Source organism: Arthrobacter sp. Soil763, assembly GCF_001428365.1.
Taxonomy (GTDB): Bacteria; Actinomycetota; Actinomycetes; order Actinomycetales; family Micrococcaceae; genus Arthrobacter.
The window spans coordinates 564,950-677,056 of sequence record NZ_LMSH01000001.1; the positions used below are offsets into that span (position 1 = coordinate 564,950).

Sequence of the window (112,107 nt, forward strand, 5' to 3'; positions counted from 1 at the left end):
TCGGTGACATCCTCGAACTGGATTTCGGTGCCGAAGCGGGCAGCCTGCTTCTCGAAGTTCTCCATCAGGTCCGGACCCATGATGCCTTCGGGGAACCCCGGGTAGTTCTCGACGTCGGTGGTGTTCATCAGTTCGCCACCGGCGGTAACGGATCCGGCGAGGAGCAACGGCTTGAGGTTGGCGCGGGCCGTGTACACCGCAGCGGTGTAGCCTGCCGGACCTGAGCCGACGATGATGACATCACGTACTTCTGACGCGGTGTTTTCTGCGTTGCTCACTGAACGGTGAACCTCTTCCTTTGTCGATGCGCCTGCCAGGGTGGCCGGCCACATGGCACAACTATTGCGGGCCCCTGAATATTCCAGCCGCCTGAGCGGACCGATGCAGGCCCCTCCCTCAGATTACCTGCCCCCGGTAGACCCCCAGGCAATGTTGCCGGGGCGGAAACCCCTACTGAACCTTGATCTCCGCGAGCCGCAGGCCGTAACCGTAGCGCGTCTTGGGAGCCGCCAGCTTGGGCAGGCTCTTGATGGACACAATCACGTACTGGGCAGTCACAGGCTCCTGCAGCGGCATGGTGAGGTCCGGCGAGGTGAAGCTGTTGCTGCCCACCTGCTTCGCGCCGTCCAGGCTTGGCCGGTCGTTGGTGAAGACGCTGATGCTGCCGCCGGATGCGCCAAGCTGGCTCAGGGTCACGGATGAGACCTGGGTCGGGGACTTGAGCTTGACGACCAGCGGGACGCCGTCGGGGGCGAAGCCGCCCCAACCCTCGGTGGCGAACTCCATGTCGGACCAGTAGCTCGCAGCGTTTCCGTCGAAGGTCTTGACCAGGTCGCCGTCGTAGGTGGCAGCGAAATCGAAGTTGCCCTGACGGGTGACCGATTCGATGGCCGGCGGGGCAGCCGCGGGTGCCGAGCTCTTGCTTTCCGACGGGGTCGCCGACTGTGCAGGAGTGCTGGCCGACGGCGTGGGCTTGGTAGCCTGCGGACTTCCGCTCTTGAACAGACCGCCGAGGTTGGTCACCGCGAGTACCAGGCCGACCACAAGGACGGCGGCCAGCAGCGCGCCGACCAGCCACCTCATGGAACCCTTGCCGCGACGCTCGGGTCCATCGTCGGAACCGCTGCCGTCGTCGCCGTCGTAGTCGTAGTCGTAGTCGTCATCGGCCGCGCTCTTCTTCGCGAACGCCGGGAAACTCCGCGCTTCCCGGTCCGCGCTCGCACCGGCAAAGGCCCCCGCGCCGGCTCCCGCGGCGGTCCGCTGGTCGGCCTCGGCGTAATCGGTATCCTCCCAGCGGGAGACCTTGGGCGTCCCGGTGGTGGGAGCCTTTGCCGGGGCCTGGACCGGCTGCGCGGCGGTGGGCTGGGCAACCGGACGCTGCGGCGCGGCTTCCTGCGGTGCGGTCTTCGGTTCGCGGGCAGCGGCGGCGGCTGCGACGCCTGCGGCGCCGGCTCCTGCTGCGGCCGCGGCACCCCGGCCGTTTGTTGCTGGAGCCTCCGACGGCGGCGCCGGCATCCGCTGCGCGGGCGCCGCGGGGGTGTGCCCGGCCTGCCGCTGCTGCTCTCCGTAGGAGATGTATCCGGCGTCGACTTCCTCGTCGTCGTAGAGGCCGTCGTACGTCTCGGGCTCGGTGGAACGCGGCTGGCCGAAAATTTCGCTGCCCAGGGTGTCGGTAAAGAACGGCTCGACGTAGGGCGGGTTGGAGCTGACCACCAGGTCCAGCAGGTCCGCGGCCGACGTGTGGTTGGTGATCAGGTACGTTGCGGCGTCGCTGACGCCCAGGTCCAGGATCTGGACATTGCCGGGCCGCTCGCCGGTGGCGACCTCTCGCGCGCTCTGGGCAACCTGGTCCGCGTTGCCCGGCCCGGCCACGAGGATGCTGACCGGCCGGTTCAGTACCTGGTCCACACCGTCCAGCACCAGATCCTGGTCATGCGAGGTCAGTACCGTGGCCGTTACTTTGTAGCGGCCGCCAAGTACTGATCCGACATCGATCGGGTTGGACACGGGTTCCTCCTAGGCTGTCTGGGAACTGCCGGCCTGGCGACTTCGCCAGTCACCGCAGGCCCCCGGTAAAGCCGGTTGACCCCTGGTCTGCAACTCCCCTTCTTAGTCTTCGATCCTAGCCGATGCGCGCTGCGCGCCGCGGGAGCCCGGCGCGTGGGACGGCAGGGACCTTACTTTTTCCGCCGCCGGTCGAACGGGAAGTGCGGGTTGTGGCCAGGCTGGCCCTGGTAGGTCCGCCGTCCCGGCAGCGGGATTTCGGCGCGGCCCGCACCGCCCTGGGCGGTGCCGGGCAGCTCTTCCTCGGGCAGGTAATTGCCGCCGGTGGCCCAGCCGGGAGTGTCTCCCCGGCCCACGTCGGGTCCGGCCCGGAAGGAGGCTGCATCGAATTCGCCGGAGATCCGCGGAATCAGTCCCGTATCCACCGACGTCGTGGCCCGCTCCGGCGCCGGACGGGCCGCGGCCGGTACCTCGCGGGCCGCGCCCTCGCCGCCGGCTTCGAGCCCGGCCTCCGCGCCGGACGCCGGAGCCCCTCTCCCCAGCCGGCCCAGCAGCGGCTGCAGCAGGTCCTGCAGTTCGGTAACCCGCAGGAGCTTCAGCAGGACAAAGTACACGCCGAGCATGACCGGCCCCACCACGACGATCGTCACGAGGGCGGCAAGCCGGCTGCTCCAGGCGAAACCATCCGCCTGGTAGCTGCCCATCAGCCACAGGGCGCCCGCGCCGGCGACGGCGGAGCCCAGCGCCGCGTAGCCCATCCGGATGTAGGAATTGGCCACGCGCGGGCCGTCCAGATGGCCGAGAAGCCGCCGCAGGAAGAAGGCGCTGACCATGACGGACAGGATGTTGCCGCCGGTGTACAGGATCGCGATGGCAAAAATGATCTGGTCGAAGGGCAGGAACTGAATGAAGAACGCCGCCACGACGTTGACCAGTGCCAGCACCAGCTGGATGAAGAAGGGGGTGCGGGCGTCCTCGTTGGCGTAGAACACGCGGGACATCATGAAGTTGGCGCTCATGAACGGCGTGCTGAGCGCCAGGATGGTCAGCGTCTGCGCCAGCATGACGCCGTCCTGCTTGTCCCCGCCGGAGAAGAACATGCCCAGCGGCCCGGCCAGGGCGAAAAGCGCCAGGGCGCCGAAGACGGTGGCCACGGCCATGGTGCGCAGCCCGTGCGAGAGAGCCCCCCGCAGCTCGGCCCGGTTGCCGTCCTGCGACGCCCGGGTCATGCGGTTGAACAGCACCGTGGCCAGCGACAGCGCAATGATGGAGTGCGGCAGCAGGTACAGCTGGCTCGCCACCTCCAGCACGGCGTTGCCGGGCAGGACGGCGGCCGCGGCCTCGTCGCCCGCGCGTTCGAGCCGGAGCCGCTCGGCGCCGGGGATGGTCGCGATCCGCATGACGTACAGGAAGGCCAGCTGGCCGGCGGCGGCGGTGGCCAGGGTCCAGACGCTGAGTTTCGCAGCCTGGCCCAGGCCGACGCCGCGCCAGCCGAAGCGGGGACGCAGCCCCAGCCGGAGCCGGAACACGGGGACCAGCAGGATGGCGGTCTGCGCCACCACCCCGATCGTGGAGAATCCTGCCACCAGGAAGGTTTGGAACGGCCCCCAGCTATCGAGTGTGTGCGGGTTGTCCGCGTTGGCGCCCAGGATCCAGATGAACATGCCCAGGCCGGCGATGGCGACGATGTTGTTCAGGATCGGCGCCCACATTGCGGGGCCGAAGGCGCCGTTGGCGTTCAGGACCTGCGTCAGCAGGGCGTAGAGGCCGTAGAAGAAGATCTGTGGGAGGCACCAGAAGGCGAAGGTGACCGCTAGGGACTTCTGTTGCGGCGAATAGCCCTGGGTGGTCAGTTCGATGACCCAGGGCGCGAGCAGTGTCACCAGCAGGGTCAGCGAAAGCAGCACGACGACGGCCAGGGTCAGCAGGCGGCTGATGTAGTCGGCCCCGCGGTCCGGGCCCTTGCTGGCCTTGATGATCTGCGGCACGAGCACGGCGTTGAACACGCCGCCGGCGACCAGCAGGAAGATCAGGTTCGGCAGGTTGTTGGCATTGATAAAGGTGTCTGTGACCGTGGAACCGAGTCCCAGGGCGGCGCCTAGCATCCAGGTCTTGCCGAAGCCGAGGAATCGCGAGACCAGCGTTCCGGCGGCCATGACGGCGCTGGACCGCGCCTCCCCGTGCTGGGTCGCCTGGGCGGCGTTTCCGGCGGGGACGGGTTTATCGGAGGGGGTCTGGGCGGCAGGCATCGTCTTTATCGTCTCACCCGGGCGCGCCTTGGTGCGTCATCCGGGCCGACGGCGGGCAGGATCAGCGGTGTCCGGGCAGGACTTCCCTGGCCAGGTCCGCGATGCGGCGTTCGTTCGGGAAGGACAGCTTGCGGGCCAGTTCGTGGATGGGGACCCAGGCGACGTCCACGGCCTCCTGGTCGGGATCATTCTCAATGGTCAGCTCCCCGCCCGTCGCCCGCAGCAGGTAGTGGTGGACCGTCTTGTGGACGCGGTGCCCGCTGACGGTGAACCAGTAGTCAATGCTCCCGAGCGGCGCGAGGATCGTTCCTTCGATCCCCGTCTCCTCAGCGATCTCGCGTACGGCGGCTTCTTCGTTGCTTTCCTTGCCCTCCGGATGGCCCTTCGGCAGGCACCATTCGAGCCGTCCGCCCCGGTTGAGGCGGGCGATGATGGCCACCCGGAGTTCGGCGTCGGAGGTGTCAACGACGACGCCGCCGGCGGACACTTCCTCGACGGTCGGCAGCGAGGCCTGTCCCGGGTGCTGCACGGGCGCCACGTTGGCACCGATTGCCGATGGCAACGGTGCGTTCGTCCTCCTGCCGGGAGCGCTCGGTACGGGATGGGCCATGGTGTCCACTCTAACGACTCTTGCCCGGACTTGATGACCTAAACATGACTGGAAAGTGGCCGGGCGGAAAACCGGCCTGGCGCCGCCGCGCTCCGCCGGTGCGGCGCCCCGCGGGATCGGGCTGGCACCCGGTGTGGTGCTCTCCGGGATTTCTGACAAGCTTAAGAGACTATGGCGCACGCACATCACCAGACTGACACCCACACCGTCGATTTCCAGGTGGATCCGGTGGTTCTCGAACTCGGGCAGCGCTTTGTCGACGCCGGCCATGAACTCTCCCTCGTGGGCGGACCCGTACGCGACCTCTTCCTCGGCCGGATCTCGCCTGACCTTGACTTCACCACCGACGCGACGCCGGACCAGACGGTTGCCCTGATCAAGGGGTGGGCGGACAACTTCTGGGAGATCGGCCGCGCCTTCGGGACCATCGGAATGCGCAAGAGCGGCTTCCAGATCGAGATCACCACCTACCGTGCCGAGGCCTACGACCCGGAATCCCGCAAGCCCGTGGTGGCGTTCGGATCCTCGTTGACCGATGACCTGCTGCGCCGGGATTTCACCATCAACGCCATGGCGCTGCGGCTGCCGGCGCTGGAATTGGTGGACCCCTTCGGCGGGGTCAGGGACCTCCACGCCTCCACCCTGGCGACGCCCGGCTCGCCCGAGGCTTCATTTTCCGATGACCCGCTGCGGATGATGCGCGCCGCACGCTTCGCGGCGCAGCTGGGCGTGAGCGTGCGCGCCGACGTGCGCGAGGCCATGACGACGATGGCCGAGCGGATCAAGATCATCTCCGCCGAGCGCGTGCGGGACGAACTGGTCAAACTCATCTGCGCGGACCGGCCGCGCACCGGCGTGGACCTCCTGGTGGAGACCGGTCTGGCCGAATACGTGCTGCCGGAAGTCTCCGCCCTCCGCCTGGAATCCGACGAACACCACCGCCACAAGGATGTCTACCAGCACTCGCTGCAGGTCCTGGAACAGGCTGCCTCGCTGGAATCGGGGCCGGACGGCCCCGTTCCCGGCCCCGACTTCGTGCTGAGGTTTGCCGCCCTGATGCATGACGTCGGCAAGCCTGCCACCCGCCGTTTCGAACCCGGCGGCGCGGTGAGCTTCCGGCACCACGACATGGTGGGAGCCAAGCTCACGGCCAAACGGATGAAGGCGCTGCGCTTCGACAATGACACCATCAAGGCGGTGGCGCGCCTGGTGGAGCTCCACATGCGCTTCTATGGCTACGGCGAGGCCGGCTGGAGCGATTCGGCGGTGCGCCGCTACGTCACCGATGCGGGACCGCTGCTGCAACGCCTGCACCGGCTGACCCGGTCGGATGTGACCACCCGCAACCAGCGCAAGGCCGACCGGCTCTCCTTTGCCTACGACGACCTCGAAGCGAGGATCGCCGCGCTCCAGGAACAGGAATCGCTGGACGCGGTCCGGCCGGACCTCGACGGCGGGCAGATCATGGCGATCCTGGGACTCAAGCCCGGTCCGGTCGTCGGGCGTGCGTACAAGTTCCTGCTCGAAGAACGGATGGAACACGGCCCTCTGGAAGCTGCCGTGGCCGAAGCCAAACTTCACGCGTGGTGGGCGGAACAGCCCGAGGCCGCCGCCGTCGACGTTCCCCCGACTGAGGAGTCCTAAGTGATTGCAGCATCGAACGGCCCGCGTCCCCAGCTCTGGATCCTGCGCCACGGTGAAACGGAGTGGTCCAAGAGCGGCCAGTACACCGGCCTCACGGACCTGCCGCTCACCGTGGAGGGTGAACAGCAGGCGGTGGAGGCCCGGAAGGTGCTCGACGCCGTCGACTTCGACCTCGTGCTCACGTCTCCGCTGCGCCGGGCACGCCGGACAGCGGAACTGGCCGGATTCCCCGACGCGCAGCTCGAACCGCTGGCCGTGGAATGGGACTACGGCGAATACGAGGGGATCAGTTCCGACCTCATCCGCAAGGACAACCCCGACTACCTCATCTGGACCCACGGCGTCCCGAACGGCGAGGCCCTGGACGACGTGGCGGCCCGCGCAGACAAGATCGTCGCCCGGGTGCTCGAATCGGGCCTGGACAATGTGCTGATCGTGGCGCACGGCCACTTCTCGCGCATTCTCACCGCACGCTGGCTGGGGCTCGACGCCCACGAGGGCCGGCATTTCATCCTTGGGACCGCGAAAGTGTGCACGCTGGGATGGGACAAAAGGACCCCTGCCGTGGTCCGCTGGGGACTATAAAGCCAACGCCGAAAAATTCTTTTAAAGAATTTCCCGGAATTAGTGGCTGACTGCCGCATTCATAGTGTACTTTTATTCTTGACCCCAAGGCGACTTGCCGGGGTCACGGCGCGCGTCGCCCGGCCAGTCAGCCGGAGCCACGGCAGAACAGAAAAGGAGGTTGGGATAAATGATTACTTTGACTAGCGGATGGATGAACTTCTTCGCCGCCACCCCGGCCTCTGTCGCTGCCCAGCGCCCCGAAGCCGGACGGTCTGCCAGCTAGCTCCCGTCCGCCCGGCCTCTGCCGGGTCTGGGCCACCGGACCACCTCCCCAGGAGTGCGGCCGGCGCGGAACATTCATCTCGACGGAACCGGAACGGTTACGCAGCATCCCCATAGTTCGGAACATGGCTTCCTGATGGGTTTGCGGCGTGCTGCATCCGGTGGCCATTTCTTCGCTCCGGCGAAATCATTCAATTAGTCCCGGGCATTCCCATGCCGAATTTAGGGCGTATTCCTTGATTCAAGATGCCTTTATTTGCCATGCCCGAATACTTTTATTTTCCCACGCCGACGAAAGGACCACCGTGTCGATCGCAACCAGTCCAGCCACCCAGGGCGGCGCCGTACCCCAGCCAGGGGAACGGACCCGGCCAGCTCTTCGGAAGGAGGTGACCACCATGATCCGAAAACTGCAGGACCTCCTGACCCTCCACGCACGGCCAGTACGCAGGGACAAGACCGGCTTCAACGCCCGGCTCCTTGAGCATCAGCGCGAGGACGTCTACCTTGCAATGCACCAGATGGGACTGCTCCGCTGACCGGGACAGGCCGGCCGCCGCGGCGGCGCGGATCCGTCCCATCGAAGGAGGAACTGATGGTCACCATCGAAACCAATCCGCCGGGAGCCCACGCGGCGACGCGTGGGCTCCCCCTTTTAATCAGGACCACTGACCTCCCCGCACCTTGCCGGTCCGGCATCGGCACCCAAGCCCCGGCGGCCGGGACGCCCGGTAAGCTCAAGGCATGCAGGAGACAATGCCGCCGGAGCACCGCAAGCGGACCCGACTGGTAATCCCCAGCCGCGACGATCTGCTGCTGCGCAACTTCACCGAACTGGTCGGTGGCCCGCTGGGCAGGCGCGCGGCCCCCGGCGTCGTCTCCCCCGGCTTCTTCACGGTCGAACGGGTCCTTGTGCTGCTCACCGTTGCCGCCGCCGTGGTCGGCCTCCTCATGAAGGGCTACTGCCGCAGCAAGGGCTGGGAATCCCCCGGCCAGTTCTATGCGACCTGTTATTCGGACTTCCCCGAGCTGTTCAGGAACCGCGGCCTGGGCGACGGCGCCTTTCCGTTCGTGACCGCGGGCAGCTTCTTCGAGTACCCCGTCCTGATGGGCCTGATTGCGGGCGTCACGGCCCTGCTCATCCCGGGCCACGGCACAGACAACGCACGGGTGCTGGCCTATTTTGACGTCAACGCCACCCTAATCGCCGCGGTCTGGATCGTGACCGTGCTGGCCACCGCCCGCACCGCCCGCCGCCGCGCCTGGGATGCCGCCATGGTGGCCGTCGCGCCGGGAATCATCCTCGCCGGGTTCATCAACTGGGACATGTGGGCCGTCGCCCTGCTGGCGCTCGGCATGTACTTCTTCTCGCGGGACAAGCTGCTCCTCGCCGGTGTCTTTATCGGCGTGGGCACCGCAACCAAGCTCTACCCCCTGCTGGTCCTGGGCGCGGTGCTGCTGCTGGCCTTGCGGACCGGCAAGCCCCGCGCGATCCTCGTGACCGCCGGCGCCGCCGTCGTGAGCTGGCTGGCCGTGAACCTGCCGGCGGCCCTGGGCGATCCCGCGGCGTGGAAGTACTTCTACCAGTTCACCGAGTCCCGGCCTGCCGGTTACAGCTCCCCGTGGTTTGCCTACAACCTCGTGGCGGGCCGCCTCGGCTGGAAGCCGCTGGAAGCCGCCGCCATCAACAGCCTGGCGCTCAACCTCTTCCTGCTCGCCTGCGTACTGATCGCCATCCTCGCGCTGGCGGTCCGCCGGCGGCCGCGCCTGGCCCAACTGGTGTTCCTGATCGTGGCCGCCTTCATCCTCACCAACAAGGTCTACTCCCCTCAGTTCGTCATCTGGCTGGTCCCGCTGCTGGCCCTGGCCCGGCCCCGCTGGCGGGACTTCCTGGTCTGGCAGGCCATCGAGGGGCTGCACTGGGCGGCCATCTGGATGTACCTTGGCCAGGTGACCAGCGGCGGACCCACCCAGCACAACCTCGACATGCCGTATTACGTGCTCGCCGTCGTTGCCCACATGCTGGCCACCGGCTACCTGATGGCACGGGTCGTGTGGGACATCTGCGATCCGGCGCGTGACGTCGTCCGCCGCGGCGGCATCGATGATCCGCACGGCGGCCCGTTCGACGGCGCCGCAGACCGGCTGCGGATCGACCTGCTCCACCCTCGGGCGTCCGTGCTGCCGCGGCGTGCCGGCGGGGGCAGTTGAGCACCGTGCCCGACGTCGCCGTCGTCGGATCCGGACCCAACGGCCTGGCGGCCGCCGTGACGATGGCGCGCGCCGGGCTGAAGGTCCACGTCTACGAAGCAGCACCCTCGGTGGGCGGCGGCCTGCGGACCGCGGAGGTCATCGCGCCCGGGCACTTCCATGATGTGTGTTCGGCCGTCCACCCGATGGTCCTGGCGGCGCCGTTCTTCCGGGACTTCGAACTCTCCCGCCGGGTGCAGCTCGAAGTGCCCGAACTTTCCCACGGCGTGCCGCTCGACGGCAGCCGCGCGGCGCTGGGATACCGCTCGCTGGAGCGCACCGCGGCGGCCCTGGGGCGGGATGGCGCAGCCTACCGGCGGCTGATGCAGCCGCTGCTGGACCGGCTGGACGGGGTCACGGACCTGACGCTGAACCAGCTGCTCCGGGTGCCAAGGAACCCTGTGGCGGCCGCGGTGTTCGGGCTGCGGACCCTCGAGCAGGGCTCCCGGCTGTGGAACGCGCGCTTCCGCGAGGACCTGGCGCCGGCTCTGCTGACCGGGGTCGCGGCGCACGCGGTGGCGCCGCTTCCCACCCTGCCGGCGGCCGGGGCCGGGCTGCTGCTGGGTGCCCTGGGACATGCCGGCGGATGGCCCATCCCGGTCGGCGGTTCGGCGGCGATCGCCCGGGCCATGGTGGACGATCTCGAGGCCCACGGCGGGGTGGTGGAGACCGGAGCCCGGATCGGATCGCTGGCCGAGTTGCCGCCCGTGCGGGCGACGCTGCTGGACGTGGCGCCGCCGGCCCTGGCCCGGATCGGCGGCAGTGCCCTGCCAGCGGGTTACCTGCGCGCCCTTGAGTCGTTCCGCTTCGGAAACGGGGCCTGCAAGGTCGACTTCATCCTCTCCGGCCCGGTGCCCTGGGCGGCGCCCGAGCTGGCCGACGCCGGAACGGTGCACGTGGGCGGGACCCGGGCCGAGACGGCCGAGGCCGAGCGCGACGTGGCCGCCGGCCGGCATCCCGACCGCCCCTACGTCCTGGTTTCGCAGCCCTCCCGCTTCGATCCCGGCCGTGCGCCGGCCGGACGGCACATCCTGTGGACCTACTGCCACGTTCCGGCCGGGTCCACGGTGGATATGGGCGGCGCGGTGATCGCCCAGCTCGAACGCTTTGCTCCGGGCTTTCGGGACCTGGTGGTCGATTACCGCGTGACCACGGCGGCCGGGCTGGCGGAATACAACGAGAACTACGTCGGCGGAGACTTCAGCGCCGGGGCCATGGACCTGCGCGGCCTGCTCCGCCGGCCGGTGCTGAACCCCGTGCCGTGGCGGACCCCGGTGCCGGGCCTCTACCTGTGCTCCTCCTCCACGCCGCCCGGTCCGGGCGTGAGCGGAATGCCCGGCCTGCACGCCGCACGGCACGCCCTGCGGGACGTCTTCGGGCTGCCGGTCCCTCCGCTCGGCCCCTGACGCCGCGGCGGAACCGGTCAGCGCAGGGCCGCGAGGGGTTCGGCCGCCGAAAGCCGGCCGTCCCGCATGGTGGCGACCGCATCGGTGAACGCGAGCAGTTCGGTGTCGTGGGTGACCATCAGCGTGGCCACGCCGAACTCGTCCGTTACCCGGCGGAGCAGCCGGACAAGTTCCTCGCTGCGCTCCTGATCGAGGGCTGCGGTCGGTTCGTCGACCAGCAGCACCGCCGGATCGCCCATCAGCGCCCGGGCGATGTTGACCCGTTGGCGCTGACCCCCGGAGAGCTGGTGCGGACGTTTGTCCAGCACGGACGAGAGCCCCACGAGCGCCAGCAGCTCCGTGGCCCGGGCCTTCGCGTTCCGCGGCGGTTCGGACCTCAGGTGCGCGGCGAGCTCGAGTTGTTCGACGGCGGTGAGCGAAGGCAGCAGGTTTGGCTGCTGGAAGACGACGCCGATGCTGTTCCGGCGCAGACCGGCCCGGCCGGCGTCCGAGAGTGCCCCGGCTTCCTGCCCGGCGACCACCACGGTGCCCGCTGTGGGCTGCACCAACGTCGCCGCGACAGCCAGCAGGGAAGATTTTCCCGACCCGGATGGGCCGATCAGCGAGACGAAATCGCGGGGACGGAGAGCCAGGCAGACATCGTCGAGGGCGCGGAGGGTGCCCGCGCCGTCGGGGTATTCGAGCGAGACGTGGCTGAGGGTAAGGACGGTATCCATAAATATGCCTTTCAGAGAATGTTTCAGGGAATGTTTCGGGGGTTTAGTTGCCGCCGAGGGCCAGGAGCGGATCGACGCGGGTGACGCCGCGCACCGCCAGGGCGGCGCCGGCCAGGCCCAGGGCAATGACTCCGGCCACCGGCAGCAGGGTGGTCTGCACCGACGTCAGGAACGGGGCGGCGCCGGCGGCCAGCAGTCCACCGGCCACGCCCGCGGCGCCGCCCGCGCCCGCGCCGGCGGACAGCACCACAGCGGCCTGGACCATGGCGTCCTTGAGCACGTAGCCCGGTGAACTGCCCATGGCTTTGAGGACCGCGATGTCCCGCGTCCGCTGCACCGTCCACACGGTCAGGAAGGCCACGATCACCAGCGCGGAGATCCCGTAGAGAAAGGCCTGCATGAGCAGCAGCGATCCGTGCTCACTGCGGTACGAACCGAGCGCCTGGAAGGAGCCCTCGAGGCTGGTGCTGACCGTGCCGACGGCCGCATTCGCGGCCCCCGTGTCCACCGCAGCGCCCTCGTCGAAGCGGACCGCCGCGACGGTGGCCACGGCGTCCCGGCCGGCGAGGTGCGCGAGCTTGCGCCAGTCACTCAGCGTGGTCCAGACGACCCCCGTGTGTGAGTACCACTGGTCCGGGACCACGGCCGCGACCGTGAACGCCGTGCCCCCGATCGAGACCCGGCTGCCGACGTCGAGCCCCACGTCCCCGGCAGTGCCGTCCCCGACCACCACGGTGCCGTCGGCGACCGGCGAGGGTGCCAGGTCCGCGGTGACGCCGAAGACAGCCACACTGGCGGTCCCGGAGGGTGCGCTGCCGGAGCCCAGGGCCTGGAGCCGGCCCTGGCTGATGCCGAGCGGATCGGCACGGTCGACCCCGTCCCGGGCGGCCCAGCCGGCGAGCTGGGCGGGGGTGATCTCAGACGCCGTGAACGAGGCCTCGGGGGCGCTGCCGGCGGGGCCACCGAAAACCACCTGGTCGGCCGGCAGGGCGGCGATGGCGGAGGTGGACTGGTTGCCCAGCCCGGCGGTCAGTCCGGAGAGCAGCACCAGCAGCAGGGTGATCAGGGCGACGACGCCGCCCATCAGGGCGAAGCGGCCCTTCGCGAAGCGGAGGTCGCGGATGGAGAGAAACATGGGGGTCCTTTGTCTTGGGAACAGGCTTCCCTTCCACTGTCCCGCCGCGGCGGGGCGGTGCCATCGCGCCTCCGGATGGTCCGGGGCCGACGTCGGGATGACCCGCCGGTCAACCGTTCGGTTGATTCCGGCCGCTGGCGGGGGGCTTGCGGGCTCCGCCGCCCGGACGCCCGGCTAGGCTGAAAACATGGGAGCAAGAATCGTGCGGGCGCCGGCCCAAGCCCGGGACACCGCCGGTGAGACCACCGGTGAGACCGCCGTAATCCTGCGGGTCCTGCGGGTAAGCCTGCATGTCGGCTTCGCCGTGCTGCTCCTGGTGGCCGTCGTGCGGCTTGCAGCGGACGGGCTTCGCGGCGCCGGCTGGCTCACCCTCGGGCTGGCGCTCGGCCTCGCCGGCGTCTACCTGGCCGGCACGCTGCTGGAAAAGCGCCATGCGTCCCGGCCGGCCCGCTTCGATCCCCGGCCCTACGCGCTGTGGTGGCTGGCCGCCGTCTGCCTCCTGTGGCTGCTCCTGATCCGGGCGAGTCCCGACTTTGTCTGGCTGGCCTTCCCGCTGTTCTTCCTGCAGCTGCACCTGCTGCCCCGCCGTCCGGCCCTCGCCGCCATTGCCGCCAGCACGGTGCTGGTGGTCGCGGCACTCTGGCTCCATAACGGCGGGCCCGCCAGCGCCCTGCAGCTGCCGATGGCCCTGGGCCCGGTCTTCGGGGCCGCGTTCGCCGTCGTCACCGGCCTGGCCTACCGGGCCCTCTACCGGGAGGCAGAGAACCAGCGCCTGGCTGCCGAGGAGCTGCGCAGCACCCGCGCCGAACTGGCCCGCCGTCAGCACGATGCCGGAAGCCTGGCGGAGCGGACCCGGCTCGCCCGCGAAATCCATGACACGCTCGCCCAGGGCTTCTCCAGCATCGTGCTGATGGGCCGGTCGGCCGAGCAGGCGCTGGCGGCCGGCGACCCCGCCACCGCGCGGGACCGGCTCCGCACCGTGCAGGAAACCGCGGCGGCCAACCTCGCCGAGGCCCGCAACTTTGTCCGCGGACTGCAGTCCCCCGAGCTGGAAAAACGTTCCCTGCCGGACAGCCTGCGCAGGCTGTGCGCCACGACCGAATCGGAGGCCGCCGCCCGCGGCGCCCTGCTGGCGTGCCGGTTTGAGACGGAAGGCGTGCCGGTGGAGCTGCCCAACGCCTACCGGACCACCCTGCTGCGCGCGGCGCAGTCCAGCCTGGCCAACGTGCTGCGCCACGCCGGCGCCGGTACCGCCGTCGTGACCCTGTCCTTTGTGGGCACCGAGGTCGCGATGGACATTTTCGACGACGGCGCAGGCTTCGACCCCGCCGCGGTGCCGGAACGGGCGGACGGCTCCGGCTACGGACTGAGGTCCCTGCGGGAGCGCGTCGCGGCGCTCTCCGGCACCCTGGCGGTCGAGTCGGCGCCCGGCGAGGGAACGGTCGTTGCCGTCCGGCTGCCGCTGGGAAAGGACACACCGTGACCGCGATCCGCGTCCTGCTCGTCGATGACCATCCCGTGGTCCGGGCCGGCCTGCGGGCCATGCTCACCGAGCTTGAGGGCATTACCGTCGCGGCCGAGGCCGCCGACGGAGCCGCGGCCCTTGCCGCGCTGTCCCGGCTCCAGGCCCTGGGCGAACCGGCCGACGTCGTGCTCATGGACCTGCAGATGGGTGCCGGCATGGACGGGGTCACCGCGACCGGCCGGATCCAGGCCGGCGACGGCGGCACCCCGGCGCCGCCCGTGCTGATCCTCACCACCTTCGACTCGGACGCGGACATCCTCGCGGCGGTGGAGGCGGGCGCGAGCGGCTACATGCTCAAGGACGCTCCGCCCGAGCAGATCCGCCAGGCAGTGCTTGCCGCGGCGGCGGGGCAGACGGCGCTGGCCCCCGAGGTCGCCGCCCGGCTGCTGGGACGGATGCGCAGCCCCGGACCAGCCCTCTCCGCCAGGGAAATCCAGCTGCTCGGACTGCTCGCCGCCGGCCTGGGCAACCGGGCCATCGCCAAACAGCTGTACATTTCCGAAGCGACCGTGAAAACGCATCTTGTCCACATCTACGACAAGCTCGGCGTCCAGAACCGGACGGCAGCGGTGGCGGCCGCGGTGCAGCAGCGGATCATCCGGCCGCACGGTTCCGCGGATCAAAAACCGTGACATGAGCGCTGTCCGCGGCCCGGGGCATAATGGCGCGATGGGGAAAATTCAAAAACTGTCTCTCGCCGTGGCCGCCCTGGTTCTCGGCGGTTCGCTGGTCTCGTGCGACGACGGCCGGTCCGGCGCGGAGGACGCCGCCCGGCAGCTGGCCTCCTCGGTCGCCGCCCTGGATGTGGGCGCGGTGGCCTTTGACGGCAAGGACTCCGGGGAGGCGAACGACCGGCTCAAGGCCGTCTTCAAGGCCCTCGAACCGGCCAAGCCGGCCGTGGCCGCCGGCGAACTGAAGCTGGAGAAAGACAGCGCCTCCGTTCCGCTGGACTACAGCTGGAAGATCGGTGCCGGGGAATGGAAATACACCGTGACCGCCCAGCTGAAAAAGGCGGACGGGAAATGGCGGACCGCCTGGTCCCCGGACCTGCTCGTGCCCGGCCTCGCCGAGACAGAAGTTCTCGGCACCGCTGCCGAATCCCCGCAGCGGGCGGACATCCTGGGCGCCGGCGGGGCCAAACTGGTCACCTATAGGCCCGTGGTGCACGTCGGCATCGACAAGCCGCGGCTGGGCGCAGCTGACCCCGCCGACGCCGCCGACAAGCTCGCCCGGCTGGTGGGGGTGGACCCCGGCGAATACGCCAAGCAAGTGGCCGCCTCCGGACCCGAAGCATTCGTCGCGGCCATCACCCTGCGCCAGGCCGGCCGGACCGTCACGGACCAAGAGATCGCTGCGATCCCGGGCGCCCGGGCCGTCGCCGACACGATGCCGCTTGCCCCCACCCGCAACTTCGCCCGCGCCTTGCTCGGCACCGTGGGTGAGGCCAGCGCCGAGCAGATCGAAAAGTCCGGCGGCGCCCTGACCGCAGGAGACACCACCGGCACCGGCGGCCTGCAGCAGCAGTACGACGCCCAGCTGCGCGGCACCAGCGGCATCCAGGTGTTCGCCCAGACCGAGGGCCTGACCGCGGAGCAACGGAAGGAACTGCCCGACAAAGGCCGCCGCGTGCTCTTCCAGGAGCCGATGAAGCCCGGAACCGCCCTGAAGACCACACTGGACCCGCGGTTGCAGCAACTGGCCGAGGACGTCCTGGACAAGGTGGACCCGGCGTCCGCCATCGTCGCGCTCCGGCCATCCAGCGGAGCCGTGCTGGCCGCCGCCTCCGGCCCCGGCAGCAACGGCTACGACACGGCCATGCTCGGCCAGTACGCCCCCGGGTCCATCTTCAAGATCGTCGACTCGCTCGCCATGTTCCGCAACGGCATGACCCCCGACTCCAAGGTCGACTGCCCGCCCACCCTCACCGTGGACGGCCGGACCTTCAAGAACGCCGAAGGCTATCCCGCCACGTCCCTGGGGTCCGTGACCCTGCGCGACGCCTTCGCCCACTCCTGCAACACCGCTTTCATCAACGCCCGGGGCATGGTCAGCCAGGCCCAGCTGGAGTCCGCTGCGACATCCCTCGGCGTCGCCGTCGAGGCGCCGTCCTTGGGGGCTGCCGCATTCCTGGGCTCCGTCCCCGGCGAGGCGGAAGGCACCGAGCATGCCGCGTCCATGATCGGCCAGGGCAAGGTCCTGCTGTCCCCGCTGTCGGCCGCCGTCATGGCCGGCTCGGTAGCCAAGGGCGCCCCGGTCTCGCCGCAGCTGGTGCTCAACCCGAACGCCGCCGCCGAAGGTGCCGCGACGCCGTCGGCCGGTCCGACGGCCTCGCCGACGTCGTCCGCGCCGGCGCCCGCGGCGGCACCGGGCAAACCGGTGACGGCCGCCGAAGCGGCTTCCCTCGCGGACATGATGCGCGCGGTGGTCACCTCCGGCCACGCGGGCTTCCTCGCCTCGGTTCCGGGCGCTCCGGTAGGCGCCAAGACCGGCACCGCCGAGTTCGGCAAGGACAACCCGCCCAAGACCCACGCCTGGATCGTTGCGGTGCACGGCGACCTCGCCGTGGCCGTGTTCGTGGAGGACGGCGGCCTCGGCGCCACCACCTCCGGTCCGCTGCTCAAAGAGTTCCTGACCGGCGCCGGCTGACGCCCGGCCCGGGCAGGCCCGGCGTGGGAAGATTGCTGCGTGGCTCATATTGACGTTTCCGGCATCGACTACTTCCTCTCCGACGGCACCCAGCTGCTCAACCAGGTGACCTTCAAGGTTCCGGACGGCACCAAGACGGCGCTGATCGGACCGAACGGAACGGGCAAGACGACGCTCTTCCGGATCATCGCCGGGGATCTCGTTCCGGACGAGGGCGTGGTCGGCCGGTCCGGGAACATGGGCATCATGCGGCAGTTCGTCGGGCAGGTACGGGACGGCTCAACAGTCCGCGACCTGCTGGTCTCCGCCGCACCGCCGGCCTTGGCCGCCGCGGCCCGCGCGGTCGACGCCGCGGAGCTGGCCATGGTCGAGCACGACGATGAACCCACCCAGATGGCGTACGCCCAGGCGATCGTGGACTGGGGCGACGCCGGCGGCTACGACGTCGAAACCGTCTGGGATGAGGTCTGCATGGCGGCCCTGGGCCTGCCCTTCGACCGCGCCCAGCACCGCCCGGCCTCCAGCCTCTCCGGTGGCGAGCAGAAGCGTCTGGTCCTGGAGGCGCTGTTCGCCGGACCTGATGAACTGCTGCTCCTCGACGAACCGGACAACTACCTGGACGTGCCCGGCAAACGCTGGTTGGAAGCCAAACTCAACGAGTCAAAGAAGACCGTGCTGTTCATCAGCCACGACCGCGAGCTGCTGAACAACGCCGCCGGACGGATCGTGACCCTGGAGCCGGGGATCAACGGTGCCGGCGCCTGGATCCACGGCGGCGGTTTCGGCACCTACGTGGACGCCCGCGCGGACCGCAACGCCCGTTTCGAGGAACTCCGCAAGCGCTGGGACGAGGAGCACGTCAAGCTCAAGGAACTCGTCAACATGTACAAGAACAAGGCCGCGTTCCGCTCCGACATGGCCAACCGCTACCACGCCGCGCAGACCCGGCTGGCAAAGTTCCTCGAGGCCGGTCCGCCCGAGGCGCTGCCGATCGAGCAGAACGTGCAGATGCGGCTGAAGGGCGGACGCACCGCCAAGCGCGCCATCGTGGCCGAAAAGCTGGAGCTCACCGGGCTGATGAAGCCGTTCTCCACCGAGGTCTGGTTCGGCGACCGCGTCGGCGTGCTTGGCTCCAACGGGTCCGGCAAGAGCCACTTCCTGCGCCTGCTCGCCACCGGCGGCACCGACCCTGAGCGCGAGCACCTGCCGGTCTCCGACGTCGAGATCGCGGAGGTTCCGCACGAGGGAACGGTGAAGCTCGGCGCCCGGATCCGGCCCGGGTTCTTCGCCCAGACCCACGTCCGTCCCGACCTGCTCGGCAAGACCCTGCTGGAAATCCTGCACCGCGGCGACGAGCACCGTTCCGGCCTGGGCCGCGAGGCGGCAGCCGGGGCGCTGGACGGCTACGGCCTCGCCGGGCAGTCCGAGCAGAAGTACGAATCCCTCTCCGGCGGCCAGCAGGCCCGGTTCCAGATCCTGCTGCTGCAGCTCTCCGGTGCCACCCTGCTGCTCCTCGACGAGCCCACGGACAACCTTGACCTGCACTCCGCCGAGGCGCTGGAACGGGCCATCGACCACTTCGAGGGCACGGTCCTGGCCGTCACCCACGACCGCTGGTTCGCCCGGACCTTCGACCGGTTCCTGGTCTTCGGCTCCGACGGCAAGGTCTACGAATCGGCCGAGCCGGTGTGGGACGAGCATCGGGTCGCCCGCGCCCGCTGACCCACCAGATGATGATCATTTGTGATTAATTGATCATTTTCCAATATCATTTACTCATGACCACCGAGGAGCGACACCGCCGGATCGGCGAACTCCTGCGCCAGCGGGAGCACATGAGCGTCGACGAGCTGATGGCGGAGTGCGGTGCCTCGGGCGCCACGATTCGCCGCGACCTCGATGCGCTGGCGCTGCGCGGCGTCCTCCGCCGGGTCCACGGCGGCGCCCGCAGCCTCGTTTCCCGCGGCGAGAACCCCGAGTACGGGCAGCGTGCGCTCGAGGATCACGACGCCAAGGTGCGCATCGCGGCCGGCGTGGCCGCCCTGCTGCAGGACCGTGGGCACGTCTGGCTGGACAGCGGCACCACCGCCACCGAGGTGGCACGCCAGCTGCGGGACCGGGACCTGACGGTCATGCCGATGTCGCTGCAGGCGGTCAACGCCATGACCAGCGCCTCCCCGCGCCTGCGTCCCGAGCTGCTGCTCCCCGGCGGAAGCCTCACCCCCGGTGAACTCTCCTTCCGCGGACCCCTGACCGAATCCAACATCCGCGCGCTGCGGTTCGACGCCGCCGTCCTCACCCCGTGCGCTGTGAACCTCCGCGACGGCCTCCTGGCCCACGACCTGGCCGATGCTGCAGTCAAACGCGCCGGCCTGGAGTCGGCCGCCCGCGTGATCGCCGCCTGCTCGGAAGCCAAGTGGGATGCCACCGCCGTCGCGTTGGTCGCCGGGCTCGACGCCGTCGACATCCTCGTGACAGACAAAGACCTTGGTCCGGCGGAACGCGCCGAACTCGCCCGACATTCGGTGGAAGCAGTGATCGTATGACAAGCACGACAACCGGCCGGCAGCTGAACACCGCGGCCGCCGCCACCTTCCTGGTCTTCGGGATCAACGGCCTGGTCTTCGCCAGCTGGGCGGCCAGGATTCCGGCCGTGACGGAGGCCCTGCAGATCTCCTCGGGCCAGATGGGCACGCTGCTGCTGTGCGTCGCCGCCGGGTCGCTGATTGCCCTGCCCACCGCCGGCTGGGTGGTCGGCCGGCTCGGGACCGCCAACACGGTCCGCGCGGCCGGAGTCGTCGCAGCAGCCGCCGGCGTCGGGATCGCGCTGTCCCTCAGCGCCGCGTCCACCGTTGGGACGGCCGTCGCTCTGTTCTTCTTCGGCATCGGCATCGGCCTGTGGGATGTCTCGCAGAACATCGAGGGCGCCGATGTGGAACACCGGCTGGGCCGGACCATCATGCCGCAGTTCCACGCGGCCTTCAGCGGCGGCGCCTTTGTCGGCGCGCTGGTCGGCGCCGGCCTGTCCCGGATCGGCGTCGGCCTGCCGGCGCACCTGCTGGTGATCGCCGGCGTGGTGCTCGTCGCCGCCCTGGTGGCACCCCGCTATTTCCTGCCGCATGTGCCGGCGCCGGCCGCCGCAGACCGGGACGGTGCGCCCCGCGCCGCCTCGGCGTGGCGCGACGGCCGCACGCTGCTGATCGGCGTCGTGGTCCTGGGCGCCACCCTGACCGAGGGCGCGGGCAACGACTGGATCGCGAAGGCCGCCGTCGACGGCCTCGGCGCCGAGCAGTCCACCGGTGCCCTGCTCTTCGCGGTGTTCGTGCTGGCCATGACCGCCATGCGGTTCTTCGGCGGCCGCGCGATCGACCTGTACGGACGCGTCGCGGTGCTGCGGGCCAGCATGGCCGCAGCCGCCGCCGGGCTGGGGCTCTTCGTCCTGGCCGGCAACATCTGGCTGGCCACCGCCGGTGCCGCGCTGTGGGGCGTGGGCGCCGCGCTGGCCTTCCCGATGGGCATGTCCGCTGCGGCGGACGACCCCCGGCACGCGGCGGCCCGGGTCTCGGTCGTGTCCACCATCGGCTACATCGCCTTCCTGGCCGGCCCGCCGCTGCTGGGCTACCTGGGCGACCTGACCGGCATCCGGCTGGCACTGCTGGCCATCGGCGTCCCGATTCTCGGCGCACTGCTGCTCGCCGGCGCCGCGAAGCCGCTGCGCGCCGGTTAGGCACCCGGTCCCGGGCCCGGCAGTAGGGTGGGGAAATGCGAAGCATACTGGGGAGGACGCCGCACCGACTGGAGAGGCTGGACCGCAGGCTGGTGCAGTCGGTCTCCAGCCTTCCCGGCGGGAGCCACGATGATTTCTTCCGCCGGCTGTCGGCGGCTGCGAACAACGGCAAACTCTGGCTGGGGGTCGCCGCGGTGATGGCGCTGCTGCCGGGCAGGACCCGGCGCGCGGCCCTGCACGGGGTGCTCGCCCAGGGCGTCGCGTCCGCCGTGACCAACCTGGTCTTCAAGACCCTGCTCCCGCGGGCGCGCCCGCTGCCGGAGCACCTGCCGGTGTTCCGTTTCGTTCATCCGCAGCCGACCAGCTCCTCGATGCCTTCGGGGCACTCGGCCTCCGCCGCCGCGTTCGCGCTCGGTGTGGGGCTGGTTCAGCCGGCCCTGGGCGCGGCGCTGGCGCCCGTGGCCGCCGGGGTGGCCTATTCGCGGGTCCACACCGGTGCGCACTGGCCCTCCGACGTCTTCTTCGGCTCAGCGATCGGCGCCGGCGCGGCACTTGTGACCCGCCGGTGGTGGCCGGTGCGGCCACCGTTCCCCGCGCTCCGGCGCACTCCGGTGGAGGCGGCGGCGCTGCCCGGCGGCGAGGGCCTGGGGATTGCGGTCAACACCCTCGGCGGCTCCTATGCCGATGAGACCGCGGCCGCCCTCCAGGAAGTATTCCCGAAAGCGTATATACATGAGATCTCGCCTGACGGTGAGGTGGAGGCCGAGATCGAGGCGGTGGCGGCGCGGCCCGGCCTCAAGGCGCTCGGCGTCTGGGGCGGCGACGGCACCGTAGGAACCGCGGCCGCGGCCGCGGCCGCGCACGCCCTGCCCCTGCTGGTGCTGCCCGGCGGGACGCTGAACCATTTCGCCCGCGACGCCGGCACCGGCACGCTGCGCGCCGCCGTCGACGCGGCCGCCGCCGGGGACGCCGCCCGGGCGGACCTGGGCCGGGTCACGGTGGAGCGGGGGCTGCCGGAGCACCCCGAGCGGTTGGAGCTGCCGATGCTGAACACGGCGAGCATCGGCCTCTACCCCAATCTGGTGCGCCGGCGCGAACAGCTCCAGCCTGCCCTCGGCAAGCCGCTGGCCGGGGTCGTCGCCATGTTCCGCACCTTCGCCGCGGGCACGCCCAGCACGTTGGTGGTGGACGGCGTGCGGCACAAACTGTGGATCCTCTACGTGGGGCGGGGACGCTACTACCCCCGTGACCACGCCCCGCTGGTGCGCCCCGTGCTCGACGACGGCGTGCTGGACCTCCGCATGATCACCGCGGACGAGTCCTTCGCCCGGGTGCGCCTGCTCTGGGCGGTGCTGACCGGAACCGTGGCCAGCTCCCGGATCACCCACCTGAGCGAGGCGCGCCGGGTGCGGGTCGAGCCCGCCGCCGGCACCATGGTGCTGGCCGTGGACGGTGAGGTCATGCCGGGCGTGCGGGCCGTGGAATTCTCCGTGGAACCCCGCGGGCTGGTGTACTACTGCCCGCCGCCGGAGTCCTGAGCGGTCATCCCCGCGGACTACCCTGATTGGCCCCTGAATCATCCCTGAGAGCGGCGAAATGCGGCGGCGGCGTCGGTAGCGTGGTGGATACACAACCACACGCGACGCAAAGGAACGCTTCCATGATCGAAGCACGCGGCCTGACCAAGGTCTACGGCGGGAAAACCGCCGTCGACGGGGTCAGCTTCACCGTCGAGGCAGGCCGGGTCACCGGCTTCCTTGGCCCCAACGGCGCCGGCAAGTCCACCACCATGCGCATGATCATGGGCCTGGACCGGCCGACGTCGGGCACCGTCACCGTCAACGGCGTACCCTTCGACCGCCACCAGGCCCCGCTGCGCGACGTCGGCGTCCTGCTGGACGCAAAGGCCGTCCACACGAGCCGGTCGGCCTACAACCATCTGCTCGCCATGGCCGCGACGCACGGCATCCCGAAGAAGCGCGTGCGCGAAGTCATTGAGATGACCGGCCTGGCCGACGTCGCCCGGAAGAAGGTCGGCGGCTTCTCGCTCGGCATGGGTCAGCGCCTGGGCATCGCCGCGGCGCTGCTCGGCGACCCGCAGACGGTCATCCTGGACGAGCCGGTCAACGGCCTCGACCCTGAAGGGGTCGTCTGGGTCCGGAACCTGGTCAAGTACCTCGCCGCCGAGGGCCGAACCGTGTTCCTCTCCAGCCACCTCATGAGCGAGATGGCCCTCACCGCGGACCACCTGATCGTGATCGGCCGCGGCCGGATCATCGCCGACGCCCCGATCCAGGAGATCATCACCGGACGCGGCCGGATCCGGACCCGAGTCCGCACAGACCAGCCGGACCAGCTGCTGCGGCTGCTCGCAGGCGACGGCGTCTCCGTGGAAATGCAGGAAAACGAACTGCTGGAGGTCACCGGCCTGGACCCGCGGCACATCGCGCGCACCGCGCTGGACCACCGGGTCATGATCTACGAACTCACCCCGCTGCAGGCCAGCCTCGAGGAGGCCTACATGGAACTGACCAAGGATGAGGTCGAATACCACTCATTGATCACCGCCGGGGCCACCGCCCCCGCCCAGTCCGGAGGCAACTAAGCCATGAGCCCCACCACCTTTGAATCCGGCCCGGCGGCCGCCGGCGCGCCTGCCGGCACCGCCCGCAGCGGCGACAGCCTCAGCACCGGACCCGGACCGTCCTTTTTGCGGGTCCTGAACTCCGAAGCCATCAAGTTCAGCACCCTGCTGTCCACCCTGATCCTGCTGGCCTCCACCGCCGTTGTGCTGGTGGGCTTCGGCGCGCTGTCCGCCTGGGGAACCGGCCAGTTTGCCCGCGCCGCCGAGACCGACCAGGGCGCCGCGGCCGCCTTTGCCGCGCAGGGCAGCGAACTTGCCCTCGGTGCCCCGACCTCCGGGATCCCCTTCGCCCAGCTGATCCTCGGCTCCCTCGGCGTCCTGCTGATGAGCTCGGAATTCACCACCGGGATGGCCCGGTCCACCTTCGCCGCGGTCCCCAAACGGACCCCGGCGTTCCTGGCCAAACTGCTGGTGGTCGTGGTGACCGCCTTCGCCCTCACTGCAGTGTCCGCCTACCTGGCCGGCCTGGTATCCCTGCCGATCCTGGACCACTACGGCCTGCCGCTGGACCTGGGCAGCGCCCAGTCGGTCAAACTTCTGCTGGTCAACAGCGCTTACGTCGCCGCCGTTGCGGCGATCGGCCTGGCCCTCGGTGCCCTGCTGCGCAACTCCGCGGGCGGCATCATGAGCCTGGTCGGGCTGTTCTTCGTGCTGCCGATCGTCTTCCAGCTGATCCCCGGCGACTTCTTCGAAGAGGCCAGGAAGTACCTTCCCGGTAACACCGTGCAGGCAATGACGGCCACCGAACACTTCCCGGACACGCTGGAAGCCTGGCAGGCCGCGCTGGTTCTAGGCGCGTGGGTGGTGGTCCCGGTGGTGCTCGCCGGCATCCTGCTCAAGAAGCGGGACGTTTAGGCTCGGTCCATGATCGACGTGCTGCCCGCCGAGGACGCGCCCGCCACCCAGGCCGGCGCGTCCTTCGCCGAAATCACGGCCCGCCGCCGGGGCCGGCTCCGGCGCTACCTGTACCGCCGTCCGCGGATGATGGACGCCGTCGTCGTGGCCGCCTACCTGCTCCTGGTGGCCCCGACGGCGGTGGACGCCGGGCTGGACGGGCAGTGGGCGGTGCCGCTGCTGCTCGGCGGTGTTGCGGGCGCGCTGCTGTTCCGGCGCAGGCATCCGGCAGCCGTGCTGGCTTCCGTCGCTGTCCTGGAATTTGCTGTCTCCGCCCTGCACCCGTGGGGTTCCAACGTCTCCGCGGGGCTGTGGTTCGCGCTGTACTCGGTGGCGCTGACCCGGCCGCGGCGATGGACCCTGATGGCGATGGCGACCGCCACCGCGCCGCTGCTGGCGCTGTACGCCGTGCTGGCCCTGGGGCCGCTCGACGGCCGCCTGCCGTCCATCTCGGACCACACCCCGGAAGACTTCCAGCTGATCAGCAGCATCGCGGCCGCGCTGGGCATCGTCCTGTCCAATGTGATCGCCGCCGGGATCGGCATCTCGGTCCGGCAGCGCCGTGACCACGAGCAGGAAATCGCAGCGTGGGCCAGGGCCACGGCCCAGCTCGGGTCGGCCACCGAACGCAACCGGATCGCCCGTGAAATGCACGACGTCGTGGCCCATTCGCTCACCGTCATGGTGACCCTCTCCGACGGGGCCGCCGTCGTTATGGGCAAGGACCCGGCGCGGGCCGCGGCGGTGCTGGGCGAACTGTCGCACACCGGCAGGACCGCGCTGGCGGACATGCGCCGCGTCCTCGGAGTCCTGCGCGAGGACACCCCGCCCGGCGCCGGTCCGTGGGAGCCGCTGGCGGCCGGCGGGAACCTCGCCAAGCTGCTGGCGGGCTTCCGCGCGGCCGGGCTGCCCCTCCACTACACCCAGTCCGGCCCGGCGCTGCCGGAGGACACCGCCTTCCAGTTGACCGTCTACCGCATCGTGCAGGAGTCACTGACGAATGTGCTGCGCTACGGCCGTGCGCTGGGCCGGGTGGATCTGAGGATCGAGCGGGACGGCGCCGCCGTGACCATTGAGGTGGTGGACGACGGGAAGGGCAGCGTCGAGCCCGCGGGACCGGCGCTCGGCTCCGGGCAGGGTCTGGCCGGCATGCGTGAACGCGCCCGGATTTACGCCGGCGACGTCGAAGCGGGCCCCGCTGGCGGCGGCGGCTGGCGGGTGCGCGTAGTTTTGAACCTCACCGATGACCTCCGCGGCGGCCAGAACGGCACCGACGACAAGGGAGAACCGTGACCGACACCGGACAGATCCGGATCCTGCTGGTCGATGACCAGCCGCTGCTGCGGATGGGGTTCCGCCTGATCCTCGAGGGCGAGGACGACCTGTGCATCGTTGGGGAGGCCTCCGACGGCGCCGACGCCGTGCGCCGCGTCGCCGAGCTGCAGCCCGACGTCGTCCTGATGGACGTGCGGATGCCGGTCCTGGACGGCATCGAGGCCACCCGCGCCATCACCGGCGCCGGTTCGGCGGCACGGATCATCATCCTGACCACGTTCGACGTCGACGAATACGCCTTTGCCGGTTTGCAGGCGGGGGCCTCCGCCTTCCTGCTCAAGGATGTGGACCCCGCCGAACTGGTCAACGCGGTCCGCGTCGTGGCCAGCGGTGACGCGGTGGTGGCCCCGCGTATCACCCGGCGGCTGCTGGAAATCTTCGTGCGGAGCCCGGAGCCGGCCCGCGAGCCTGGCGCGGGCCCGGGAACGGGACCAGCCGCGCCGGACGCTTCCGGCTCCGCCGCCCGCGCGGCGCGGAATCCGCTGCTGGAGGACCTCACCCCGCGGGAAACCGAGGTGCTGGGCGCCATCTCGGAAGGACTTTCAAACGCCGAAATCGCACACCGCTACTTCCTCTCGGAGGCGACCGTGAAGACGCATGTGCGGCGCATCCTCAGCAAACTGCAGCTCCGCGACCGGGTCCAGGCTGTGGTGTACGCCTACGAGACCGGGCTGGTGGTGCCGAGCAACCCCGATTACTGATCAGGGGAAGCCCGGCGGAGCGGGCACGGCCCCGAATCTCCTGAAAGAGTGGTTTCACGCACTTCTAAGAATTGACCGTCAGGCAACTTTATTTGCCTATGCGGCCTTTGGCTTGGCGATCGGCCCCAATCCCGGCGGCGTAATCTGTATGAGTGCACAGGACGGCGGTTCCACCCCGCGGTCTAGTGTGAAACGACACTGTGGCCCGCCGCACACCCCGCCTTGTACTGCCGGGCGCGGAGGCAGGGCCATCACCACCCAGTAAGGACGGCGCTTCATGCAGGCTGACCAGCAACTCTCCAAATCCCTGAAACCGCGGCACCTGTCGATGATCGCCATCGCCGGCGTCATCGGCGCGGGGCTCTTCGTCGGTTCCGGCGCGGCGATCCAGCAGGCCGGCCCCGGCATCCTGGTGGCCTACCTCGCCGCGGGCCTCGTGGTCATCCTGGTGATGCGGATGCTCGGCGAAATGGCTGCGGCCAACCCCGAGACCGGGTCGTTCTCCACCTACGCCGACAAGGCGCTGGGACGCTGGGCGGGCTTCAGCATCGGCTGGCTCTACGCCTGGTTCTGGATCATCGTCCTGGGCATCGAGGCGACCGCCGGGGCGGCCATCATGCACCGTTGGGTTCCCGGCATTGACCAGTGGATCTGGGCGCTGGTGCTGATGGTGCTCCTGACGCTGACCAACCTGGGCTCCGTCAAGTCCTACGGCGAGTTCGAATTCTGGTTCGCGTCGATCAAGGTCGCCGCGATCGTGCTGTTCCTGCTCTTCGGCGCCGCCGCGATCCTCGGCCTCATTCCCGGCGTCCCCGCGCCCGGCCTGGACAACCTGGTCGGCAAGGGCGGCTTCATGCCCAACGGCCCCGGCGCGGTCCTGGCCGGCATCCTGGTGGTTGTCTTCTCCTTCTTCGGCGCCGAAATCGCCACCATCGCCGCCGGTGAATCCGAAAACCCCGTCGACGCCGTCAAGAAGGCCGTCAAGTCCACGGTCTGGCGCATCCTGGTGTTCTACATCGGCTCGATCGCCGTCGTCGTGACCCTGCTGCCCTGGAACTCCGCCTCGGTGGCCAAGAGCCCCTACGTCGCCGTCATTGAACTGTTCGGTATCCCCGGCGCGGGAACCATCATGGACGTCGTGGTGCTGACCTCGGTGCTTTCCTGCCTGAACTCCGGCCTCTACACCGCCAGCCGCATGCTCTTCTCGCTCTCCCGCCGCGGCGATGCCCCCAAGTCGTGGATGCGGATCTCCCGCCGGGGCGTCCCGTCCGCCGCCGTGCTGGCCTCGACCGTCGTCGGCTTCATCACCGTGGGCCTGAACTACATCGCGCCGGATACCGTCTTCCTGTTCCTGGTCAACACCTCCGGCGCCATCGCCCTGTTCGTCTGGCTGGTCATCTCCGTCTCGCAGCTGATCCTCCGCCGCCGGATGGGCACCGCGGCCCGGGACCTGCAGCTCAAGATGTGGCTCTTCCCTTACCTGACCTGGGTCGCGATCATCAGCATCGTTGCGCTGCTGGTGGGCATGGTGGTGCTCGACAGCACCCGGGAGTCGCTCCTGCTGTCGCTGGCCCTGGCCGCCGTCGTGGTGGGCGTCGGTCTCTGGCGGTACCGGAAGAACGGCCCGGCTGCCCTTGAGCCGGCCGCAGGATCCGCCGCCGCGGAAGCCGCTGCCGAGGACGGGACCGGCGCCGATGCCCCGGCCGGGGACTCGACTGTCGCGGACGCCCCGACCGGTGCGGGCCGGAGTCTCTAGCTTCCACCGCAACCGGACATGCCCACTCCTGGACACCAGGGGTGGGCATGCCGCGTTATGCCCGGGGACGGCCGCGAAGGATGGGCATGTCCCTCCGGGGGTGGCCCTGCGGGCTGCGTGGTCCGGGCAGCTAATCCCCCGTCCCGCCACGGAATCCCTCCGCCGGTCCGGCATTAGACTCGGAGCCATGCCTTCCACCGCCTCAGCTGCAGACCACATCCGTGACCTCGGCGCCTATGTCAGTGCGTCCCCGTCAAGCTTCCACGCCGCCCACGAGGGTGCGCGGCGGCTGGAAGAGGCGGGGTTCACCGGCCTCGACGAGCTGCAGCCGTGGGACGGCGGTGCCGGGAAGTTCTACGTCGTCCGCGACGGCGCCCTCATCGCCTGGGTGACCCCGCAGGGAGCCGGGCCCACAACGGGGTTCAATATCCTCGGCGCGCACACCGATTCACCCTCCTTCAAACTCAAGCCCAGGCCCACCACGGGAAAGTTCGGCTGGCTGCAGGCCGGGGTCGAGGTCTACGGCGGCCCGCTGCTGAACTCCTGGCTGGACCGCGAACTGCAGCTCGCCGGCCGGCTGGTGCTGCTCGACGGCACCGAGCACCTCACCGCCACCGGGCCGCTCCTGCGCTTCCCGCAACTGGCCATCCACCTGGACCGCGCCGTGAACGACGGTCTGGCCCTGGACAAGCAGCAGCACATGAATCCGGTCTTCGGCCTGGGCGATCCCGCCGACGCCGATCTGCTCGCCCTGCTCGCCGAGCGGACAGCCGGCGCACCGGTGGACCCCGCCCGGATCGGCGGGTACGACATCGTCGTCGCGGACACCCAGCCGCCGGCGGTGTTCGGCGCCCGGGACGAGTTCTTCGCCTCCGGGCGGCTGGACAACCTCTCCGCCACGCACGCCGGGCTCACCGCGCTGATCGCACACGCCGCCGGTGCTGCCCCGGACGGCGGCCCGATCGCCGTGCTGGCGGCATTCGACCACGAGGAAATCGGCTCCGGCTCCCGTTCCGGCGCCAGCGGCCCGGTCCTCGAAGACATCCTGGTCCGCATTTCCGACGGACTGGGCGCGACGGCGGGCCAGCGGCGGCAGGCCCTCGCGGCGTCGTTCTGCGTGTCCGCCGACGCCGGCCACGCCGTGCACCCCAACTACGCCGAACGCCACGACCCCGCCAACCGCCCGGTCCTCAACGGCGGACCGCTGCTGAAGATCAACGCCAACCAGCGGTACGCCACGGACGCGCCGGGCGCAGCCCTCTGGGCCAGGCTCTGCACCGAGGCAGGGATTCCCTACCAGGAATTCGTTTCGAACAACGTGATGCCGTGCGGCTCCACGATCGGTCCCCTGACCGCCACCCGGCTCGGGATCAGGACGGTCGACGTCGGCGTACCGCTGCTCTCGATGCACTCCGCCCGCGAGCTGTGCGGCGTCGAAGATCCGCACCGGCTCGCGAAAGTCACCGAGGCCTTCTTCCGCACCGCGTCCTGAGCGCGGCCGGGCCCGCCGCCGGCTACGACCCGGCCAGGCCGATCACGAGGTTGATCGTGGCGGCCAGGATGACCGTGCCGAACAGGTAGGACAAGAGGCTGTGCTTGAGCGCTTCGGCGCGGATGGCATGGTTCTTCAGGGCCGTGTCCGACACCTGGTAGGTCATGCCCAGGCTGGTGGCGAGGTAGGCGAAATCGGTGTACTGCGGCGGGTCGGCCTGGTTGAAGTCGATCCCGCCCACCGCCGAACCGGCCCGCGGCGCGGTGCTGTAGTACAGGCCGGCGTAGCGCACCGTGAAGAGCGTCTGCACCAGCATCCACGCCAGGGCGACGGACGTCAGAGCAAGCAGGCCGCTGCCGAGCCGGGACGCCCCGTCGTTGCTGTGCGAGTCAAGGACGACGGCGGCCACGGCCGCGAGGCTGGCGACGTTGGCGGCGAGGATCATCAGGTCCGTGACGCGGCGCGACGGGTCCTCGACCGTGGCGTGGGCGCGGGTGCCCTCGGCATCCAACGGACCGATCACTACCCACACCCAGACCACGTAGGTCAGGGCGGCGGTGCTCCAGCCCACCGCCGGGGCCTCCACCCAGTGGCCGGCCAGGCCCGAGCCGCCGGCCCCCAGCAGGCCCGCCAGCACCATCACCGCAAACCGCAGCCGGCTGCGGTGCACGCGGGGAACCCCGGAGCGGGACGGGAAAGCGTCGGTCATTCCCCGATCATGGCACACGGCCCCGGGAGGCCACCCGCCCCACGGTCCCGGCCTGCGCAACCCCACCCCGGATATCCACAGAGCGCCCGGCCTCCCTTCCCGCCGGGCGATGCGGCGCCTAGGGTGGCGGGAGGGGAAATCGCTGAAACCGGCCCGGATGCACTAAGCTATTGAAGTCTGTGCTGTGCCCGGCCTCCGATCCGGCGGCTTGCGGTACCGCACACGCACCGCAAATGAACCTCCTGTTACGGAAATGCCGTAACCGCTTAGCCCAAAGGAGGTGGGTTCACATATGCGTCCTTACGAATTGATGGTAATCATCGACCCCGAGGTCGAAGAGCGTACCGTTGAGCCGTCGCTTCAGAAGTTCCTGAACGTCATCACCAACGATGGTGGAACCATCGAAAAGGTTGACATCTGGGGCCGCCGTCGCCTGGCTTACGAAATCCAGAAGAAGTCCGAAGGTATCTACGCCGTGGTGAACTTCACCGCTGAGCCGGCTACCGCCAAGGAACTTGACCGCCAGCTGAGTCTCAATGAGACCATCATGCGCACCAAGATCACCCGCCCCGAAGAGCAGAAGGTCGTTGCTGAGTAATTCAGCTCCACCCTTTCAATCTTTAACCCCGTAGGAACGAACCAGGAGGCAGTAGATGGCAGGCGAAACCACTATTACGGTCATCGGTAATCTCACCAATGATCCCGAGCTGAGGTTCACCCCGTCAGGCTCGGCAGTAGCGAACTTCACCATCGCTTCTACGCCCCGCACTTTTGACCGCCAGTCAAACGAGTGGAAGGACGGGGAAACCCTGTTCCTCCGCGCGTCGGTATGGCGCGAGGCAGCCGAGAACGTCGCCGAATCCCTCACCAAGGGCATGCGCGTGATCGTTTCCGGCCGCCTGAAGAGCCGTTCCTACGAAACGAAGGAAGGCGAGAAGCGCACCGTTATCGAGCTTGAGGTCGACGAGATCGGCCCGAGCCTGCGCTACGCCAACGCTAAAGTCAACCGCACCCAGCGCTCCGGCGGACAGGGTGGCCAGGGCGGCTTCGGCGGCGGCAACAGCGGCGGTTTCGGCGGCAACTCCGGCGGAAACCAGGGCGGCAACTCCGGCGGAAGCTGGGGTGGCAACCAGCCCGCACAGCAGGACGATCCCTGGGCCACGCCCGGGGTGAGCAATGCCGGCGGCTGGGGCAACGGTCCGGATTCCGAACCTCCCTTCTAAACAACATCTAAAGGCCCGACGCCGGGCGCCGTCGGCCGCCGCAAGGCTGCCGTGCGCGGACCGGCGTGGACCACCACCATCCCGTGGATCAATATCCACGGGCTCCATAGAAAAGGAGCTCCACGATGGCTAAGGCTGAACTCCGTAAGCCCAAACCAAAGTCCAACCCCTTGAAGGCCGCTGACATCACTGTCATCGACTACAAGGACGTAGCATTGCTGCGCAAGTTCATCTCCGACCGCGGAAAGATCCGCGCCCGTCGCGTCACCGGCGTTACGGTCCAGGAACAGCGCAAGATCGCACAGGCAATCAAGAACGCCCGCGAAGTTGCTCTGCTGCCTTACTCCGGCGCTGGCCGCGGCTAAGGAAGGGATTAACTAACATGGCAAAGCTCATTCTGACCCACGAAGTAACCGGTCTCGGTGCTGCTGGCGACGTTGTCGAGGTCAAGGACGGTTACGCCCGTAACTACCTGCTCCCCCGCAACTTCGCCCTGACCTGGTCCAAGGGTGGCGAGAAGCAGGTTGAGTCCATCAAGGCTGCCCGTGCCGCCCGCGAGCACGCTTCCCTGGAAGACGCTCAGAAGCAGGCCGCTGCCCTGCAGGCCAAGCCGGTGAAGCTCGTCGTCAAGGCTGGCGAGACCGGACGCCTGTTCGGCACCGTCAAGCAGGGCGACGTTGCCGACGCCGTTGAGGCCGCAGGCCTTGGCCGCATCGACAAGCGCAAGGTTGAACTGCCGGCTCACATCAAGTCGACCGGTTCCTACCAGGCCAACGTCCGTCTGCACGACGACGTTTCCGCCGTGATCGAGCTCGACGTCGTCGCAGGCAAGTAGTCATTCCGGCTACAGCCTGTACGGCTAGGCAGTTTTGAACTGCCGGAAGGCCCCCGCCTTCGGTTTCCTCAGGGAAGCCAACGGCGGGGGCCTTCCGCTTTAATTGCGGCGGCCTCAACCCTGGTGCAGGACCGTGGTGACGTGCCGGTAACCCAGCCGGACCAGCTCGTCCAGCACCGTCGCGTCGATGTCGTCCAGCTTGTTGATGTACAGGCACCCGGCTCCGGTCCTGTGCTTCCCGAGGCGGTCAAGCAGCGCAGCGGCGTCCGGACCGTACGTGAGGCCATAGAGCGACAGGCTGGACTTGCGGGGGGAGAAGCCCACCGCGGCGGCGTCTCCCTCCCTGCCGCTCGCGTACTTGTAGTGGTAGCTGCCGAACCCGACGATGGACGGCCCCCACATGGTGGCCGGCTGGACCGTGATCCGGGACATCAGCTCGAGCAGGCGGTACCCGTCCGCGCGCCGGACCGGATGCTCGATCGTGCCGAGGAAATCCGCGACGGACGCCCCGGTCGGCAGGGTCTTGTTTTCGGTCATGCCTGCAGTCTGGCAGAACGCGCCGGGCGGTGCAGTCAGCCGCCGCGGCCGCGGGCAGCCGCGGCCGCGGCGGACCGACCGGCGCCGGTGATAGCCTGCCGCAGTGACCTCGAATACCGCACGACGGCTCCGTCCCTTCTCCCAGGTGGACGTCTTTTCCGTCGAACCGTACCGCGGGAATCCGCTGGCCGTCGTTCTCGAGGCCGAGGGGCTCGACACGGAGGACATGCAGCGGTTTGCCAATTGGACCAATCTCTCGGAAACCACGTTCCTGCTGCCGCCCACGGATCCCCGGGCCGACTACCGGGTCAGGATATTCACCGGCAGCGAGGAGTTTCCCTTCGCCGGCCATCCGACCCTGGGCTCGGCCCATGCATGGCTTGAAGCGGGCGGCGTCCCGAGGCAGGACGGTGAATTAGTCCAGGAGTGCGGGGCCGGGCTGGTCCGGGTGAAGCGCGACGGCGACCGCCTGGCCTTCGCGGCCCCGCCCCTGACCCGCTCCGGAGAGGTGGCCGAGTCGGACCTCGCCCGCATAGCGTCAGGCTTGCGGATGCCGCGGGAGGAGCTCCGGGACTCCTCCTGGCTCGTCAACGGACCGGAATGGATCGGAGTGCTCCTGGATTCTGCAGAACGGGTGCTCGCCATCAAGCCGGACTATGCGGCAATGGCCGGACTCAATATCGGCGTCGTCGGCCCCCACCCCGCCGGATCCGAGTTCGGCTTCGAGGTCCGCACCTTCATCCCCGGCGACGCGGCCGCTGAAGATCCCGTCACCGGCAGCTTCAACGCCGGAGCGGCCCAATGGCTGATCGGGACCGGCCGGGCGCCGGAGTCCTACCGTGTGGCGCAAGGGACCGTGCTGGGCCGCGCGGGACGGGTGCACATCGACGCATTGGACGACGATATCTGGGTCGGCGGCCACTCGGTGAGCTGCATTGAAGGATTCGTCCTGCTCTGATCCCGGATGCCCTGTCACTTATGGTGGCCATTCCGGCGGCAGAAGGACCACAAATTATAGCGCAGCGGGGGAGGAATAAAGCCGCCCGGGGTTCGCTTCTAAAGGTAGATGCATTTGCATGTAACAGAGTGACCTACAGGAGCGCACCATGGAAAGCCGCCGCATAATCGTTCTCTCCGCCGGACTCGGCGTCCCGTCCTCCAGCCGCCTGCTGGCGGACCAGCTGGCTGCTTCGGCGGAGCGCCAGCTCGCGGAGGCGGGGTACGCGGTAACGCTGGACGTCGTGGAGCTGCGGGACCTCGCCGTGGACATCGCCAACAACTTCGTCACCGGGTACGCGGCCCCCCGCCTGGCCGAGGTGATCGCCAAAGTGACGGACGCCGACGGCATCGTCGCTGTCAGCCCGGTGTTCAGCGCCTCCTACAGCGGTCTGTTCAAGTCCTTCATCGATGTGCTGGATCCCGCGTCGCTGGACGGCAAGGCCGCCCTGCTGGGAGCTACGGGCGGCACGGACCGGCACCAGATGGTGCTGGACTACGCCATGCGGCCGCTCTTCAGCTACCTCCGCACCCGGATGGCGGCGACCGGCGTGTTCGCCGGGCCCCAGGACTGGGGAAGTGCCGGCGACGGCGTGTCCCCGCTGTCGGCGCGGATCGACCGGGCGGCGGGGGAGTTTGCCCGGCTGCTAGAGGGCGTGCAGCCCCGGCGCGCGCCCGCGCCGCTGGAATCGTTGCCCTTCGAGCAGCTGCTGGCCGGGATCGCCGGCCCCCAGGGCTGAACTTAAACGCTGCCCGGTTCGTTGTGCCGGACATGAAATGCCCTGTGGATTCCGTAGACCTGGTAATGAGCGAACGAAGCGGCGTGGAGATCGACTACTGCCCGCAGTGCCGGGGCGTCTGGCTGGACCGCGGCGAACTCGACAAGATCATCGACCGGGCGGCCGAGGGCTTCGGAGGCCCGGCCCCGTCCGGTGCAGCGCGGCCGGCCGTTCCCCCGACACCGCCCGGGCACATCCCGCCGCCGCTGTACAACGTCGACCCGCGACGGGACGACCGGCGGCCGGACGACCGGCGCTACGACGACCGGCGCGAGCGGCCGCGGTACGACCAGCCGCGCTATGACGACCGCCGCCGGCCGAAGAAGAAGGAAGGCTGGCTGGGCGAGCTGTTCGACTTTTAGCCGGAGCTCGGCGGCGGCCGCCGCTCAGTCCTCAAGCAGCGCGATGAATTCCTCTGCCTGCTGCAGCGAGACGTCCGAATGCCGGACCAGGGCCGCCGCGGCCGCCGCGGTGTCGCCGCTCCGGGCCAGGGTGCGGATCCTGCCGTAGATCTCGTCGTTGAGCATATTGCTGCTGACCTCCCGCGTCACCTCGCCTTTGCTGGCAATCGCCCGGTAGCGGTACGGGAAGCGCTGCGGTTCCCCCTCCTCGACCGGGGCCGGGCCGGCCTCCTGCCGGGGGCGGAACGGCTGCGGATGGGCCGCCAGCGCGCCGACGGCGTCCCGCGAGGCCCGGAGGCCCTCCCCGGTGGCTTCGAGGTAGAACTTGATGGCCGCCATGGCCTGTCCCTGCGCTATTAGCGCGTACAGGCGGCGGTGCTGGTCCTGGTCCAGCCGCGCGGCGGCCTCCTGTGCCAGCTCCGCCGAGCTGCGGCCGGGCTGGGCAGGACCCTCCTGGTGCGTGCGCGCGCGGCGCCGGCCCACCGCGCGGGCGGTCAGCACGACGCCGACGCCGACGAGCGCGAGGATCAGGAGGGGGACAAGCAGGGCTTCCATGGGACTACAGCCGATCTACGTGGTTCTTGGGCAGGGGCGCCGGCACGGGGAGGCGCAGCCCGCGGACGGGCCCGCCGGGTGCCGATGCCCATGGCCACAGCTTATGACAGCGGGCGCCCGACCACCTCATATTCCACGCGCTGCATACAGAGCCGCAGGCGGCGATCCGCGGGATGCCGGGAAATGGGCCGACGGCCATCGCATATTCCGCATGTTCGCTCCCGGTGCGCGCCGGAGGCGCCGGTGCTATCCCCAGCGACCGGCCGCAGGCTGTGGATGAACCACGGGAGAAATTCTTTTGAGTCCACAGCCTTAACACACTGTTTCCGCAGGTCAGGCCCGGTTTGAGTGGAAAAGAATTTCGTCGTCCACAGGGGTTCCCACAGGCTGTGCACAAGCACGGTGTATTAGTCCACAACTTATCCACAGCCTGCTGGTCGGGTCGGGTTGGTGCAGCCGACGGCGGGGGATAACGTTGCGGGAGACCAATCCCCGCAGTGCCGGTTCGCGGCGGCAGTCCGCTTCCGGCTGACCCCGACGGTGCGCATCGGACCGGGTGGCCAGGGGGCGGATCCGGAAAGTGTCGGAGCCCGCTGCTAGAAAGATCCCGGGACCCTGGAACCCGCAGCACCGGCCCGGTCCGGGAGGTTACCCACGGTTTAGGCGCTGGCGGAAACACCGCTTCGCCGGCACACAATGAAGGACGGCAGTTTTGTCAGTAACGCATCTGGACGCGATCGAGGGCACCCGGGGATCCGAAGGCAGCCGCAAGCCGCCGCAGGACATCCCTGCGGAGCAGTCGGTGCTGGGCGGCATGATGCTGTCCAAGGACGCGATCGCGGATGTCGTTGAGATCCTTCGCGGCCAGGACTTCTACCGCCCGGCGCACGAGACCATTTATGAAGCCGTCATCGACCTCTATGGCCGTGGCGAGCCCGCCGACGCCGTCACGGTGTCGGACGAACTGACCAAGCGCGGCGAGATCAACCGGATTGGCGGACCGGCGTACCTTCACGAACTCATCCAGACCGTTCCCACTGCGGCGAACGCCGGCTACTACGCCGAAATCGTGGCGGAGCGGGCCGTCCTGCGCCGGCTGGTCAATGCCGGCACGAAGATCGTTCAGCTCGGCTACGGGCAGGACGGCGAGGTCGAAGACCTGGTGAACCAGGCGCAGGCCGAGGTCTATGCCGTCGCCGAGCGCCGGACCGCGGAGGACTACGTTGTCCTCAAGGACGTCATGGAATCCACGGTGGACGAGATCGAGGCCTCCGGCCACCGCGGCGAAGGCATGGTGGGGGTCCCGACCGGCTTCTACGAACTCGATGAGCTGACCCACGGACTTCACCCCGGCCAGATGATTGTCATCGCCGCCCGGCCCGCCGTCGGTAAGTCGACCTTTGCGCTGGACTTTGCGCGCTCGGCGGCGATCAAGAACAACTTGGCCACCGTCATGTTCTCCCTGGAAATGGGCCGGAACGAGATTGCGATGCGCCTGCTGTCCGCGGAGGCCACGATCGGGCTGCAGGACCTCCGCAAGGGCACCATCAAGGATGAGCAGTGGTCCAAAATTGCCACCACGATGGGCCGGATGAACGACGCGCCGCTGTTCATCGATGACAGCCCCAATATGTCGCTGATGGAAATCCGGGCAAAGTGCCGCCGCCTCAAGCAGCAGCACGACCTCAAACTGGTGATCCTCGACTACCTGCAGCTCATGAGCTCGGGCAAGAAGGTTGAATCCCGCCAGCAGGAAGTCTCCGAGTTCTCGCGCGCGCTCAAGCTGCTGGCCAAGGAGCTCCAGGTCCCGGTGATCGCGCTCTCCCAGCTGAACCGTGGCTCCGAACAGCGCCAGGACAAGCGCCCCATGGTCTCCGACCTTCGTGAATCCGGCTCCATTGAGCAGGACGCGGACATGGTCATCCTGTTGCACCGTGAAGACGTCTACGACAAGGAATCCCCGCGTGCCGGCGAGGCCGACATCCTCGTCGCCAAGCACCGTAACGGCCCGACCAAGGACATCGTGGTTGCCTTCCAGGGCCACTACTCCCGCTTCGCCAATATGGCGGGGGACGCAGCCGGTGGAGGCGGCTTCTAAAAGAGCGGGCTACTGGAGCAGGTGGTTGGGCAGCCGGTTGCCCGGTGCCTTGCCCCGGATCTCCAGCAGCTCGCGCGCGTGGGCGTGCAACCTCTTGTCCTCCCCGGAGACCGGAACCCATTGCCGGATGGGGACCGAGGTGCCGCTCTCATCGCGGGCCACCATGACGGTCAGGCAGTAGGTGGTCAGGTTCAGCTCGTGGCCCTTGGGGTCCCCGGAGCGGACGTGCACCGCTATGTGCATGCCCTTAGTCCCGGTGTACACCAGCCGGGCCTCCACCTCCACGAGGTGGCCGATCAGCAGCGGGCGGTAGAACCGGACCCCGCCGGAGAAGACCGCCACGGTATCCATCCCGCAGTAGCGTGACGCGCAGACGTAGGCCGCCTCGTCGATCCACTTCATCACGATGCCGCCGTGGACCTTGCCGCCCCAGTTCACGTCCGTCGGCGCCGCCAGGAATCGCAGGGTGACCCGCTCGGCGGTCCCGGCGTCGGTGTATTCCTGGCTGTTCATGGCCTGGACGATGTCCTCGCGGACCTTGATGCGCGCCAGCGCCGCGTCGCGCTGCCCGATCTCCTCCGGTGAGGCGGGTTCGAACTGCGGTACCGGCACCGGCCTGCCGTCCGCGCCCACCGCCACGAAGATCACCAAGCACTGGCTGCGCATCGTCGCGGGGCCGCCCCGGGGGTCCCCGGAGGAAACCACGGTGCGGATATGCATCGAGGACCGTCCGGTGTAGACGATCGTGGCGGTGACCTCCACCATGTCGCCGCTGTTGACGGGGTCGGCGAAGTGGATGTTGCCCACGTAGGCCGTCACGCAGTAGGACTTCGACCAGCCGACGGCGGCCGCATAGGCGGCCTTGTCCACCCACTCAAGCACCGTGCCGGCGTCCACCGAACCGCTGTGGCCGACGTCGGTGGGGGCTGCGAGGAAGCGCAGGGTGACGGCATTGGCGGGAGTCTCGCTCATGGAAGAGAGTGTACGACGGCGGGCGGCCGCCCGGAGGTGGCCGCCCGCCGTCTTACGCTGTCGAAACCGCTCCTAGGCGAGGACGGCCAGCCTGGAGCCGGCGCGGCCGAACAGGGCGCCGTCCACGGAGGCCTTGCCCGCTCCGACGAGCGCCACGGCCGCCGCCGCGGCGGCGAGGATCAGGACCAGTTCGTAGCCCCCCGCGGCGACGAATATGCCTGCCGGGGCATGGACGAGGAACAGCGCGCCCAGCATGTCCACCGCGAGAAGCAGGGCGAAGACGCGGGTGAGCACGCCGAGGATCAGCGCGATGCCGCCGACCAGCTCCAGGCTGGCCACCACCGGGGCGACGACGTCGGCGGCCGGCACGCCCATCTGCGCAAACGCGGCCTGTGTGCCCGGGATGGTGAACTCGCTGAACTTCTGCCAGCCGTGGGCGGCGAAGAGGAAGCCGGTGACAAGGCGCAGGATGGTGCGCGCCGTGGTGGTGAGTGCGGGCTGGTTCATGGCAATACCGTTCTGGGGTGGGGAGGGGCGCCGCCGGCATTCGGCGGACGCTTACTTGAAGTTACAACTTTATCCTCGCCGAACGTTAGTTGAACTGTCAACTAATGGGAAATGGTGTGACGCGGCTAGGGTGGTTCCGTGCCGACTCCCGCCCCGATCCCAGCAGCAGTGACAGCGCCGGCAAACCGGCGGCGCGATATTCTGCGCCTTGCCGTTCCCGCCTTCGGGGCGCTGATCGCCGAGCCGCTGTTCCTGCTCGCCGACTCGGCGATTGTCGGACACCTCGGAGTGGCGCAGCTGGCCGGTGTCGGACTGGCTTCGGCGGTGCTGCACACGGCGGTGGGTCTCATGGTCTTCCTGGCCTACTCCACGACCCCGGCCGTGGCCCGCGCGGTAGGCAACGGCCAGCTGCCCAGGGCCCTTGCCGCCGGCCGCGACGGCGTCTGGCTCGCCCTGCTGCTGGGACTTGCCCTGGCCGCGGCGGGACTCGTCGCCGCCGAACCGCTCCTGAACCTGATGGGCGCCCGGGGCGAGGTCCGGACCTTCGCCGTGGATTATCTGCGCTGGTCGATGCCGGGGCTGGTGGCGATGCTGCTGATCTTCGCCGGCACCGGGGTGCTGCGCGGCCTGCAGGACACCCGGACCCCGCTCGCCGTCGCCACCGCCGGTTTCGCCCTCAATATCGCCCTGAACGTGTTCCTGGTCTACGGGCTGGACCTGTCCGTCACCGGCTCGGCGCTGGGCACCAGCATCGCGCAGTGGGCAATGGCCCTGGTGTACGTCGTGATGGTGCAGCGCAATGCCCGCCGCCACGGTGTCAACGTGCTTCCGGACTGGCGCGGCGTCCGTGCGCTGGCGCGGGTCGGATCCTGGCTGATGCTGCGCACTCTCAGCCTGCGGATCGCGATCCTGGCCACCGTCCTCGTGGCCACCGCGCAGGGGCCGGTCAACCTGGCCGCGCACCAGCTGGCGATGACCATCTTCACGTTCCTGGCCTTCGCCCTGGACGCCCTGGCCATCGCAGCGCAGGCGCTCATCGGCAAGGAACTGGGGGCCTCCCACCCCGCGGCGGCACGGGAGCTCACCGGCACCATGGTCCGCTGGGGACTGGGGTTCGGCGTCCTGACCGGCGCCCTGCTGGCAGCCGCCGCGCCGTGGGCCGGACTGCTGTTCACCTCCGACCCCGGGGTCCGGGCCGCGTTGACCCTCGCCCTGTGGGTGCTCGCGGCCGGCCAGCCGGTCGCCGGTTACGTCTTCGTCCTCGACGGCGTGCTGATCGGCGCCGGTGACGCGCGCTACCTCGCGATCGCCGGCGTCGTGAACCTGGCCGCCTACCTGCCCCTGCTGCTGCTTGTCGGGCGCTCGGGGGCCGACGGCGGAGCGGCGCTGGCCTGGTTGTGGGCGGCCTTTTCGCTGGGCTACATGCTGGCTCGCGCCCTCACGCTGGGGCTGCGGGCACGCACCGACCGCTGGATGCGGCTCGGCGCCCACTGACCCGGGGCGGCCCGGCCGGGGGGCGGATCCGGCACCCCCTAAACTGGACGGGTGACTCTCCCCGCTGCTGCCCCGGCCCCGACCGACCTGCCCGCCGCCACGGACGTGTGGAAGCCTGTCCTGGTGCGGGCCCCCGCCGCGCTCGTGTTCGGCGCCGTCACGGTGTTCTGGGCCGCGCCCCCGGTCGCGGGGATGGGCTGGTCCGGCGGACTGTATCTGCTGGCCACCGGGCTGGTGCTGGTGTGGACGGTCAAAAAGACCGGATTGCCGCACGGAGGCCGCGCCGCCAAGGCCCTGGCCGCCGCGGGCGCCCTCCTGGCCGGGGCAGGTGCGGCGGTCGCCCTGCTTGCCGACAGCCTGGTCTTCGCCGTCATCGGCGCGCTGGGCCTCGGGCTGGCCGGGGCCGCGGAGCTCCTGGTCGGGCTGGCCGTGCGCCGCCGTTCGGTCCTTGCCCGGGATTGGATCGCCTCCGGCGTAATCGGTCTTGGTACCGCCGCCGCCCTGCCCTTCTTCATTGACCTCGGTCCGCACGCCCTGCTCGGCGTGGCCGGCGGAGGGGCGATCATCAGCGGTGTCCTGTGGACCCTGGCCGGGCTGACCCTGCGGCACGATGCGCGGGGCGTTTCCGACGAGGCCGTAAACTAGTAGGGACAGGTTCTACCCCGCGTAGAACAACCGCGGGATCAGACTGCCACGCCTACCGGCGGTGGCGGCAGGAGGAAAGCACCTTGGCAGAGCAGAAATCAGGAGGCCGCCGCGGCCTGCGGACCTCGGTCAAGGGACCGCTCGTGTTCTCTGCATTCTGGGCCGTGCTGGCCTTCGTTGCCGTGCTGATCTTCGCCTCCGGCGGCAGCGCCAAAGCCCCGCGCTTCGACCTGGCCTTCACCGGTGCCGGCATCGCCTTCATTGTCACCCTCGTGATCGCGGCCATGCTGTCGATGAGCTACAAGGACAACGCCGAACACCTCGGCAAGGGCTCCGGCATCAACCTCAGCTCCAAGCGGCCCGCCGCGGGCCACGGGGGACAGCCCGCCCAGCGGAGCGGCACCGACGCCCCGGGCAGCGGCAGCGACACAGGCACCGACCCCCGCTAGCACCCTGGTCCGTGCCTCGGCAACGGCTTCCGCTGGCCGCCCGCCATCGGCGTCGTCCCGCCTGCTAGGACGCGGCCTTCCGGGCGCGGTACGCGGCAACATGGGCGCGGTTGGCGCAGTTTCCGGTGTCGCAGTAACGCTTCGAGCGGTTACGGCTCAGATCCAAAAGGACGGCGTCGCAGTCGTCCGCCGCGCAGACGCGCATCCGGTCCATTTCCTTGCTGCGGATGACATCCAGGATGGCCATCGCCGCCTCCGTGCCCATCCGGTCCGCCAGCGGCGCCTCGGGAGCCGTGGCGTGCAGGTGCCAGTCCCAGCCGTCGTGCCGGACCAGCTGCGGCAATGCCTGTGCCTCGCGCAGCAGCCGGTTGGCGGCGTCGACGGCGCCCGTCTCGTTGGCCGACCACAGCGCGGCGAGCACCGTACGGAGCCGGCGGACGCTGGCCAACTCGGCGTCGTCGCCGGTCCGTGAGCCACTGAAGCCCTCAGCGGCCAGGAAGCGGTCCAGATCAGCCGCCGTGGCGAGCTGCTCCGCGCCGTTGGCGCCGGTATTGACGAGGTTGACCACTGACCGCAGCGCAACTTCCGTGTCAGGGGCAAAGACCATCTTGACTCCTTACGTCGACCGCGCGTACTGTCATGAGCAACACCCTACTTTACTCCTGACAGGAGGAGCCCGTGTCTGCCGCACGCCGCCCCGCCGTGGCTCCGGCCACCCACCCCGCACCGGCTACCCGGACTCCTGCCCCGGCCCCCGGAACGGCCGCTGCGGGTTTCCTGGCCTCGGGCCTTGGGGTGGCGCTGTTCTCCTCGGCGGTGTTCGGACTGTCCGGCTCCTTCGCGAAGGCGCTGCTGGAGACCGGCTGGACCCCCGGAGCCGCGGTCACCGCCCGGCTCAGCGGCGCCGCCCTGGTCCTGGCCGTGCCGGCCGCCGTCGCGCTGCGGGGCCGGTGGCACCAGCTACGCGACAACTGGCTTACGGTCCTGCTCTTCGGCCTGATCGGCGTCGCCGCCTGCCAGTTGTTCTACTTCAACGCCGTCGCCCGCCTGTCGGTCGGCGTCGCCCTTCTGCTTGAATACCTCGCCCCCGTGATGATCGTCCTCTGGCTATGGGTGGCCAGCCGGCGGAAGCCCCGGCCCCTGACGATCGCCGGAACGCTGCTGTCCCTCGCGGGCCTGGTCCTGGTGCTGGACCTGACCGGGGCGGTCAAGATCGACGTCATCGGCGTGCTTTGGGGCGTTGCCGCCGCCGTATGCCTGGCGGTCTACTTCTTCATCACGGCCAAAGAGAACGACACTCTGCCGCCGATCGTGCTGGCGTCGGGCGGGTTGATGGTGGGCGCGGCGGTGATGTGGCTGGCAGCGGCCACGGGCCTGCTGCCCATGGCCGCCGGCACGGCGGAGACCAGGCTCGGCCCGTGGATCACGCCGTGGTGGGTCCCGCTCGCCGGACTGGTCCTCCTCGCGACCGTGCTGGCCTACGTGTCGGGGATCGTGGCCGCGCGGGCCCTGGGGTCCAAGGTCGCGTCCTTCGTCTCACTGACCGAGGTCCTGTTCGCCGTCATCTGGGCCTGGCTGCTGCTGGCCGAACTCCCCGGCCCGGTCCAGCTCCTCGGCGGGCTGCTGATTGTCGGCGGTGTGGTGCTGGTGCGCTGGGACGAGCTGCGGATCCCTGCGCCGCCCGCGGCCGAACTGGACCACGCCAACGACGTCGAACCCGTCCCCTAACCCGGGCAGACCGGCAGTGCTGCTGCCCCGGCGTCCGCGGTCCGGGGACGCCGATGGCCCGGACGCGGGGCGTCCGGGCCATCGAAGACCATCGTCGGGAAAAGCAGCCCGCCCCTAGCGGGTGGAGGCGCCTTCCTGGTCGCTGGCGTTGCGGTTGGCCTGCTGGCTGGCCTGCTGCAGCGCCTGCGAAATACGCGACAAGTTCGCGACGTGCTCGCCGTTCCACTCGTTACGGAACTTATCGGCATCCGGACCCAGCCACTGCGTCCCGGCCAGAACCTTGGTCAGGATCGACCGCTGGTTATCGATCTCCTGCGCACCGGCCTGCAGCTTCGTGCCCAGAACCTTGAGCTGATCAACATCTGCACCCCAAATAGCCATTCGAAAAGTCTCCTTAGTTCACCGCTCCTGCGCACCGGCCTGCAGCTTCGTGCCCAGAACCTTGAGCTGATCAACATCTGCACCCCAAATAGCCATTCGAAAAGTCTCCTTAGTTCACCGGACCCGACCCCGTCGGCATCCCCAGCGGCCCCCGGCTGTTCCGGAAGATCCAATGCCTCGAACCTACCCGACCGCGCGAACCACTGTCGATGGGCACCCCTCCCCATCCCGCGGCCGCCCCGTCCGGTGGCTACTTCCCGAAGTTCCGCAGCCGCAGCGAGTTGGCGACCACCAGCACCGAACTGGCCGCCATGGCGGCGCCGGCAACCATCGGGTTGAGCAGGCCCAGGGCCGCCACCGGAATGCCGACCGCGTTGTAGAAGAACGCCCAGAAGAGGTTCGTCTTGATCGTCGCGAGGGTCTGGCGGGAGAGCCCGATGGCCAGGGCCACCTGTCCCAGGTCGTTGCCCATCACGGTCAGGTCGGCCGCTTCGATGGCGACGTCGGTGCCGGAGCCCATGGCGATGCCGAGGTCCGCCTGGGCCAGGGCCGCGGCGTCGTTGACGCCGTCGCCGGCCATGGCCACCGTGGCGCCGCTTTCCTGCAGCCTCCGAACCGTGTCGACCTTGCCCTCCGGAAGGACCCCGGCGAAGACATCGTCGGCCGGGATGCCGACCGCGGCGGCCACCTCGCGGGCCACTGACGTGTTGTCCCCGGTCAGCAGGACGGGCCGAAGACCCAGTTCGCGGAGCCGGGAGACAGCCGCGGCGGACCCGGGCTTCAGCGAGTCGCGCAGGCTGACGATGCCGGCCGGGCTGCCGTCCACGGCAACCCAGATGGCGGTGGCGCCGGAGGCCTCGGCGTCGGCGAGGGCGGCCTGTTCCGGGCCGGAGAGCGTGATGCCGTTGTCCTGCAGCCAGCCGGCCCGGCCGACCAGGACCCGGTGTCCCTCGACGGTGCCGAGGACGCCGCCGCCGGGGGCCGAGTCGAAGTCCGTGACGGCGGGCAGCCGGACGCCTGCGGTCCGGCCGCCCGCTGCTTCCAGCGCCGCAGCGGCGATGGCCCGCGCGATGGGGTGCTCGGAGGCCGTCTCCGCCGCCCCGGCGAGCTGCAGGACCTGCGCCTCGCCGAACGGCGCGAACGCCCGGGTGCCGGCGACCGCCAGGTGGCCGGTGGTGACGGTGCCGGTTTTGTCCAGCACGATCGTGTCCACGGTGCGGGTGTCCTCGAGCACCTGCGGGCCCTTGATCAGGATGCCCAGCTGGGCGCCGCGGCCGGTGCCGGTGAGCAGGCCGACCGGGGTCGCGAGGCCCAGGGCGCACGGGCAGGCGATGACGAGCACCGCGACGGCGGCGGTGAACGCGGCGCGCAGTTCGGCGTCGCTGATCCCGGGCCCGGCGGCAAGCAGCCAGCCCCCGAAGGTAAGCGCGGCAATCGCGAGGACCACCGGGACGAAGACCGCGCTGATGCGGTCGGCCAGCCGGGCGATCGGGGCCTTTCCGGATTGCGCCTGGGAAACCAGCCGGCCCATCTGGGCGAGGGTGGTGTCGGCGCCGACGCGGGTGGCGCGGACCAGGATCCGCCCCGAGGTGTTGATGGTGGCACCGGTGACCTGGCTGTCCGGGCCGACCTCCACCGGAACCGACTCGCCGGTGACCAGGGAGGCGTCGACCGCCGAGGACCCTTCGATCACGACGCCGTCGGTGGCGATCTTCTCGCCGGGGCGGACGACGAGGATGTCCCCGGCCCGGAGCCGTTCGGCGGGCACCTGGTATTCGTCGCCGTCGCGCAACACGGTCGCTTCCTTGGCGCCAAGCTCCAGCAGCGCCTTGAGGGCGTTGCCGGCCTTCTGTTTGGCGTTCGCCTCCAGGTGCCGGCCGAGCAGCAGAAAGGTGGTGACGACGGCGGCCACCTCAAAGTACAGGCCGCCGCCGCCCATTCCCTCCATGCCGGGATGTTCGGTCAGGCGGGGGTCGGCCAGCAGTTGCCAGGCCGAAAAAACGTACGCGGCGGTCACGCCGATGGACACCAGGGTGTCCATCGTGGAGGACAGGTGCCGGGCGTTGACCAGCGCCGCGCGGTGGAAGGGCCACGCCGCCCAGCTGACCACCGGCAGGGCCAGGGCGGCGGCCACCCAGCCCCAGTGCGGGAACTGGGCGGCCGGGAGCATCGAGAGCACAAAGACCGGGACGGTGAGCGCGGCCGCCACCTGCAGCCGCCGCTTCAGCGGGCCGGTTCCGGCCCCGCCGTCGCGTTCGCCGGAGCCCGCGGACGCCTGGGCCTGCCTGACCGTCGCCTTGTAGCCGGCGGCGTTGACGGTGGCCGTGATCTGTTCGTCCGTGACGTCGGCCGGAACGGTGACGCGGGCCGACTCCAGCGGGAGGTTCACCACGGCCTGCACCCCGTCGAGCTTCCCGAGCTTGCGTTCCACCCGGCCGACGCAGGACGCGCAGGTCATGCCCTCGATGTCGAGTTCAATCACCCGGCTTCCGGGCTGGCCCAGCAGTTGAGTATTGCTCACGGAATGCTCCCTCTGTCCTGGTAGTGCTGTCGTCGTGCTGTTCTGATCCTGCTCCGGCGCCGTCGTGGCCGGAGCTCCGCCTGCTCCGGCGGCGTCCGGCTCAGGCCTCGTTGGCCACGACGAGGTAGCCGGCCTCGGCGACGGCTTCGCCGATTTCGGCGGGGGACAGGGCCTTCTCCGAGGTGATGGTGACGGTGGAGACGCCGCCCGCGTTGAGGTCGACGTCGACGCTCTCGACGCCGGCCAGTGCCTCCAGTTCCTCGGACACCGAGGACACGCAGTGACCGCAGGTCATGCCGGAAACTTCGATGGTGGTGGAAACGCTGCTCATTGATTGCTCCTTGTTGGGTTGGGATGCTGGCTGGCCAGCTGTGAAAAACGGGAGGTGGCGGTGTCGCTACCGCAGCAGGCGCCCGATGGCATCGGTGGCCTCTTTGACCTTGAATTCGATGGTCCCGGCCCGCAGTTCCGGATCCGGTTCCGCGGCCGCCCCCACCACGCAGTGGCCGATGTGCTCCTCCACCAGCCCCAGGCTGACGGCGTGCAAAGCCTTGGTGACGGCAGCGACCTGGGTCAGGATGTCGATGCAGTACTTGTCCTCGTCGACCATGCGGGCGATGCCCCGGACCTGGCCTTCGATCCGTTTGAGCCGCTTGAGGTAGGCGTCTTTATTGGCGGTGTAGCCGTGCGGCGGTTGCGGCACTTCGGCCGCTGGGGATGCGTCGGGCTCGTTCATGCAGCCAACATATACCCCCTAGGGGTATCGCGCAAGTACCCTCCGGGGGTATCGCTGACGGTTACCAGCAGCAAGGCCGGCCCGGAAAACAAAAGAGCTCCGGAGTGCGTTATTGGGGGATACGCACTCCGGAGCAGCTTTGGGGTAGGGGGTTTCCCGCCTACGGACTCAACCTTACGGGGCGCCGGCGGGGTGCGCCAGCACCGCGAATAACTACTTTCGCCTTATTTTCCCGAGCCCTCCGCGCCGTGCGCGCCCCGGGCCGGGACGATCAGCACGGGCCGGTCCTGATGGCGGCTGAGCCAGGCGGCCACGGAGCCATTGAGTGCCGCCGAGACCCGGTGACCGAACCCCGGTTCGGGCGTGCCGACGACGATCATGGCCGCGCCGGTCTCGGCCGCCAATCGGCCCAGCGCCCGGGCGGGATCACCGGCCAGCGTCCGCAGGCTCCATTCGACCCCGAGGCTGTCACAGACGGCGGCGACGGCGGAGCTGAGTTCCTCGCTGACGGCCCGGATCTGGGCGCTGTCCGCTTCGGGGTGGAGGGACAGTCGGTGGGCGGACCGCGCCGGATCCCATTCGACGAGGAAGCTGGCTTCGTCCACGTAGGCGCAAACCAGCGGCACGCCGAGCCTGCCGGCCAGGGCGGCCGCGGTTTCGAGCAGGGCAGGAGTCTGGCCGGGCAGAAGGCCCGCAACCAGCGGCGCGGGACCGGATGGGGCGGCAGGCATGCCCCATGATCGGCCCGCGGCGCCGGCCCCGGCTAGGGTATTCATCCCCGGGTGGCGCCGCCCCTGCGGCGAGCCTTGAACATCCCCGGCCGGCGGGCCTACGGTTGAAGCACCCGGGGACGGCGCGGGGCGCCGGGCAGGACGGTGACCGCAACGCCGGGACCGTGCGGCAGGGAGGCGGGCCGATGGAAATCTACATGTGGTGGCTGGACCTGGATCTGGCCAGCAAGGAGTGGCTGCGGGAGAACCTGCGCGCCGAGGAACTGCCGCTGCCGGTGCTGCAGGGCATCGCGGAAGCCGGCGGCCCCCACCCGGACCGGACCACCGGGGTGCTCAGCGCCGCGGACTGGGATTTTATCCAGACGCAGTCCGAATTCGTCGACTAACCGGAAAAAAGCATTGCAGCCGCAGGGCCGCGGTGGTTGCATGTAGGGCATGGCAACCGCAGACAGTTATCTTCTGGCGATCGGCACCAAAAAAGGACTCTGGCTGGCTACGAGCCCGGACCGCAGGAACTGGTCCCTGTCCGGCCCGCATTTCCTGATGAGCGAAATCCCCAGCATCGGAATCGACACCCGCGACGGACGCACCCGGATCCTGGTCGGCGTCCGCTCGGAACACTGGGGACCCACCGTCTTCCACTCCGACGACCTCGGGGACACCTGGAACGAGCCGGAGAACGGGGCAATCCGTTTCCCGGCGGACACGGACGCGGCGCTGGAGCGGGTCTGGCAGATCTACCCCGACGCCGCCTCCCGCCCCGGCGTGGTCTGGGCCGGCTGCGAGCCCATCTCGGTCTGGAAATCCACCGACGGCGGCGAGCACTTCGAACTCAACCGCGGGCTGTGGGACCATCCCCACCGCGGCGAATGGGGTGCCGGGTACGGCGGGGCCGCCGCGCACTCGATCGTCGTCAATCCCGACGGGGCCAACGTGCATGTCGCCATGAGCACCGGCGGCGTCTACCGCTCGCTCGACGGCGGGACGAGCTGGGAGCCGCGGAACAAGGGGATCTCCGCCTACTTCAACCCCGATCCTTATCCCGAGTTCGGCCAGTGCGTGCACAAGATCGCGGCGGACGCCGCCGTCGACGGGCGCCTCTACGCGCAGAACCACCACGGCGTGTACCGCAGCGATGACAATGCCGAGAGCTGGGAATCGATCGCCGAAGGGCTGCCGGCCGACTTTGGGTTCGTCATGCTCACCCACCCCCGCCGCGCCGGCACGGCCTGGGTCATCCCGCTGAAGGCCGACGGCGAGCGGATCCCGCCGGGCGGAAAACTCGCCGTGCACCGGACCGAAGACGCCGGGGCGAGCTGGACGCGGCTGGATGAGGGCCTCCCGGCGGCCGAATTCAATTCGGTGCTGCGCGATGCGGCGTGCGTGGATACCGCCGACCCGTCCGGCGTCTACTTCGGAACCCGCGGCGGCAGCGTGTACGCCAGCGCCGACGAGGGCGACCACTTCAACGAGGTGGCCTCGCACCTGCCGGACGTCCTGTGCGTCCGGGCCGCGGTGGTCACCGGCGCCCCCGCCGCCGGGGAACAGCAGGCCGCCGCCGCCACGGTCCCCGCCTAGGCTCCCGCCGTGCCGGAGATCAGCGTGGTGCTGCCCAGTGTCCTGGTGCCGCTGGCGGACGGGAAGTCACTGCTGACCGCCCCTGCGGACGCGTCCGTGACCGTGCAGTGGCTCCTGGACTTCGTGGCCGGTAACTATCCGGCCCTGTCACGGCGGCTGCGGGACGAAACCGGCGCCGTGCGGCGGTTCGTGAACATCTACGTCGGCGGCCAGGAAATCCGGCGGCTGCACGGCCTGGCGACGGAGGTCGCACCGGGCCAGGAAATCCTGATTATCCAGTCCGTCGCGGGCGGTTGACCGCACCGCAGCATCAAGGGGGAGCCATGACCGGGCAGAGTCTTCAATCCGCCATCGACGAGATGGGCAGCGCCGTCGAAGTGCTGCGCAACGCCAAGTCCCGGCCGTTCACCTTCCCGGTGACCCCCGAGTTCACCAACTGGCGGAGCGAGCAAGCCGCCTGGCGCGACTCCTGCGCCCTGCTGGACCAGTCGCACCACATGGCGGACCTCTTTGTCAGCGGTCCCGACGCGACCAGGTTCTTCACCTGGATCGGCACGAACTCCGCCGCCGCCTACCAGGTGGGCCGGGCCAAGCAACTGGTCGCGGTCAACCATGACGGTTACGTCATTGGCGACGGCATCCTGTTCCACCTTGGTGAGAACTCGTTCGACCTCGTTGCGCTGCCCATGCTCAGCGACTGGGTCGAATACAACATCGCCTCCGGCGGGTGGGATGTCAGCCTTGAACGCGACGACCACTCGCTGATCCGCACCGGCGACCCCAGGCTCTTCCGGTATGAACTCCAGGGACCCAATGCCCTGGCCGTCATCGAGAAGGTGACGGGAGCGCCGGCGCCGGAGCTGAAGTTCTTCCACATGGGAGAGGTGGAGATCGAGGGCCGCACAGTGGGCGTGCTGCGTCACGGCATGGCCGGCCAGCCGGGTTTCGAGCTCTGGGGCCCTTGGGCCGACGCGGCGGCGGTGCACGCGAAACTGCTGGCGGACGGTGCGGAATTCGGCATCACCCAAGTCGGGGCGAAAGGCTATTCGTCCGCGAACCTCGGTTCAGGCTGGGTGCCGTCCCCTCCGCCGGCCATCTTCCAGCCCGAGCTGGCGGCCTACCGCGAATGGCTGGACCTATCGAAGGCCGGATCCTTTGGCGGCAGCTTCTACTCGGCGGACATCGCCGACTACTACGTCACGCCCTACGATCTAGGGCTCGGCCGCTCGGTTTCCTTCGACCACGAGTTCCTCGGCAAAGAGGCGCTGCAACGCCATGCCGAAAACCAGCGCCGCACCAAGGTCACCCTGGTGTGGAACAACGAGGACGTGACCCGGGTGCTTGGCTCCATACTGGGCGGCGGGCTTCCGGCCAAATACATTGAGCTGCCGAAATCCCGCTACGCCCTCTTCCAGACCGACCGCGTCCTCGTGGACGGCCGCACCGTCGGCGTCTCGTTCGACGTCGGATACCTCGCCAATGAGCAGGCGTTCCTCTCGCTGGCCACCATCGACCTTGACTGCGCCGACACCGGAGCCGAGGTCGTGGTGCTCTGGGGCGAAGAGCCGAACTCACGAAAGGGCCAGGTGGAGCGGCACGGCCAGGTGGAGATCCGGGCGACCGTGGCGCCGGCGCCTTTCACCGAGTATGCGCGGGGCGGCTACCGCGCCGCCTGAGGGCCGGACCCACCCACCCCAAAATCGTTGACAATTTCGTCAGCGATCCGTACCGTCGGTCTCGGGCGGCCAGCACGGCCGCACGGATTCCTAGCAATGATGCGACAGGAAGGTACTCCGGTGGCCGCGAGCCTCAGCCTGAAGGACGTCAACCTGCACTTCGGCGGGGTCAAGGTGCTGCAGGACGTGAGCTTCGACGTGGAACCGGGGGCCATCTTCGGCCTGGTCGGCCCCAACGGCGCCGGCAAAACCTCGCTCTTCAACTGCATCAGCGGACACTACAGGCCCAGCTCCGGGTCGATCACGATCAACGGCACGGAGGTGCTGGGCAGCGCGCCGTCCCGGCTGGCCCGCCTTGGACTGGCCCGCACCTTCCAGCACCCCGCCCTGCAGCTGAATGCCACCGTCCTGCAGAACGTGCTCCTGGGCGGGCACATCCGCCTGCCCGGCGGCCCGGTGTCCTGGGCGCTGCGGCTGCCGTTCACGGCCAGGGCCGAGCGCGCGGTCCGGGCCGAAGCGCTGGAACTGCTGAAGCGGGCAGGCCTCGGCTGGGCGGCGGACCTGCCGGCCGATGAACTCTCGCACGGACTGCACAAGGGCGTGGAGCTGTGGCGGGCGCTGCTGTCCAAACCGTCGCTGCTGCTGCTCGACGAGCCCGCAGCCGGGCTGTCCCACGGCGAGGTCGAACAGCTGATCGCGACCGTCAGGCGGATCCGGGCCGAGCAGGACATCACGATCATCATCGTCGAGCACCACATGGGGCTCATCTCGGCGCTGACCGACCAGGTGGTCGTCCTCGACCATGGCCGCAAACTGATGGCGGGCACCGCGGCCGAGGCACAGGCCGACCCGCGCGTGATCGAGGCCTACATCGGGAAGGACGCCGCGGATGACGCTGCTTGAACTCGTCGACGTGACCGCGTCCTACGGCCCCGTCCAGGTGATCGACGGCGTCTCGCTCAGCGTGCCCGAAGGCGGCTCGGTCGGCATCCTTGGCGCGAACGGGGCGGGGAAGACCACCACGCTGCGGGCCATCAGCGGAACGGTGCGCACCGGCGGCCGGATCACCTTCGAGGGCCGCGACATCCGCGGCCTGCGCCCCGACCAGGTGGCAGCCCTCGGCATCGCCCACGTCCCGGAGGGACGCGGGACCCTCGGCCAGCTCAGCGTGCGGGAAAACCTCATGGTGGGCGCGTACCTGCGCAAGGGCAGGAAGGCGATCGCTGACGACGTCGACTACTGCCTCGAGCTGTTCCCGCAGCTGCGGGACCGGGTCGGTTCCCGGGCCGCGGCGCTGTCCGGCGGGGAACAGCAGATGCTCGCCGTCGGACGGGCCTTCATGGCCAAGCCGAAACTGCTGCTGCTCGACGAAGCGTCGCTGGGGCTCGCGCCCAGCACCGCCAAGACGGTCTATGACGCCATCCGCCGGCTGCGGCGCGAATCCGGCATCGCCATGCTGGTCGTGGAGCAGAACGCCAACCTCGCCTTCTCGCTGGTAGACACTGCCACCGTGCTGGAGACGGGCCGGAACGTGCTGACCGGAACCTCGGCCGAACTCAAGGGCATGGACGAGATCCGCCGCGCCTACCTGGGGGGTTGACCATGGGCACCTTTATCCAGCTCGTGGTCGACGGGCTCTCGACCGGCTCCATCTACGCGGCTCTGGCCCTCGCCATCGTGCTCGTGAACCAGGCCACCGGGCTGATCAACTTCGCGCAGGGCGGCATGGCGGTGCTCTCGGCCTACATCGCCTACGCCTTCCTTGGGCTGGGCGTGCCGCTGCCGCTGGCCATCCTGGTCGCCGTGGTGGCCTCCTTCCTCCTCGGCGCGCTGGCGGAGCGGTTCCTGGTCCGCAGGTTCGAACGCGGCGACCCGGACACCGCCGTCGTGGTCACGATCGGCCTGCTGACCCTTGTCACCGGCATTTCGGCCCTGCTGTGGGGATACAACAACCTCGGGTTCCCGTCGCTGTTCCCGCTGACCAGCGTGGAAATCCTCGGCGCGGTGGTCAGCGTCCGCTCGCTGGCCACCACGGTGACCATCGTCCTGATCATGGTGGTCCTGCAGCTGCTGTTCCTTCGCACCAAACTCGGGCTGGCGCTCCGCGCGGTGGCGGACAACCCGGGGTCGGCCGCGTTCTCCGGACTGCCGGTGGGCCGGCTGCTGATGGTCGGCTGGGGACTGGCCGCCACCCTCGGGGCGATCGCCGGCGTCCTCGTGGCCCCGCAGCTGACCCTGACGCCAGGCATGCTCGACACGGCCCTGGTCTACGCCCTCGCCGCCGTCATCCTCGGCGGCCTGAGCAGCCCGATCGGCTGCGTCGTCGCTGCCTCGGCGATCGGGGTGCTGGAGAACCTGGTCGCCGTGTACGTGCCGCTCATCGGCCACGACCTGAAGATCGCGGTGCCCTTCGTCCTGATCTTCGTCATCCTCATCCTGCGCCCGCAGGGCCTCTTCGGCAGAAAGGTCGTGGTGAGGGTCTGATGGGAACCGTGTCCTCCGCGCTGGGCCGCCGGTCCGTCCGGATCGCGCTGGCCGTCCTGGCGGCCGTGGTCCTGCTGGCCGCCCCGCTGCTGCTCCCGGCGTTCGCGAACCAGACCCTGGTGCGCATCGGCGTTTACGCGGTCGCCGTCCTGGGGCTGAACATCGTCATGGGCTACACCGGCCAGGTCAACCTCGGACAGATCTTCTTCGTCGGCCTCGGCGCCTACGTCACGGCCTACGGGGTCAACCAAGGCTGGAACATCGTCGTGGTGTTCATTGCCGCCTGCGTCAGTGCCGGCGTCGTGGGCCTGCTCGTCGCCCTGGCCGCCGCCCGGCTCGGCGGCCTCGCCATCGCGATGGTGACCATCGCCCTGCCGATCGTCGGGGTGCCCCTGGCCAAGCGCCTCGATGAATTCACCGGCGGCTCCCAGGGCATCTCGGCCCGCTTCTCCGACGCCCCGGAATGGTCCGGTCTCTATAACGACCAGTGGCAGTTCTACATTGTCCTGGTGGTCACCGCCGCCGCGTTCCTGCTGGCCAGGAGCCTGGTGCGCGGCAAATACGGGCGCGCGTTCGCCGTCGTCAAGGAAAACGAGGCAGTGGCCGCCTCGATGGGGATCTCGCCCTACCGGACCAAGGTGCTCGCCTTCACGATCGCCTCGATCTTCGGCGGGGCGAGCGGCTTCCTGTACCTCGCGGCCGTGCAGTACACCTCGCCGGAGACCCTCAGCTTCGGGCACTCGATCAGCCTGCTCGCCGCGATGGTGATCGGCGGTGCCGGCAGCATCGCGGGCTCACTGCTCGGCGGCGCCTATTACATCTTCGTTCCTCAGATCACGAACGCGATCGACCCGAACCTCACCACGCTCAGCCAGGGCGCGATCCTGCTGGCGGTGCTGTTCCTGCTGCCCGGCGGGCTTGTCAGCCTGCCGCGGGCGCTCCGCCGGCTCGGCCGGCGCCGGAGCGGCCGCCCCACGTCCGGGAATCCCCCGAAGACCGCTCCTGCGCCTCATCCCGTTCCGGAGGCCGCGCTGGAGGGACCCGATAACAAAGAGAGGCAAGACCGACCATGAAGATCAGCAAAAGGCCAGGCGGTGTCCTAGGCATCGTCGCGATGACATCGATCGTCGCGTTGTCCCTCTCCGGCTGCACCCGCGACGGCGCCGGCCAGGGCGGCGGCTCGGGCTCCTCCCCGGGCATCACCGACTCGGCGATCACCCTCGGCATCACCACCCCGCTTAGCGGCGCGACCGCCGGACCGGGAAAGTGCACGGTTGCCGGGGTGTCGGCCTACTTTGGGGCGGTCAACGCGGCGGGCGGGGTGAAGTTCGGCGACGGCAAGACCCGCACGGTCACGATCAAGTCCTACGACGACGCGTACGACCCGCAGAAGTCGCTGGCCAACTTCCAGCAGATGGTCTCGGACAACGTCTTCGCCGCCACGGCCGGGCTCGGTACGCCCACCAACCGGGCCTTCCGGGAAGCGGCGATCAGCCAGAAGGTCCCGCAGGTGCTCGTGATGACCGGCGATCCGCTGTTCAGCGACCGAAAGCAGAGCCCCTGGCAGCTCGGCTTCGTGCCGATCTACCAGAACGAGGGTGCCGCGTTCGGCAAGCTGCTCTCCGCCTCCAAGGGCCAGCACAAGGTCGCGATCCTGTCGCAGAACGATGACTACGGCAAGGGCTACGTGGCTGGCTTCAAGGAAGCGATCAAGGACGCCTCGAACATCTCGGTGGTCGGCGAGCAGACCTACGAGGCGACCGACACCTCGGTGGACGCCCAGCTGACCCAGCTGGCGTCCTCCGGCGCCGACGTGTTCTTCAACGCCATGTCCGTCACCCCGCTGACCATCTCGGCGCTGCAGAAGGCGCAGCAGATCGGCTGGAAGCCCAGCTGGTTCCTGCCCTCGAACACCTCGAGCCCGACGGCGATCCTGGAGCCGGGCGGGGCGGCGGCCTACCCGGGCATCTACTCGGTGTCCTTCGCCAAGGCCCCGCAGAGCCCGGCGTTCGCCAAGGACCCGGACGTCACGAAGTTCCTCTCCGAACTCAAGCAGTACGGCAACTACCCGGACATGCCGGCCTTCCCGCACTGCATGTGGAGCTACATGGTGGGCGCCACGCTGGAGCAGGCGTTCAAGTCCATGACCGAACCGACCCGGGACAGCTTCATGACGGCCCTGCGAAACATCAAGGACCTCAAGGCCCCGCTGATGCTCTCCGGAACGGCCGTGGACACCACGGTGGACGGCCAGCCGGCCGTGTCTTCGGTGGTCGTGCAGAAGTACAACGGCAAGGGGTACGCGACGGCCGAGAACTTCGGCTAGGCGGTGCCGGTGCCCCGGCGGCCGGCTAGGCGGTCGCCGGGGTGCCCGCTGCCGGGTTGTCGGGGGACGGCGCCGACCAGCTACCGCCGGCGGCCTCCAGCCCGTCGACCAGCTTCAGCCCGCGGCGGGCCCACTCAATTTCGACCCGGGCCCGGTCAACCAGGCCCTCATAGGTGAAGCGCTTGAAGGCGATGGTGCGTTCGTGGTCCTCGGGGTCGGTGGCCGCGAGCCGGCGCACCAGCATCGGGTTGTCGACGTCGGCGATCCGCCGCAGTTCGCCTTCCCACTGGGCCAGTTCGGCCTCCCACTGGGCGATGTGGCCGCGGAAGAAGTCCCGTGCCGCCGCGGGGGAGGCCGCTTCGAGGTAGGCGGCCCGGAGGTGGGCGGGGTCGCGGACCCGGGCGTAGTCCAGGGGTGTCTGCATCCAGGCGAGGAAGGCCCGGTTCCCGGCGTCGGTGACGTGGTAGACGCGCCGGGTGGCGCGCTGGCCCCGCGGTTGTTCCTCGCCCTCGATGAGCTGCTCCGCCTCCATCTTGCGCAGTTCGGGGTAGATCTGGGAGTCCGGCGCGTGCCAGACGTGCCCCACCGAGGCGGAAAACTGCTTCTGCAGCTCGTAGCCGGAGAGCGGGCCCACGCGCAGCAGGGCGAGCAGCGCGTATCGAAGGCTCATGCGGTACTCCTTGTGGGGCGGAAACAAGCGGAAGGAAGGCGGGAGGGGGCGTTGCCGCCCCCTCCCGCCGGAGATCCCAGCCTAGGCTGACTGGTAGTTGGTCCGCCAGCCGCCCTGGTAGCTGGCGCGGGCGACCGTGGAGTAGGGGACGGGGCTGACGACGGCGCGCACCTCGGTCTGCTCGTGCGGTTCGACGGCGGCCTTCGCGGTTCCGCCGTTCGGTTCGCCCCAGACGACCTTGAGTTCCGTTCCCTCGGGAACGTTCGGGTCGATCGTGGCCAGCGACAAAGCCCGCCGCTCGTTGGCGCTGTAGCCGGTGAACATCGAGTACCCGACGACGGTACCGTCGGCGTCCACGACCGAGTCGTAGTTCGCTGAGCCGTAGTTGGCCAGGGGCAGGTCGAAGAACTTGTAGCTGGGTCCTTCGACGTTGAAGAGCGAGGCGTAAATCCTGGTGATGTCCTCCGCATCCCAGGCCAGGGTGACCTTCTTGCGCTGCGCGGCGGGGTCGACCCGCTCGAGGGCGTCCCGGCCGATGAAGTCGTGGTCGAACTTCACGAACGAACCGTACCCGAGCTCCCACGGGGTGAGGTAGTAGTCCTCGATCCGGTCGGAGACGAAGGAACCGGCCAGGGTGCCGGTCGCCTCGTAGCTGTCCGCCGGCAGCCACTCGCGGTAGCCGCGCTCCGCTTCGCCGGTGTAGATGGCCGGCAGCGGGGACGGGATCCAGCCGGATTCGAGCGTGTTGGACGGGTAGGCCCGCGAGCCGACGGGCACGAGGCCGAATTCGGCGCCGGCCTCGACGATCGCGTCGCGGATGCGGCCGTGGTCGGCGTAGGGGCCCCAGATCTCGAGCCCGGGTGCGCCGGCCATGCCGTGCCGCAGGGTGCGCACGGTGGTGCCGTCGATCGTCATCGTGGACATATTGAAGAACTTCAGCTGCTCCAGCGGGCCGCCGTTGAGCTTCTCGATCACCTGCCAGGCGTTCGGGCCCTGGATCTGGAAGCGGTAGTACTGCCGGGTCACCTGGTTGCCGTAGGGCCGCGACGGCGACCGCCGGTCCACGGTGATGTCCAGGTTGCCGTAGCCGCCGGTTTCGCCGTGGTAGAGCAGCCAGTTCGCGGCCGGGGCGCGGCCGACGTAGACGTACTCGTCCTCGGCCTCACGGAAGAGGATGCCGTCGCCGATCACATGGCCGGACTCGGTGGTGGGCACGTACTGCTTGGCCTTGTTGACCGGGAAGACCGCCGTCGAGTTGATCGCCGTGGCGGTGATCAGCTTGATCGCGTCGGAGCCCTTGAGGAACAGGTTGTCCATGTGGTGGGACTGGTCGTAGAGCACCGCGGTCTGGCGCCAGGCGGTCTGTTCCTTGATCCAGTTCTGGAAGTCGGCCGGCACGACCGGGTAGATGTACGAGCCGATCTGGGAGTTGCGGAGCAGGTCGACGGCGCCGCGGGACGCGTCGAGGACTTCCTGCAGATTCTTAGGTGCCACGGTGAACCTCTTGTTCTGTTTCGGTGGTGCTGTCGGACAGGTGGGCCGGGTGCCGGGGCGTGCCCGGCGCCCGGGGTTTAGAAAACGATGGTGTGGTTGCCGTGCCGGATGACGCGGTCCTCGGCGTGCCACTGCACGGCGCGGGAGAGCACGGCACGTTCGACGTAGGCGCCGCGGGCCTGGAGGTCGGCGGCGGAGTGCGCATGCGTCACGCGGGCCACGTCCTGCTCGATGATCGGGCCCTCGTCGAGGTCCTTGGTCACGTAGTGCGAGGTCGCCCCGATGAGCTTGACGCCCCGCTCCCTGGCTTTGCGGTAGGGGGCAGGGCCGATGAAGGCGGGGAGGAAGGAGTGGTGGATGTTGATCAACGGCACGCCCACCCGGTCCAGGAAATCCGGGGAGAGGATCTGCATGTACCGGGCCAGCACCACGAAGTCGACGTTGCCGTCCAGCAGCTTCAGGAGCTCGGCCTCGGCGGCTGACTTGTCCGGCCCGGAGGAGGGGACGTGGAAGAACGGCACTCCGAAGGAGCGGACGTCCTCGGCGGTGTTCGTGTGGTTCGAGATGACCATCGGGATGGTCACGGGCAGCTCGCCCCGGCGGTGCCGCCAAAGCAGTTCGAGCAGGCAGTGGTCCGAGGTCGAGGCGAGGATCGCCATCCGTTTGGGAACGGAGCGGTCCGTGAGCGTCCAGGCGAGGCCGAGCGGGGCCAGGGTCTTCTCCAGGTCCGCCTCGATCGCCGGCATCGCGGCCGCCAGGTCGGGCCGGTTGAACACCACCCGCTGGAAGAAGTCGCCCGACACCGGGTCGGAGGAGTACTGGTCCAGCGAGACGATGTTCCCCTGGTTGCGGGTGACCAGGGCGGCCACGGCGGCGACGATCCCGGGCTGGTCGGGGCCGTGGACGATCAGGCAGGCCTGGTCCCGCAGCAGTCCGCTGTGCAGTGCCACGGCCGCCTCAGCCCTCTTCGGCGACGAACCGGCGGACCCAGTCCGCCGTCGCCAGCAGCCCGCCGAAGGTGTAGAAGTGCAGCCCGACCCGGCCGCCGATGTGCGGCTGGGCTCCGGAGGTGTGGTCGGCGAGGACGGCCGCGAGGTCGTCGACGAACCGGTCCGGACCGGCGTCGCCCATCAGGTTGGTGAGCGAGAAACCGTACTTCTTCACGATCATGGCATTGGCGCCGACGCCGAAGCGGCGCGCGAAGCCCAGCAGCCGCTTGATGCCGGCCGGTCCGGGCGTTCCGACGCGGATCGGGGAGTTGATGCCGCTGGCCCGCACCGCGTCGATCCAGTCGGCGACCGGGTCGGTGTCGAACGCGAACTGCGTCAGGATGACGGCGCCGAGGTCCTGCTCGGCCAGGGCCGCCGTTTTGTCCTGCAGCGCTGCCCAGAGGACGTCCTTCGCAATGTCCGGATGACCCTCGGGGTAGCCGCCGATGCCGACGTCGCGCACCCCGTACCGCTGCAGGATCCCGCTTTGGATGACCGAGAGTGAGTCCTCGTACGGGCCCTCGGGCGTGGCCGGGTCACCGCCGACGGCGAAGATGTGCTCCGAGGCGTCGACCTCCTGGAGCCGCCCGAGGAATTCCTCCAGCTGCCCGCTGGATTTCAACCGGCGGGCGGAGATGTGGGGGACCGGGTCGAACCCCAGCTCCCGGACTGCCTTGGCGGCGGCCACCCGCATCTCCAGGTCCTCGTTGCCGAGGAAGGTGACGTTGATCCGGGTGCCCGGAGGGATGTGGTCCTTGGCCTCGATCAGGGCGGGGACGTCCTTGCCCGTCATTTCGAGGGAAAAATCCTGGATGAGTTCCAGCGATGCTGCCCGGTTCTTCGCGGGCGTGATTCGAGTCGCCATCGGGAGTCCTTTCGGCGGGTGCGACGGTGCACCCGCCTCCGACTTTAGCTATGTCGATAGGGACTGTCCATAGGTATTTTCAAAACAGCGGGTCAGCCCGCCGCCGGGGCCTCCGGTTCGAGATGGGCGATCGCCCGGGTGTCCTGGAAGGCCCGGACCCCCTCGATCCCCTGCTCCCGGCCCATGCCGGACTGCTTCATCCCGCCGAACGGCGCCCGCAGGTCCAGCCGCGTCGCACCGTGGTCGTTGACCCAGACGTAGCCGCAGACCAGCCGGCCGCCCACCCGGTTGGCTGTATCGGCGTCGGCGGTCCACACGGAGCCGCACAGGCCCGCCCAGCTGGCGTTCGCGGCCGCGACCGCCTCCTCTTCGGTGTCGAAGGGCAGGATCGGGATGACCGGGCCGAACTGCTCCTCGGTGACAACGCGCAGCGCGGGATCGGGATCGATCACCAGCGCCGGGCGCAGGAAGTTGCCGCCCTGCAGCTCCGGGGCGTCCGGCAGCGTGCCGAATTCCCGGACCTCGGCGCCGGCGGCCCGGGCCTCCTCGATCAGGCCGGCGACAAATTCCTTTTGCGCGGGGGAGTGCAGCGGCCCCATGGTGGTCCCCTCGTCAAGGCCGTAGCCGAGGACCGCCCGCTCCAGCCGGCCGGAGAGCCCGGCGACCAGCTCGTCCAGGCGTGAGCGGTGGACGTAGATGCGTTTGGCGTTCATGCAGATCTGGCCCGTGGTGTCGAAGACCGCGGCGTACAGGCGGTCCAGGTGCGTGTCGTCCAGGACGGCGTCGGCGAGGATCACAGCGGCGTCATTGCCGCCCAGCTCCAGCGTCACGCGGGTCAGCGATTTCGCCGCCATCTCCATGATGCGCTTGCCGCCGCCCACACTGCCGGTGAAGCAGACCTTGGCGATGTCCGGGCTGGTGATCAGCGCTGCCATGTCGGCGTCCTTGCCGGTGACAACGTTCAGCACCCCCGGCGGCAGCTTCTCGGCGATCCGCTGGACCACCCGGGTGGTCGCCAGCGGCGCCGTGGGCGGCGGCTTCACGATTGCGGTGTTGCCGGCCAGGAGGGCGTGCGGCAGCGATGCGGCGAGGATGGCGATCGGCCAGTTGAACGGCACGATCACCGTCACCACCCCGAGCGGCTGGAAGGCAACGCTGGTGCTGACGGGGATGCCCGGCGCCGGGGCGAGGACCTTGGCCGCGTCCACCTCGCCGGCGAGTTCGAGGGCGAGGTTCCACCGGATCTCGAAGACCAGCGAGTCGACCCACGCCTCCAGGCGGATTTTCCCGTTTTCCTGGGACAGGATGGCGGCGTCCTCGTCCCGGGCCTCGGCGATGCCCTCGAGGGCGGCGCGCATCTGTGCGGCCCGTTCCTGCGGGGCCAGTGCCGCCCAGCCCGGGTAGGCGGCCTTCGCCGCCGCGATGGCGTCGTCGACGTCGGCGGTGCTGGCTGCGGCGGCCCGGCCGACGACCACCCCGGGTTTCCCCGGATCGGCGATCTCGAGGGTGGCGGCGGTCCCGCGTCCGCGGCCTCCGATGAACAGGCCGGTGGTCACCGGCTTCGACGTGTCCGTGGTGTTGCTCATGGCTGCCCCTCTGTGTGGATGATGCTGGACGGATGGTTTTTAGCGGATGGTTTTGTGTCCTGGGGATGCGGTGCCCGCCTAGCCGGGGGAGACGTTGGGCGTGCCGTGGGTGTGGAACGTTTCGATCGTCTTCATGCCCCAGGCCTGTCCCTTCTTGCGCTCCTCCTGCGTCCATTCCACCACCGGAGAGTCGGGATCCAACAGCAGCCGGGCGCCGGCGTTGGCGAATTCGATCCGGTTGCCGCCGGGTTCCCAGACGTAGAGGAAAAAGGTCTGGTTGATGGCGTGCTTGTGCGGGCCCGACTCGATGTGGATGCCGTTCTCCAGGAAGATGTCGGCGGCCTTGAGGATGTCTTCGCGGGTGTCCGGGGCGAAGGCGACGTGGTGCAGCCGGTTGCCGTGCTTGAGCCAGTCGTCGGAGTACACGATGTCGTAGGACTTGTTGTTGAAGTGGAACCACCAGGCGGCATAGCCGCCCTGGTCGAGGGCAATGCGTTCGCTTTCGCGTCCGCCGAGGGCCTGCCCCACGAATTCGCCGTTGGCCACCACGTCCTTGGCCAGGTAGTTGATGTGGTCCAGGCGCCGGGCGTTGACGCCGCGGCCGGGAAAGGCCGAGGCCTGGTTCTTCAATGCGGGCTTGTCGTCCGTGGCCACGTACCGCTCGGTTTCGTAGTAGATGACCATGTCGTGCCCGTCGGGATCGCGGAACGCGTAGCCGGGACCGGTGCCGACCTCGCCGTCCACCCAGCCCAGGCCGAGGCCGGTGGCCTCGATCGCCGCCACCCGGCGTTCCAGCGCGGCCTGGCTGGTGGTCCGGAACGAGGTCCGCCCCACCCCGGCGTCGGCCGACTCGGTGAGCTTGATCGTATAGAGCTGGTATTCGTCCCAGGTGCGCAGGTAGGCGGACCTGCTGTTCCCCCCGCCGTCGCCGGACCCGCCGGCACCCGCCGTGACCCCGGTTTCGGCGACGACGCGCATGGCCAGCAGATCGCGGAAGAACCACAGGCTTTCCTCGAAGGTGGGCGTCAGCAGCTCCACGTTCCCCAGATGGGCGACATCGAAGGAGGTGTAGTCGGTCATGGGAGGTCCTCTCTGCAGGAATCGGGTCACAGCCGGGGCCGCGGGAAGGCGCGGCCCTCGAAGAGTTTGCGTGCCGTGCGCAGGGCCGCCGAGCGGGTGACGGTGAACCCGTCCGGCGCCGGTTCAAGGCCGACGTCGACATCGAAATGGCCGGTGGGATGCTCAACGCGGAAGGGGGCACCCGGTGCCGGCAGGTCCGCCAGGCCGTGCCCGGCCGAACCCTCCGCCAGCACGCCCGCCGCCACCGTGAGCGCCCCGAGGACACCGATCGAGGTGTGCACCCGCACGGGCAGGAAGCTGCGGGTGGCGATGGCGCCGCCGGCCCGCGGCCCGGAGAGCACGACGATCTTCGGCACCGTCGCAGCGCTGACATCGCCCATGCCCATCAGCCCGGCCGCGGCCAGGCGGATCCCGGCGAGGCGCCCGGCCAGCGCCGTATCCGCCTCCAGGTCCTGCGGGGCTTCGCCGCCGGTCAGGCCCAGGTCGGCGGCGCGCAGCAGCACGCTCGGCATCCCGTTGTCCACGCAGGTCACGTCGAGGTCCAGGACCCGGTCCAGCACCCTGCCGGTGGGAAACAGCGCCCCGGTCGAGGAGCCGGCCGTGCCTTCAAAGTCCAGCCTGACGGCCCCCGCGGTGCCCGGCACCCCGTCGATCGCCAGCCCGCCGTCGTAATCCACCGCCCCGCCGGGGGTGGCGAAGCCGGCCGTCGCGACGGCGTCCGTGTTGACCATCCGGATCCGCACCTCGGTGTGGTCGCCGGCGGGCGGGACCAGGCCGCGTTCGACGGCGAACGGCCCCACGCCGGCCAGGAGGTTTCCGCAGGTCTGCCGGGTGCCGACCGTAGCGGTGTCCACGCCCAGCTGCAGGAACAGGTAGTCCACCTCCGTGCCGCCGCCGGAGGACGGCGCCACCACGGCGACCTTGCTGGTGAGCGGGTGCGCCCCGCCGAGCCCGTCGATCTGCCGCGGGTCGGGGCTCCCCATCAGCCGCAGCAGCAGCCGGTCGCGTTCCTCCGGGTCGTCCGGGAGGTCGGAGGCGAGGAAATAGGCGCCCTTGGACGTGCCGCCGCGCATGAGCATGCACGGGATCCCGTCAGCCGGGCTCATGGCCGGCCTCGTACTCGGCCGCGCTGACGTAGCGGACGCCCAGCCCGTCGAGCACGCCGCGGAGCCGGTTCCGGTCCAGGCTGAGCTCCCCGGCGCGGTAGGCCTCCCGGGATTCGGCCTCCCTGGCGACCCTGGCGTCGGCGGCGGCCAGGACCGCCTGCGCGTCGCCGCGCGGCACGCACAGCACCCCGTCGTCGTCGGCCACGATCACGTCGCCGGGTCGGACCAGGGCGCCGCCGACGGTGATGGGCACGTTCACCGCACCCGCCGTCGCCTTGACGGTGCCCTGGGCGTTGACCGCAGCGGACCATACCGGGAAGCCCATCGCCCGGAGGTCGGCGAGGTCGCGGACCCCGCCGGTGGTCACCAGGCCCCGCACGCCGCGGTATCGGAGCGCCGTCGCGAAGAGTTCGCCGAAGGAACCGTCCAGCGACGGGGAGGTGGTGGTTACCACCAGCACATCGCCGTCCTGGCACAGCTCGACGGCGGCATGGATCATCAGGTTGTCCCCGGGCCAGCACAACACCGTGACGGCCGACCCGGCGATCCGGGTCCCGTCCTGGCGGGGCCGGAGACCGGCGCCGGCCAGGCCGCTGCGGCCCATCGCCTCGTGCACCGTCGCCACGCCGTGCGCGCCGAGCGCGTCAATGACCGGGCCGGCCGCGCGGGCGACGCCGGTGACCACCACGGTCTTCACTCGAGGACCTCGGTGACCTGCGGGTAGTAGCGCATGTACGCCTCGCCCTTGGTGTCCACCGGCAGGCCGAGGTTGGGGCCGGCGTTGCGCTTGACCTGCACGCCCCGGCGGACTGCCAGGGAGGTGTAGTAGTCCCACATGTGTTGCTGCGCGGGCAGGCACTTCATCGCCCGTTCCTTGGCGGGGAAGGCAGCGGTGATGTCGAGCAGGACATCGGGCTTGAAGTCGCACTGCTCGGGCTGGTGCGGTTCGAAGAAGAACACCGGCGGGGCGCCGAGCACCTCGCCGGGGGCGTCATAGCCGATCGCCTGGGCCAGGATCCGAGCCTCGATGGCCAGCCTGGCGGCAGCGGGATGGTCGCCGTTGTAGGGGTCCTGCAGCGGGTGCGTCAGCACGACGGCGGGCTGGACCCGGCGGTAGATCCGTACCAGCGAGTCCAGCAGCTCTCGGCTCGGCAGCAGCGGGTAGTCCCCGGCGTCGAGGAACTCGACCTCCGCCCCAAGCGCCGCGGCGGCCGCCTCGGCCTCGCCGCGGCGCAGGGCCTTGATCTCCTCCAGCGTCTTACCGGCCAGCCACTGGCTGGCGGACTCGCCCCGCTCGCCGTAGGAGAGGCAGACGACGACGGCGCGGCTGCCCCGCGCGGTCGCCGCGGCGATGGCGCCCCCCGCACGCCAGACGAAGTCGCCGGCGTGCGCGCTGACGACGAGCAGGGTGCCCTCATTGGCCATGGTTGTGTCCTCCCGGATCGCTCCGCGTGCGCCGTGTCCGGCCGTGCGTCCCGGCACGGTCGCCGTGTCTGCGGACAGTGCCAGACAACCACCCTCTGGCACATTGGTCAAGACATCGAATACAATTTTGTTAGCAATCGGGACGGGGCTGTCCGGCGGGGGCGCGTGCCGTGCGGGCCGAACGGCCCGGACATGCTCGATCAACCCCTTAGGAGAGACAGCGATGGCCCCCAACTCCCTGCAGGACGTGCTCGATGCGGCCGGCAACACCGTGGAACACCTGCGCAACTCGCAGCTTGGCACCTACATCTACCCGGTGGTCCCGGCTGAATTCACCAACTGGCGGCGCGAACAGCGCGCCTGGCGCGAGACGGCGGTGCTCTATGACCAGTCGCACCACATGGTGAACTTCTTCATCAAGGGCCCGGACGCCCTGAAGCTGCTTTCCGACACCGGCATCAACAGCTTCGCCAATTTCCCGGTGAACACGGCCAAGCAGTTCGTGCCCACGGCCTCCAACGGCGGGGTAATCGGCGACGGCATCCTGTTCCACCAGGCGGAGCACGACTTCGTCTACGTCGGCCGGGCCCCGGCGGCGAACTGGCTCCAGTTCCACGCCGAAACCGGCGGCTACGACGTCGAGTGCCGCTACGACGACCGCTCGCCCTCCCGCCCGTACGGGCAGCCGGTCCAGCGGGACTACTACCGCTTCCAGATCCAGGGCCCGAACGCCTGGCAGATCATCGAGAAGCTCAACGGCGGGACGCTGGAGCAGGTGAAGTTCTTCCACATGGGCCAGCTGGGGATCGCCGGGGAACAGGTCCGCACCCTGCGCCACGGCATGGCGGGCGCCCCGGGCCTGGAAATCTGGGGGCCGTACGCCCAGCACGGGAAAATCCGGGACGCCGTCCTTGAGGCGGGCACCGAATTCGGGATCGAGCCCTGCGGGTCCCGGGCCTACTCCTCCAACACGCTGGAGTCGGGCTGGATTCCGTCGCCGCTGCCGGCCATTTACAGCAGCGAGGCCGAACGCGCCTACCGGCAGTGGCTGCCCGCAACCAGCTACGAGGCGGTCAATGCGCTCGCCGGGTCCTTCGTGTCGGCGGACATCGAGGACTACTACCTCACGCCCTGGGAGCTCGGCTACGGCTCCTTCGTGAAGTTCGACCACGACTTCATCGGCCGGGAGGCCCTGGAACGCATCGATCCGGCCTCCCAGCGCAAGAAGGTCACCCTGGCCTGGAACGACGAGGACCTGGCGAAGATCTGGGCCTCGTTCCTGGACCGCGATACCCCCGGCTACCAGTTCTTCGACGTCCCCAACGCGAACTACGGGTCCTCCAACTACGACGCGGTGGTGGACGCCGACGGCACCCCGGTCGGCCTGTCGCTGTTCACCGGCGTGACGGCCAACGAGCGGCGCGGGCTGTCGCTGGCGACCGTGGACCCCAACGTGGAGATCGGCACCGAGGTGCGGGTGGTCTGGGGCGAGCCCGACGGCGGATCGCGCAAGACCACGGTGGAGCCCCACGAACAGTTCAGCGTGCGCGCTGTCGTCAGTCCGGTGCCCTACGCCGTCACCGCCCGGACCGAATACCACGGCGGCTGGCGCACGGCGGGGGCCGCGGCCGGACAGTGACATGGCAGCCGTCCGGCATCCCGCGGCCGGGCTGCGGGTCCTAGCTGCCCGCCGCCTCGGCCGCGGACACCTCGCGCAGGGCCGCGATCACGCTGAGCAGGTGGCGGCGCACCGCCTCCTCGGCTGCGGCCGGGTCGCGCGCGACGACGGCGTCGATGATGGCGGCGTGCTCCAGCACCGAGACCTTCGCCCGCTGCGGCCGGGACGAGAGCTTGAACTGGTGCCGGACACTCTGGGCGTGCAGCCGGGCCACGACGTCGGAGGCGGTGGCGTGGTGGCTGAGTTCACGGAGCCGGTTGTCCAGCGACAGGTGCAGCCTCGAGTACTCGACCAGATCGCCCTCGGCGACGGACTCGATCATCCGCGCCCGCAGCCGCACCAGGTCCGCGGCGTCGTCGTCAGAGAGGCTGGCGGCGGTTTTCGCCGCGCACAGTCCCTCGACCCCGATCCGTACCTCCAGGATTTCGATGGCCTCGGCCACGGAGATGGCCCGGACCCGGGACCCGCGGTTGGGCAGTCGCTCGACCAGGCCTTCTCCGGCGAGCTCCAGCAGGGCGGTGCGGACGGTGGCCCGGCTCGCTCCGAAGGCGCCGCTGAGGTCCGCCTCGACCAGCCGCTGGTTGGGGGCGTAGTCGCCGCGGATGATCGCCTCGCGGATGACGTCGGTGACGCTCGGGTCGGCGGCGGCCACCCCGGCCAGTGAAGGTCCGCCAGCTGCTGACGCCATGTGCACTCATCTCCCAGAACGCCGAAAAGGAAGGGGCCCCGGTGCGGGACACCATATTGTCTACAATCTTAGGAGCAATCGAGGGCGGAGTGCGCACGCGGGTGGCGGTGTTGGGCCTGGGCGAGGCCGGGAGCATCTACGCGGCGGACCTCGCCGCCCGCGGCGCGGAGGTGGCGGGGGTGGACCCGGCGGTGCCGGCGGCGCCGCCCGGGGTGCACCGGGCAGCCGGCATCGCCGCGGCGGTGCGCGGGGCCGGAGTGGTGCTGAGCCTGGTCGGCGGCCGGGCCGCGGAGGCCGCCCTGGCCGAGGCCCTGCCGGCCATGGCACGGGACGCCATCTTCGCGGACCTGAACACCGCCGGCCCGCAGGACAAGCGCCGGCTGGCCGAACGCGCCGGCCGGCACGGCATCGCGTTCGCCGACGTCGCCGTCCTGGCCCCGGTGCCCCGGGCCCGGCTGGCGACCCCGGTGCTGGCCAGCGGAACCGGCGCGGAGCGGCTGCTGCCCGTTCTCGCCGCCTGGGGGGTGCCCGCGGAGAGCGCCGGCCCCGAGGCGGGGGCGGCCGCCGGGCTGAAGCTGCTGCGCAGCGTCTTCATGAAGGGCCTGGCCGCGACCGTCCTGGAGGCCGTCACGGCTGCCCGGGCGGTAGGGGCCGAGGACTGGATCATCGCCCAGATCGCGTCGGAGCTGGGCGAATCGGGCCCGGCGCTCGTGGCGCGGATTCTGGAAGGCACGCCGGTGCATGCCGTGCGGCGGGAGGCGGAGATGACCGACGCGCGCGCGTTCCTGGAAACGCTCGGAGCGTCCCACCCGATGACGGACGGAACCATCCAGTGGCTGCATGCGCTGGCCGCGGGCAGTCCTTCCTGACTGCGCCCGGGCGCCAGGCTCAGGCCACCCGCCACAGGGTGCATTCGTCCGTGGTGACGGCCCGGCGCGTTCCCGTCTGCCGGTCCAGGATCCACACGACGCCGATCCCCGGCGCGGTGTCCTGCACCCTGCCGCGGCGGACCACGACGTCGTCGTAGTCCGGGCCGACGCGAAGCCGGGCTTCGACTTCGTCACCGCGGTGCAGCTGGTCGAGCGCGCGGATACGGGTGGTTCTGGCCTGGGTTTCCTTCACCACGGCGGGCCTCCTGGACTGGAGCTGGTGCCTGCTCTTGCCGGCAGTTCCAGTGTCCGGGACGGATGTTGCCGCCGCGTTTCGGGCCGGTAAGCGCTGGGTTAGCTTTCCGGGCGGACGCTCACGGGCTCAGGCGGTCGTCCGGGTGGTGCACCCGGAACCAGCGGTAGCCGTAGCGGCCCAGCTCCAGCTCGAAGCCGCCGTCGTCCGCGAGCGGGACATCCTCGCCGTCGAGCAGGTCCTGCAACACGGCGCCGGCGTAGGACCGGTCCGGATCGCCCGGCACGGCGGCGCTGGCGGCCACCGTGGCCGGTTCGGCGCCGAAGTTGTGCGCCAGGACCAGGGCTGACCCGTCCCGGCTGCAGCGGTGCAGCAGCACGCGGTCCACCGGCTGCTTGAGCAGGTCGAACCGGCCCCAGCCCAGCTCCGGGCTTTCGCGGTAGCGCTGGATGAGCACCGCGATGAAATTCCAGAGCGACTCGGGGTCCCGCTTCGCCGCGGCGGCATTGACGTTCCGCGGGCCGAAGTAGCCGTCCACGGGCTGGGCCACAAGGTCCTTCGCGGCGGCGGTGGAGAAGCCGCCGTTGGCGGTGTCATTCCACTGCATGGGCGAGCGGACGGCGGAACGGCCCTCCGCCCGCAGGTCCTCACCCATCCCCAGTTCCTCGCCGTAGAACAGCACGGGAGTGCCGGGCAGCGAAAACATCAGCGAATAGACCATGCGGATGCGGGCCGGGTCGCCGTCGAGCATGGTTGGCAGCCGTCGCCGCAGACCGCGGCCGTACATCTGCATGTCCGGGTCCGGGCCGAAGGCGGCAAAGACCTCGGCGCGCTCCTCCTCGCTGAGTTTGTCCAGGGTCAGCTCATCGTGGTTGCGGACGAACATCGCCCACTGGTTGTCCGGATGGATGGCCGGCCGGCCGCTGAGCGTCCGGGCCAGCGGCCGGGCATCCCCGCGCGCCAGGGACAGGTACAGGTGCTGCATGGCCAGGAAGTCGAATTGCAGGTGCAGCTCGTTGCCGGCCTTGCCGCCGAAGTACTTCAGCTGCTCCTTGTAGGGCAGGTTGACCTCCCCGAGGAGCACCGCGCTGCCGTTCCGCCGGTTCAGGAAGCTGCGCAGCGCGCCGAGGTAGTCATGCGGATCGGTCCTGGCCGACTTGTCCTTGGGCTCGCCTCGCAGTTCCAGGAAGAACGGGACGGCGTCCAGCCGGAAGCCGTCCAGGCCCAGCTGGAGCCAGAACCCCATGGACTTGGCGATCTCGTCGCGGACCCGCGGATTCATCACGTTCAGGTCCGGCTGGTGCCTGGCGAACATGTGCAGGTACCACTCGCCGGTGGCACGGTCCTTGGTCCAGATGGAGGTCTCCTCGCCCGGGAACACCACCTGGTCCGAGGTGTCCGGCGGCGCGTCCTTCCGCCACACGTAGTAGTCCCGGTAGGGGTTGTCCACCGACTTGCGGGCCTCGACGAACCACGGGTGCTTGTCCGAGGTGTGGTTCACGACGAAGTCGGCGATCACCCGGATGCCCCGGTCGTGGGCGGTCCGGATGAACTCCACGACGTCGCCGAGGGTGCCCAGCCGGCGGTCCACGCCGTACATGTCCGTCACGTCATAGCCGTCGTCCCGGTCCGGCGACGGGTAGAACGGCATCAGCCAGATGCATGTGACGCCGAGGGCGGCCAGGTAGTCCACCCGCTGCGTCAGGCCGGAGAAGTCCCCGGTGCCGTCGCCGTCGCTGTCGAAGAAGGTCTCCGGGTCGAGGCAGTAGATCACGGCGTTCTTCCACCACAGGTCGGAGGTTTCGGCAATCCTCATGCGTCCACCTCCTGCCGCGGGCTGCCCGTGCGCAGCTGGGGGAGGACACGCTCGGCGAAGGCGTCGATGAAGGGCGCCTGCTGCTGTCCGACGAAGTGCAGGTACAGCTCGTCGAAGCCGAGCTCCAGGTAGTCGGCCAGCCATTGGGCGTGTTGCCCGGTCTCAGCCGAGACGTTGACGACTTTGCGCACCTGCTCCGGGCCGACGTCGGCGCTGACCGCGTCAAAGTGCGCCGCAGTGGCGAGGTCCCAGGGAACCGGGGGACTGAAGACGTTGCTGCGCCACTGGTCCATCGCGACCGCCAGGGCCTCCTGTTCGGTCGGGGCCCAGGACAGGTGGACCTGCAGCACGGCCTTGCCCAGGCCGCCGGCGTCCCGGTAGGCGGCGAGCATGTCGCGCAGCTTCGTCGCAGGCTGGTTGATGGTCACCAACCCGTCCGCCCAGGCCGCCGCGCGGCCGGCGGTCTCCACGCTGACCGCCGGGGCGATCAGCGGCGGTTTGATCTCCGGCACGTCCCAGAGCCGGGCCTGCTCCACGGTGACCAGGCCGTGGTGGGTCACCTCCTCGCCGGCATGGAGCCGGCGGATGACCTGCACGCACTCCTCGAGCCGGCGCTGGCGGGTCTCCTTGCCCGGCCACGCATCCCCGGTGACGTGTTCGTTCATGTTCTCGCCGCTGCCCGGGGCCATCCAGAAGCGGCCCGGGAACATGTCCGCCAGCGTCGCGGAGGCGTGCGCGATGATGGCGGGATGGTAGCGCTGGCCGGGGGCCGTCACCACGCCGAACCGAAGGTTCGTGGTGGCCAGGGCGGCGCCGAGCCAGGACCAGGCGAAGCCGGAGTGCCCCTGCCGGGCAGACCACGGCTCGATGTGGTCCGAACACATCGCGGCGTCGAAGCCCGCCTGTTCCGCCAGCTGCACGTCCTGAAGCAGCTGGCCCGGGCTGATTTGCTCGTGTGAGGCGTGGAAGCCGAGGGTAGCCATCGTCTATGTCTACCGTCCGGCTTTGGGTCTGTCGAGGAATTGGCCGCCGGCAGGGTGAGGCCCCCCGGGGATCGACGGGGAGGGGAAGGCGCGCCAGAATGGGGCCTATGCAACTGCCCGTGATGCCCCCGGTCGCGCCGATGCTCGCCAAAGCGGTGAGCGGCCTGCCCGAGGGGGCGATGAATTTCGAACCCAAATGGGACGGTTTCCGCTCCATCATCTTCCGCGACGGCGACGAGGTGGAGATCGGCAGCCGCAACGGCAAACCCCTGACGCGGTACTTCCCCGAGCTCGTGGATTCCCTGAAGTCGAACCTCCCCGAACGCTGCGTGGTCGACGGCGAGATCGTCCTGGTCCGGGCACCGGGCGACCGCCTGGACTTCGATGCGCTGCAGCAGCGGATCCACCCCGCCGCCAGCCGGGTCCGGCTGCTGGCCGAGCAGACCCCCGCGAGCTTTGTCGCCTTCGACCTGCTGGCCCTCGACGACGAGGACTACACCGGCCGCCCGTTCCAGGAGCGCCGGGCGGCGCTGGAGCGCGCGCTGGCGGACAGTGCGGCGCCGGTGCACCTGACCGCCGCGACCCGGGACCGGGAGACCGCGAGCCTGTGGTTCCGGCAGTTCGAGGGCGCCGGGCTGGACGGGATCGTGGCCAAGCCGCTGGACGGGCCCTACCAGCCGGACAAGCGCACCATGTTCAAGGTCAAGCATGAACGCACCGCCGACTGTGTGCTGGCCGGCTACCGCGTGCACACCTCCGGGGCGGACCGGATCGGGTCGCTGCTGCTGGGGCTCTACAACGACGAGGGGGTACTGGCCAGCGTGGGGGTCGTCGGCGCCTTCCCGATGCAGCGGCGCAAGGAGCTGTTCGAGGAACTCCAGCCGCTGGTGACCGACTTTGAGGACCACCCGTGGGCCTGGGCGAGGCAGGAGGAAGGTTCCCGGACCCCGCGCAACGCCGAGGGCAGCCGCTGGAGCGGCGGCAAGGACCTGAGTTTCACGCCGCTGCGGCCGGAGCGGGTCCTCGAAGTGAAGTACGACCACATGGAGGGCGAGCGGTTCCGGCACACCACCCAATTCGTCCGTTGGCGCCCGGACCGGGACCCGGCCTCCTGCACTTACGCCCAGCTGGAGGAACCGGTCAGCTACGACCTCGCCGCCGTGCTCGGCGCCGCCGGCCGCTAGGCCCGCCGCCGGCACCCGCTCCCGGGTCTGCCGCCGCCGGGCCGGACGCTCCCGCCCGGTTACTGCCGCAGCCGGGCCCCGACACGCGGAAAAGCCCGGCGTGTTCGGTGAACATGCCGGGCTTTCCGGGAGGTAACTGGGCGGGAACGCCCGGCAGTGCCGGGGGTCAGCGCAGGCCGAGCTCCTTAGTGGGCACCTTGAAGGTCTCCTTCGCCGTCAGCGCCGAGATGGCGGCGATGGCGCAGATGATGCCGGTGAAGATGGTGATCTGGACCCAGCCGCCGGGCTTGATGCCGCCCATGGCCGCCACGATCGCCGGGGCGAAGCCGGCCATCAGGAAGCCGAGCTGGGTGCCGATGGCCAGGCCGGAGAAGCGGACCTTCGTGCTGAACATCTCCGCGTAGAAGGAGGGCCAGACGGCGTTGGAGGCTGCGTACCCGAAGGAAAAGAAACCGATCGCGGCCAGGAACATCAGCGGGACGCTGCCGGATTCGAGGCTGAGCAGGAACACCGGCGTCAGCACCGCGCTGGCCAGCGCACCGTAGATGAAGACGGGCTTGCGGCCGATCCGGTCGGCCAGCTTGCCGAACAGCGGCTGGGTGCCGAGGGCCACGAGGTTCGCACCGACGACGAGCCAGAGCGTGACGGTGCCGTCCACGTTGGCGACGTTCTTGGCGTAGCTGATCGCGAGGGTGCCGAACACGGTGGAGACGGCGGCAATGAATGCGCAGGCGACCACGCGCAGCACGTCGCGCCAGTGGTGCTTGAGCAGGTCGGCAACGGGGAGCTTCGAAATCTGGGCGGACTTCTGCGCTTCCTCGAAGGCCGGCGGCTCGTGCAGGGTGCGGCGGATGAAGAACGCGACCACCACGACGACGGCGCTGAGCCAGAACGGGATACGCCAGCCGATGCCGTACTTCAGGTCATCCGGAAGGGCCAGGACGGGGATGAAGACCAGGGCGGCGAGGATCTGGCCGCCCTGGGTGCCGGTCAGGGTCCAGGAGGTGAAGAAGGAGCGGCGGTTGTCCGGGGCGTGCTCGAGGGTCATGGAGGAGGCGCCGGCCTGCTCGCCGGCAGCGGAGAGGCCCTGGCAGAGGCGGGCCACCACGAGCAGGGCCGGAGCCCACCAGCCGACGGTCTTGAAGTCCGGCAGGCAGCCGATGATGAACGTGGAGGCGCCCATCAGCAGCAGCGTGAACATTAGGACCTTGCGGCGGCCCACCCGGTCACCGAAGTGGCCCAGGATGACGGCGCCGACCGGGCGCGCCACGTAGGCGAAGCCGAAGGTGGCGAAGGACATGATCGCGGCGTTGGCGTCGGCGTCCGGGAAGAAGACCTTCGGGAAGATCAGGGCCGCTGCCGACCCGAAGATGAAGAAGTCGTAGTACTCGACGGCGCTGCCGAGGAAGCTGGCAACGGCCGCCTTCTTTGGGGTCCCGGCCGGTGTGGCAGTGCCCGGGGTCGTAGACGGGAGTGTCTGGCTCATGGTGTTCCTTTGATGTGACGACGTTGTCGCTGATGGATCGGAAAGGTCCAGCCGGCCGGTGGCTTCAGTGGTGCCGCAGCCGGTGGACCGAAGAATAGACCCGGACTAGTAGCCGCATTGTGGGAGCTACTTGTGCGATGTAGCAAGCATGGCTGTGAGCGTCATCACTTGTCAATAAAAATAATCATCATCTAGCAATAGCTCTCACAATGTGGCAACATCGAGTCATGAGTGTGAACCAAGACACAACCTCTGACACCATGACGGCTGGGCCTGACGCCGCCGCCGGGAACGCCCCGGCGGGGCAGTCCGACGTCCCGGTGAAGGCCGCCCGCCAGCCCAAGGAGGATGCCCGCACCGACATGGTGGGCAAGGCGCTGGGCCTGCTGGTCCTGCTGGGGGAGGAACCGCGCGGCGCCAGCGCAGCCGAACTCTCCCGCCGCGCGGAGCTGCCGTTCAGCACCACCTACCGGCTGCTCGGCTCGCTGACCCGGGACGGCTTTGTCGACTACGAGCCGGACGGCCGCCGCTACCACCTGGGCCTGCGGGTGTTCCAGCTGGGCCAGCGGGTCTCCAACCACCACGGCTTCGCCGGTACGGCGCTGCCGATCCTGCGGCGCGTCACGGAGGAGACCGGCGAGGCCACCATCCTGTCCGTGCGTGACGGCGTGCACCACCTGACGGTCAACAAGGTGGACGGGCCGCAGACCTTCCGGGTGACCTCCGACCCCGGGCATCTCGGAGCCCTGCACACGACGTCCGTGGGGAAGGCGCTGGTCGCCTTCGCCGACGACGCCACCCGGCACCAGCTGGTGGAGGAGCTGGACCTGGAGCCGTTGACGGGCCGCTCGATCACGGACCGCGATGTCTTCCGGGCCGAGATTGAGCTGGTGCGGCAGCGCGGCTACGCGACCATGGACGAGGAAAACGAGCTGGGGATGCGCGCCGTCGCCGTGCCGGTCTTCAACTCCCAGGGCCACGCCTTCGCCTCCCTGGCCACGGCCGTCCCGGTGTTCCGGATGAGCATGGAGGCCCTGATCGCCCTCGTGCCGCTGCTGCAGGCGGCCGCCGCCGAGCTTTCCGCCCGGCTCCCGCAGCAATGACGCCGCCCCGGCCGCCCCGGCCGGCCAGGCGCCGTCATCTAATGTTCGCAATAAGAACATCAGTGCAACATGTGAACATGTGCGGTACTGTAACCCCTATCACCCCGTCCGCCGCGTCCTGCGCGGTGAACCAGGTGCTGTTGTCAAAGGAGCTAGACGGATGAGCAATCGGGCAGAGTCCTTCCTCATAGGCCTCGTGGGTGATGGCGTGACGCCCTCGCTCACCCCGCCCATGCACGAACGCGAAGGCGATGTGCAGGGCCTCCGGTACCTTTACCGCCCCATCGACCTGGCCGAGCTCGGGCTCCCGGGCGAGGCGGTCGGTGAACTCCTGACCGGCGCCCACCGGCTGGGGTTCAACGGCCTGAACATCACCCACCCGTGCAAGCAGCTCGTGCTCGACCACCTCGATGAAATCTCCCCGGACGCCCGCCGGCTCGGAGCGGTCAACACCGTGACCATCCGGGACGGCCGCTTCATCGGGCACAACACCGACTTCTCCGGCTTCGCCTCGGCGCTCGCCGCCGGCCTTCCGGGCGCCCGGCTGGACCGCGTCGTGCAACTCGGCGCCGGCGGCGCCGGGTCCGCCGTCGCCTACGCGCTGCTCACCGCGGGTGTCCGCCGGCTCGACCTCGTGGACACCGATCCGGAGCGGTGCGCGGCCCGGGCCGCCGAGCTGGCCGACTTCTTCCCGCACGCCGTCGTGGAGGCGCGGACGACGGCGGACCTGGCGGAGCTGATGCCCCTCGCCGACGGGCTGGTGCACTGCACCCCTGTGGGTATGGCCGCCCACCCCGGCGTTCCGCTGGACCTCGCCCTGCTGGAACCGCGGCACTGGGTTGCCGACATCGTGTACCGGCCGATCGAGACCGAGCTGGTGCGCGAGGCCCGGGCCAGGGGCTGCGACGTGCTCGACGGCGGCCGGATGGCCGTCGGCCAGGCGGCCGACGCGTTCCGGATCTTCACCGGCCTGGAGGCCGACGCCGACCGGATGCGCGCGCACTTCCTGGAACTCGTCGCGGCCGAGGAGGTGGCCGCCTGATGCGCACCGGAATTGCCACGGTTTGCCTCTCCGGCACGCTGAAGGAAAAGATGCAGGCCTGCGCCGTCGCGGGCTTCGACGGAATCGAGATCTTCGAACAAGACCTCGTGACCTCCTCGCTCAGCCCGGAGGAGATCCGCGCGCTGGCCGCCGACCTGGGCCTGAGCCTTGACCTCTACCAGCCGTTCCGCGACTTCGATTCCGTCCCGGAAGAACTGCTCGAGGCCAACCTGCGCCGCGCCGACGCCAAGTTCCGGCTCATGTCCCGGCTGGGCATGGACACCATCCTGGTCTGCTCCAACGTGGCCACCGCCAGCATCGACGACGACGGGCTGCGCGCGGACCAGCTCTCCCGGCTTGCCGCCCTCGCCGGCGACCACGGCGTCAGGGTCGCCTACGAGGCCCTGGCCTGGGGCCGGTACGTCAACGACTACGAACACGCCCACCGCCTGGTGGAACTGGTGGACCACCCGAACCTCGGCACCTGCCTGGACTCCTTCCACATCCTGTCCCGGGACTGGGACACCGCCCCGATCGAGCGGTACAACCCGGAGAAAATCTTCTTCGTCCAGGTTGCGGACGCCCCCAAGCTGTCGATGGACGTGCTGTCCTGGAGCCGGCACCACCGCGTCTTCCCGGGCGAAGGACAGTTCGAGCTCGCCAAGTTCATGGGCCACGTTGCCCGGGCCGGCTACTCCGGACCGGTCTCGCTCGAGGTCTTCAACGACGTCTTCCGGCAGTCCGACGTCGAACGCACCGCGGTGGACGCCATGCGCTCGCTGATCTGGCTCGAGGAGCAAAGCGCCAAGTGGCTGGACGCGAACCCGGCCCCGGCGGGCACCCCCGGCGCCGGGCGGCGACGGTACCCGATGGAACTGTCCACCCTGCCCCGGGTGGCGGAGCCGGCCGGCTTCAACTTTGCCGAGGTCCGGGCCGCCGACACCGCCGCGCTGGAGACCCTCCTGGGCCGGCTCGGGTTCGCCTTCAACGGCCGCCACCGGACCAAGAATGTGCAATTGTGGACCATGGGCCACGCACGCGTGATCATCAACGAGGAAGCCCCCGCCGCCGCGGAGACCGCCATCGCCGCGGTCGGCTTCGACGTCGATTCCCCCGTCATCGCGGCCGCGCGGGCCCAACAGCTCCGGGCCCCGGCGGTGCCGCGCAAGAGCCAGGCGGACGAGGAAGTCTTCCAAGGCTTCGCGGCCCCCGACTCCACCGAGGTCTTCCTCTGCCAGGGCAGCGACGACGGCACCGCCGCCTGGGTCGCGGAATTCGGCCCGGCGGGCCAGGACACCGCCGGCCAGGACACCGCCGCCGGCCCGTCCGGCGCCCGGAACGCCGTGATCGACCACGTCAACCTGGCCCAGCCATGGCAGCACTTCGACGAGGCCGTCCTCTTCTACACCAGCGCCCTGGCGTTGGAACCGCAGCCGTACGCCGAGGTCGCAAGCCCCACCGGCCTGGTCCGCTCCCAGGTGATGACCACCGGCGACCGGGGCGTGCGGCTGGTGCTCAACCTGGCGCCGCTGCTGCAGCAGGAGGGCGCCCACGGGTCCGGGAAGCCCGGAACCGCGGCCGCGCGGCCGACCTACCAGGAGCACGTCGCCTTCGCCGTGGACGACCTGGTGGCCACGGCCCGCGCCGCCCGAGGCCGCGGCCTGGAGTTCCTCCCCATCCCGGCGAACTACTACGAAGACCTCGACGCACGCTTCGCGCTGGACCCGGAGTTCCTGGCCACCCTCCGCGAACTTGACCTGCTTTACGACCGCGACGCCGACGGCGAGTTCCTGCACTTCTACACCGCCACGGTCGGCAGCGTGTTCTTCGAAATGGTCGAGCGGCGCGGCGCCTACGACGGGTACGGGGCCCCCAACGCCCCGGTCCGGCACGCCGTCCAGTACGACCACCTGCACCAGCTCAAACTCACCGCCTGACCGCCCGGCCAGGACCACCACCACGAAAGGAGGCTGCTGTGCCCGAAGAAATCAACCTCGAAATATTCAACGCGGACCCGCTCACCGAGGACGTGTCCGACGCAGCGCCCGAGGCAGCACCGCAGGCCGCCACCAAGGCCGTCCCGGCCCTGGACACCGCCGCGGAATCACAGCAGATCCTCAGTGACGAGATGAAGGCGCTCGGCGACGCTTACGCGCAGGCCCTGCAAAACGGCGCCCCGGCGGAGATCCAGCCCCGGCTGGACTACCCGCCGTACCGCAGCAGCATCCTGCGGCACCCGACCAAGAGCCTGCAGCACGCGGACCCGGAAACCATCGAGCTGCACTCGCCGGCGTTCGGACACATGGACGTGCACGCCCTGGAATCGGACCTCACCATCCAGCACAACGGGGAACCCCTGGGCGAACGGATCCTGGTCTCCGGCCGCGTCCTGGACGGCGACGGCCGCCCGGTGGCCGGCCAGCTGGTGGAGATCTGGCAGGCCAACTCCTCCGGACGGTACATCCACAAGCGGGACCAGCACCCCGCCCCGCTCGACCCGAACTTCACCGGCGTCGGCCGCTGCATCACCGGGGCGGACGGTTCCTACAGCTTCACCACGATCAAGCCCGGCGCCTACCCCTGGAAGAACCACCTGAACGCCTGGCGGCCGGCACACATCCACTTCTCGCTGTTCGGCCGCGAGTTCACGCAGCGGATCGTGACGCAGATGTACTTCCCCGGCGACCCGCTCTTCGCCCTCGACCCGATCTACCAGTCGATCGTGGACCAGGACGCCCGGGACCGGCTGGTGGCCACGTACAACCACGAGCAGACCAAGCCGGAGTGGGCCCTGGCCTACAACTGGGACATCGTCCTGACCGGCTCCAAACGGACCTGGACCGAAAACGAGGCACTTGGCGCGGAAGGTGACGACCATGAGTAAATTGACCCCCACGCCCGGCCAGACGGTCGGCCCGTTCTACGGCTTCGCCCTGCCCTACGCCAAGGACCGCGAACTGCTGCCGCCGGGCACCCCCGGCAGCATCCGGCTGCAGGGCACGGTCTACGACGGCGCCGGTCACCCCGTTCCGGACGCCATCGTGGAGATCTGGCAGGCCGACGCCGAGGGCCAGGTGCCGCAGCGCACCGGCTCGCTGGTCCGCGACGGCTACACCTTCACCGGTTTCGGCCGTTGCGCGGTGGGCAACACCGGCGTCTTCACCTTCACCACCGTCAACCCCGGGCCCACCGCGGCCGGCGCCGCGCCCTTCATCTCCGTCGTGGTCTTCGCCCGCGGCCTGATGAACCGGCTCTTCACCCGCGTCTACCTGCCGGACAACGAGGAGACCCTCGCCGCCGACCCGCTGCTGTCCGCCCTCGACCCGGAGCGCCGCCGGACCCTGCTGGCCCGCCGCGACCCCGACGGCGGCCTGAGCTGGGACATCCGGCTGCAAGGCGAGGATGAGACGGTCTTCCTCGACTTCGAGGGCGCCGCGCAATGACCACCCCGGACGGCCCCGGCGCCGGCTACGGCGATGTGGGCCTGCTGAGCCCGGTGTCGGCCGCGCCGTCCGTCGCGGCGCTGACCGGCGACCGGGCCGTGCTCGCAGCGATCCTGAACGTCGAAGCCAGCTGGGCGGCGGTCCTCGAGGAGGCGGGGCTGGCCCCGGCCGGCTCCGCGGCGGTCGTCGCCGCGGCGGCGGACCCGGACCGGTACGACGCCGCCGCGATCGCGGTGCGCGCCCAGGGCGGCGGCAACCCGGTCATCCCGCTGCTGGCCGAGCTCCGCCGCCAGGTCACGGACCTCGACACCGCCGGCGTCGGCGCCGTCAAGGCCGTGCACACCTCGCTGACCAGCCAGGACGTGCTCGATTCGGCCCTGATGCTGCTGGCCGCCGGCGCGGTCCGGGAGCTGCTCGCCGAGCTCAAGGCCACGACGGCGGCGCTGGCCGGCCTCGCGGAGCAGCACCGGGACACCCTGTGCGTGGGCCGCAGCCTGACCCAGCATTCACTGCCGTTCAGCTTCGGCCTGAAGGCGGCGCAGTGGTTCTCCGGGCTCGCCGCGGCCGGCCGCAGGCTCGAGGAACTGGCGCTCCCGGTGCAGACCGGGGGAGCCGCCGGCACCCTCGCGGCCGGCACCGTCCTGACGGACGGGACGGCCCTGTCACCGTTCGACCTCGCCGACCGGCTCGCCGCCCGGTTGGGCCTTTCCGCCGTCCCGGCGCCATGGCACACCAACCGGCTCGCGGTCACCGGGCTCGGCGACGCCCTCGCGGCCGTCACCGACGCCGCCGGCAAGATCGCCGCCGACGTCCTCTTCCTCAGCCGTCCCGAGGTCGCCGAGGTCGCCGAGCCGCGCTCCGCCGGCCGCGGCGGCTCCTCGGCCATGCCGCAAAAGCAAAACCCGGTGCTGTCCGTGCTGGTCCACAGCGCCGCACTGCAGGCCCCAGGCCTGGCAGCGCAGCTGCACCTGGCGGCGGCCACCTTCAACGACGAACGCGCGGACGGGGCCTGGCACACCGAGTGGCCCGCGCTGCGAACCCTGCTCGGCCTGGCCCTGGGCGCCGCCGGGCAGCTGCGGGAACTGGCCGCCGGGCTCCAGGTCTTCCCCACCGCGATGCGGCGGAACCTGGCCCTGTCCGGTCCCCTGCTGCTCTCCGAGGCGGTGGCCGCCGCCGTCGGGCCCCTGCTGGGCGCCGGTGGCCGAGAGCGGCTCCAGGACGTCGTGGACCGGACACTGCAGGCGCCCGCCGCGGAGCAGGCGCCGACCTACCGGAAGCTGCTGCGCGCCGCCGTGCCCGCTGCGCAGCTCTCCGACGAGCGGCTCGAAGAGTTGCTGGATCCGGCGAACTACCTCGGCCAGGCCGCCGAGATCACCCGCCGCATCCTGGCCGCGTGGCCGGCCTTCGCGCACGGCGGCGCGCCGCCCCGCCCCGACCCCGCCGAACCCACCATTCCGACCGAAGAGAAAGGCGCCACCCGTGGCTAGACCGACCCTCAAGGCTGTCCTGCTCTCACCCCAGCGCGAGCTGGGCGACCGTCCGCTCCTGCTGGCCGGGCCCTCGCTCGGCACCTCCACGCTGGTGTGGAGCCAGGCCGGCGCCCTGCTGGGCGACGAGTACGACGTCGTCGCCTGGGACCTCCCCGGCCACGGCATTTCACCGGCCGCCACGGAACCCTTCACCGTGGCCGAACTGGCGGACGCCGTCGTCGACCTTGTCGATTCGATCGCCCCCGGCGCCCGCTTCCACTACGCCGGCGTCTCCCTGGGCGGGGCCACCGGGCTGCAGCTGGGCATCAAGCACGGCGACCGGCTCAAGAGCCTGTCCGTGCAGTGCAGCGGCGCCAGGATCGGCACGCCCGAGGGCTGGCTGGACCGGGCCGAAACCGTGCGCACCCAGGGCACCGGCGTGATGATCGAGGGCTCGGCGCAGCGCTGGTTCCCGCCCGGGTTCATGGAACGCGAACCCGACCGCAGCAGCCGCCTGCTGCACGCGCTGCGCGACGCCGACCGGTTCAGCTACGCCTTCTGCTGCGAGGCGCTCGCCGGCTTCGACGTGCGGGACGACCTCGGCAGCATCCGGGTCCCCACCCAGGCCCTGGCCGGTGCGCTGGACACCGTGGCCACCCCGGCGCTCGCCGAGGAAATCGTCGCCGGGATCACCGCCGGCGGCGGCACCGCCAACGCGCTGACCCTGGAAGGCGTGGCCCACCTGGCGCCCTTCGAGGCCCCCGGGCATGTGGCCGGGCTGCTGCGCAGCCTGGTCGGCTGGGCCGAATCCCGCGGAGCCGGCGAATGACCGGGCCGGAGCGGCACGGGGTGGTCCAGCCGGACGCCACCAGCCGGGAGATCTACGACGGCGGCATGAAGGTCCGGCGCGAGGTGCTCGGCGCCGCGCACGTGGACCGCGCCAACGCCAACAAGGACGCCTTCACCGAGGACTTCCAGGACATGATCACCCGGATCGCCTGGGGCGGGATCTGGACCCGGCCCGGCATCAGCCGGCAGATGCGCTCGGCGGTCACGATCACCGCGATGGTGGCGCACGGGCACTGGGAGGAGCTCGCCATGCACGTGCGCGCCGCGCTCACCAACGGGCTCAGCCGGGACGAGATCAAGGAAATCCTGCTGCAGACCGCCATCTACTGCGGCGTCCCCTCCGCCAACACCGCGTTCAAAACCGCCCAGCAGGTCTTCCATTCCATGGACAACACCGACCTGGACACGGGCACCACCCCCGCCACACCCCACTAGCCCGCAGACGCTGCCGCCCGGGACCCACAGAAGTTAGAGGACACCATGAAGCATGCCTTCGTGTACGACGCCGTACGCACCCCGTTCGCCAAGTTCGGCGGCGGCCTGGCCGCCGTCCGCCCGGACGACCTTGCCGCGCATGTGATCGGCGAAGCGGTCCGGCGCGCCCCCGGGCTCGACCCGGTCCGGATCGATGAGGTGGTCTTCGGCAACGCCAACGGCGCCGGCGAGGAAAACCGCAACGTGGCCCGGATGGGCACCCTGCTGGCAGGACTGCCGGTCTCGGTGCCCGGGACCTCGGTCAACCGGCTCTGCGGATCCTCCCTGGACGCCGCCATGATCGCGTCCCGGCAGATCAACACCGGCGACGCCGATGTGGTGCTGGTGGGCGGGGTCGAATCGATGTCCCGGGCGCCGTGGGTGCTGCCGAAGACGGAAAAGCCGTACCCAGCCGGGGACATGTCCCTGGTCTCCACGACGCTGGGCTGGCGGCTGGTCAACAAGGCCATGCGGCCGGAGTGGACCGTGTCGCTGGGCGAGGCGACCGAACGGCTGGCCGAGAAGTACGGGGTGGACCGCGCGGCGCAGGACGAGTTCGCCGCGAACTCGCACAACCTGGCCGCCGCGGCGTGGGACGAGGGTTTCTACGACGCCCTCGTCACACCGGTCCCGGGCACCGAGCTGGTCCGCGACGAAGGCATCCGGCCCGGGTCCTCGGCGGAGAAGCTCGCCGGACTAAAAACCGTCTTCCGGTCCGCCAACGGGACCGTCACCGCCGGCAACGCCTCCCCGCTCTCAGACGGCGCGTCCGCGGCATGGCTGGGCAGTGAGGACGCCGCCGGCATCCTGGGCCTGGACCCGCTGGCCCGGATCGCCGGCCGCGGTGCGCACGCCAACGACCCGCAGTTCTTCGGCTACGCCCCGGTCGAGGCCGCGAACAAGGCCCTCGCGAAGGCCGGCATCGGCTGGGACCAGGTGGGCGCCGTCGAACTCAATGAAGCGTTCGCCGCGCAGTCGCTGGCCTGCATCAACGCCTGGGGCATCGACCCGGCGATCGTGAACCGGCACGGCGGCGCGATCGCCATGGGTCATCCGCTGGGCGCCTCCGGCGGGCGGATCCTCGGCACCCTGGCCCGGTCCCTGCAGGCCTCCGGCGAACGCTGGGGCGTCGCCGCCATCTGCATCGGCGTCGGCCAGGGCCTCGCCGTCGTCCTCGAAAACGTCATCGCCGCCCGCCGGGACACCCCGGCCGCACCCGCTGAGAAGGTCTAACCCATGCTGAATTTCATTGACACCGTCGGCGAGGCCGTCGCCGGGATCCGGGACGGCTCCACCGTCATGATCGGTGGCTTTGGCAACGCCGGGCAGCCGTTCGAACTGATCGACGCGCTGCTGGAGTGCGGCGCGACCGACCTGACGGTGGTGAACAACAACGCCGGCCAGGGCGACCAGGGCCTGGCGCTGCTGATCAAGGAGGGGCGGGTGAAGAAGATGATCTGCTCCTTCCCGCGGCAGTCCGACTCCTGGCACTTCGACGCGAAGTTCCGTGCCGGGGAGATCGAGCTGGAGCTGGTGCCGCAGGGCAACCTGGCCGAACGGATCCGGGCCGCGGGCGCGGGCATCGGCGGGTTCTTCACCCCCACGGGGTACGGCACCATGCTGGCCGAGGGCAAGGAAACCCGCTTCCTGGACGGCAAATGGCAGGTGTTTGAAACCCCCATCCACGCCGACGTCGCGCTGATCAAGGCGCTCAAGGCCGACGGCAAGGGCAACCTCGTCTACCGCAAGACGGCCCGGAACTTCGGCCCGATCATGGCGGCCGCCGCGAAACACACGATCGCCCAGGTCGCCGAGGTGCTGCCGACCGGCGGCCTGGACCCCGAGACCGTCGTGACCCCCGGAATTTACGTCAACAGCATCGTGAAGGTGGCCTGATGAGCAGCCAGACCAACATCCAGACCTCCGAGACGCCGCTGGGCCGCGACGACCTGGCCCGCCTGGTGGCCCGGGACATCAAACCCGGCTCGTTCGTGAACCTCGGCATCGGCCAGCCCACGCTGGTCTCCAACTATCTGGAGCCGGAGCAGAACATCACGCTCCACACCGAGAACGGCATGCTCGGGATGGGGCCCGAAGCCGTGGGGGACCAGATCGACGAGGACCTCATCAACGCCGGCAAGATCCCGGTGACCGAGCTGCCCGGAGCGTCCTACTTCCACCACGCGGACTCCTTCGCGATCATGCGCGGCGGACACCTGGACATCTGCGTGCTGGGCGCCTTCCAGGTCTCCGCAACCGGTGACCTGGCCAACTGGCACACCGGCGCGCCGGACGCGATTCCCGCCGTCGGCGGCGCCATGGACCTGGCCACGGGCGCCAAGGATGTCTTCGTGATGATGACGCTGCTGACCCGCGACGGCGTGTCCAAGCTGGTGGAGGCGTGCACCTACCCATTGACCGGGATCGGCTGCGTCACCCGGGTCTACACGGACAAGGCCGTATTCCTCACCGGCCCCGACGGCGTCCGGGTCCGCGAGACGTTCGGCTGCACCCTCGAGGAACTGCGCCGCCTCGTGCCGGTGCCGCTCGAGCCCGCACCCTGACCCGCCAAAGCGCGAACGTACACTTGGGGCCCGGCCGGAGCGCCGTTTCGGGGCCTGAAGTGTCCGTTCGCGCGTACAAAGTGATGCGTGATCGAGAGGCGTGACATGACCGAGGCAGTACAGGGCACCGTGCCCGGCGGGGTGCCGGCGGCGAGCGACCAGTACGTGCAGTCGCTGGCCCGCGGCCTGGCGGTGATCCGTTCGTTCGACGCCGAACATCCGCGGATGACGCTGACCGAGGTGGCCGCGCGGACGGACCTGACCCGGGCCACGGCGCGGCGGTTCCTGCACACGCTCGTCGAGCTCGGCTACGTCCGGACCGACGGGAAGGTCTTCGCCCTCACCGCCAAGGTGCTGCAGCTCGGCTACGCCTACCTGTCCGGGTTGTCGCTGCCGCAGATCGCCCAGCCCTACCTTGAGGAACTCTCGCTGAAGCTAGGGGAGTCGACGTCGGCCGCCGTGCTGGAGGGCACCGACATCGCCTACATCGCCCGCGTGGCCGCGCGGCGGATCATGACCGTCGGGATCACCGTGGGCACCAGGTTCCCGGCCTACGCCACCTCCATGGGCCGGGTCCTGCTGGCCGCGCTGCCGCCCGCGGAACTCCAGGCCTACCTGGCCGCAGCCGAGATCAAGCCGCTCACGCCCCGCGCCATCGGCAGCCGCGACAAGCTGCTGGCGGAACTGGACACCGTCCGTGCCCAGGGCTGGTGCATGCTGGACCAGGAGCTGGAGCTCGGGCTGATGTCCGTGGCCGCGCCGATTTACGACGGACCGAACAACGTGGTGGCCGCCCTCAACGTCTCCCTGCAGGCGCAGGCCGTCGCCGCGCAGCCTGACCCGTCGGCGTACCTCGAGTCCGTCCGGGAAGCCGCCATCAGCACCGCCCGGCTTATTTCCGCGGACCTCGCCGCCGGCCGCTGACCGCCGGCTGCCGGCGCAGCACCATGCCGCACCCCAGCGCGCCGAACAGCAGCGCCCACCCGGCTTCCCGGCCGAGGTCGGCGAGCACTTCCGGATGCAGGCCCAGCCACGCCGGCAGGTCGCCGGCCGCGGGCTCAAACAAGAACCCCGGCGGCCAGACACCCAGGTCCGCGGCCTGCTCCAGCACGACGCGGCCCGCCAGCGAGGCGAGCACCGCCACGGCGGTGACGCCGGCCGCCACCCGGGCGCCGCGCCCCGACAGGGCGGACGCGCGGCCCGCGTTACTGCCGGCCGTGTAGAGCCGCGCCGCCGCCGGCACGGCCAGCAGGGCGATGACGGGCGCCGGGAGGCCCAGGCGCCAGAGGACCAGCCACAGGGCGGCGGCAACCGGGACTGCCGCGAGGGCGAACACGGTGCCCCGCAGCGCCCGCTCCAGGGTCTCGGGGTCGTGGCCGGAGCCGGGCCGCGAGGGCAGCGGAGTGTGGCGCGGCTCGGGCGAGTCCGGCCAGGGCGCGCCGTCCGGCCAGCGCTGCCCGGGGCCCGCGTCGGGCCCGCCCAGGGCGCCGCCAAAGGACCCGGTGTATTTGCCCGCGTCAAAGTCGGCGCGCTCCGTCATCATTCCCCCAAATGAGATGAGTGGACCGGCCCTGTGGAGGGCCGGTAAATCCCGCCTAGTCTGGCACAGGGCGGCGGCACCGCGCTGAACGGCGCGCTTTATGTCCGCGTCCGCTCAGCCCGCGGAACCGCCCCGCGTCGACACCGTGATGCAGACGCCGTCCTCCTCGTCCCGGATTTCCAGGTTCAAGGGACGGTCCACCAGGACCGCGTGGATGTCCTCACTGTCCTCGTCGGCCAGCTGCTCTGCCAGCCGGGTGAGGGCCAGCGCCATGGCGCGGCCCCAGTCGTGCGGATCCCTGCTCGATGCTTCGGCTTCGGCGGAGTGGTGTTCCCCTGCTTCGCTCATGTGCCTCCCTTTCGGCGTAGTGGACACGGCTTCCCCAGTGAGCCGGAGGCTGCCGGCCGGCCGGAACACTGTGGTCCCGGACACGGCCAGTGTAGTGATGCCCGGTGCAGGGAGTCCAAGGCCCCCGCGAACGGAACCGGCTTATCGTTCCCCGCACCTATAGGATTTCCTTGCGGGATCCATCCCGCCCAACCGCCCGAAGGACGCCATGCCACAGACCCATGCCGCGCAGGACACCACCGTCCAGCCCAAGCGCGCCGCCGTGATCATTAACCCCATGAAGTCCTCCGGCGAGGACTTCAAAGCCGCGTTCTACCGCCTCTGCGAAACGCAGGGCTGGAGCGAGCCGCTCTGGCTGGAAACCACCGCCGAGGACACCGGTCTGGGCCAGGCTCGCGAGGCGCTTGAGGCGGGCGTCGACGTCGTTATCGCCGCCGGCGGCGACGGAACCGTCCGGTGCGTCGCCGAGGTTCTGGCCGGCACCGGAACGCCGATGGGCCTGGTCCCGATGGGCACCGGAAACCTGCTGGCCCGCAACATGAACGTCGACATCACCGACCCCGTGGCGGCCAGCTACGACATTCTCAACGGCGCTGACGTCAAGGTGGACGTGGTGAAGGCGACCCTGGACCACAGCGAGGACGAGCAGCTCTTCCTGGTCATGGCCGGCCTTGGCTACGACGCTGCGATCATGGCCAACACCGTGGACGAGCTCAAGGACCGCGTGGGCTGGCTCGCTTACGTGGAAGCCGGCATCCGGCACCTGCCCGGCAAGCCGGTCAAGGCACACATCAGCATCGACGGCCAGCACCCGGTCCGACGCCGGATCCGCAGCGTGATGGTGGGCAACTGCGGCAAGATCACCGGCGGGGTGGAGGTTTTCCCGGATGCCAGGCTGGATGACGACATCCTCGACGTCCTGCTCCTGGCCCCGAAGGGCAAACTGGGCTGGTTCAGCGTGCTGGCTGGCATGTTCGGCCGGACGAACGGCAGGAACAAGTCGGTCGAGTATTTCGCCGGCAAGAGCGCGGAGATCAGCCTCGAGCACGAACTGGAATTCCAGCTCGACGGCGACCACATCGGCAAGGCCAAACACCTCAAGGTCGCCGTGGAACACGAGGCGCTGACCATCCGGATGACAATGCCTCCCAAGCTGTCCTAGCCGCCCACGGCCGGAGCCTGCCCGCGGGTGACGCTCCCTTACGTTCGGGGAGAAGGCGCGCCGCTGCGGGCGAGGTTATCGGCGGGAACTTCGCCGTCGGGGAGCCCGACGGCGGCGTGCCGGCCGCCGTCGTCAGCCGCGCCGTTCCCGGACGGCTGGGCGGCGCCGGACAGCCCGGCCAGCAGGTCGCGGATCTCCGCCAGCAGCGCGGTGTCCGGCGAGACGGGGTCCTCCTCGGGTTCCGGGGCCGCCAGGCGGTGCTTGACCATCCTGTTGATCCGGTTCATCGGCGCCACGAAGATGAAGTAGACCACCGCCGCAGTGATCAGGAACGTTACGAAGGCGGTCAGCACTGCCCCGATGTTGACGAAGGTCTTGTCGTTGCCGGGCCAGATGTGGAAGCCGAGACCCTCCGTGTGGACACCGCCGGCGGCCGCGATGACCGGGTTCACGATGTTCGTCGTAAAGGCCGTGACCAGGGCGGTGAACGCCGTGCCGACCACGACGGCGATGGACAGTTCGATCACGTTGCCGCGCAGGATGAAGTCCTTGAATCCTTTGAGCATGGGGGTCCTCCGGAGGTGCCGTCTAGCTGGTTCAACCGCTCGACGCTACCACTTCGACGGCGGCCCGCTGATTCCGGCCAATGGAATCCTATCCCCGGAGCGGCGCTTCCCGGGCGTAGGCTGAGGAAGGATGCCAGAGCCGCCGTCGTCTTCAATTGACTGCAAAGGGAGGCCGGTTCCGTCTGTGAAGCTGCTAGCCGAAATGCTCACCATGGCTCCAGCCAACAAGGACCACCAGGTGGCGCTGCGCTGCGCCGTCGGGGTCTTCGTCCCGCTCATCACCCTCGTGCTGCTCGGCCGCCTGGACCTCGCCATTTTCGCGTCCTTTGGTGCGTTCGCCGGGATCTACGGCCGCAACGAGCCCCACGGCCGGCGCCTGGTCCTGCAGTTGCGCGCGGGAACGCTCATGCTCGCCGTGATCCTGCTCGGTGCCCTGACGGCGCGGGCGGGTGCGGCCTTCTCGCTCAGCGCGGCCGGAACGGTCTGGCTCCAAGTCCTCGCCACCACGCTGGTGGCCGGCGGCTGCTCCCTGGTGGTCGCCTGGTGGCGGCTCCGCCCGGCCGGGTCGCTGTTCCACATCTTCGCCTTCGCCGCGATCGCCTCCATCCCGCACCAGCCCCCGCTCTGGCAGGGCATGCTGACGGCCGTCGTGACGGTCGCGTTCGCCCTGCTGGTCGGCCTGTCCTCCCGCGTGGTCCGCGGCCGGCGCCAGCCGTGGTCCTGGCCGCTGCCGGTGCGGCTGAGCTCCCCGGAGCGCCGCGCCGCACGGCTGGAGGCCGTCGGTTACCTCGTTGCGGCCGGCCTGGCCGGCAGCCTGGCGACTCTGGCCGGCGAGCGGCTGGGCTTCGGCCATAATTACTGGGCCATGGTGGCCGCCGTCGTCCCGCTCGTGGGGCACACGACCCGGCACCGCATCAGCCGCGGCCTGCAGCGCATCATCGGCACCGCGCTCGGGCTCGTGCTGCTGGCCCTGATCCTGGTGCTCGAGCCAGCCCCCTGGCAGACGGTGCTGGTGATTGCCGCCTGCCAGTTCGGCGCCGAAATGTTCATCGCCCGGCAGTACATGCTGGCCCAGGTCTTCGTCACCCCGCTGGCGCTGGTCTCGACCCTGCTCGTGGCCCCGGCGCCGGCGGGTATCCTGCTGCGCGACCGGTTCCTGGAGACCGTCATCGGCGCCGCGGTCGGCGTCGCCGTCGTCCTCGCACCGGCCGTCTGGCGCCGGCTGCGCTCCCGCCCCGCGCTGCCGCCCCGCTGATCCGCAGCCGGTCCTGTCCGGCCCCGCACCGGCGCCTGCCGCGCGTCGTGCGGGCCGAAAGACACGCCGCCGGTCCAAAGGACTCTGTGCCCCGCCCGGACCGAGGTGCAGGCTAGCCTTGGGAAGGACTCTGGGGGGATGACGTGGAAGCAGGACAAATACACACCGGGGACGTGCTGGCGGTCCACAGCCTCACCAAGCGGTTCGGTGAGCTGACCGCCGTCGACGGCGTCTCCTTCCACATCCGCGCCGGCGAAACCTACGGGCTGCTCGGACCCAACGGCGCCGGCAAGACCACCATCATCTCCATGGTCGCGGGCCTGATCCCCGCCAACGACGGCACCGTCCACGTGGCAGGGCGGCCCATGACCCCGGCCGGGACGGAGGCCAAGCGGACCATCGGGCTGGTCCCGCAGGAACTGGCGATCTACCCGGACCTGACCGCACGGGAGAACCTGTTGTTCTTCGGCCGGCTGCAGGGGATCACCGGCAAGGAACTGACCCGCCGCGCCGACGAGGTGCTGGAGCTGATCGGCCTGGCGGACCGGGCCGGCGACCTGACCAAAAAGTACTCGGGCGGCATGAAGCGCCGGTTGAACATCGGGATCGGCCTGCTCCACCGGCCCGGCCTGCTGATCTTGGACGAGCCGACCGTCGGGGTGGATCCGCAGTCCCGGAACGCCATCCTCGAATCCGTGGAACGGTTATCGGTCGAAGGCATGGCGGTCCTCTACACCACCCACTACATGGAGGAAGCCGAGCGGCTCTGCGATCGGATTGCGATCATTGACGAGGGCCGGATCCAGGCCGAGGGCACCCGGGACGAGCTGATCACCCTCACCGGCGGCGTGGACCGGATCAACCTGCGCGGCGGGGGAAGTATGGCCCGGGCCGCGGAGGCCCTCCGCGCGCTGCCGGCGGTCCGGCGCGTCGACAGCGACGGGACCGGGCTTCTGCTGACCGTAAGCGACGGCCCCACCGCCCTCGCCGGGATCGTGACCGGCGCCGGCCACGCCGGAATGTCCGTCACCTCGGTGGAAGTCGTCCGCCCCGACCTCGAGTCCGTCTTCCTGCACCTCACCGGCAAAGCGCTGAGGGACTGAGATGCGCGGCCTGTGGACCATGGTCGCGAACGACCTGCGCCAGCGCATCCGGGACAAGTCCGTCTTCATTTTTTCCCTGATCGTCCCGCTCGCCCTGATGGGTGTGCTGAGCCTGGTGTTCGGCGGCCTCGGCGGGGACACGGTCGAGCTGAAGCCGGCCACGGTCGTCGCCAGCGCGGACGACGGCGACCGGCTGGGCGCCGAGCTGCTCGGCGCCGTTGAGTCGCTTCAGACCATGGACGTCACCGTCAGGCGGGTCCCCGCCGCGGACGTCCGCGCAGAGACCAAGGCCAGCGGGGCGGATCTTGGCATCATTGTCCCCGCGGGGTTCACCCAGGCCGTGCTGTCCGGGCAGGCCGCCTCGGTCCAGCTGATCCAGGGCGACGGCGGAACACTGGAAGCCGGCGTGCTGGTCTCCGTGGTCCAGGGCGTGGTGGACCAGTTCGCCGCCGGATCGGTGACAGCGGCCGCCGGCGGCCTGTCCGGGTTGCCGCCGGGGGAGCTCGGGCCGTTGGCCCAGCAGGCCGCGGCCGGACCGGCGCTGCTGACCCTGACCGAGGAACGGGCCGCCGCCGAACAGCTCTCCCTCCGCGGCACGCTCGTGGCCGGCCAGGCCGGGTTGTTCCTGATGTTCACGGTCGGTTTCGGCGTCCTGGGGCTGCTGGCGGAACGGGAGCAGGGCACCCTGGCCCGGCTGCGCTCGATGCCGATCACCGGAACCACGGTGGTCACGGCCAAGGCCTGCACCGGATTCATCCTCGGAGTGGTCGCCACCACCGTCCTGCTCGCGGCCGGGTCCTGGTTTTTCGGCGTCTCCTTCGGATCCCCGGCCGTGGTGGCCGTCCTGATCCTCGCCGTCGTGTCTGCGGCGACCAGCCTGACGTTCGTCGTCGCCCGGCTGGTCCGGACGGCGGAGCAGGCCAACGTGGCGCAGTCCATCCTGGCCATGGTGCTGGGCATCGCCGGCGGGGCGTTCTTCCCGGTCCAGGGCACCGGCTTCGCCGCCACGCTGCTGGACCTGAACCCGATCGGCGCGTTCATCCGGGGCCTCGGCATTTCGGCCGGCGGCGGAAGCCTCAGGGATGTGGCGGGCCCGGTCGCGGTGATGGCCGCCTTCGCCGCGGCCGGGCTGCTTGGCTCCCGCCTCCTGCCGGACCGGGGGGCGCAGGCATGAGCCCCCTGCTTGCCATCGCCGCGGTCGAATTGCGGCGCTTCCTGCGCGACAGGTCGAACATCTTCTTCGTGTTCATCTTCCCGCTCATGCTGATCCTGCTGCTGGGTTCGCAATTCGGCGCGGGCAGCGGCCAGGGCAAGGTGGCCATCGCCGGACCCGAAAGCGGCCTCGCCAGTGCCCTCGCCGCGGAACTCCGGTCCGCCGGCGTTGCCGTCACCGCGAGCGGAGCGGATGCCGCGCGTGCGGACCTCAGCCGCGGGCGCACCGACGTCGCGCTGTTCCTGGACGAGGCAGACGGGCAGGCCTACGAGGCCGGGCGGACGGCGGAGCTCGGCGTCGTGATGGCTTCCCAGTCTTCGGCGCAGGCCGTCCTGCAGCAGGTCCGCACCGCCGTGCAGGCCGTCAGCCTGGGCCGGGGCCAGCTCGCCGCCCTGGCCGGAGCCGGGGTCCCCGAGGCAAATGCACGCCAAGCCCTGGACCGGGCCGCGGCGCAGACGGCGGTGCCGACCGTAGAGATCGTCGATACCAACGAGGTCACCCGGGCCTTCCGCGGGCTGGGCAGATTCGACCTGGGCGCCGCGCAGCAGGTGCTCCTCTTTGTCTTCCTGAGCTCCCTCACCGGGGCGGTGACGCTCATCCAGGGCCGGCGGTTCGGGGTGGTGGGCCGGGTGATGTCCGCCCCGGTTTCCAGCGGCCAGGTTGTCGCCGGGCAGGCGCTGGGGAGGTTCGCCATCGCCGCCGTCCAGGGTGGCTTCATCATGGCCGGCACGGCGCTGCTGTTCGGGGTCGAGTGGGGGAACCTCTGGCTCTCCGCCCTGGTGCTGGTGCTCTTCTGCGCTGTCTCGGCGGCGGCAGCGATGATCATCGGTTCGGTGATCGACCATGACTCCGCGGCCGCCGGCGTCGGCGTGGGCGGCGGCCTCGTCCTCGGCGGCCTGGGCGGCTGCATGGTGCCGCCGGAGTTCTTCCCGGACACGCTGGCCGCGATCTCCTACGCCACACCCCATCGCTGGGCCTACGACGCCCTGGCCGCCATCCAGCGCCGGGGCGGCACCCTGGGCGACATCCTTCCCCAGCTTGGGGTCCTGGCGGCCATGGCCGCGGCCCTGCTGCTGCTCGGCGCCTGGTTGCTCCGGCGCAGCCTCAACCGGGCCCTGTAGCCGGGCCTGCCTGTCCCCCACCGGCGGCGTACAGTGGATGCAGAATCCATTCAACGAAAGTGACGCCATGGCCAACTCCGCCAGCGGGGACTCCGTCGTGGACCGCGTGGTGCGCCTGATCGCGGCGTTCCCCGAGGGCTCCACGGCCCTGCAGCTCTCCGAGCTCGCGGACCGGGCCGGCCTGCCGCTGACCACCGCACACCGGCTGGCCCGCCAGCTGGCCGGGCACGGGCTGCTGGAGCTGGGCAACGGCGGCTCGGTCCGGCTGGGGCTGCGGCTGTGGGAGCTGGTGAACCGCAACTCGCCCACCCTGGCCCTCCGGCAGGCGGCGATGCCCTTCATGGAGGACATCCAGCAGGTGCTGAACCAGAACGTGAACCTGGCTGTGCTGGACGGCTGGGACGCCCTGTTCGTGGAGCGGCTGTCCCGCCGGGGGTCGGTGGCCAACCGGGCCAAGGTTGCCGGCCGGATGCCGGTGCATCTTTCCTCTGCCGGGCTGGCGCTGATGGCGCACCAGCCGGCTCCGGTGCAGGCGGCCTACCTGCGCGGCTTCGACGACCCGGCCGGGCGCCTTCGGGCCGCGGACGTCCGGGCGCTCCTGGCGGACACCGCCCGGCAGGGCTTCGCCGAGCTCGCCGGTGTGGTGGATCCGGACACCTGGGGGATCGCGGTGCCGGTGCATGACGGGAGGAAGCGGGCCGTTGCGGCGCTCGGCGTCGTGGTTCCGCTGCAGGAGGTGCGGCTCCAGGCGCTCGTTCCGGCACTGCAGACCGCGGCCCGCGGGATCGGCAGGCGGCTGGGCGATACCCGCGCCGCCACTCCGTTCCGTTCAATGGAACAGGTGTAACGCTGATCACCCTGCCGGCCGCACACTGGTAGCCAGGAAGTCCCAACCCGGGCACCGGACGCCCCCGGCATCCGGTCCGGCACCGCAACGAAGCGAGGAACCCATGGCAGGCCGAAAAGTCATCACCACCCAGGTCGCGATCGTCGGCGGCGGTCCGGCCGGGCTCATGCTCTCCCACCTGCTGGCCAAAGAGGGCATCGACTCCACCGTCATTGAGCTGCGCAGCCGGCAGGAGATCTCGGAAACCGTCCGGGCGGGCATCCTCGAGCACGGCACCGTCAACCTCCTGGTCGACAGCGGCGTCTCTGACCGGGTGCTCCGCGACGGCGACCGCCACGACGGCATCGAGCTGCGGTTCAACGGTGAAAGCCACCGCATCGACTTCCAGGACCTCGTGGGCGAATCGGTCTGGCTCTACCCCCAGACGGACGTGTTCATGGATCTTGCCGCCCGCAGGGAGGCCGACGGCGGCGACGTCCGCTACAGCGCCACGGACACCAGCATCCACGGCATCCACGGCGGCTCGCCGACCGTGTGGTTCACGGATGCGGACGGCACCGACTACGAGCTGCGGGCCGATTTCATCGCCGGCGCGGACGGGTCGCGCAGCCACTGCCGCATGCAGATCCCGGAGGCCGACCGCAAGTGGTACTTCCACGAGTACCCGTTCGCCTGGTTCGGCATCCTGGCCGAGGCGCCACGCAGCTCCGAGGAGCTGATCTATGCCAACTCCGCGAACGGTTTCGCGTTGATCAGCCAGCGGACCGAGACGGTGCAGCGCATGTATTTCCAGTGCGACCCGGGAGAGGACGTCAACAACTGGGATGACGAGCGGATCTGGGAGGCGTTCCGCAGCCGGGTCAACGGCAACGGCTTCGAACTCAAGGAGGGTCCGGTCATCGACAAGACCGTCCTGAAGTTCCGCAGCTTCGTCCACACCCCGATGCGGCACGGGAAGCTGTTCCTGGCCGGCGATGCGGCGCACACCGTCCCGCCGACCGGCGCCAAGGGCCTGAACCTCGCGATCCAGGACGTGCGGGTGCTCTTCGAGGGCCTGGACAGCTTCTACAAGACCGGATCCACCAGGCTCCTTGATGTGTACAGCGACCGTGCCCTCGACCGCGTCTGGAAGGCCCAGCACTTCTCCTACTGGATGACCTCGATGCTGCACACCCCGGCCGAAGCCGACGACTTCTCCCGCGCCCGCCAGCTGGGCGAGCTCAACTCGGTGGTGTCCTCGCGCCACGGCCGTGCCTACCTCGCGGAGGCCTACACCGGCTGGCCCGCCGGCCGCTAGGACCGGGGGCGCAGCCATTGGCCCGACGCGCAGCCGTACACTCTGGGCATGGAGACTATAACGGTCATCGGCGGCGGCATCGCGGGACTGGCCCTCGCCGCGCACCTCGACCCTGACCGGTTTCGGGTAACTGTCCACGAAGCGCGGGAAGAAGTGCCGCCGGTAGAGACCTCCCTGGCCATGTGGCCGGAGGCCCAGCGTGCCCTCGACAAGATAGGGATACTCCCGGCCGTCCGTGCGGCGGGCGTGGACTTCGGAAGGATGGCACTCCGCAACGGCTCCGGGGCCATCTTTGTCGAGGCCGCGGCACGAGGGGTCGTCGGCGTCTCGCGGGCAGACCTGCTCCGGCTGCTGGATGCGTCGGTCCCGGCGTCGGTGGCCAGAGCCTACGGCAGGGTGGCCACATTACCGGAACAGGGCCTGGTGGTCGGAGCGGACGGTGTGCACAGCTTTGTCCGCCGGAGTGTCTGGGGCGAACGCCACGGCGCCCGGCTCAGCCCCTACCTTGCCCTGCGCGGCATTGTTGAGGCGCCGGTACCGCCCGACGGCGGCGGCGAATACTGGGGCCGCGGGCAACTGTTCGGCATAGCGCCGGCATCCCGCTCCCGGACCTACTGGTATGCCTCCTTCCGCTCCGAGCTGGGGCCCGGTCACGTCGACGTCGACGAGGCACTGGAACTAACGCGCAGGCGGTTCCTCGGGTCGGCGCCCGCCGTCGGCGGTATCCTGGCGGCGGTGACCCCGCCGGCAACGCTGGCGCAGCGGGTCTGGACCGTCCCCTCTCCGGGCAGCTACCGGCGGGGCGGTGCGGTGCTGGTAGGGGACGCGGCGCACGGCATGACTCCCAACCTGGGACGCGGCGCCTGTGAGGCGCTGATTGACGCCGTGACGCTGGCTGAGCTGCTTAACACGCGCCCGTTGCCAGCGGCACTGCAGGCGTACACCAGGCGGAGGATGCTGCGGACCCAGGCAGTGCGCGTGGCCTCGTCCGCCATGGCCCGGTTGGCGCTCGCGGAAGACGTCGTGCCGGTGCGGGACAGACTGCTGGGGCTGCCCGGGAGGGCTAAACGGGCCTTCAGGCAGGGCGGCCGGTAGGGTCGTCCGCCGTCGGGTCCGCCAGCGCCAGTCCGCCCACCGGGCTGTCATCCCAGTGGATCAGCCGCCAACCGGCGTCGGGGTCGCCTTCCAGCGCCACGATGCCGGTGTTGGCCAAAACGTGCCGCGCGGCGAACTCCGCCTCGACGTTTCCGGCCCGCAGTCCGGTCCACACCCGGATGGCTGCGCCGTGGCTGACGACGGCGACGGTAGCGTCGTCGCCCCCGCGCGCGGCCGCGGCGTCGGCGATCTGCGCGATCGAGTCGTCGTAGCGTTCGAAGAAGTCGTGCCCGTTCGGACCGGCGGGCATCCGCCGGTCCAGTTCACCGGCCGTCCAGGCGAAGACAGTGCCCAGGTAGCGCAGGTGGGATTCCCTGTCGGTGAGCTTCTCCAGCGCCCCGGCCTCGATTTCGCGCAACCCCGCCAGCACCTCGACCGCCAGGCCCCGGCTGGCGGCCAGCGGCGCGGCGGTGAGCTGGGTGCGGAGCAGGGTGGAGGCGTAGAGCAGCCCGATCTCCTCATTGGCCAGCGACCGCGCCAGCGCGGCGGCCTGCCGTTCGCCGAGGCCGGTCAGGCCCGGTCCCGGATGTGCCGTATCCAGCTGCCCCAGGACGTTGCCCGGCGTCTGGCCGTGACGGATCAGCAAGAGCCTCATGGCTGTGATCTTACCGGCCGTAGGCTCCGGGCCCGGGGGCGGGGCGAAACGTTACGCAACCAGGAGGGACGCCTGGATCGGGGCGTGGTCGCTCGGGTAGCGGTCGTGCAGCCGGAAGGTGTTGATGGCCGCGTCGGCCACCGTGATGCCGGGGGTCACGGCGATCCAGTCGATACGCCGTTCCCCGATGACCGGGTCCTTGTAGTTCAGGAAGGTCCCGAACGCCGGGGTGAGCTGCTCCTCCGCAGAGGTCCAGCTGTCTCGGAAGACACCGCTGTCCACCAAGGCGCTGTAAGTGTCGGAGGCGCCCGCCACGGCATTGAAATCACCCATCAGCACCGTCGGCAGCCCCGGTTCGGTGTGCCCGATGATCGCCCCGGCGCTGCGCAGCTGGGCGTATTCGGATTCGTGGTCGAAGTGCGTGTTGACCACCATCAGCTGCCGGCCGGTGCGCAGGTCACGGAACCTGCCCCAGGTGGCGATGCGGGTCACCTCGTTGCCCCAGGTCGCCGAGCCCGGCACGGCGGGCGTATCCGAGAGCCAGAACTGGTCCCACTCTTCCAGGGCGAGCCGGTGGGAATCGTAATAGATGCACGAATGCTCGCCCCGGCTGCCGCCGTCGCGCCCGTGCCCGATCATCCGGTAGCGCCCGGGCAGCGCTTCCTCGATGACCGCGAGCTGGTGGGCCAGGCCCTCCTGGATGCCCAGGACGTCCGGCAGCTCGTCGGCCAGCACCGCCCGCAGGGCGGGGGCGCGTTCCGGCCAGTAGTCGGCCTGGCCGGGCAGGGTCCCCGGGATGTCGCAGCGGATGTTGAAACTCATGACGCGCAACGGACTGTCGCTCGGCAAGGGATCTCCTCGTGTCGGTAACTTCTCCAGCCTCGACGTTGAAGCTGGCGGACCGCTGACGGGCACGTAAACGGGTGCCCGCCGGAAGGTTAACTCACGGCAAAGACGGGAGCCGCTGCGGCTACCGGAGGTGGTCGACCAGCTTGTCCGCGATTCCGGTGTACCTGCCCGGAGTCAGGCCCAGCAGCCGCGCCTCGGCGTCCGCGGAGAGGCCCAGTCCCTTGACGAACTCCTGCATCCGCGCGGCGTCGACCCGCTGGCCCCGGGTGAGGTCCTTGAGCCGCTCGTAGGGGTTCTCCATCCCTTCGACGCCGGCGACGGCCTCGGCACGCATGACCATCTGAATCGCCTCGCCGAGGACTTCCCAGTTGGTGTCCAGGTCCTTGGCGAGCACGTCCTCGGCGACCGCCAGGCGGTCCAGGCCCTTGGCCACGTTGGAGATGGCGAGCAGCGAGTGGCCGAACGCCACGCCGATGTTCCGCTGCGAGGAGGAGTCGGTCAGGTCGCGCTGCCAGCGGGAGGTGACGAGGGTGGAGCCGAGGACGTCCAGCAGCCCGGAGGAGATCTCCAGGTTGGCCTCGGCGTTCTCGAAGCGGATGGGGTTGACCTTGTGCGGCATCGTGGAGGAGCCGGTGGCGCCGGCCACCGGGATCTGCGCGAAGTAGCCGATCGAGATGTAGCTCCAGATGTCCGTGCACACGTTGTGCAGGATGCGGTTGAAGCGGGCGACGTCGGCGTACAGCTCCGCCTGCCAGTCATGGCTCTCAATCTGGGTGGTCAGCGGATTCCAGTCCAGGCCCAGGCCCTCGACGAAGCTCCGGGCGACCTGCTCCCAGTCCGCGCCCGGCACGGAGGCGGCATGCGCGGCGTACGTACCGGTGGCCCCGTTGATCTTGCCCAGGTACTCGGTGCGGGCGATGCGGTCCAGCTGCCGGGTCAGGCGGTGGGCGCTCACGGCGATTTCCTTGCCCAGGGTCGTGGGCGTGGCCGGCTGGCCGTGGGTGCGCGAGAGCATCGGCACAGCGCGGTTCGCTTCGGCCATGGCGGCGATCTGGGCGACCAGCTTGCGGGCGGCGGGCAGCCAGACGTTTTCCACGGCGCCCTTGACGCCCAGGGCGTAGGAAAGGTTGTTGATGTCCTCGGAGGTGCAGCCGAAGTGCACCATGGCGGTGAGGTGCTCGATTCCGATGCCCGGCAGGCGGCGGCCGATGTAGTACTCCACGGCCTTGACGTCATGGACGGTCACGGCTTCGATCTCGGCCAGTTCGGCGACCGAGGCCGCGTCGAACTCGGTGACGATCGCGCGGAGCTGCTCCTGCTGCGCGGCGGTGAGCGGGCCGGCTCCCGGCAGCACGCTGTTGCTGGTCAGGTGGATCAGCCATTCAACCTCGACGGCGACCCGGTCGCGGTTGAGGGCGGCCTCGGACAGGTAGTCCACCAGCGGCGCCACCGCGGGCTGGTAGCGGCCGTCAAGCGGGCCGAGCGCGATCTGGTGGTCGGACGCGGCGAGGGCCAGGCGTCCGGACGGCGTGCGGGTCTCAGCTGTGGCAGCAGTTTCAGGCATGGTCCGATTCTTTCACGAAGAGCCACCGGGCCTTAAGCGGGCGGGCCCTTGTGACGGGCCGCCCTTTTCCACATAGCGGCCGCGGCCGGTTCCGGGGGCCGGTCCCGGGTCCCTACCCTCGAAGGCGGCACACCACGGCAGAGGAAAGGAACCCGGGCCATGGGCGGGACGTTGACGGCGGCGGAGGCGGCTGCCTGCGCCTCGCGCAGCTACGAGGTGCAGCTGTTGGCGGCCAGGGTCGAGGCCTGCGCTCGGGAGGCGGACGCCGCACTCGCCGGGCTGGCCCGCCAGGAGCTCCAGGCGTGGCAGTCCCCGGCCGGGCGCGCGTACCGGACCACCCTGGCGCTGCAGGCGGCATCACTGCGGCGCTGCCGTGACGGGCTCCAGGACGCTGCCGCGGCGGTCCTCCGGCATGCCGGTTCGGTGGCGTTGTCCTCGGGCACGCGCGGGTACTGATGACCGAGCTCACCCCGTCCGGCTCCGGAGAGGTGCCGCGGCCCTCGCCGCCGGCGCCGGACGGAATACTGCAGATCCGCGGCGGCCTCGGCGGCCTGAGCTTCCAGTTCGAGGAGTTGCTCGCCGGTGCGGCCGCCCTGGACGTGACGGTGCACCGGCTCTATGCGCTGGAGGCGGAGGCCGACGCCGTCCGGCGCGCGCTCTTCGACTACCAATCCGACGCGTACAACAGCGGCAGCGGCGCCATCATCGCCGTGGGAGAAGCCGGGCGGGCCGTGGGCCGGGTGCGGGCCGAACTGGAGCACATCGCGGGCCAGGTCCGGGCCAGCCACCGGGAGTACGAGTTCACCGAGGCCCGGAACGCCCTGCTGCTGCGGATCGGGATCAGCGGCCCGGAGTTCGGTGCCGGGCTGCGGCTCTTCGAACTGCCGGGGGTACGCGACCAGGTCGAGGGCCAGACGGCCGCGGCGGCCGGCAGTCTGGCGCTGCTGCTGGGCCTGACCCGGCCCGCGGACGCCGCCGCCGCGGCGCTGACCGGGTCCGGGGACGTCCGGCGCACCATCCGGGACCTGGCCGCGATGCCCGGCATGAGCCACCTCGCGCCCCGTCCGGTGCGGGTCACCGGCAGCGACACCGCCTTAGCGGACGTCGACCTGACACCCGCCGGCCTGCTCCGGCGTGCCGGCGCCGTCGGCCGGAACAGCGGCGACATCGAAGTCATCAGCGTCGACGGCGGCGCGCAACGGGCGTGGGTGGTCATTCTGCCCGGAACCCAGCTGGGCGGCCTGCCGCCGGGAACCAACCCGTTCGACGCGGCAGGGATCGCCGAGGGGCTCGGTTACGACTCTGGCGAAACGGGCGCGGCCGTGCGCCAGGCGTTGCGGGAGTCCGGCGTCCGGGCCGGCGAGCAAATCGCCGCCGTCGGCTACAGCCAGGGCGGTATCCACGCCATGAACCTGGCCCGGGACAAGGCGTTCCTGGCCGAGTTCGATCTGAAGTACGTCCTCACCGCCGGTTCCCCGGTCGGCGGCATCACGCCCGGCCCCGGGATCGCCAGCCTGCACCTGGAGCACGAGCACGACTGGGTGCCGGGGGCTGACGGGCGGCCCAACGCCGACACCAGGGACCGGGTGACGGTGACCCTGACCAATGAACTCGTCCTGCCGCCGCCGCAGGAGTTGGGGCTGGGCCCCGGTCACCGGCTGGAGAATTACGCGGCGGGCGCGGAGGCAGTCGCAGCCAGTGGCGACCCTTCGCTGCGGGCCTCGACTGCCGCGCTGGGGGCCGTGGTCGGGACGGGCGGGACGACGGCGGTGACCAGGTTCTCGCTGCGGCGCGACCCCGTGCCGGCCCAGGGTGTGCCGACGGCTCCCGGTCCGCGGCCCGGTTCCCCCTTGCCGGCTAGTTCCGCCGGCCACCGGGCAGCCGTCCGGCCACCAGCGAGACCAGGGTGATGATGATGGCCGCGAACACGGCGGTCCAGAAGAACGAGTCGATCGTGAAGTGCACCGGGGTGTAGGAGCTCAACCAGGAGGTCAGGAACAGCATGGCGGCGTTGATGACCACGGTGAACAGCCCCAAGGTCAGGATGGTGAGCGGCAGGGACAACAGGCTGACGAGCGGCTTGACCAGCGCATTCACCAGGCCGAAGATCACGCCGATGAACAAGTACGCCAGAATGATCCCGATCGTGTCGGTGCCCTGGGTGACGCCGCTGTCGGCGACGGCCCCGGTGGTGGCGGAGGTGGAGATGTCCAGGCCGGGAAGGATCCAGCTGGCGATCCACAAGGCGAGGGCGTTGACGATGACCCGCACGAAGAGTGAGCGCATGGCCCCATGCTGTCACATCGCCCGCCCCGCCGGCAGGAGGGCGAAGTAGGCTAAGAGCCATGACTTCATCAGACATCCCGGCCGGTGGGATCCGCCCGCGTCCGGTCGTAGATCTCCTTCCGCGCTACGCCGCCGGCAAGCCGCCGGCGCCCGTCGAGGGGCTCACGAGCTACAAGCTCTCCTCCAATGAGAATCCGCTGCCGCCGATTCCTGCAGTGCTGCAGGCAATCGCCGCCCAGACCGACATCAACCGGTACCCGGACCCGCTGAGCAGCAAGCTGCGCGGGGCGCTCGCCGGTTTCCTGGACGTCCCGGCCGAGGACATCGTCACCGGCGGCGGCAGCCTGGGTGCACTCAACCAGCTCCTGGCCACCTTTGCCGGCCAGAACGACGACGGCAAAGCCGACGAAGTGATCTACGCCTGGCGCTCCTTCGAGGCATACCCCATCAGCGTGGGCCTCGCCGGCGCCCAGAGCGTGCAGATCCCGCTGACCGCTGACGGCCGGCACGACCTGGATGCCATGGCCGCCGCGGTGACGGCCCGCACCCGGGTGATCCTGCTGTGCACGCCGAACAATCCCACCGGCCCGATCCTCACCACCGAGGAAACCGACCGATTCCTCAAGACCGTGCCCTCGGACATCGTGGTGGTGATCGACGAGGCCTACCAGGAGTTCGTTCGGGCCGACAACGCCGTCGACGGCATCGAGATGTACCGCAAGTATCCGAACGTGGTCGTGCTCCGGACCTTCTCCAAAGCACACGGCCTCGCCGGCCTCCGCGTGGGTTACAGCGTGTCCCAGCCCGGCCTGACCCAGCACCTGCGCGTCACGGCGACGCCGTTCGCGGTCTCCCAGCTCGCCGAAGCGGCGGCGGTGGCCTCGCTGGAGCACTTCGACCAGGTTGTAGAAAGGGTACAAAGCCTGGTCGACGAACGGGACCGCGTGACTTCCGGGCTGCGCGAGCTGGGCTGGGCCGTCCCGGACGCCCAGGGCAACTTTGTCTGGCTCAACCTCGGTGCGGACAGTGCCGAATTTGCCGCGCTGGCGGGGGAGCGGGCGCTGTCCGTCCGTGCCTTCGGCGACGAGGGAGTGCGGGTCAGCATCGGCGAACCCGAGGCCAACACGCGCTTCCTCGAGTTGTGTGCGATGTATACAAAACCGCCCCGGCGTTCCTAGCGCTTAACACGACGCCCGCCCGGCGGAGGCTGCGGCTAAAGTAAGGACGAGTAAGCCAAAGATATGCCCGCACCGGAATGTATTCCTGGATCGGCATATATCCCAGCGATGGCGGCGCATTCGGATGCGCAGGCAAGGAGACGGTATGGGCGCCACACATCTGCCCGCTACCGAGTTCGACGGAACCGGCGTGGACGACCAGCTTGAGGCGCAGGCCGAGGCCGTGCTCGGGGATCCCGACGTGCCCATGGTGCAGCTGCTGCGCCCCGACGGCACCTTGGGCACGGACCCGGTGTTCTCCGCCTACGCGGAGCGCCTCGATGCCGGCAAGCTGCGAGGCTTTTACGCCGACATGGCCAAGATCCGCCGGTTCGACGTCGAGGCCACGGCGCTGCAGCGCCAGGGCCAGCTGGCCCTGTGGGTTCCGCTCACCGGCCAGGAGGCGGCCCAGATCGGATCCGGCCGGGCCAGCCAGCCGCAGGACTACATCTTCCCCACCTACCGGGAACACGGCGTCGCGCTGACCCGCGACGTGGACCTGGCCGAGTTGCTGCGCCAGTTCCGCGGCGTGTCCAACGGCGGCTGGAACCCCAAGGACACGAACTTCCACCTCTACACCCTCGTCCTGGCCGCCCAGACGCCGCACGCCGTCGGCTACGCCATGGGCATCCAGCGCGACCAGAAGCGCGCCGCAGCGGACGGAACGGACGCCGCCCGGAAGCCCAAGGCCGCCGTGATGGTGTACTTCGGCGACGGTGCCAGCTCCGAGGGCGATGTCCACGAGTCGATGGTCTTTGCCTCCTCGTTCAACGCCCCCGTGGTGTTCTTCTGCCAGAACAACCACTGGGCAATCTCCGTACCCACCGCGGTCCAGACCCGCATCCCGCTGTCCAACCGGGCCAAGGGCTACGGCTTCCCGGGCATCCGGGTCGACGGCAATGACGTCATTGCGGTGCACGCCGTCACGGAATGGGCCCTTGAGCGGGCCCGGGAGGGCAAGAGCCCGGTCCTGATCGAGGCCTTCACCTACCGCGTGGGGGCCCACACCACCGCGGACGATCCCACGAAATACCGCGGCTCGGACGAGGAAGCACAGTGGCGGGCGAAGGATCCCCTGGAGCGGCTGGAGAAATATCTCCGCGCCCAGGGACTCGCCGACGACGCTTTCTTCGACCAGGTCAAGGCCGACGGCGACGACCTCGCAGCGTATGTGCGCCGGACCATCCACGACCTCGGGTCCCCGGACATCCGGACAGCCTTCGCCAACACCTACGCCGAGGCGCACCCGCTGGTGGCCGAGGAGCTGGCCTGGTTCGAGGAGTACAGCGCGGGCTTCGAGCCGGACGCCGGCCAGGAGGCCGGCGCGGGACAGCACGAGACAGACGGAGCAACGCGCCGATGACCACCATGACCATTGCCAAGGCCATCAACGAGGGCCTGCGCGCGACGCTCACCAACGATTCCCGCACCCTGTTGATGGGTGAGGACATCGGCCCGCTGGGCGGCGTCTACCGCGTCACCGACGGACTGATCGGCGAATTCGGCGCGGACCGCGTGGTGGATACCCCGCTGGCCGAGTCCGGGATCATCGGCACCGCGATCGGCCTGGCGCTCAGCGGCTACCGGCCGGTCTGCGAGATCCAGTTCGACGGATTCGTCTTTCCGGGCTTCAACCAGATCACCACGCAGCTGGCCAAGATGCATTCGCGCAGCAACGGCAACCTCACCGTCCCGGTCGTCATCCGCATCCCGTACGGCGGCGGCATCGGTTCGATCGAACACCACTCAGAGTCGCCCGAGGCGCTGTTCGCCCACACCGCCGGGCTCCGGATCATCACGCCGTCGAACCCGCACGACGCCTACTGGATGATCCAGCAGGCCGTCGAGTGCCTGGACCCGGTGATCGTCTTCGAACCAAAGCGCCGCTACTGGCTCAAAGGCGACGTGGACACCGCATCGCCGGGTGCCTCCGCGGACCCGTTCAAGGCCCACGTCCTGCGTGCCGGAACGGACGCCACCGTCGTCGCCTACGGCCCGCTGGTTCCGGTCGCCCTGGCCGCTGCTGCCGCGGCGGCGGAGGACGGCCACAGCATCGAGGTGATCGACCTGCGCTCGATTTCGCCGATCGACTTCGATACCGTGACCGCTTCGGTGCAGAAGACCGGCCGGCTCATCGTGGCGCACGAGGCGCCGACCTTCGGCGGCATCGGCGGAGAGATCGCGGCGCGGGTCAGCGAGCGTGCCTTCCACTCGCTCGAGTCCCCGGTCATCCGCGTCGGCGGCTTCCACATGCCCTATCCGGTGGCCAAGGTGGAGGAAGACTACCTGCCGGACATCGACCGCATTCTTGAGGCGCTGGAACGCGCCCTCGCATACTGACGGGGAGCCCCATGACCGTGAACAAGTTCAACCTTCCCGACGTGGGCGAAGGCCTTACCGAGGCTGAAATCGTCTCCTGGAAGGTCAAGGCCGGCGATACCGTGGCGGTCAACGACGTGCTCTGCGAAATCGAGACGGCCAAATCCCTTGTCGAGCTCCCCTCGCCCTATGCCGGAACCGTCACCGAACTGCTGGTGCCCGAGGGCGTGACGGTCGACGTCGGGACCCCGATCATCAGCGTCTCCGACGCGGGCCCCGGGGCCCCGGCGCCTGCCGCCGCGACCCCGGCAGCCGCTGCCGCGACCCCGGCGGCCGCCGCTGCGCCGGAGGCAACGGAACTGGAGGCGCCGGAACCGGCGCCCATGTACGGCACGCTTGAGCCCGGCACTGCCGAGCCCGTTGACGCGGGCGGACCCCCGGCCGGCGGCCCGCTGGTCGGGTCCGGTCCTAAGGCCGACGCCGTCAAGCGCCGGCGCCGGATCTCCGCCCCCGCTTCCCCGGCGTTGCCAGCCGCCGTTTCCCCCGCGGTCAGCGCCGCACCGGCCGCGGCGGCCAGCGTCGCGCCGTCGGCCGAACCGGTCGAAAGCCACGACATCTGGATCGATCCGGACGCGGTCGTCCGGGCGGAGAGGCCTGCGCCGGCACCGGCCGGGACGGCCGAGGGGACCATTGACCAACGCCCCACCCTTGGCGGCGCCATCAGCGGACTCGTCAACCGGGTGCTGGCCAAGCCGCCGGTCCGCAAGATCGCCCGCGACCTCGGGATCGACCTGGCCGACGTCGTCCCCACCGGCGCCCGCGGCGAGGTCACCCGCGAGGACCTGGTGAGCTACCAGGCCCAGCGTGACGCCGAGGTGGACCGGGCGGACTCGTTCTGGGGCAAGACCGGCCGCCCCCAGGCGCAGCGGATTGAGCGCATTCCGGTTAAGGGGGTCCGCAAGGCCACCGCCCGCGCCATGGTGGAGTCCGCGTTCGCGGCCCCTCATGTGAGCATCTTCGTGGACGTGGACGCCAGCCGGACCATGGAATTCGTCAAGCGGCTCAAGGCCTCCCGCGATTTCGAGGGCATCAAGGTTTCGCCGCTGCTGATCCTGGCCAAGGCAGTGATCTGGGCCGCGGCGCGCAACCCCAGCGTCAACGCCAGCTGGGTGGACGCCGAAGACGGCAGCGACTCCGCTGAGATCCACGTCAAGCACTTCATGAACCTGGGCATTGCCGCTGCCACGCCCCGGGGCCTCATGGTGCCGAACATCAAGAACGCCCAGGACCTTTCGCTCAAGGAGCTCGCCCTCGCGCTCAACGAGCTCGCCACCACCGCCCGGGCCGGCAAGACCCAGCCCGCGCAGATGCAGGGCGGCACCCTGACCGTCACCAACATCGGCGCCCTCGGCATCGATACCGGCACGCCCATCATCAACCCGGGCGAGGTCGCGATCGTTGCCTTCGGGACGATCAAGCAGAAGCCCTGGGTCCTCGACGGCGAAGTGATCCCGCGCTGGATCACCACCCTGGGCGGTTCCTTCGACCACCGCGTGGTGGACGGGGACCTGTCCGCCCGCTTCATGGCCGACGTCGCCTCGATCCTGGAAGAGCCCGCCCTGCTGCTGGATTAGCCGGGGCGGGGTCCGTGGCCAGGTCCGCTGCGCCGGACCGGGGCCGTTCCTGCCCAGTCTTGCCTTGTCCGGAGGGTCCCGCCATGCCCGGACACTGCAGCCCGAACGCTCCCGCCCAGTTAGTTCTGCTCCGGCCGACCCGCACCCGCGCCGTTTCAAGGGTTTCCGGGCGTGTACCGTCCGCGGACGGGCAGTAACTGGGCGGGAACGTCCGTGCGGAGCCGGGCGGCGCGGGATTGGTCGGCGCGGAGCCGGGCCGGTCCGCCCAGTGCAGGCGGAGCCGGGCCGGACTAGCTGCCGGCGTAGGCCGCGAGCAGCTCGGTGGCGCCGGGGCCGCCGGCCCACCCGGCGGCGGCAACGGCAGCGGCGAAGGCCAGCCCGGCGAAGCCAAAGCTCGCCGCGGTGACCGTGCTCAGGAACTTCCAGTCCTCGCGCAGGATGCTGCGCACCGTGTCGGGCATCCGCAGCGAGGGGGAAATCAGGTTGGGGGCGCTGTCCACCGAACCGTCGTCGAGGTACGCGACCACGCGGCCGCCGGCGCGGTCGACCCGCATCGTGCTGATGTGGTTGCCGTGGCGGGCAAGCAGGATGTCGTGGCCCACGAGCTGGCGGCGCTGAGGAACGGGCATCGGTGTCTCCCGGAAAGTGGTGCGGATAGGGCTGTCCGCACCATCGGGGGCAACTACAATTTTATCGTCCGTCCCCGGACGCACGCCCCGAAAACCGGGTGAGACTGCGCACCAGCCGGCGTGACCGCGGTCAAACCCGGCGGCTCCTGTCGGTACGCGGACCGCGGCACTAGAGTTGCACCAGCCGCCGCCCCGACGACGGACGCCGATCAAAGGAGATTTCGCGTGTTCTCGAGCCCGTTCCCCGCAGTCGATATACCCGATGTCAGCATCTACGAGTACCTCTTCGGCGGCCTGCGGGAGGACGACCTGGACCGGACCGCCGTCGTCGACGGCACCAGCGGAGCCGAGACCACCTACCGCGAACTCCGCACCGGGATCAACGCCCTCGCCGGAGCGGTCGCCGCCGAAGGCCTGGGCGTGGGCGGCGTCGCGGCCATCCTGTGCCCGAACACTCCCGCCTTCACCGTCGTCTTCCACGGCCTGCTGCGGGCAGGCGCCACCGTCACACCGGTCAATTCGCTCTACACGGCCGACGAGATCGAAAAGCAGCTCACCGACGCCGGCGCCGGCTGGCTGTTCACGGTGTCCGTCCTGCTGCCCGCCGCCCTTGAAGCGGCAGGCCGGGTCGGGATCCCCGCGGACCGGCTGGTGGTGCTCGACGGAGCCGAGGGCCACCCCTCGCTGGCGGACCTGCTCGGCGCCGGCGCGCCCGCCCCGGAGGTCAGCTTCGACCCGGCCACCCACGTCGCGGTGCTGCCCTACTCCTCCGGGACCACCGGGCGGCCCAAGGGGGTGATGCTCAGCCACCGGAACCTCGTCGCCAACGTGGAGCAGTCGCGCGGCCTGCTCAAGGTACGGCCCGAGGACCGGCTGCTGGCGCTGCTGCCCTTCTTCCACATCTACGGCCTGACCGTGCTGCTGAACCTGGCGCTCCGCGAACGCGCCTGCCTGGTCACGATGCCCAGGTTCGACCTCGCCGAGTTCCTGCGCATCGTGCAGGACCATATGTGCAGCTACCTCTTCATCGCGCCGCCCGTGGCGGTGGCCCTCGCCAAGCACCCCCTGGTGGCGGAGTACGACCTTAGCTCCGTGCACACGACGCTCTCCGGCGCGGCCCCGCTGGACGGTGAACTGGGTACGCGGCTAGCCGAACGCCTGGGCTGCCGGGTGCTGCAGGGCTACGGGATGACCGAGATGAGCCCGGTCTCGCACCTGATTCCGGTGGAGGCTACGGACGTGCCGGTCAGTTCTGTCGGCTATACCGTGCCCAACATGGAATGCCGGCTCGTGGACCCGGCAACCGGGGAAGAGATTGAGGTCCCCGCCGAGGGAACCAGCGCCGCGGGCCACCTCTTGTGCCGCGGTCCCAACGTGATGCTGGGATACCTCAACCGGCCCGATGACACCGCGGACACGCTGGACGCCGACGGCTTCCTGCACACCGGCGACATCGCCACGGTGCGGGCGGACGGCGTGGTCTCGATCGTGGACCGGCTCAAGGAGCTGATCAAGTACAAGGGGTACCAGATCGCACCGGCCGAACTGGAAGCCCTGCTGCTCACCCACCCCGGCATCGCCGACGCGGCGGTGATCGGCACCTCCGACGCCGACGGCCAGGAGGTGCCGACGGCTTTCGTGGTGCGCCAGCCGGGACCCGCGGGGGAGGAGCTGAACGAGGCAGCGGTCGAGGAGTTCGTGGCCTCGAAGGTGGCACCCTTCAAGAAGATCCGCCGCGTCGAGTTCATCGACGCCGTGCCGAAATCCGCCTCCGGCAAGATCCTGCGCCGGATGCTCAAGGTGGCCCAGCCGGCGCAGCCGGGGGCCTAGACCGCGGTCCAGCCCGGCCGCCCGCCCAGCCGGCCCAGCCGGCCCAGCCGTGGGCCTAGGCCGGGCTGTCGGTCTTGGCGATGTAGACGTCGCAGGGGGCGTTGTGGGCGACGCTGTTCGCAACGCTCCCAAGCACCCGGCCGAGGCCCCGCATGCGGCGGTTGCCGACGACGATCAGCTGCGCGCCGGAGCGCTCCGCCTCCTCGATCAGCGCCTCGGCGGGCTTGCCCCGGGCGGCGGCGTAGGTGACGTTCAGCTCGGCCGTGCGCAGGCTTTCGGCGACGCCCTTGGCGACTTTCTCGGCGTCGCCGGCGTCGGAGACGATCCACCGGTCACTGCCGCTGCCGTAGACCTCGGTCCGGTCGCTGTCGAAAGCGCTGACCACGTGCAGGGTGGCGCCGAGCGACGCCGCGAGGTCCCGGGCCGTGTGGGCCGCCTTCAGGGCAGTCTCACTGCCGTCGACGCCGACAACGATGATTCCGGTCATGGGGTGCTCCTCTGGTCAGGTCCGGTGCGGACCGCGGCAATGCTTCAGGCTACAACGCCGCGATGGCTTCCCGCAGTACCGGCGCCAGGCGGCGGATGCCCTCCTCGATCGCCTCCGGCGGCATGGCGCTGTAGGCCAGCCGCAGCTTGTTGGAGGGCTCGTCGGAGTGCGTGAACGCGGCTCCCGGAATGAAGACGACACCCGCGTCGATGGCTTTCTGCAACAACGGATACGTGTCCACCCCCTCGGGAAGGGTGACCCAGACAAAGAAGCCACCCTCGGGACGGGTCCAGCTCAGCCCCTCCGGCATGTACTGCTCGAGCGCCGCGAGCATGGCCTCGCAGCGTTCCCGGTACAGCTCCCGGTAGGTCGCGATCTGGCCGAGCCAGTCATAGTCGCGCAGGTAGGCCGAGACCAGCATCTGGCCCAGCGCCGGCGGGCACAGGGTGACGGCCTCGGAGGCCAGGTAGTACCGCCGCTGCAGGTGGGCCGGGACCAGGGCCCAGCCGATCCGCAGCCCGGGGGCAAAAATCTTGGAGAACGAGCCCATGTAGATGACGTCGTCCGGGTTTTCCGCCCGCAGCGGGGTCAGCGGATGCCCGTCGAAGCGCAGCAGGCCGTAGGGGTTATCCTCCAGCACCAAGATATTCGCCTTCCGGCATATATCGACCACCTGCTGGCGGCGCTCCGGGGCGAGGGTGATGCCCGACGGGTTGTTGAAGCTGGGAATGGTGTAGAGGAACTTGATGGTCTTGCCCGCCGTCCGGAGGGCGGCGATCTTGGCCTCCAGGAGGTCCGGGATGATGCCGTGGTCATCCATCGCCACGGCGCCGACCTCGACCTGGTAGGCCTCAAAGGTGTTGAGTGCCCCGACGTAGGTGGGGTCTTCGACCAGTACGACGTCGCCAGGGTCGCAGAAGACCTTGGTGGCCACGTCCTGGGCGGACTGCGAGCCCGCGGTGATGACGACGTTCTCCGGCTTGGCGTCCAGGATGCCCTCGGCTGCCATGACTTCGCAGATCTGGGTGCGCAGCTCCTCGGTGCCCTGGCCGCCGCCGTACTGGAGGGCGGTCAGACCCTGTTCGGCGATGATCTTCGCGGCCGACGCGGCCAGGCGCTCCAGCGGGAGGGACTGCAGGTAGGGGCTGCCTCCGGCGAGAGAAACCAGGCCGGGACGGAGGGAGATGTCGAAGACATCCCGCACGGCGGACTGCTTGATATTTGCTGCGCGCTCCGAGAAAAGCCTCTCGTGGCGGTGGGCGGACGTAGCCGCACGTTCGATCGCGTCAATTGCCTCTGCCGGAAGAACCTCTGCGGCGGCATCAAGTGTTTCGTGGGTCACAGTCCAAGGGTACAGGCCCAGTTGCCAGGGGGAAAACTTTTGTTCACAAAAGTTTCGTTCACAAGGGCGAAGACGCGAGTGCCCCGGCAGCGGAGCGCTGCCGGGGCACATGCGGGGGAGTCCGGCGGTTAGGCCGCCTGGGTCCGGGCTTCCGCCAGGGCCTCGAAGACGCCCTTGATCTGCTCCACGACCTCGGCGTCGTCCTTGGGGTGCACCTCGGCGAAGCGGACCATGGAACCGGGAACGGCGAGCTTGGCGTCCTCCAGCACCCGGGCGCCCGCGATGCCGGCAGCCTTGCGGGCCTCATCCTGGGCCCAGACGCCGCCGTACTGGCCGAAGGCGGTACCGACGACAGCGGTCGGCTTGTCCTTGAGGGCGCCGGCGCCGAAGGGGCGGGACAGCCAGTCGATGGCGTTCTTCAGCGGTGCGGGAACGGTGCCGTTGTACTCGGGGGTGACCAGCAGCAGGGCGTCGGCGCTGCTTGCGGCGGCACGGAGCGCGGCGGCGGCGGCCGGCACCTGGCCTTCGACGTCGATGTCCTCGTTGTAGAACGGGATGTTGCCGAGGCTCTCATGGATCACGACGTCCACCTGCTCGGGCGCGTTGAGCTGGATGGCTTCGGCCAGCTGCTGGTTGGTCGAACCGGCCCGCAGGCTGCCGACGAGGGTGAGAACGGTGTTGGTGGTCA

At 69.9% G+C, this 112,107-nt stretch carries 110 protein-coding genes and 1 pseudogene (2 of these 111 only partly in view); 69 read left to right on the top strand and 42 right to left on the bottom strand.

Annotated elements, in window-relative coordinates; translation table 11 throughout:
* From trxB to ASG71_RS02645, 4 genes are all read right to left on the bottom strand, one after another.
* Positions 1-278 carry the beginning of a thioredoxin-disulfide reductase gene (trxB, locus tag ASG71_RS02630; protein ID WP_056736782.1) on the bottom strand. It extends 679 nt beyond the left edge of the window, so only the first 278 of its 957 coding nucleotides appear in the window; its start codon is at positions 276-278; the stop codon falls past the left edge of the window.
* A gap of 172 nt (positions 279-450) precedes the next feature.
* On the bottom strand, positions 451-2,007 hold the full coding sequence (locus tag ASG71_RS02635) for a hypothetical protein (protein ID WP_056736784.1): 1,557 nt from the start codon (positions 2,005-2,007) through the stop codon (positions 451-453).
* A gap of 170 nt (positions 2,008-2,177) precedes the next feature.
* Positions 2,178-4,253, bottom strand: a complete 2,076-nt coding sequence (gene murJ / locus ASG71_RS02640) for a murein biosynthesis integral membrane protein MurJ (RefSeq protein WP_056736786.1) — start codon at positions 4,251-4,253, stop codon at positions 2,178-2,180.
* 61 nt (positions 4,254-4,314) lie between these two features.
* Positions 4,315-4,815, bottom strand: coding sequence for an NUDIX hydrolase (locus tag ASG71_RS02645; RefSeq protein ID WP_056736788.1), 501 nt, complete (start codon positions 4,813-4,815; stop codon positions 4,315-4,317).
* A 219-nt stretch (positions 4,816-5,034) separates the two neighbouring features.
* On the opposite strand from ASG71_RS02645, the gene ASG71_RS02650 reads away from it, so the two are divergent.
* From ASG71_RS02650 to ASG71_RS02665, 5 genes are all read left to right on the top strand, one after another.
* The gene (locus ASG71_RS02650; protein WP_056736790.1) at positions 5,035-6,507 is read left to right on the top strand and encodes a CCA tRNA nucleotidyltransferase; all 1,473 of its coding nucleotides are present in this window, start codon (positions 5,035-5,037) and stop codon (positions 6,505-6,507) included.
* A complete protein-coding gene (locus tag ASG71_RS02655; RefSeq protein ID WP_414826640.1) occupies positions 6,508-7,092 on the top strand; it encodes a histidine phosphatase family protein in 585 nt (194 codons plus the stop codon).
* 653 nt (positions 7,093-7,745) lie between these two features.
* On the top strand, positions 7,746-7,895 hold the full coding sequence (locus ASG71_RS16525; protein WP_157366161.1) for a hypothetical protein: 150 nt from the start codon (positions 7,746-7,748) through the stop codon (positions 7,893-7,895).
* Positions 7,896-8,100: 205 nt separating this feature from the next.
* Positions 8,101-9,567 (top strand): glycosyltransferase family 87 protein, encoded by a 1,467-nt coding sequence (locus tag ASG71_RS02660; protein ID WP_056736792.1) that lies wholly within the window; start codon positions 8,101-8,103, stop codon positions 9,565-9,567.
* A 5-nt stretch (positions 9,568-9,572) separates the two neighbouring features.
* The gene (locus ASG71_RS02665; RefSeq protein ID WP_056737234.1) at positions 9,573-11,012 is read left to right on the top strand and encodes a phytoene desaturase family protein; all 1,440 of its coding nucleotides are present in this window, start codon (positions 9,573-9,575) and stop codon (positions 11,010-11,012) included.
* Positions 11,013-11,029: 17 nt separating this feature from the next.
* Here ASG71_RS02665 and ASG71_RS02670 read toward each other — a convergent pair whose 3' ends face one another.
* A complete protein-coding gene (locus ASG71_RS02670) occupies positions 11,030-11,728 on the bottom strand; it encodes an ABC transporter ATP-binding protein (protein WP_056736793.1) in 699 nt (232 codons plus the stop codon).
* A gap of 43 nt (positions 11,729-11,771) precedes the next feature.
* On the bottom strand, positions 11,772-12,863 hold the full coding sequence (locus tag ASG71_RS02675; RefSeq protein ID WP_056736796.1) for an ABC transporter permease: 1,092 nt from the start codon (positions 12,861-12,863) through the stop codon (positions 11,772-11,774).
* 187 nt (positions 12,864-13,050) lie between these two features.
* On the opposite strand from ASG71_RS02675, the gene ASG71_RS02680 reads away from it, so the two are divergent.
* The 13 genes and pseudogenes from ASG71_RS02680 to ASG71_RS02740 all read left to right on the top strand — a co-directional run bounded on the left by ASG71_RS02680 (position 13,051) and on the right by ASG71_RS02740 (position 29,583).
* Positions 13,051-14,346: a sensor histidine kinase gene (locus ASG71_RS02680; RefSeq protein WP_082574764.1), complete on the top strand. Its 1,296-nt coding sequence runs from the start codon at positions 13,051-13,053 to the stop codon at positions 14,344-14,346.
* A complete protein-coding gene (locus ASG71_RS02685) occupies positions 14,343-15,020 on the top strand; it encodes a response regulator transcription factor (RefSeq protein WP_056736800.1) in 678 nt (225 codons plus the stop codon). Before ASG71_RS02680 ends, ASG71_RS02685 begins: the two co-directional genes overlap by 4 nt.
* 37 nt (positions 15,021-15,057) lie before the next feature.
* Entirely contained in the window at positions 15,058-17,034 is a 1,977-nt protein-coding gene (locus tag ASG71_RS02690; RefSeq protein WP_056736801.1) for a penicillin-binding transpeptidase domain-containing protein, read from the top strand.
* A gap of 39 nt (positions 17,035-17,073) precedes the next feature.
* Positions 17,074-18,756 (top strand): ABC-F family ATP-binding cassette domain-containing protein, encoded by a 1,683-nt coding sequence (locus ASG71_RS02695; protein WP_056736803.1) that lies wholly within the window; start codon positions 17,074-17,076, stop codon positions 18,754-18,756.
* 56 nt (positions 18,757-18,812) lie between these two features.
* Positions 18,813-19,505: pseudogene (locus ASG71_RS02700) on the top strand (DeoR/GlpR family DNA-binding transcription regulator); the annotation flags it as partial.
* Positions 19,451-20,761: an MFS transporter gene (locus ASG71_RS02705; RefSeq protein ID WP_414826641.1), complete on the top strand. Its 1,311-nt coding sequence runs from the start codon at positions 19,451-19,453 to the stop codon at positions 20,759-20,761. The pseudogene ASG71_RS02700 and the gene ASG71_RS02705, both read left to right, overlap by 55 nt.
* Before the next feature lie 35 nt (positions 20,762-20,796).
* The gene (locus tag ASG71_RS02710) at positions 20,797-22,299 is read left to right on the top strand and encodes a bifunctional phosphatase PAP2/diacylglycerol kinase family protein (protein ID WP_056736811.1); all 1,503 of its coding nucleotides are present in this window, start codon (positions 20,797-20,799) and stop codon (positions 22,297-22,299) included.
* Between the two features lie 122 nt (positions 22,300-22,421).
* The gene (locus ASG71_RS02715; RefSeq protein WP_056736813.1) at positions 22,422-23,366 is read left to right on the top strand and encodes an ABC transporter ATP-binding protein; all 945 of its coding nucleotides are present in this window, start codon (positions 22,422-22,424) and stop codon (positions 23,364-23,366) included.
* Between the two features lie 3 nt (positions 23,367-23,369).
* Positions 23,370-24,260: an ABC transporter permease gene (locus ASG71_RS02720; protein WP_056736815.1), complete on the top strand. Its 891-nt coding sequence runs from the start codon at positions 23,370-23,372 to the stop codon at positions 24,258-24,260.
* 9 nt (positions 24,261-24,269) lie between these two features.
* Complete coding sequence (locus ASG71_RS02725) at positions 24,270-25,592, top strand: sensor histidine kinase (RefSeq protein ID WP_056736817.1); 1,323 nt, start codon at positions 24,270-24,272, stop codon at positions 25,590-25,592.
* A gap of 53 nt (positions 25,593-25,645) precedes the next feature.
* Positions 25,646-26,335 (top strand): response regulator, encoded by a 690-nt coding sequence (locus ASG71_RS02730; RefSeq protein ID WP_056737236.1) that lies wholly within the window; start codon positions 25,646-25,648, stop codon positions 26,333-26,335.
* Positions 26,336-26,612: 277 nt separating this feature from the next.
* Positions 26,613-28,091 (top strand): amino acid permease, encoded by a 1,479-nt coding sequence (locus ASG71_RS02735; protein WP_056736820.1) that lies wholly within the window; start codon positions 26,613-26,615, stop codon positions 28,089-28,091.
* 187 nt (positions 28,092-28,278) lie between these two features.
* Positions 28,279-29,583, top strand: coding sequence for a M18 family aminopeptidase (locus ASG71_RS02740; RefSeq protein WP_056736822.1), 1,305 nt, complete (start codon positions 28,279-28,281; stop codon positions 29,581-29,583).
* Positions 29,584-29,605: 22 nt separating this feature from the next.
* Here the strand turns inward: ASG71_RS02740 and ASG71_RS02745 are convergent, their stop codons facing one another.
* Positions 29,606-30,292, bottom strand: a complete 687-nt coding sequence (locus tag ASG71_RS02745) for a DUF1345 domain-containing protein (RefSeq protein ID WP_056736823.1) — start codon at positions 30,290-30,292, stop codon at positions 29,606-29,608.
* Positions 30,293-30,584: 292 nt separating this feature from the next.
* Between ASG71_RS02745 and rpsF the strand changes: the two genes are divergently transcribed.
* From rpsF to rplI, 4 genes are all read left to right on the top strand, one after another.
* The gene (gene rpsF, locus ASG71_RS02750; RefSeq protein WP_056736825.1) at positions 30,585-30,890 is read left to right on the top strand and encodes a 30S ribosomal protein S6; all 306 of its coding nucleotides are present in this window, start codon (positions 30,585-30,587) and stop codon (positions 30,888-30,890) included.
* Positions 30,891-30,945: 55 nt separating this feature from the next.
* Complete coding sequence (locus ASG71_RS02755; protein ID WP_056736827.1) at positions 30,946-31,515, top strand: single-stranded DNA-binding protein; 570 nt, start codon at positions 30,946-30,948, stop codon at positions 31,513-31,515.
* Between the two features lie 125 nt (positions 31,516-31,640).
* On the top strand, positions 31,641-31,880 hold the full coding sequence (gene rpsR, locus ASG71_RS02760; protein ID WP_003800144.1) for a 30S ribosomal protein S18: 240 nt from the start codon (positions 31,641-31,643) through the stop codon (positions 31,878-31,880).
* A gap of 17 nt (positions 31,881-31,897) precedes the next feature.
* Complete coding sequence (gene rplI / locus ASG71_RS02765) at positions 31,898-32,350, top strand: 50S ribosomal protein L9 (protein WP_056736830.1); 453 nt, start codon at positions 31,898-31,900, stop codon at positions 32,348-32,350.
* Between the two features lie 114 nt (positions 32,351-32,464).
* Here the strand turns inward: rplI and ASG71_RS02770 are convergent, their stop codons facing one another.
* On the bottom strand, positions 32,465-32,887 hold the full coding sequence (locus ASG71_RS02770) for a DUF1801 domain-containing protein (protein ID WP_056736832.1): 423 nt from the start codon (positions 32,885-32,887) through the stop codon (positions 32,465-32,467).
* A 103-nt stretch (positions 32,888-32,990) separates the two neighbouring features.
* On the opposite strand from ASG71_RS02770, the gene ASG71_RS02775 reads away from it, so the two are divergent.
* The 3 genes from ASG71_RS02775 to ASG71_RS02785 all read left to right on the top strand — a co-directional run bounded on the left by ASG71_RS02775 (position 32,991) and on the right by ASG71_RS02785 (position 35,024).
* Positions 32,991-33,845: a PhzF family phenazine biosynthesis protein gene (locus ASG71_RS02775; protein ID WP_056736833.1), complete on the top strand. Its 855-nt coding sequence runs from the start codon at positions 32,991-32,993 to the stop codon at positions 33,843-33,845.
* A 148-nt stretch (positions 33,846-33,993) separates the two neighbouring features.
* On the top strand, positions 33,994-34,623 hold the full coding sequence (locus ASG71_RS02780; protein WP_056736835.1) for an FMN reductase: 630 nt from the start codon (positions 33,994-33,996) through the stop codon (positions 34,621-34,623).
* A 32-nt stretch (positions 34,624-34,655) separates the two neighbouring features.
* The gene (locus ASG71_RS02785; protein WP_056736837.1) at positions 34,656-35,024 is read left to right on the top strand and encodes a zf-TFIIB domain-containing protein; all 369 of its coding nucleotides are present in this window, start codon (positions 34,656-34,658) and stop codon (positions 35,022-35,024) included.
* A gap of 24 nt (positions 35,025-35,048) precedes the next feature.
* On the opposite strand, the gene ASG71_RS02790 is transcribed toward ASG71_RS02785, so the two are convergent.
* Positions 35,049-35,618, bottom strand: a complete 570-nt coding sequence (locus ASG71_RS02790; protein ID WP_056736839.1) for a hypothetical protein — start codon at positions 35,616-35,618, stop codon at positions 35,049-35,051.
* A 712-nt stretch (positions 35,619-36,330) separates the two neighbouring features.
* Between ASG71_RS02790 and dnaB the strand changes: the two genes are divergently transcribed.
* Entirely contained in the window at positions 36,331-37,716 is a 1,386-nt protein-coding gene (gene dnaB, locus ASG71_RS02795; protein WP_056736841.1) for a replicative DNA helicase, read from the top strand.
* A gap of 9 nt (positions 37,717-37,725) precedes the next feature.
* Here dnaB and ASG71_RS02800 read toward each other — a convergent pair whose 3' ends face one another.
* Both ASG71_RS02800 and ASG71_RS02805 read right to left on the bottom strand, forming a co-directional pair.
* Positions 37,726-38,688: an acyl-CoA thioesterase gene (locus ASG71_RS02800; protein ID WP_056736843.1), complete on the bottom strand. Its 963-nt coding sequence runs from the start codon at positions 38,686-38,688 to the stop codon at positions 37,726-37,728.
* Between the two features lie 72 nt (positions 38,689-38,760).
* The gene (locus tag ASG71_RS02805; protein ID WP_056736845.1) at positions 38,761-39,195 is read right to left on the bottom strand and encodes a DoxX family protein; all 435 of its coding nucleotides are present in this window, start codon (positions 39,193-39,195) and stop codon (positions 38,761-38,763) included.
* A 138-nt stretch (positions 39,196-39,333) separates the two neighbouring features.
* On the opposite strand from ASG71_RS02805, the gene ASG71_RS02810 reads away from it, so the two are divergent.
* From ASG71_RS02810 to ASG71_RS02820, 3 genes are all read left to right on the top strand, one after another.
* Positions 39,334-40,689: an MATE family efflux transporter gene (locus tag ASG71_RS02810; RefSeq protein ID WP_235563906.1), complete on the top strand. Its 1,356-nt coding sequence runs from the start codon at positions 39,334-39,336 to the stop codon at positions 40,687-40,689.
* Positions 40,690-40,740: 51 nt separating this feature from the next.
* Positions 40,741-41,334, top strand: a complete 594-nt coding sequence (locus ASG71_RS02815) for a hypothetical protein (protein ID WP_056736847.1) — start codon at positions 40,741-40,743, stop codon at positions 41,332-41,334.
* Positions 41,335-41,417: 83 nt separating this feature from the next.
* Positions 41,418-41,783, top strand: coding sequence for a hypothetical protein (locus ASG71_RS02820; protein WP_056736849.1), 366 nt, complete (start codon positions 41,418-41,420; stop codon positions 41,781-41,783).
* A gap of 64 nt (positions 41,784-41,847) precedes the next feature.
* On the opposite strand, the gene ASG71_RS02825 is transcribed toward ASG71_RS02820, so the two are convergent.
* Complete coding sequence (locus ASG71_RS02825; protein WP_056736851.1) at positions 41,848-42,390, bottom strand: CGNR zinc finger domain-containing protein; 543 nt, start codon at positions 42,388-42,390, stop codon at positions 41,848-41,850.
* 170 nt (positions 42,391-42,560) lie between these two features.
* Here ASG71_RS02825 and ASG71_RS02830 point away from each other — a divergent pair, with 170 nt between their 5' ends.
* Positions 42,561-43,511 (top strand): EamA family transporter, encoded by a 951-nt coding sequence (locus tag ASG71_RS02830; protein WP_056737240.1) that lies wholly within the window; start codon positions 42,561-42,563, stop codon positions 43,509-43,511.
* 114 nt (positions 43,512-43,625) lie between these two features.
* Here the strand turns inward: ASG71_RS02830 and ASG71_RS02835 are convergent, their stop codons facing one another.
* The 5 genes from ASG71_RS02835 to ASG71_RS02855 form a co-directional block, all read right to left on the bottom strand.
* A complete protein-coding gene (locus ASG71_RS02835; protein WP_056736854.1) occupies positions 43,626-43,892 on the bottom strand; it encodes a hypothetical protein in 267 nt (88 codons plus the stop codon).
* Positions 43,893-44,142: 250 nt separating this feature from the next.
* Positions 44,143-46,413 carry a heavy metal translocating P-type ATPase gene (locus ASG71_RS02840; protein ID WP_056736855.1) on the bottom strand — a complete coding sequence of 757 codons (2,271 nt, stop codon included), beginning with the start codon at positions 46,411-46,413 and terminating at the stop codon, positions 44,143-44,145.
* 100 nt (positions 46,414-46,513) lie between these two features.
* Positions 46,514-46,744, bottom strand: coding sequence for a heavy-metal-associated domain-containing protein (locus tag ASG71_RS02845; protein WP_056736857.1), 231 nt, complete (start codon positions 46,742-46,744; stop codon positions 46,514-46,516).
* A 66-nt stretch (positions 46,745-46,810) separates the two neighbouring features.
* The gene (locus tag ASG71_RS02850) at positions 46,811-47,149 is read right to left on the bottom strand and encodes a metal-sensitive transcriptional regulator (RefSeq protein WP_056736860.1); all 339 of its coding nucleotides are present in this window, start codon (positions 47,147-47,149) and stop codon (positions 46,811-46,813) included.
* A 224-nt stretch (positions 47,150-47,373) separates the two neighbouring features.
* Positions 47,374-47,880, bottom strand: coding sequence for a universal stress protein (locus tag ASG71_RS02855; protein ID WP_056736862.1), 507 nt, complete (start codon positions 47,878-47,880; stop codon positions 47,374-47,376).
* Between the two features lie 185 nt (positions 47,881-48,065).
* On the opposite strand from ASG71_RS02855, the gene ASG71_RS02860 reads away from it, so the two are divergent.
* From ASG71_RS02860 to ASG71_RS02900, 9 genes are all read left to right on the top strand, one after another.
* Positions 48,066-48,266 carry a hypothetical protein gene (locus tag ASG71_RS02860; protein WP_056737242.1) on the top strand — a complete coding sequence of 67 codons (201 nt, stop codon included), beginning with the start codon at positions 48,066-48,068 and terminating at the stop codon, positions 48,264-48,266.
* Positions 48,267-48,315: 49 nt separating this feature from the next.
* Positions 48,316-49,458: a WD40/YVTN/BNR-like repeat-containing protein gene (locus ASG71_RS02865; protein WP_056736864.1), complete on the top strand. Its 1,143-nt coding sequence runs from the start codon at positions 48,316-48,318 to the stop codon at positions 49,456-49,458.
* A gap of 9 nt (positions 49,459-49,467) precedes the next feature.
* Positions 49,468-49,755, top strand: a complete 288-nt coding sequence (locus ASG71_RS02870) for a MoaD/ThiS family protein (protein ID WP_056736866.1) — start codon at positions 49,468-49,470, stop codon at positions 49,753-49,755.
* 26 nt (positions 49,756-49,781) lie between these two features.
* Complete coding sequence (locus tag ASG71_RS02875; RefSeq protein WP_056736868.1) at positions 49,782-51,134, top strand: aminomethyltransferase family protein; 1,353 nt, start codon at positions 49,782-49,784, stop codon at positions 51,132-51,134.
* A 96-nt stretch (positions 51,135-51,230) separates the two neighbouring features.
* Positions 51,231-52,037: an ABC transporter ATP-binding protein gene (locus ASG71_RS02880; protein ID WP_056736870.1), complete on the top strand. Its 807-nt coding sequence runs from the start codon at positions 51,231-51,233 to the stop codon at positions 52,035-52,037.
* Positions 52,024-52,734, top strand: a complete 711-nt coding sequence (locus tag ASG71_RS02885) for an ABC transporter ATP-binding protein (RefSeq protein ID WP_056736871.1) — start codon at positions 52,024-52,026, stop codon at positions 52,732-52,734. The genes ASG71_RS02880 and ASG71_RS02885 overlap by 14 nt, the downstream gene beginning before the upstream one ends.
* A 2-nt stretch (positions 52,735-52,736) precedes the next feature.
* Positions 52,737-53,618 (top strand): branched-chain amino acid ABC transporter permease, encoded by an 882-nt coding sequence (locus ASG71_RS02890; protein ID WP_056736874.1) that lies wholly within the window; start codon positions 52,737-52,739, stop codon positions 53,616-53,618.
* Positions 53,618-54,691 (top strand): branched-chain amino acid ABC transporter permease, encoded by a 1,074-nt coding sequence (locus ASG71_RS02895; protein ID WP_082574772.1) that lies wholly within the window; start codon positions 53,618-53,620, stop codon positions 54,689-54,691. The genes ASG71_RS02890 and ASG71_RS02895 overlap by 1 nt, the downstream gene beginning before the upstream one ends.
* Positions 54,688-55,944 carry an ABC transporter substrate-binding protein gene (locus ASG71_RS02900; RefSeq protein WP_056736876.1) on the top strand — a complete coding sequence of 419 codons (1,257 nt, stop codon included), beginning with the start codon at positions 54,688-54,690 and terminating at the stop codon, positions 55,942-55,944. Before ASG71_RS02895 ends, ASG71_RS02900 begins: the two co-directional genes overlap by 4 nt.
* 25 nt (positions 55,945-55,969) lie before the next feature.
* Here the strand turns inward: ASG71_RS02900 and ASG71_RS02905 are convergent, their stop codons facing one another.
* From ASG71_RS02905 to ASG71_RS02945, 9 genes are all read right to left on the bottom strand, one after another.
* Positions 55,970-56,614, bottom strand: coding sequence for a PadR family transcriptional regulator (locus tag ASG71_RS02905; RefSeq protein WP_056736878.1), 645 nt, complete (start codon positions 56,612-56,614; stop codon positions 55,970-55,972).
* Positions 56,615-56,695: 81 nt separating this feature from the next.
* On the bottom strand, positions 56,696-58,108 hold the full coding sequence (gene ligM, locus ASG71_RS02910; RefSeq protein WP_056736880.1) for a vanillate/3-O-methylgallate O-demethylase: 1,413 nt from the start codon (positions 58,106-58,108) through the stop codon (positions 56,696-56,698).
* A gap of 77 nt (positions 58,109-58,185) precedes the next feature.
* Positions 58,186-59,058, bottom strand: a complete 873-nt coding sequence (purU, locus tag ASG71_RS02915) for a formyltetrahydrofolate deformylase (protein WP_056736882.1) — start codon at positions 59,056-59,058, stop codon at positions 58,186-58,188.
* Between the two features lie 7 nt (positions 59,059-59,065).
* A complete protein-coding gene (locus ASG71_RS02920; RefSeq protein WP_056736883.1) occupies positions 59,066-59,962 on the bottom strand; it encodes a methylenetetrahydrofolate reductase in 897 nt (298 codons plus the stop codon).
* A gap of 92 nt (positions 59,963-60,054) precedes the next feature.
* Positions 60,055-61,548, bottom strand: coding sequence for an aldehyde dehydrogenase family protein (locus tag ASG71_RS02925; RefSeq protein WP_056736885.1), 1,494 nt, complete (start codon positions 61,546-61,548; stop codon positions 60,055-60,057).
* A gap of 78 nt (positions 61,549-61,626) precedes the next feature.
* Positions 61,627-62,628: a VOC family protein gene (locus tag ASG71_RS02930; RefSeq protein ID WP_056736887.1), complete on the bottom strand. Its 1,002-nt coding sequence runs from the start codon at positions 62,626-62,628 to the stop codon at positions 61,627-61,629.
* Positions 62,629-62,654: 26 nt separating this feature from the next.
* The gene (locus ASG71_RS02935) at positions 62,655-63,734 is read right to left on the bottom strand and encodes a 4-oxalomesaconate tautomerase (protein ID WP_056736889.1); all 1,080 of its coding nucleotides are present in this window, start codon (positions 63,732-63,734) and stop codon (positions 62,655-62,657) included.
* Entirely contained in the window at positions 63,721-64,431 is a 711-nt protein-coding gene (locus ASG71_RS02940; protein ID WP_056736891.1) for a 4-carboxy-4-hydroxy-2-oxoadipate aldolase/oxaloacetate decarboxylase, read from the bottom strand. Before ASG71_RS02940 ends, ASG71_RS02935 begins: the two co-directional genes overlap by 14 nt.
* Positions 64,428-65,159 (bottom strand): PIG-L deacetylase family protein, encoded by a 732-nt coding sequence (locus tag ASG71_RS02945; protein ID WP_056736893.1) that lies wholly within the window; start codon positions 65,157-65,159, stop codon positions 64,428-64,430. Before ASG71_RS02945 ends, ASG71_RS02940 begins: the two co-directional genes overlap by 4 nt.
* A gap of 223 nt (positions 65,160-65,382) precedes the next feature.
* Here ASG71_RS02945 and ligM (ASG71_RS02950) point away from each other — a divergent pair, with 223 nt between their 5' ends.
* Positions 65,383-66,798, top strand: coding sequence for a vanillate/3-O-methylgallate O-demethylase (ligM, locus tag ASG71_RS02950; protein WP_056736895.1), 1,416 nt, complete (start codon positions 65,383-65,385; stop codon positions 66,796-66,798).
* A 40-nt stretch (positions 66,799-66,838) separates the two neighbouring features.
* Here ligM (ASG71_RS02950) and ASG71_RS02955 read toward each other — a convergent pair whose 3' ends face one another.
* Positions 66,839-67,525, bottom strand: a complete 687-nt coding sequence (locus ASG71_RS02955) for a GntR family transcriptional regulator (protein WP_056736897.1) — start codon at positions 67,523-67,525, stop codon at positions 66,839-66,841.
* Between the two features lie 56 nt (positions 67,526-67,581).
* On the opposite strand from ASG71_RS02955, the gene ASG71_RS02960 reads away from it, so the two are divergent.
* Positions 67,582-68,394, top strand: a complete 813-nt coding sequence (locus tag ASG71_RS02960) for an NAD(P)-binding domain-containing protein (protein ID WP_162254039.1) — start codon at positions 67,582-67,584, stop codon at positions 68,392-68,394.
* Positions 68,395-68,413: 19 nt separating this feature from the next.
* Here the strand turns inward: ASG71_RS02960 and ASG71_RS02965 are convergent, their stop codons facing one another.
* The 3 genes from ASG71_RS02965 to ASG71_RS02975 form a co-directional block, all read right to left on the bottom strand.
* A complete protein-coding gene (locus ASG71_RS02965) occupies positions 68,414-68,650 on the bottom strand; it encodes a hypothetical protein (RefSeq protein WP_056736901.1) in 237 nt (78 codons plus the stop codon).
* Positions 68,651-68,768: 118 nt separating this feature from the next.
* Positions 68,769-70,463: an alpha-amylase family protein gene (locus ASG71_RS02970; RefSeq protein ID WP_056736903.1), complete on the bottom strand. Its 1,695-nt coding sequence runs from the start codon at positions 70,461-70,463 to the stop codon at positions 68,769-68,771.
* Positions 70,460-71,446 carry a TIGR03885 family FMN-dependent LLM class oxidoreductase gene (locus tag ASG71_RS02975; protein WP_056736905.1) on the bottom strand — a complete coding sequence of 329 codons (987 nt, stop codon included), beginning with the start codon at positions 71,444-71,446 and terminating at the stop codon, positions 70,460-70,462. Before ASG71_RS02975 ends, ASG71_RS02970 begins: the two co-directional genes overlap by 4 nt.
* A gap of 107 nt (positions 71,447-71,553) precedes the next feature.
* On the opposite strand from ASG71_RS02975, the gene ASG71_RS02980 reads away from it, so the two are divergent.
* Entirely contained in the window at positions 71,554-72,630 is a 1,077-nt protein-coding gene (locus tag ASG71_RS02980; RefSeq protein ID WP_056736907.1) for an ATP-dependent DNA ligase, read from the top strand.
* Between the two features lie 166 nt (positions 72,631-72,796).
* On the opposite strand, the gene ASG71_RS02985 is transcribed toward ASG71_RS02980, so the two are convergent.
* Positions 72,797-74,116 (bottom strand): MFS transporter, encoded by a 1,320-nt coding sequence (locus tag ASG71_RS02985; protein ID WP_056736909.1) that lies wholly within the window; start codon positions 74,114-74,116, stop codon positions 72,797-72,799.
* A gap of 227 nt (positions 74,117-74,343) precedes the next feature.
* Between ASG71_RS02985 and ASG71_RS02990 the strand changes: the two genes are divergently transcribed.
* From ASG71_RS02990 to ASG71_RS03045, 12 genes are all read left to right on the top strand, one after another.
* On the top strand, positions 74,344-75,219 hold the full coding sequence (locus ASG71_RS02990) for an IclR family transcriptional regulator (protein ID WP_082574776.1): 876 nt from the start codon (positions 74,344-74,346) through the stop codon (positions 75,217-75,219).
* 160 nt (positions 75,220-75,379) lie between these two features.
* A complete protein-coding gene (locus tag ASG71_RS02995; RefSeq protein ID WP_056736910.1) occupies positions 75,380-76,261 on the top strand; it encodes a shikimate dehydrogenase in 882 nt (293 codons plus the stop codon).
* Positions 76,261-78,198, top strand: coding sequence for a sugar phosphate isomerase/epimerase and 4-hydroxyphenylpyruvate domain-containing protein (locus ASG71_RS03000; protein WP_056736912.1), 1,938 nt, complete (start codon positions 76,261-76,263; stop codon positions 78,196-78,198). The genes ASG71_RS02995 and ASG71_RS03000 overlap by 1 nt, the downstream gene beginning before the upstream one ends.
* Before the next feature lie 38 nt (positions 78,199-78,236).
* Positions 78,237-79,145 (top strand): protocatechuate 3,4-dioxygenase subunit beta, encoded by a 909-nt coding sequence (gene pcaH, locus ASG71_RS03005; protein ID WP_056736914.1) that lies wholly within the window; start codon positions 78,237-78,239, stop codon positions 79,143-79,145.
* Complete coding sequence (pcaG, locus tag ASG71_RS03010; RefSeq protein WP_056736916.1) at positions 79,138-79,704, top strand: protocatechuate 3,4-dioxygenase subunit alpha; 567 nt, start codon at positions 79,138-79,140, stop codon at positions 79,702-79,704. The genes pcaH and pcaG overlap by 8 nt, the downstream gene beginning before the upstream one ends.
* Positions 79,701-81,191, top strand: a complete 1,491-nt coding sequence (locus ASG71_RS03015) for a lyase family protein (protein ID WP_056736918.1) — start codon at positions 79,701-79,703, stop codon at positions 81,189-81,191. The genes pcaG and ASG71_RS03015 overlap by 4 nt, the downstream gene beginning before the upstream one ends.
* Positions 81,184-82,002, top strand: a complete 819-nt coding sequence (locus tag ASG71_RS03020) for an alpha/beta fold hydrolase (RefSeq protein WP_056736920.1) — start codon at positions 81,184-81,186, stop codon at positions 82,000-82,002. The genes ASG71_RS03015 and ASG71_RS03020 overlap by 8 nt, the downstream gene beginning before the upstream one ends.
* Positions 81,999-82,457 (top strand): 4-carboxymuconolactone decarboxylase, encoded by a 459-nt coding sequence (gene pcaC / locus ASG71_RS03025; RefSeq protein WP_056736923.1) that lies wholly within the window; start codon positions 81,999-82,001, stop codon positions 82,455-82,457. Before ASG71_RS03020 ends, pcaC begins: the two co-directional genes overlap by 4 nt.
* 45 nt (positions 82,458-82,502) lie before the next feature.
* Positions 82,503-83,729, top strand: a complete 1,227-nt coding sequence (locus ASG71_RS03030; protein ID WP_056736926.1) for a thiolase family protein — start codon at positions 82,503-82,505, stop codon at positions 83,727-83,729.
* A 3-nt stretch (positions 83,730-83,732) separates the two neighbouring features.
* Positions 83,733-84,392, top strand: a complete 660-nt coding sequence (locus ASG71_RS03035) for a 3-oxoacid CoA-transferase subunit A (RefSeq protein WP_056736928.1) — start codon at positions 83,733-83,735, stop codon at positions 84,390-84,392.
* A complete protein-coding gene (locus ASG71_RS03040; protein ID WP_056736930.1) occupies positions 84,392-85,060 on the top strand; it encodes a 3-oxoacid CoA-transferase subunit B in 669 nt (222 codons plus the stop codon). Before ASG71_RS03035 ends, ASG71_RS03040 begins: the two co-directional genes overlap by 1 nt.
* Positions 85,061-85,165: 105 nt before the next feature.
* Positions 85,166-85,984 (top strand): IclR family transcriptional regulator domain-containing protein, encoded by an 819-nt coding sequence (locus tag ASG71_RS03045; protein WP_056736932.1) that lies wholly within the window; start codon positions 85,166-85,168, stop codon positions 85,982-85,984.
* Here ASG71_RS03045 and ASG71_RS03050 read toward each other — a convergent pair.
* On the bottom strand, positions 85,953-86,603 hold the full coding sequence (locus tag ASG71_RS03050) for a hypothetical protein (RefSeq protein ID WP_157366163.1): 651 nt from the start codon (positions 86,601-86,603) through the stop codon (positions 85,953-85,955). The two genes, ASG71_RS03045 and ASG71_RS03050, sit on opposite strands and share 32 nt — an antisense overlap.
* Before the next feature lie 111 nt (positions 86,604-86,714).
* Positions 86,715-86,948 (bottom strand): hypothetical protein, encoded by a 234-nt coding sequence (locus ASG71_RS03055; RefSeq protein WP_056736936.1) that lies wholly within the window; start codon positions 86,946-86,948, stop codon positions 86,715-86,717.
* A gap of 208 nt (positions 86,949-87,156) precedes the next feature.
* Between ASG71_RS03055 and ASG71_RS03060 the strand changes: the two genes are divergently transcribed.
* A complete protein-coding gene (locus ASG71_RS03060; RefSeq protein ID WP_056736938.1) occupies positions 87,157-88,110 on the top strand; it encodes a diacylglycerol/lipid kinase family protein in 954 nt (317 codons plus the stop codon).
* A 38-nt stretch (positions 88,111-88,148) separates the two neighbouring features.
* Here ASG71_RS03060 and mscL read toward each other — a convergent pair whose 3' ends face one another.
* Entirely contained in the window at positions 88,149-88,676 is a 528-nt protein-coding gene (gene mscL / locus ASG71_RS03065; protein WP_082574778.1) for a large conductance mechanosensitive channel protein MscL, read from the bottom strand.
* A gap of 184 nt (positions 88,677-88,860) precedes the next feature.
* Here mscL and ASG71_RS03070 point away from each other — a divergent pair, with 184 nt between their 5' ends.
* The 7 genes from ASG71_RS03070 to ASG71_RS03100 all read left to right on the top strand — a co-directional run bounded on the left by ASG71_RS03070 (position 88,861) and on the right by ASG71_RS03100 (position 96,607).
* Positions 88,861-89,931 carry an FUSC family protein gene (locus ASG71_RS03070; RefSeq protein WP_056736940.1) on the top strand — a complete coding sequence of 357 codons (1,071 nt, stop codon included), beginning with the start codon at positions 88,861-88,863 and terminating at the stop codon, positions 89,929-89,931.
* Positions 89,932-90,074: 143 nt separating this feature from the next.
* Positions 90,075-91,034 carry an ABC transporter ATP-binding protein gene (locus tag ASG71_RS03075; protein WP_056736942.1) on the top strand — a complete coding sequence of 320 codons (960 nt, stop codon included), beginning with the start codon at positions 90,075-90,077 and terminating at the stop codon, positions 91,032-91,034.
* A gap of 1 nt (position 91,035) precedes the next feature.
* Positions 91,036-92,208 carry an ABC transporter permease gene (locus ASG71_RS03080; protein WP_235563907.1) on the top strand — a complete coding sequence of 391 codons (1,173 nt, stop codon included), beginning with the start codon at positions 91,036-91,038 and terminating at the stop codon, positions 92,206-92,208.
* The gene (locus ASG71_RS03085; protein WP_056736945.1) at positions 92,205-93,368 is read left to right on the top strand and encodes an ABC transporter permease; all 1,164 of its coding nucleotides are present in this window, start codon (positions 92,205-92,207) and stop codon (positions 93,366-93,368) included. Before ASG71_RS03080 ends, ASG71_RS03085 begins: the two co-directional genes overlap by 4 nt.
* Positions 93,369-93,435: 67 nt before the next feature.
* The gene (locus tag ASG71_RS03090) at positions 93,436-94,215 is read left to right on the top strand and encodes an IclR family transcriptional regulator (protein WP_056736947.1); all 780 of its coding nucleotides are present in this window, start codon (positions 93,436-93,438) and stop codon (positions 94,213-94,215) included.
* Between the two features lie 103 nt (positions 94,216-94,318).
* Positions 94,319-95,512: a 4-hydroxybenzoate 3-monooxygenase gene (locus ASG71_RS03095; RefSeq protein WP_056736949.1), complete on the top strand. Its 1,194-nt coding sequence runs from the start codon at positions 94,319-94,321 to the stop codon at positions 95,510-95,512.
* A gap of 48 nt (positions 95,513-95,560) precedes the next feature.
* Positions 95,561-96,607, top strand: coding sequence for an FAD-dependent monooxygenase (locus ASG71_RS03100; protein WP_200947919.1), 1,047 nt, complete (start codon positions 95,561-95,563; stop codon positions 96,605-96,607).
* Here the strand turns inward: ASG71_RS03100 and ASG71_RS03105 are convergent.
* The 3 genes from ASG71_RS03105 to purB all read right to left on the bottom strand — a co-directional run bounded on the left by ASG71_RS03105 (position 96,588) and on the right by purB (position 99,675).
* Entirely contained in the window at positions 96,588-97,262 is a 675-nt protein-coding gene (locus tag ASG71_RS03105) for a histidine phosphatase family protein (RefSeq protein WP_056736953.1), read from the bottom strand. The two genes, ASG71_RS03100 and ASG71_RS03105, sit on opposite strands and share 20 nt — an antisense overlap.
* A 51-nt stretch (positions 97,263-97,313) precedes the next feature.
* Positions 97,314-98,111 (bottom strand): endonuclease/exonuclease/phosphatase family protein, encoded by a 798-nt coding sequence (locus tag ASG71_RS03110; RefSeq protein WP_235563908.1) that lies wholly within the window; start codon positions 98,109-98,111, stop codon positions 97,314-97,316.
* A gap of 121 nt (positions 98,112-98,232) precedes the next feature.
* The gene (gene purB, locus ASG71_RS03115; RefSeq protein ID WP_056736958.1) at positions 98,233-99,675 is read right to left on the bottom strand and encodes an adenylosuccinate lyase; all 1,443 of its coding nucleotides are present in this window, start codon (positions 99,673-99,675) and stop codon (positions 98,233-98,235) included.
* 159 nt (positions 99,676-99,834) lie between these two features.
* Between purB and ASG71_RS03120 the strand changes: the two genes are divergently transcribed.
* The gene (locus tag ASG71_RS03120) at positions 99,835-100,131 is read left to right on the top strand and encodes a hypothetical protein (RefSeq protein WP_056736960.1); all 297 of its coding nucleotides are present in this window, start codon (positions 99,835-99,837) and stop codon (positions 100,129-100,131) included.
* Positions 100,131-101,585, top strand: coding sequence for a hypothetical protein (locus tag ASG71_RS03125; protein ID WP_200947920.1), 1,455 nt, complete (start codon positions 100,131-100,133; stop codon positions 101,583-101,585). Before ASG71_RS03120 ends, ASG71_RS03125 begins: the two co-directional genes overlap by 1 nt.
* Here ASG71_RS03125 and ASG71_RS03130 read toward each other — a convergent pair.
* Positions 101,533-101,961: a phage holin family protein gene (locus ASG71_RS03130; protein ID WP_056736962.1), complete on the bottom strand. Its 429-nt coding sequence runs from the start codon at positions 101,959-101,961 to the stop codon at positions 101,533-101,535. The genes ASG71_RS03125 and ASG71_RS03130 overlap by 53 nt on opposite strands.
* Before the next feature lie 59 nt (positions 101,962-102,020).
* On the opposite strand from ASG71_RS03130, the gene ASG71_RS03135 reads away from it, so the two are divergent.
* The 4 genes from ASG71_RS03135 (at position 102,021) to ASG71_RS03150 (ending at position 107,131) form a co-directional block, all read left to right on the top strand.
* Complete coding sequence (locus tag ASG71_RS03135) at positions 102,021-103,139, top strand: histidinol-phosphate transaminase (protein ID WP_056736964.1); 1,119 nt, start codon at positions 102,021-102,023, stop codon at positions 103,137-103,139.
* A 145-nt stretch (positions 103,140-103,284) separates the two neighbouring features.
* Positions 103,285-104,541, top strand: a complete 1,257-nt coding sequence (gene pdhA / locus ASG71_RS03140) for a pyruvate dehydrogenase (acetyl-transferring) E1 component subunit alpha (RefSeq protein WP_056736966.1) — start codon at positions 103,285-103,287, stop codon at positions 104,539-104,541.
* Positions 104,538-105,518, top strand: coding sequence for an alpha-ketoacid dehydrogenase subunit beta (locus ASG71_RS03145; protein ID WP_056736969.1), 981 nt, complete (start codon positions 104,538-104,540; stop codon positions 105,516-105,518). The genes pdhA and ASG71_RS03145 overlap by 4 nt, the downstream gene beginning before the upstream one ends.
* 11 nt (positions 105,519-105,529) lie before the next feature.
* Positions 105,530-107,131 carry a dihydrolipoamide acetyltransferase family protein gene (locus ASG71_RS03150; RefSeq protein WP_056736971.1) on the top strand — a complete coding sequence of 534 codons (1,602 nt, stop codon included), beginning with the start codon at positions 105,530-105,532 and terminating at the stop codon, positions 107,129-107,131.
* 290 nt (positions 107,132-107,421) lie between these two features.
* Here ASG71_RS03150 and ASG71_RS03155 read toward each other — a convergent pair whose 3' ends face one another.
* Positions 107,422-107,760, bottom strand: a complete 339-nt coding sequence (locus ASG71_RS03155; protein ID WP_056736973.1) for a hypothetical protein — start codon at positions 107,758-107,760, stop codon at positions 107,422-107,424.
* Between the two features lie 225 nt (positions 107,761-107,985).
* Here ASG71_RS03155 and ASG71_RS03160 point away from each other — a divergent pair, with 225 nt between their 5' ends.
* A complete protein-coding gene (locus tag ASG71_RS03160) occupies positions 107,986-109,590 on the top strand; it encodes an AMP-binding protein (RefSeq protein WP_056736975.1) in 1,605 nt (534 codons plus the stop codon).
* A 55-nt stretch (positions 109,591-109,645) separates the two neighbouring features.
* Here ASG71_RS03160 and ASG71_RS03165 read toward each other — a convergent pair whose 3' ends face one another.
* The 3 genes from ASG71_RS03165 to ASG71_RS03175 all read right to left on the bottom strand — a co-directional run.
* Positions 109,646-110,077, bottom strand: coding sequence for a universal stress protein (locus ASG71_RS03165; RefSeq protein ID WP_056736978.1), 432 nt, complete (start codon positions 110,075-110,077; stop codon positions 109,646-109,648).
* A 49-nt stretch (positions 110,078-110,126) separates the two neighbouring features.
* On the bottom strand, positions 110,127-111,419 hold the full coding sequence (locus ASG71_RS03170; RefSeq protein WP_056736980.1) for a PLP-dependent aminotransferase family protein: 1,293 nt from the start codon (positions 111,417-111,419) through the stop codon (positions 110,127-110,129).
* 128 nt (positions 111,420-111,547) lie between these two features.
* Positions 111,548-112,107 carry the 3' portion of an NAD(P)H-dependent oxidoreductase gene (locus ASG71_RS03175; protein ID WP_056736982.1) on the bottom strand. The gene runs 1 nt beyond the window's last position, so 560 of the gene's 561 nt are visible here — the last part of the coding sequence; only part of the start codon is in view: it crosses the right edge, with 2 bases visible at positions 112,106-112,107; its stop codon occupies positions 111,548-111,550.

Excerpts from the sequence above, each read along its gene's own strand:
- murJ (WP_056736786.1), bottom strand. The coding sequence starts at position 4,253 with ATGCCTGCCGCCCAGACCCCCTCCGATAAACCCGTCCCCGCCGGAAAC.
- ASG71_RS02650 (WP_056736790.1), top strand. The coding sequence starts at position 5,035 with ATGGCGCACGCACATCACCAGACTGACACCCACACCGTCGATTTCCAG.
- ASG71_RS02660 (WP_056736792.1), top strand. The coding sequence starts at position 8,101 with ATGCAGGAGACAATGCCGCCGGAGCACCGCAAGCGGACCCGACTGGTA.
- ASG71_RS02670 (WP_056736793.1), bottom strand. The coding sequence starts at position 11,728 with ATGGATACCGTCCTTACCCTCAGCCACGTCTCGCTCGAATACCCCGAC.
- ASG71_RS02675 (WP_056736796.1), bottom strand. The coding sequence starts at position 12,863 with ATGTTTCTCTCCATCCGCGACCTCCGCTTCGCGAAGGGCCGCTTCGCC.
- ASG71_RS02680 (WP_082574764.1), top strand. The coding sequence starts at position 13,051 with ATGGGAGCAAGAATCGTGCGGGCGCCGGCCCAAGCCCGGGACACCGCC.
- ASG71_RS02690 (WP_056736801.1), top strand. The coding sequence starts at position 15,058 with ATGGGGAAAATTCAAAAACTGTCTCTCGCCGTGGCCGCCCTGGTTCTC.
- ASG71_RS02710 (WP_056736811.1), top strand. The coding sequence starts at position 20,797 with ATGCGAAGCATACTGGGGAGGACGCCGCACCGACTGGAGAGGCTGGAC.
- ASG71_RS02715 (WP_056736813.1), top strand. The coding sequence starts at position 22,422 with ATGATCGAAGCACGCGGCCTGACCAAGGTCTACGGCGGGAAAACCGCC.
- ASG71_RS02720 (WP_056736815.1), top strand. The coding sequence starts at position 23,370 with ATGAGCCCCACCACCTTTGAATCCGGCCCGGCGGCCGCCGGCGCGCCT.
- ASG71_RS02725 (WP_056736817.1), top strand. The coding sequence starts at position 24,270 with ATGATCGACGTGCTGCCCGCCGAGGACGCGCCCGCCACCCAGGCCGGC.
- ASG71_RS02730 (WP_056737236.1), top strand. The coding sequence starts at position 25,646 with ATGGGGTTCCGCCTGATCCTCGAGGGCGAGGACGACCTGTGCATCGTT.
- ASG71_RS02735 (WP_056736820.1), top strand. The coding sequence starts at position 26,613 with ATGCAGGCTGACCAGCAACTCTCCAAATCCCTGAAACCGCGGCACCTG.
- ASG71_RS02740 (WP_056736822.1), top strand. The coding sequence starts at position 28,279 with ATGCCTTCCACCGCCTCAGCTGCAGACCACATCCGTGACCTCGGCGCC.
- ASG71_RS02745 (WP_056736823.1), bottom strand. The coding sequence starts at position 30,292 with ATGACCGACGCTTTCCCGTCCCGCTCCGGGGTTCCCCGCGTGCACCGC.
- rpsF (WP_056736825.1), top strand. The coding sequence starts at position 30,585 with ATGCGTCCTTACGAATTGATGGTAATCATCGACCCCGAGGTCGAAGAG.
- ASG71_RS02755 (WP_056736827.1), top strand. The coding sequence starts at position 30,946 with ATGGCAGGCGAAACCACTATTACGGTCATCGGTAATCTCACCAATGAT.
- rpsR (WP_003800144.1), top strand. The coding sequence starts at position 31,641 with ATGGCTAAGGCTGAACTCCGTAAGCCCAAACCAAAGTCCAACCCCTTG.
- rplI (WP_056736830.1), top strand. The coding sequence starts at position 31,898 with ATGGCAAAGCTCATTCTGACCCACGAAGTAACCGGTCTCGGTGCTGCT.
- ASG71_RS02770 (WP_056736832.1), bottom strand. The coding sequence starts at position 32,887 with ATGACCGAAAACAAGACCCTGCCGACCGGGGCGTCCGTCGCGGATTTC.
- ASG71_RS02780 (WP_056736835.1), top strand. The coding sequence starts at position 33,994 with ATGGAAAGCCGCCGCATAATCGTTCTCTCCGCCGGACTCGGCGTCCCG.
- ASG71_RS02785 (WP_056736837.1), top strand. The coding sequence starts at position 34,656 with ATGAAATGCCCTGTGGATTCCGTAGACCTGGTAATGAGCGAACGAAGC.
- ASG71_RS02790 (WP_056736839.1), bottom strand. The coding sequence starts at position 35,618 with ATGGAAGCCCTGCTTGTCCCCCTCCTGATCCTCGCGCTCGTCGGCGTC.
- ASG71_RS02800 (WP_056736843.1), bottom strand. The coding sequence starts at position 38,688 with ATGAGCGAGACTCCCGCCAATGCCGTCACCCTGCGCTTCCTCGCAGCC.
- ASG71_RS02805 (WP_056736845.1), bottom strand. The coding sequence starts at position 39,195 with ATGAACCAGCCCGCACTCACCACCACGGCGCGCACCATCCTGCGCCTT.
- ASG71_RS02825 (WP_056736851.1), bottom strand. The coding sequence starts at position 42,390 with ATGGTCTTTGCCCCTGACACGGAAGTTGCGCTGCGGTCAGTGGTCAAC.
- ASG71_RS02835 (WP_056736854.1), bottom strand. The coding sequence starts at position 43,892 with ATGGCTATTTGGGGTGCAGATGTTGATCAGCTCAAGGTTCTGGGCACG.
- ASG71_RS02845 (WP_056736857.1), bottom strand. The coding sequence starts at position 46,744 with ATGAGCAGCGTTTCCACCACCATCGAAGTTTCCGGCATGACCTGCGGT.
- ASG71_RS02850 (WP_056736860.1), bottom strand. The coding sequence starts at position 47,149 with ATGAACGAGCCCGACGCATCCCCAGCGGCCGAAGTGCCGCAACCGCCG.
- ASG71_RS02855 (WP_056736862.1), bottom strand. The coding sequence starts at position 47,880 with ATGCCTGCCGCCCCATCCGGTCCCGCGCCGCTGGTTGCGGGCCTTCTG.
- ASG71_RS02860 (WP_056737242.1), top strand. The coding sequence starts at position 48,066 with ATGGAAATCTACATGTGGTGGCTGGACCTGGATCTGGCCAGCAAGGAG.
- ASG71_RS02865 (WP_056736864.1), top strand. The coding sequence starts at position 48,316 with ATGGCAACCGCAGACAGTTATCTTCTGGCGATCGGCACCAAAAAAGGA.
- ASG71_RS02875 (WP_056736868.1), top strand. The coding sequence starts at position 49,782 with ATGACCGGGCAGAGTCTTCAATCCGCCATCGACGAGATGGGCAGCGCC.
- ASG71_RS02880 (WP_056736870.1), top strand. The coding sequence starts at position 51,231 with ATGATGCGACAGGAAGGTACTCCGGTGGCCGCGAGCCTCAGCCTGAAG.
- ASG71_RS02885 (WP_056736871.1), top strand. The coding sequence starts at position 52,024 with ATGACGCTGCTTGAACTCGTCGACGTGACCGCGTCCTACGGCCCCGTC.
- ASG71_RS02890 (WP_056736874.1), top strand. The coding sequence starts at position 52,737 with ATGGGCACCTTTATCCAGCTCGTGGTCGACGGGCTCTCGACCGGCTCC.
- ASG71_RS02895 (WP_082574772.1), top strand. The coding sequence starts at position 53,618 with ATGGGAACCGTGTCCTCCGCGCTGGGCCGCCGGTCCGTCCGGATCGCG.
- ASG71_RS02900 (WP_056736876.1), top strand. The coding sequence starts at position 54,688 with ATGAAGATCAGCAAAAGGCCAGGCGGTGTCCTAGGCATCGTCGCGATG.
- ASG71_RS02905 (WP_056736878.1), bottom strand. The coding sequence starts at position 56,614 with ATGAGCCTTCGATACGCGCTGCTCGCCCTGCTGCGCGTGGGCCCGCTC.
- ASG71_RS02920 (WP_056736883.1), bottom strand. The coding sequence starts at position 59,962 with ATGGCGACTCGAATCACGCCCGCGAAGAACCGGGCAGCATCGCTGGAA.
- ASG71_RS02925 (WP_056736885.1), bottom strand. The coding sequence starts at position 61,548 with ATGAGCAACACCACGGACACGTCGAAGCCGGTGACCACCGGCCTGTTC.
- ASG71_RS02930 (WP_056736887.1), bottom strand. The coding sequence starts at position 62,628 with ATGACCGACTACACCTCCTTCGATGTCGCCCATCTGGGGAACGTGGAG.
- ASG71_RS02935 (WP_056736889.1), bottom strand. The coding sequence starts at position 63,734 with ATGAGCCCGGCTGACGGGATCCCGTGCATGCTCATGCGCGGCGGCACG.
- ASG71_RS02945 (WP_056736893.1), bottom strand. The coding sequence starts at position 65,159 with ATGGCCAATGAGGGCACCCTGCTCGTCGTCAGCGCGCACGCCGGCGAC.
- ligM (WP_056736895.1), top strand. The coding sequence starts at position 65,383 with ATGGCCCCCAACTCCCTGCAGGACGTGCTCGATGCGGCCGGCAACACC.
- ASG71_RS02955 (WP_056736897.1), bottom strand. The coding sequence starts at position 67,525 with ATGGCGTCAGCAGCTGGCGGACCTTCACTGGCCGGGGTGGCCGCCGCC.
- ASG71_RS02970 (WP_056736903.1), bottom strand. The coding sequence starts at position 70,463 with ATGAGGATTGCCGAAACCTCCGACCTGTGGTGGAAGAACGCCGTGATC.
- ASG71_RS02975 (WP_056736905.1), bottom strand. The coding sequence starts at position 71,446 with ATGGCTACCCTCGGCTTCCACGCCTCACACGAGCAAATCAGCCCGGGC.
- ASG71_RS02980 (WP_056736907.1), top strand. The coding sequence starts at position 71,554 with ATGCAACTGCCCGTGATGCCCCCGGTCGCGCCGATGCTCGCCAAAGCG.
- ASG71_RS02985 (WP_056736909.1), bottom strand. The coding sequence starts at position 74,116 with ATGAGCCAGACACTCCCGTCTACGACCCCGGGCACTGCCACACCGGCC.
- ASG71_RS02990 (WP_082574776.1), top strand. The coding sequence starts at position 74,344 with ATGAGTGTGAACCAAGACACAACCTCTGACACCATGACGGCTGGGCCT.
- ASG71_RS02995 (WP_056736910.1), top strand. The coding sequence starts at position 75,380 with ATGAGCAATCGGGCAGAGTCCTTCCTCATAGGCCTCGTGGGTGATGGC.
- ASG71_RS03000 (WP_056736912.1), top strand. The coding sequence starts at position 76,261 with ATGCGCACCGGAATTGCCACGGTTTGCCTCTCCGGCACGCTGAAGGAA.
- pcaG (WP_056736916.1), top strand. The coding sequence starts at position 79,138 with ATGAGTAAATTGACCCCCACGCCCGGCCAGACGGTCGGCCCGTTCTAC.
- ASG71_RS03015 (WP_056736918.1), top strand. The coding sequence starts at position 79,701 with ATGACCACCCCGGACGGCCCCGGCGCCGGCTACGGCGATGTGGGCCTG.
- pcaC (WP_056736923.1), top strand. The coding sequence starts at position 81,999 with ATGACCGGGCCGGAGCGGCACGGGGTGGTCCAGCCGGACGCCACCAGC.
- ASG71_RS03030 (WP_056736926.1), top strand. The coding sequence starts at position 82,503 with ATGAAGCATGCCTTCGTGTACGACGCCGTACGCACCCCGTTCGCCAAG.
- ASG71_RS03035 (WP_056736928.1), top strand. The coding sequence starts at position 83,733 with ATGCTGAATTTCATTGACACCGTCGGCGAGGCCGTCGCCGGGATCCGG.
- ASG71_RS03040 (WP_056736930.1), top strand. The coding sequence starts at position 84,392 with ATGAGCAGCCAGACCAACATCCAGACCTCCGAGACGCCGCTGGGCCGC.
- ASG71_RS03045 (WP_056736932.1), top strand. The coding sequence starts at position 85,166 with ATGACCGAGGCAGTACAGGGCACCGTGCCCGGCGGGGTGCCGGCGGCG.
- ASG71_RS03050 (WP_157366163.1), bottom strand. The coding sequence starts at position 86,603 with ATGATGACGGAGCGCGCCGACTTTGACGCGGGCAAATACACCGGGTCC.
- ASG71_RS03055 (WP_056736936.1), bottom strand. The coding sequence starts at position 86,948 with ATGAGCGAAGCAGGGGAACACCACTCCGCCGAAGCCGAAGCATCGAGC.
- ASG71_RS03060 (WP_056736938.1), top strand. The coding sequence starts at position 87,157 with ATGCCACAGACCCATGCCGCGCAGGACACCACCGTCCAGCCCAAGCGC.
- mscL (WP_082574778.1), bottom strand. The coding sequence starts at position 88,676 with ATGCTCAAAGGATTCAAGGACTTCATCCTGCGCGGCAACGTGATCGAA.
- ASG71_RS03080 (WP_235563907.1), top strand. The coding sequence starts at position 91,036 with ATGCGCGGCCTGTGGACCATGGTCGCGAACGACCTGCGCCAGCGCATC.
- ASG71_RS03085 (WP_056736945.1), top strand. The coding sequence starts at position 92,205 with ATGAGCCCCCTGCTTGCCATCGCCGCGGTCGAATTGCGGCGCTTCCTG.
- ASG71_RS03090 (WP_056736947.1), top strand. The coding sequence starts at position 93,436 with ATGGCCAACTCCGCCAGCGGGGACTCCGTCGTGGACCGCGTGGTGCGC.
- ASG71_RS03095 (WP_056736949.1), top strand. The coding sequence starts at position 94,319 with ATGGCAGGCCGAAAAGTCATCACCACCCAGGTCGCGATCGTCGGCGGC.
- ASG71_RS03100 (WP_200947919.1), top strand. The coding sequence starts at position 95,561 with ATGGAGACTATAACGGTCATCGGCGGCGGCATCGCGGGACTGGCCCTC.
- ASG71_RS03105 (WP_056736953.1), bottom strand. The coding sequence starts at position 97,262 with ATGAGGCTCTTGCTGATCCGTCACGGCCAGACGCCGGGCAACGTCCTG.
- purB (WP_056736958.1), bottom strand. The coding sequence starts at position 99,675 with ATGCCTGAAACTGCTGCCACAGCTGAGACCCGCACGCCGTCCGGACGC.
- ASG71_RS03120 (WP_056736960.1), top strand. The coding sequence starts at position 99,835 with ATGGGCGGGACGTTGACGGCGGCGGAGGCGGCTGCCTGCGCCTCGCGC.
- ASG71_RS03125 (WP_200947920.1), top strand. The coding sequence starts at position 100,131 with ATGACCGAGCTCACCCCGTCCGGCTCCGGAGAGGTGCCGCGGCCCTCG.
- ASG71_RS03130 (WP_056736962.1), bottom strand. The coding sequence starts at position 101,961 with ATGCGCTCACTCTTCGTGCGGGTCATCGTCAACGCCCTCGCCTTGTGG.
- ASG71_RS03135 (WP_056736964.1), top strand. The coding sequence starts at position 102,021 with ATGACTTCATCAGACATCCCGGCCGGTGGGATCCGCCCGCGTCCGGTC.
- pdhA (WP_056736966.1), top strand. The coding sequence starts at position 103,285 with ATGGGCGCCACACATCTGCCCGCTACCGAGTTCGACGGAACCGGCGTG.
- ASG71_RS03145 (WP_056736969.1), top strand. The coding sequence starts at position 104,538 with ATGACCACCATGACCATTGCCAAGGCCATCAACGAGGGCCTGCGCGCG.
- ASG71_RS03150 (WP_056736971.1), top strand. The coding sequence starts at position 105,530 with ATGACCGTGAACAAGTTCAACCTTCCCGACGTGGGCGAAGGCCTTACC.
- ASG71_RS03155 (WP_056736973.1), bottom strand. The coding sequence starts at position 107,760 with ATGCCCGTTCCTCAGCGCCGCCAGCTCGTGGGCCACGACATCCTGCTT.
- ASG71_RS03165 (WP_056736978.1), bottom strand. The coding sequence starts at position 110,077 with ATGACCGGAATCATCGTTGTCGGCGTCGACGGCAGTGAGACTGCCCTG.